Origin of the sequence: Flagellimonas hymeniacidonis (assembly GCF_008040165.1) — a bacterium.
In the GTDB taxonomy this organism is placed as follows: Bacteria; Bacteroidota; Bacteroidia; order Flavobacteriales; family Flavobacteriaceae; genus Flagellimonas; species Flagellimonas hymeniacidonis.
In genome coordinates, this window is sequence record NZ_VRUR01000001.1 from 701349 (window position 1) to 816691 (window position 115343).

The following is a 115343-nucleotide window of genomic DNA, read 5'->3' on the forward strand; positions in this document are numbered from 1 at the left end:
GATCTGACGGCAACTATTTCGATGCGCCCAACGGAGGGGGCAACGCACTCTCCGCAGGGGACATCATCCCCGCATCCACCACCCTCCACGTCTTCAGCCCCGCTAACGGAACCTGCCCAGCGGTGGACAACACCTTCGACATCAACATTGACGCCCCCGTGGTCGCCGATGCCCCCAACGACGTCAACAACTGTGGAGCCTACCAACTGCCGCCCCTTGTCGACGGCAACTATTTCGATGCGCCCAACGGAGGGGGCAACGCACTCTCCGCAGGGGACATCATCCCCGCATCCACCACCCTCCACGTCTTCAGCCCCGCTAACGGAACCTGCCCAGCGGTGGACAACAGTTTTGAGTTAACAATCCACCAGTTAACAATCGTTACAAGTATTCAAAATGACTCTTGTTTGGAAACCAATGACGGCTCAATCAGTATTTCTATAGAAAATGGTATAGGCCCGTATCAAGTAGGCCTTAATTCCAATCCGGTTATCAATTTTGTGGATGATAATTTTATAATTGATGGATTGGCAGCAGGTAATTATTCACTAACTATAGCAGACAGCAATGGCTGTTCAGTTAATCAAGTTTTTGAAATTCAAACGGAAGGCATCAACCTTGGTGCTATAGTAAATCCAACCTATGATTGCGACTCTGGAGTATCTACCAACATGCTCGATGTTACATTATTGGACCCTACGGTAGCGCAAGATGTACTCTATGCTTTGGATTCCACAAATCCGAATGATTTTGTCCTGAGTCCAAACTTTACCGATATAAATCCGGGAAATCACTTTCTGTCCATCCTTCATGTTAATGGGTGTATGGAGACCATTCCATTTGAGATTGACACTATTGCTCCGTTAACATTAGGTCTGGCCAATACTAATATCAATGAAATCACCGCAACGGTAACAGGAGGTACGGGACCATATACATATTTCTTTAATGATAGGCCGGCGACCAACAATAATATCTTTTCAATAACAGAAAGTGGATCTCATTTTGTAAGGGTTGTTGACAGCAATGGCTGTGAAAGTTTTGAAACCATATCCCTTAATTTATTGGAACTAGAAACTCCAAACTTCTTTACTCCAAATAATGATGGACAAAACGATAGTTGGAAACCTAAAAACACGGAAGCTTTTTCCAATATGGAAACTATTATATACGATCGATATGGAAGAGAAATAAAAATAATGGGGCCTTTTGATGATGGCTGGGATGGACATTATGAAGGCAAAGCATTGCCCTCTGGAGATTATTGGTACATCATACAATTGAATGATGGTACCGAAAGAGCATATGTTGGACATTTTACATTGTATAGATAACATGAAAACGAGAATAACAAAAAGGACTGTCTTTTTTTTACAGCACCTAAGCTTCTTAATAATGTTAGCGGGAGTGTTGACCGTTTTACAATTTTGGTCAGAATCTAGCACTAGCTATACAGATAATTCTATGCTTTTAGCTGAATCTAGTTTTATTGATAGCCCAGCTTTTGGTTTCTCCATAAACAACTGTAACAACGATACTGAAAACCCGACCGCCAGTAATCCTCCGGATATAGAAGTCGAATGCCTTTTTGAAGTCCCAGACCCCAACCCAGCAGTCGTTACTGATGAGGCCGATAACTGCGGCGTGGACACCGTGGAATGGCTACATGATGTTTCGGACGGAGGCTCCAATCCCGAGGTCATAACCCGTACCTATCGCATAAAAGATTCATCTGACAATTTTACCGATGTGGAACAGATCATTACCGTGGAAGATACTGAACCACCTACGGCCAGTAATCCTAAATCTCTCAATTTGGCTTGCTATGAAGAGATTCCTCAAGCAGACCCCAATGTGGTGACCAATGGGAATGACAATTGTGGTGTTGCCAATATTTCTTTAATCTTAGAAGATGAAGAAGAGGATAATCATCGAAAAATTATAACCCGTATCTATAGAGTTTCCGATTTTAGTGGAAATTACACTGATGTAGAGCATAATATTTATCATTTCTCTCCTTATGGAAATCCTTATGCCCCACCTATAGAAATACAATGTTTGGCAGATATCCCTGAACCAGATACATCTCAAATTCTAGATGTTTTTGAAACTTGTGGGGCAATAAGCGTAGAATATGGAATGGACGCACCATGGTCTCATAATTCTTTTGATCGAATTTACCGAGTTAATTTTTTAAACTATGGATATGTATTGATAAATCAGATTATCACGGTAGAGGATTACACGAAAAAACCCACAGCCAGTGACCCGCAACCTATAGTTGTCTGCGGTATGCTACCCCAATCAAATTCTGAAGTGGTCACTGACGCTACCGATAACTGTATCGTGGACAGCATTACCATGGTCAAAGAAGTCTCTGATGAAATGAACAATCCAGAAACCGTTACCCGTACTTATCGCGTGGCAGATGAGGTGGGCAACTTTGTAGATGTGCAACATATCATTACCCGTTATGATTCACCTGAGTTAGATCCCATTGATGACGTTCAACTCTGCGGTGGTCTTGATTTCTATGCATTGCCCGCTATTCAAGGAAGCAACCTTAGTGGTAACGAAGCTTATTATAGTGGTCCAGATGGTTCTGGCACTGAGTATACCCCTGAAGAAGCAATTATTACCACCTCTGGCACCTACTATGCCTATGATGATAATGGCAACTGCTCTGACGAAGTCAGCTTTACCATTACCATTGGGGATATTGAACCCCCTACGGCCAGTATTCCTGAACCCATACATGTACAATGTATTGGTGATGTTCCAGATTATGATATCTCCGTTGTGACCGACGAAGCCGATAACTGCGGCGTGGACACCGTAGAGTGGTTGCATGATGTTTCGGACGGAGGCTCCAATCCCGAGATCATCACCCGTACCTATCGCATCAAAGATTCATCTGACAATTTTACCGATGTGGAACAGATCATTACCGTGGAAGATACTGAACCACCTACGGCCAGTAATCCTAAATCTCTTAATTTGGATTGCTATGAAGAAATTCCCGAGGTAAACCCAAGTATGGTCATTGACGCGGATGACAATTGTGGCATAGCCAACGTTTCTTTTTTTTCAGAAACCACACAGGAGTTTGGAAGTCATAAAATTATAACTCGTACCTATAGGGTTTCCGATTTTGCGGAAAATTTTATTGATGTCAACCACCATATTAGTTATAATTATCCCATTTCCAATCATCTTGCCCCACCCATATATGTGCAATGTTTGGATGATATTCCGGAGCCCGACCCATCACAGATTCTGGATATTTTTGAAGCTTGTGGAGCAACAAGTGTAGAATTCGACGTGGATGGGCCTTGGAATTATAATTCTTTTCCCAGAGTTTATCGTGTTTATTATTCCAATCCCAATTACCCTTACGAACCTGTTGAACAATCGATCATTGTTGAAGACGATACAGAAAACCCCACTGCAAGTAACCCTAATCCCACTATGGTTTGTGGGACATTACCGCCCTCAAATTCACAAGTGGTCAATGACATGGCAGATAACTGTGGGGTAGAGAACATTACTATGGTGAATCAGGTTTCAGATGGACAGACCGACCCAGAGACCATTATACGTACCTATAGGGTAACTGATACCTCGGAAAACTTTGTTGATGTGCAACATATCATTACCCGTTATGATTCACCTGAGTTAGACCCCATTGATGATGTTATAACCTGCGGAGAATCCTACCCATTCCCCGTTATACAAGGAAGCAATATTAGTGATAATGTATCCTATTACAGCGGCCCCGGAGGTACGGGAACGCAATATAACCCTGGAGAGGCGTTTACAAATACCTCAGGTACCTATTATGCCTATGATGAAAATAGTTTTTGCTCGGATGAGCAAAGCTTTACGGTTACCATAGGCGATGTTGAACCCCCTACGGCCAGTACTCCTGACCCCATTTTTGTGCAGTGTATTGGTGATGTTCCAGATTACAATATTTTGGTAGTGGAAGATGAAGCCGATAACTGCGGAGTGGACAACGTGGAGTGGTTGCATGATGTTTCGGATGGAGGCTCCAATCCCGAGATTATTACCCGCACCTATCGCATCAAAGATTCATCTGACAATTTTGTGGACGTGGAACAGATCATTACCATAGAAGATACTGAGGTGCCTACGGCCAATGAACTAAATAACATCTATATTTTTTGTCATGAGGAAGTACCGGATTATAACACTTCTGTTGTTACCGGAGAAACTGACAATTGTGGGATTGCAAGTGTGGTTTGGGTTAATGATATCTCAGAGTTTCCAGACGATCCATACATCGCCGAACTTATCACTAGAACCTATAGAGTTATTGATGTTGGAGGCAATGCGATAGATATAGAACAACGCATAACAATTAATCGGCATTTAGGGGACACTTTCGATGGTCCAAATCACTCACAAATGCCATACGTTTATGTGTCCTGCTTAGAGGATATTCCTGAGCCAGATCCAATGAGAGTATACGACCATTATAGTAATTATCCTTGTTATGGCGTACAAAATGTATCTGTTAGAGAGGTCACAATCTTCAGTCAAGTTCTCGAACCATTTGTAAGTCACTCATATCAAGTTGAGACATCATGGGGTGCTCAATTTATTGTTAATCAAAGTTTCTATTATGAGGTTGATAACGAAAATCCTACAGCCACTGACCCAATGGCTATTCATGTTCAGTGTGGTGACGAAGTACCCGCCCCCAATCCATTGGTTGTTATTGACGAAGCGGATAATTGTAGGGTTGAATCTGTGCACTATTTAGGTGAGGTTTCCGATGGAAATTTTGATCCGGAAACCATAACGCGTACCTATAGGGTCACGGATACTTCGGGCAACTTTATTGATGTAGCACACCAAATAACTGTTGATCGTTTTTCCATTACTTCTTCCACAGAAAACGAATCTTGTTCTGGGGCTGAAGATGGTCAGATGCAGTTATCAATACATGGGGGAGTCGCGCCTTTTACCGTACGTATCTCTACTATGCCAGCAGCCATTTTGAATGACAATAACTATGTTGTTGACGGGCTGTCTCCAGGCAATTATGTGGTCACAGTAATTGACAATAATGGATGTGAAGCAAGTCAAACGATACAGGTTGAGGACGGAGGTCCTAACCTTGACGCTATTGTGGAACCAATTTATAGTTGTGCAGAAAGTTTGCCTTCGTCCGTGCTTCATATTGAGATGCAAGACCCCACGGTGTCTTCGGATGTGCTCTATGCTCTGGATTCTACAGATCCGAACGACCATATAATTGATCCAAATTTTATAGACATGTCCGTGGGAAACCATTTCCTATCCATACTTCATACTAGTGGGTGCATACAAACCATTGCGTTTGAAGTAGCCGATTTAATACAGTTGGAACTTTCTTTGTCCAATACCCATATTAATGAAATCACCGCAAGCACTTATGGTGGTACTCCTCCCTACACCTATGTTTTTAATGGAGAAGAAAGATCAGAACCTATTTTTTATATAGCCGAAAGTGGCACCTATGAAGTGCGAGTAATAGATAGCAAAGGTTGCGAAACAATAGAAAACATTGCTATGGAGTTCATCGATATTGAAATCCCAAACTTTTTTACCCCCAACAATGATGGGCAATATGATCTCTGGAAGCCAAAAAATATTGAATACTACCCCAGAATGCAAACCTTGATTTTTGATAGATATGGCAGAAAAATAAAGGCCTTTGGGGCATTGGACCATGGATGGGACGGCAATTACAAATCGAGCACCCTCCCAGCCAGTAATTATTGGTACATCATTGAAATGAATGATGGTACCGGGCGCAGCTATGTTGGAACTTTTGCGCTGTATAGATAAAATAGAAGAAACAATGAAGAACGTAATATATTTTTTAATCCTGTTTTGTTTATGCTCTGTAAAGGCTCAAGAGTTGACCATACCGCAGCTTTCACAATACCTATCTGATAATCCCTTTTTAATGTCTTCTTCTTATGCAGGCATTGGCAACTATGTAAAGGTTAGAATGAACGGGCTTACACAGTGGGTTGGTGTTGCAGATGCCCCAGATACACAATCGCTTTCTGCAGATGTGAGATTGGGTAACCGATCTGGTATTGGTATGGTTTTGTACAATGACTCCAATGGAGAAACAAAACAACGCGGTGGTAAGGTTTCTTTTGCTCATCATTTAACCATTGACAAATACGAAAATCACTTTTTCTCTATGGCCTTTTCTTTCAATTTGAACCAATTTAGAATAGACATTCAAAATTTTATAAATAATAATGATCAGGCCGTTGTAGATGATCGCGCTTCCAGTAATCCTAATTTTGACTTGGGGACATTGTATCGTAAAGGGGGCTTTTATTTAAGTCTAAACGTGGGAAATATTCTCAATAAGAATTTTCAAAAATTCAACCCCATTTTTGAACCCAATACTTTACGTAATTATTATCTCTATGCCGGTTACAAACATAGAAGACATAAAAGGGATGATTTTGAAATTGAACCTTCTGTATTTTTTCAATATTTTGAAAATGACGGCAGATCGGTCACCGATGTGAATACCAAATTTAGGTGGTACGATTTTTTAGATTACTACTATGCAGGCATTACCTACCGATTTTTAAACGATCAGCCAGGCAATCCTCTCTACATAGCTCCAATTGTAGGACTTAAAAAGGGTGATTTTTATTTTGGATACTCTTACCAAGTCGTAATGAACGAAATATTGGGGTATTCCAAAGGAACCCATGTTGTTACTGTTGGAATAGACCTTTTTCAAGGCATCTCTAATTGTACATGTACTTATTAATAAACCATTTAATCTTAACACTTATGAAATTATGTCCCAAAACGTCTAGAACATTATACCGAATTTTGGTTTTAGGTATTACACTTTATTGTTCATCATGCGGACCAGATGACAACTCGTCTTTATCTGTTGCGGAAGGTGATGCAGTTCAAATCTCCCCAACTACTACAGATACCATTGTGCATGTAGTTGTAGAAAATACAAAAGTTCCTATTTATTTATCCATTCCAAAAGATTGTAACAATACAAGTTTTCCGGCTGTTGTTCTATTACATGGATCAGGGGGAATGTGGAAAAATGACGATATAGATGGTGGAATCATGTCCAGTCAAAATCGTGAATGGAGAGAAATATTTGACAACAACTGTATTGTAGGTGCTTATGTTGACAGCTATACCCCGGTTGGAGCTACAACAAAGTCTGGAAAGTGGGATACCCCTCCTGAAACTTTTGCATTGAGCACACAATTTATACGTCCCAGGCATGCCATCGCTGCTTTAACACTTTTGCGAAATCTTCAGTTTAGTGATGGAACCAAAATTGTAAGATCCAAGGATATTGCCGCTCTTGGATTTTCCGATGGAGCAGGTGCGGTTGCTGCTACACTTTATGATTCAAACTCAACGCCATCAAATTGGGATTGGACTCAAAAATTCGATGATATTGAATACACTATTTCAACTGGGGTTAAAGCTCCACCAAAAATCCCAACAGATGGGGGTTATGCAGGGGGAGTTTTCTACTACGGTGGTTCTTTTGCCCACGGTTATTGGGGTGGAAACCCTTGTGATTCGGATGCTATAGAAGACAATATTTATGAGGTTTATGCTCCAGTGTTGTATCAGATACCTGCCGATGGTTACCTTACAGAAAACACCTTATGCATGGTGGATTTGCTTATGGATAAGGGAAACCCTGTGGAACTTAATCTCTATGAAAATGTTGGTCACGGTTTTGATACAGATGGCCTTGAACAAAGTTCAAATGCAAGAACAAGTACTATTAATTGGTTAAAAAAAATATTACATATGGAATAAACGTTGAAAAAAAATTAAAAGTACTGCATGAACAAACCAACACATTGTCCAAAACAAACCCGCCTCAGACAATGTCATCAACCTTCAATATAAAAGTTTCCAAGAACCACTAGGTTTTAGCACAAGCCTTTCATGCAGAGCACAAAGCCCTAACTCAACCTTAGGTCGATTAAACTGGAAACATCATCATCCTCATAAAAAATAAAATCAAAAGTCTTTTAAAGACTTAAACCAGAACACCTAAATATTAAATTAATATGAAAGATAATTTTCTTGAAAAGTGGATTTTAAATCTAGTAAAATCTGAATATGAATTTGGAAAAATCCCAAAACAGGCGACCTATAGACTCAGGGAACGTATGGACGATTTTATAGAAGTAACTATAGATTGGATGGACAAAGAGAATAATCATTTTAAGATTGTTTATCATGCGCGATCATATGGCAGAAGAAAAATAAACGAAAGTACTGAGATGATAGACGATTCTATCTTTGAACTTGAAAACTATTATACTCTAGAGATACATAGCTATGTAAACCATATAAAAAGAAGTTACAGTACGAGAAAAATTGCTAATTACGATGTTATGAATGTAGTGGAACAACTGGAAAACTTGGATGAAATAAAAAATGTTAATTCCTAACGGTTATTCATCAACATAAAATAATCTTACACCTAACAGGAGCTTTTACCTTGCGAATCCTTGGAATGTAGAAATCATATTGATACCAGAATGTGCTACGCGTATTGAAATCTTTTATCTAATTAAAAGAAGTATGGATAGTATTTCATCCATGATAAGTGCATTTTATCGATGAGAATGTAACCATCAATTAAAATGAGGCATTTGTCTATTCGGCCCATATTTTTTGCTTGTAAATGAGTTATTTAGAGTTATGAAAATGTTCCCAAATTTTTAACATAAACAATACTTATGCATTTATTAACCATTATTTGGACTTTAATATGTGCCGCCGTAATTATAGGTTACCCCATTTATTTGTTCAATAAATCCTATTCAATGATCGAGGCGGCCAGAGAATGTTCTTCTGCACTGAGCCCAAACACCGTAGAACTCATTTCTTTTGATTTAAAAAATCAATTACCTGGTTGGTCTTTTAGTCTGAATGTACCTCAAATTACAGAAGAAGTATTATACAATAATCCTATTCTTTTTTATTTAGAATCCGATGAGACATGTCTTAAATTACCATTAAATAATGCCTCATTGGGTTATACAGCAGGTGTCTATAAAAATACCGGTAAAGTATATGTCACCTTTAAATCCTTAACTGATGGGGTTTCTAACTTTTATGTGCCTGCTTGGCATGTAAGAAAGCTTAAAATCCTCATAATAAAATCAAGAGATAAAAGAATTTATGGTGATTGGGGTGCTAAACCAAATAAATCAACTATTCATAAAGGTCTTCAAAAGGCAGGAGTAAACATAAACAACTATGAGGATATTCTAGGGTATTTTAGCAATATAGCCGCTATTGATTTTAAAGGACATTTTACAGAACCCTTAAATAATGCCATAACATTTAGGGCGTCAAATAAACAACAACCTATTCAAAACATAAAGACCCCAAAACTGTCTTCTACAGGTTAAAAGGTTGGTTATTTTAAAACTTTTAGTGTTCGTTTATTATTTTTATTGAATGAGGTTCCTCTATAGGAACCTCATTCTACATTTAGGAACAGTTCCTATCTTCCTTTTCGAGTCAAATTAGTCCATTTTCAAATAACAGACTAAGGAGGTATTTAACCAGTTTAGGTAAATGACATTCCTATCTAACTTCTTTCTAAAACATCCATAGAGGAAAACATTGCCAAATTACTCTAGAGATTCAGGTTTATAATCAAAAAAAATGAAAATGATACTTACTTAAGTTCAATTATTTCTATAAAAAGCATACAGAGCACAAAACAATTTGATTTTGTAATACCTCTCTTCATAATTTATTCTTTAAACCTTACAAAATATTAAAAGAACTGTACCCCTTAGTAAAAAGATATCACTTGTTGTTTCTCGCATATAAACCCATAGAGGCAATATATCAATTGAGAATGATCGTATATCAACTCACAACAATAGATTATTGCTTTCGCAGCTAATTTTACAGTATAAACCTCTAAAAAATAACATAATGAAATCACATCAGTTCTCATGGTTAACTACTATGATAATCACAGCGAAATTTGTTCATTTTCTCTTTATGAAAATAATGACAATGCAGCCTAATCTGACATGCTGATTTGCAACTAATTATGGATTTCCATATATCACAAACTCGCCATAAGTACTTTTTTAAAAAAGCCTAAAGCAAGTATGGGGTTATGCTGTGCATAGGCCATGCAAGAAAAGAACATGGCGAGTTTTACTTATGTATTTACTTTCAAAATTTATAATTGTTAGTATGCACAACAATGGTCTTTCTCATTTTTAGACTTTTGAACAGCATGAAGCTCGAATTAAAACCATTTTTATAGCATTAAAAATAGCCCAAGTTCTAGTTCTGGTTTAAAGTAATTTCATTCTCTCCCCCATTTATATTAAAACCTAGTTGAAAATAATTTAGAAGCATTTGTTCGGAAGAAATGTGCCGATTTTTCAGGTTTAGACTAAAAGTTTGCCTTTGAGTACAATGGCTTAAAAACGCTGCAGCTTTTTTGTATCCATGGCCAACTTAGGAAACATCAAAAAATAGAAGGCTCATATTATTTTTCGAGAAATACGTAATCCGTTGATATAACTGGAATACATAAAATCATTCATAACCCAACCCCAGTACAAAGTTTGTGGAAAAACATTTTAAGCAATTACACCAATGAACATACAACTGCATTTCATTTATAAATATGTTGCCATAGGAGCCTACTTCGAGAACAAATTAGGAAAACTATATTGCAAGTTCACTGTCCAATATATTTGCTCTACCATCCTAAAAAGTTCAAAGGGAATCTATTCACTCCAGACTAATCCAAATTGCATATGAAAAAAGCATATATTTTCTGGATTTTGGGTCTATTTTTTTCGGTTGGTTCCAATCTAAATGCACAGACAACCAAAGAGCAACATGTCAAAACTATTCCTTTTGCGGTTTTTAAAACAAATGATCCTGGCTTAGAATTATCCTCAATTTTAAATGCAAACTACCCATTTGAACCTCAAACAACTTATTTGAAATTGAGGAAGCCCAAAGACATCTATTGGATAAGGTTGGATTTTGTAAATAATCTGGATTTTCTAAAGAAAAGCGAAAAATGGCGTTTGGTTACCCCGTCCTTTGGTAAGGCTCAACTCTTCTATATTGAAAACGACTCCTTAAAACAAAAGGGATTTGGAAAATTCGATACATATGAACAGAGAAATTCTCAACTCCATTCCCATGAAATTCTATTTAAAAAACAAAATTTAATTGATGATAGATATCTTTATATTAAAGCTCATCTAATTACATATCATCAAGATATCAATACTTGGAAAATTGATATTATTTCAGATGAAGACAGCCAATTATTCAATGGCACTTATTTTAATTCTTATGCTGGTCAGTTAGCCAAAGATTATCTTTATTTGGGTGCATGCTCCATCGCTTTTTTTCTCTTTTTAACCATCTTTATCTATTCCAGAAGAACGGAATTTTTATATTATTCGTTATACGTACTTTGCTCTATTATTTACCTCATTTTTCCAGAAATAGAACATGCGGACCTCATAGCTTTTTTTGACACTTTCCTCGGTCATTGGGTGATTGCCATTTCCCAGGTCTTGATAAATCTATTTTACGTGCTTTTTGCATCACACTTCTTACAATCAAAAAAGGCGTACCCCAAGCTTCATAAAATAATGTGTTTTGTTATTTATACATTATTGGCAGTTGTTGTTTTAGATGGAATAACTTACTTATTAGGATACTACACCATACATCTTAAAATTCTAGATTTTCAAAGACTGTTTATGACAATTTTTGGTATCTTATCAATGGGGTATCTTATACTCAAAGCAAAAGATAAGCTAGCCCTTTTTATAGTGCTTGGGTCATTTCTTTATATGGCGGGAGCCTTATTATTTTTGTTTTTGCTTAACAGATATTACATGGTGGTAGGGTCCCTTTTAGAAGTTATTATTTTTTCATTGGGTTTGGTGTATAAAATTAAAATAGACTACGAAGAAAAATTAGAACTTCAGAATCAAGTTTCGATTAAGGAAATTAGTGCCTTAAGAGCTCAAATGAACCCTCATTTTATTTTTAATTCCCTAAACTCCATTCAACATTTAATATTAAATAACGACACAGTTTCTGCGGTTAAATACCTATCTAAATTCGGCAGACTTACAAGAAATATTTTAGAAAGTTCCTTTGAAACAAGGGTTACACTTACAGACGAGATAAAACTACTTTTTTCTTACTTGGAACTGGAGTCTCTCCGTTTCAACAAAACGTTTGTTTATAGCATAAACACTGAAGAAGATTGGGACACTGATAGTGTGGAAATTCCACTTCTACTAATTCAACCCTATGTTGAAAATGCAATCATTCACGGTCTTATGGGCAAAAAGTATGGAAAGCGTATTCTTAACATTAATTTTAAAAAATATGTCGATGGTGTTATTTGTGAAATAGAAGATAATGGTATCGGTAGAATAGCATCTAAAAACGAAAAATCAATAATCAAAAAACAAATAAAATCCAGAGGCATGGAAATAACTGAGAAAAGACTTAAATTATTGGGAAAATACAATACCGAAAAAAGTAGTGTTGAGATTGTAGACAGGTATGACCTCAATGGCAATCCAACTGGGACCACGGTAATTATAAGAATTTTTGAAATATTAAAAACGGCAGTATGATTTTGAAAGTGGTAATAGTAGAAGATGAAAAGCACAGTAGGGAAACATTAAAATCCTTATTAGAAGAATTCTGCAAAGACGTACAAGTTATTGCAACAGCAAGCTCTGTAGCTGAAGCCGTTAAAGTACTTTCTGTTTTTAGTCCGGACGTAGTATTTTTGGATATTGAGCTGCAATCTGGAGTGGGTTTTGATGTCCTCAACCAAATCAAGGACCCCAACTTTGAAGTAATTTTCACCACAGCTTTTGAAAAATATGCCATAAAGGCTATAAAATTCAGCTCTTTGGACTATTTGTTAAAACCCATTGACCTAGATGAACTTCAGCAAGCGGTGGAAAAAGCTAGAAACCGAATGGATACCAATGTGTATCGACAACAAATTGATACGCTCATGCACAGCTTGGCAAGAGAGTCCAACAAGCAAGAAAAAATTTGTCTTGCAACAACAGCTGGCATGGAGTTTATAGCTATTGAGGATATTATCATTTGCAAAGCGGATGGTTCTTACACATCCTTTATCCTTAAAAACAAAAACTCCCTTTTGGTAAGTAAGCATCTTAAAGAATATGAAAATCTGTTATCCGATCAGCAATTCATGCGAGTACACAATAGTTATCTAATTAATCTTAATGAGGTGAAAAAATACATTAAGTCTGATGGTGGTTATATTATTATGAGCAACGATATGCACGTGAGTTTATCTCCAAGGAAAAAGGAAGATCTAATGGATGCAATGAAACGCTTATAATAACAGTAGTCTCTGTGATTTATGATTGTAGATTAGCTTTAGGGTTTGGATAATTATCCGATTGATCTTCAGTGGTTTGATCCATACAAACAAAATCTTTTTCCAACAACAGATGTAATTGTGCACCTTCTTTTGTTGTAATAGTATTTTCGTAGCCCACTTTTGAGCTTACAGCCCAAACAGTAGCAACCTCTTTTGGAACAAGCAGTGTTATAGTGTTATTTTGGAATTCGGCCTGCAAACCCATAATTCCTTGTTTTACAGTGAGCTGATAGTTAAATGTGCTATTGTCAAAACAAGTCTGCTCTGTATAAACACCATCTCTACAAAAGGTTTCTACCTCTGTTTTCGTAAGTCTAAATCGAATTGAATTTCCCTTAATCCTAATCTTCATTACCTATTCCTTTTTATGGACCAAACTCTTGGTGAATTCATTTAAGGCCTCCACTTTATCCTCAAAATCACCTTTAATGGTTTTCCTATACTCGTTTAGATTTTTTACAAGATCATCGATATTTTCTGGAAGCACATCCTCAAAAAACTGTCGTAATCTTTTGGCTGTGGTAGGAGATTTTCCGTTAGTAGAAATAGCAACTTTTACATTGCCTTTGGTCACAATACCTCCCATATAAAAATCGCAAAGAGGAGGATTATCAGCCACGTTTACCAAAATACTGCGTTTTCTACAATCAAGATAAACCGTTTTATTTACTTCAACCTTATCTGTACAGGCAATTACAATATGTTTTCCTTCTAAAAAACTATCCTGATACACCTCTTTTACAATTTCAACTTTGTGCTTGCTTGCCAATTCCAAAGTATCCTCCAAAAATTCAGGAGCTACCATTTGAACTGTGGCATTAGGACTGGATTTTAATAAAAATGATAATTTTTCCAATCCCACATTTCCTCCACCCACAATAAGGATATTTAAGTGGGATGCCTTTAAAAAAATTGGATATAATTCATTCCGCTCCATTATCGATTGCTCTTTTTATTAGTTGTACAGCTTCCTTTGACATTGGTAATTCCAAAGCGGCCTTTTGACCTTCAGATGACATCTTTCGCCAAGTCTTTTGAAGAATATCGATTATCTTTTCCTCTGGATGCTTACTACAAAATGCTTCAAAATAATGTTGAAGAAACACTAAACAAACCACATCTTCCAAAACTTGGGTTTCCTCGTTTTTCTTTAGTTGCTTTTTTAGTAAAAGGAATTCAACGTTCTCGATTGTATCCTGATCATAACCCGCTTGATTTAATAATTCAGCTGCTTTTTGTGCATGAAATTTTTTGAGGTCTTGCCGCCACTTTAAATATCCAGCGCGATTTTGTTCGTAATTATCCCTAGGGATTTCCCATCTACAAATGTGTTGACAACGTGCAGCAAGTTGCAGGGCCTCTGAAGCATTGGGAGCAAATGTCCCCAGTGTATCACTCATCCGGTGAGCGTACAACAGTTCCTTTGGATACGTTTGGCCGCCAAAGTCTTCCGTATTGGGGTCCTGCCGATTGGCTTCATCAAAAAGATAAAAAGCGTCCACAAGCTTTCCGGATGTAGCCATAGCATCTGATTTTTGATAAAATTATTCAGAAAAGGAATAGGAGCAAAGCTATTTGTTGTTTTTAAGGTTTTGTGGGTGCTCTTTTAATTGATTTTAATGCGCAGTTGATGCGGACTTGTTTTAGGAATACGTTCAATAATTCCCCGAGCTTCTAAATCCAATTTCACAGTAACAATATACCACAATACTTTGCCGTCAAACTTATCCGTCAATTCCTCAACGGCCTTATCTCCTAAACTTTCAAAGGTTATTGTTCCGTATTCCGCAATAGTGTTTACTATAAAGTCTTTAATAAAATCGTACCGCCTTTTAAGAATATTAACACCAGCTTTCCCCTCCGGGTGAAGTGTCATTATTTTTTCATTCTTAGACATTTCATTCAGATTAGAAATAAATATTTTTCAAGTGTAACTCGTGTCTATCAATATACGAAAATCTTATTTTTTAATCACCTTCCCATCGCTGGACAATACTTGTCTGATAATTTCTGCATCCCCTTTGTAAAAAAGTCTACTGTCTGAATTGGCAGTAACGTCAATGGTTTCTGAAACAGTAAGGTATGCATCGCTATCTGAGGATAGGAAAATCTCCAAATTGCTCACTTGCAATCCATAATCTTTAAGTTCACTATCAGAGGAAAGCGTAGCTTCCAAATCATTTATATTTCCTATCATATCGAAAACAGCGTCGGAAGATAATTTCACAACACCTTTCTCAACATCTGATTCTCCATCTAAATCTGCCCCAGACGAAAGATTCATATAGGCATCATTTGCTTTAAGGTAGAGCTTCGCTTTACTATCTGATGAGGCTCTTAATTCAAAATTATTTGCAGTAATGTCTCCCTCAAAATAAGCATCGGAACTTAATTCAATAGCTACGGTGGTTGTAGCAAGAGGAGAATCCAAAAAAATGGAGGCGTCTGATGAAGCTTTAAAATCTGAAATGTTTCGGGTGGTAACAAACAGATTAAGTGTTTCCCTTCCCTTTATCCGTAAGTTGTTATCCAATTTTACCACTAACCGTCCCCGATCCTTATATACATTGATTTTTTCAATTAGATTATCATTTGCCTCAATACGTACACGCTCCTCGGTTTCAGAAAAAGTAACATATGCCCTAAAGTCCGTTGCTACTTCCAATGCAGTAATATCATCAAAATCATATTCTAGAGTGACTATTTCCTCAGATACTCTAATGGTTTCATAAGAGCAGGAGGCCATAGCCAAACCAAAGGCAGCTATAATACAAGTTTTTTTGATTTTTTTCATGGTGTATGGAACTAGGTTAGCGAAGATCTTTTTCCAGTTTTAAAACCGGAATCCAAAAGAAATTTATGGCGGACCATTCTTCAGATTCTAAATGCTGTGAACTTCTTACGAATACAGCTCCATTTTCTGAAAAAACATGTCTTGATGATAGACCTTTGTTTATTGACTGATTGTTGTTTTTTGATTTGTTATTCATTGCGCAAGTGTTTTTTATATCGGTTTCTTCCCATATTGAAGACACCCACTTTAATTCCAAAACCAGCAGAAAAACCATTGATGTTCTTTACATTGTTTGGCCTTAAATCGATTTTACTTGAAAATCTATAGCGCATGCCTGCCTCTAATTGCACATATCTAGAAAAATTAAACAATAAGTTAAGTCCTGGTTCCAAAACAAAGACTTCATTCCAGTCACTCCGGTCAAAATCAATATCTACCTCACGGCGATAGTCGTCTTCTACATATACCACTGCACCAGCTCCCATAAGCAAAGGAAATGATAGGTTGATTTTTGATTGCCCAAATAAAATGGGTTCTATATGTAACCCTCCATATGCTCCTGCTAAATCCAAGATTTCAAAATTGCTATCTTGAAAATTCTGCTGCGAATAAAATCCAACTGCAGCAAAACCAACTTCAAATTGTCTGTTGGCCACATAGGCCACTTTAAAATGGCCATGATAGGTGTTTTCACCATCAATCTCGCCAAAATAGGTGCCAACCCCGAGGTACACCCCATGTACTACATTTCTTCTATCATTAAATTCAATGTACCCATCATCGTCTTGCACTTGATTATCTTGCCCTTGACTGAAAAAAAAGCAACTGAGAAGGAGTATTGAAACTAGTAATTTGTGCTGTTTCATTGTTTTTGTTTAGGTTATCGCATTAAAGACAGCTGTATTTTTAAAAGGTTGCATGTCTGCTAATTTTTTTTTAAATTATTTTGAATTGAACCATTACCAAATGGTTAATCTGTAAGTACAATTACACCTTTTATACCATTAATGGAAAAATCACCTTTTGATCCAGCACCATAGGTAGCCGAAATATCTCTAATCTTTCTTCCCGGATTGGTAACATCAGTTTTAATATTGTCAAAGGATTTTGGAACTCGTAGCAGCCCCTGCTCCAATGTTGCCCTAAAGTCAAAGGACAATCCAGAAACATTCATATTAAGCTCAGAAGATTCTTGAACAATATCAATCTGGGCATCCGACTTTTGAATGTCATGAATCTCCACCTCAGCAATTCTAAGTGTTAAAAACATTTCAGTATCTATGCTAGCAATATCTACATTGGAAAATTTAAAGTCTCCCCGCAAACTTCCTATTTGTTCAAGACTGACCTCATCTTTACTGGAGTATAATTCTAGCTTGGATACTTTCTTTAGTTTAATATCACTGCCACTACTAATAATTTTAAGCTTTTGGGCATCTTCAATATCTATAGAACCATTACTCATTTTTATATTTCCGTAGCCAATTTTTCCAAAATTGAGTTTTCCAAAACGCATATCAACTTTAGCCGTGGACACATCATCATTGATCCATATATCTCCATGCTGTAAATTGACATCTAAATCCCCTTCCCAAGCACTTATGATAATATCCCCAAACTTGTTGGTAATGTTCAATTCTGCGTTTTTAGGCATATAGACCTTATAGTCTATTTGAATATTGGACTTATCAAAATCGAACGGATTGGCCTTATTCAGGTACCTGCCAAATATGCTAGTGCTTCGGTCTGCAATCTCTGATACAATCTTAACAAAGTCTCCTGTTAAGGTCACCTCTGGTCGGATTCTATCCAGTAATTTCCTTGCATTCTCGTCCTTTCTATGGGTTACTTTTATGGCAATGGCAATTTTCAATTCATTTTTATCCCAGCCATTAACAACTACATCGCCATATTTGTTTTCTATATGGACAGTCCCCGCTGCGGGCAAGTCATAGCTCTTCTCCCATGATTTAGAGCGCTCACTTTGTGCAATAGCCATAAATGCCATAAAACACAAGAGCGTGCTCAGTAGTGCATTTTTATAGTATGTACCCCTCATAATCCGTTTCATTTTTAGAAGCGTTGATCTGTTTGAGCAAATTCTCAATCAATTCAATGCGTTTTTTATAATTGTTTACAATGGCTTCCAAGACTAGCTCATTGTCAAAATTGTGCTGCATTTCTAGCTTTAATTGTTCATATTCCTCATCCAACTCATCCATAAAGGATAAAAATTCTTCTTTGTCTTCTGCTGCTAGTTTTGGATGGTTCTGTACTAATTGTACTTGTTGATACACCAAATTTTTGTAGTGCATATCTATTTCAAACAGTTCCTCATTGGCATAGCCACCCATCCCTTGAGAAACAGGACTGCTCACCAATAAAAAAGCGGTCAACGACATTCCCAGAAGCAAAATCACGGAAGCTGCAATTCGAAACTTGCTCGATTTCCATAAAGGGATTACCCTTCCTTTTTCTTCTTCTCCCAATTGCGAAGCTATGCCTTGCCAAAGCTTGTCCTTGTCCACCTTATGGACATTAAAAGCTTGTTTGTTCTCCTTAATATATTTTTCAAAATTGTCCATTACAGTTCATTTACAATTTGAATAAGTTTCTTTTTTGCTCTATGGTACTGGGACTTGGAGGTTGAAGTGGCTATTCCCAATACTTCTCCAATTTCCACATGATCATAACCTTCTATCAGATACAGGGTTATTATCTGTTTATACCCTTCGGGCAATTGTCCCAATCCCATTTTTATTTTCTCTATTTCAAAATTTTGATTGCCTCCAATTTCTTCATCCTCTATAGGTTCACCTTCATTCTCCAAGGATGATAGCAACAACCGTTTTGCTTTTAAATGGTTAATACTTCTATTGATTACAATCCGCTTTAACCAAGCCCCAAAAGTGCTTTCAAATCTAAAAGTGTCCAACTTCTTAAATGCCTCCACAAAACTTTCTTGTAGCACATCCTCAGCATCTTCTCTTATGGTCAATAACCGCATAGCTACATTGAACATGGCATCCACATATAACCTATACAATTGGTACTGGGCATTCTGGTTCCCTGTTTTGCTTTGCTCTACCAAAGCTTGGTGCGTAAAACGTACGTTTGCTTCCAAAAATTCTGGACGGTTATTCAATGACAGCTAAAAATAATCCTATTTCATTTATTCCAAAGACAAATCAAAAAACTAAGGGTTGCATCAAAACCTACTTTAAACAAAAAAACCTCCAACTTTCGTTGAAGGCTTGGTGTATTTAGGTTGGTAATTGTTCTTTACTGCAATCTTACGATGATAAATTCTGATCTTCTGTTTACATCATGTTCTTCATTAGTGCACTTAACCCCATTGCTACACTGGTTCAACAGCACCTTCTCTCCATACCCAATTGCACTTTCTATGCGATTGGTTTCTATCCCTTGAGAAATAATGTAGCTTCCCGTAGCTTTTGCTCTTTTGTCTGATAAGGTTTCGTTATAACGGTCACTTCCTCTGGAATCTGTGTGGGCTTCAATTTTGATGACCATTTTCGGGTATTCTTTCATTACCTCTACAATCTTATTTAATTCTTGAGCTGCATCTGAACGAATATCCGCCTTGTTCAAATCAAAATAAATATTGTCAATCTTAATTTTTAACACCCCATTTTCCCGTACAATAAGCTTGTTAAGCTCCTTGGTAATTTCTAACGGAACAGTATTCACAAAATCTTTTTCATTGGTTGTATTGAATCCTGCCGCATTGGATAAAAACCCTTGCTTGGCAATTCTAATTTCATAAGCCACTTCACACTCCAAAATATTTTCAAAACTGAATGCTCCGTAGGGATCTGTGCTTGTTTTTCCCAAAATAGCACCATCTGCAGAAACAAGTTCCACTATAACGTTTACAATGGGCTGGGCATTGGCTTTTCTGATGACACTTCCCTTTACAGTCTGTTCACAAGCTTCTTCCAATCGCTGAAAGGAATATATATCATCATCTCCTTTGCCTCCTTCTCTATTGGATGAAAAATAACCGCGTTGTGATGCCTCATTTACAATATAGGCAAAGTCATCCCTATTGCTATTTAATGGTTTCCCAAGATTGTTGGGAGTTTCAAACCCATTTCTTCCCAATTCACTCTCAAAAACATCCAAGCCACCAAAACCTAAATGCCCGTCTGAAGCAAAATAGAGTTTTTCTTCTGTGACGTAAGGAAACATTTCCCTACCGCTTGTATTAATGGTTGGCCCTAGATTTCTGGGTTCCGAAAAACTACCATCTTTATGAATCTCTACCATAAAAATATCGGTGCCCCCAATACTTCCTGGCATATCAGAAACAAAGAAAAGAAATCGCCCATCTGGGCTTAAGGCCGGCTGCCCCACAGAATATGCATCACTATTAAACGATACTTCGATAGCGGCTGTCCATTCCCCACCTTGAAGCTGGGAGGTGTACATTTTTAAATGATTGGTGCCTTCTCCATCTCTACCCAAGGTTTTGTTTGCATAATTGTTTCTGGTAAAATACATCACATTCCCTTCGGGAATAAAAGTTGCTACTGCCTCATGGTATCTGGTATTCAATATTTCTGAAAATTGAACTACTTCAGCCAAATCTGAACCAAGGTCATTGGTATCGGCCATAAAGAAATCCAAATAGGGTTGTTTGTTCCATTCATAAACCCGTGTCTCATATTTTAATGAGTCTCGGCTTGAAGAAAACACAATTTTATCTTTATAATACATCGGTCCAAAATCTGCGACTGGCGTATTAATGGCCAAATTGGAGATATAGAATTGCGGTTGTCGGTTCAGTAACTCATCCAAGGCTTTATCATTGTTTTTCAATTGATCTACCGTAAAGTCTGATGTATCCAATTTTTGGGTATAGATTTTCATAATGGCTTTTGCCAGCTTGTAATTTCCAACTCCCTTAAGTGCATGCACGTATCTGAAAGCGTATTCAGGTGAAAGGATGTTCTCATATTTTGAAAATAATACCCCATACCATTTAGCCGCATTCTCCATATCAGTATTGAAAAAGTAGGCATCCCCCAAACGTTGCAATACATGCTGGGAATCATCTCCTTTTTGTACAATACTCTCATATTGTTTTGCTGCCTTTACATATAACAGGTTGTCAAAATTTATATCGGCATCATTGTACTGTAACTGGGCGTGCATCATGCTCCCCAACAATAAAAAAAGTACAACTATATTGGTTTTTATAGCTTTCATCTTAGTAAAATCTAGGAGATTTAATTCGTTTTTCTACCGTTTTAAACTCGTATCTCAGGAACACTTCGTGCGTGCCACTGGTGTAACTTCTCAAATCTGATGTTGTAAGATCGTATGCATAACCCACGCTTAAGTCAGGGGATATTTGAAGCCCTAAAAGTGCTGAGAAGGAATCGTCCCATCTGTAGGCCAAACCTGCGGTAAAAGTCTCCATAAGCATGGCGTTTGCGGAAATATCTGCAATAACAGGTGCGCCCGGTACCCACTTTACAAAAAAGGCCGGTTTAAACTTGATATCTGGGGTTAAATCAATAATCTTTCCGCCAATCAAGAAATAGTGTAACCGTTCCGAAGCAATTTCCTGTTCTTGCCCATCGTAATGATCTTCTGAAAAGAAATTGGGAACAGCAAGACCTAAATAACTGCTGGTAGTATGATAATACACTCCTGCTCCTATTGTTGGAAAAAACTTGTTTTCAATATTATTCTGAAATGCCACATCTGGATTTTCAACCAATCCTTTGGTAAAATCCACATTGAACAATCTCCCCCCTCCTTTAAGGCCAAATGAAAGTTTTTTGCCTGTGTCATCCAATTTCACGGTATATGAAAAATTAGCATCCACAAAAACCTCCGAAGAAGGTCCTAAACCATCATGCGAAAGCACAAGTCCCAAGCCAACATTGTTACCCATTGGTCCATCGACCGCTAAAACTTGAGTGGTTGGTGCACCATTGACACCTACCCATTGCGAACGATGCATGAGAAGTGCTGTAAGATGTCCGCGTGAACCTGCATAAGCAGGGTTTACACTTAATGTGTTGTACATATACTGCGTAAACTGCGGATCCTGTTGTGCAGAAGCTATAAAGCTTGTGAACAGTAGTGCGAGTAAACAGATATATTGTAATTGCTTTTTCATTCTTTGTGCTTTTTTGACTGTACTTGTGCCCATCCTTTCTATCTGTTTATGTATAACCAATCCGTTCTGGGCTCCGAGCCGTCTCCAAGGTCCAGCACATAATAATAGGTGCCTACTGGTAGTAAATCTCCTTTTTGTACTGTTGCTCTACCTGTAGAGGTTCCATCCCAGTCATTGTTATAGGAGCGTTGTTCGTATACAATATTGCCCCAGCGGTTATACACCTGAAGCAAATTGTTGGGGTATCTTGTGATACAGTCAATTTTAAAGAACTCGTTGACACCATCGCCATTTGGTGAAAACTCATTATAGACGGTCAAACATGAAGGTTCTACTGATGCTTGATCGGTATCATTGGCATTGTTTACATCCAACTGATCTACAAAGGCCAAACTTGCCGTGTTTACATAATCGTTAATGTCTAACACCTCAACGGTGAGCTGTAGGTTCGCTGTTTCTAAAGCGTCTAGATTATCAATCTCCCAAAAGCCTGAGATTTCATCATAAACTCCATCCGAAGCTTGCGAAGTAATCAATCGGTATCCTGATGGCAATTGCTCCGCCACACCGATATTGGTTGCAGATAGATTCCCTTGATTGCTAGCTGTAATGGTAAAAACAACCTGGTCACCAATTTTTGGAGAGCCATTATCCACGGTTTTTGTAATCGCTATATCCGTAGTCTGCGGCGTTACAAAAGCAATGGCTTCATCATCATCGCTAATTCCATCTGAAAGGTCATCCACATCAATACTTTGATTTATATTACTATCCGGATCTGCTAAATCGCTTGCAGTTATTTCTGCGACATTCAAATATTCATCAGTAGTTCCTGTTGGTGTATTTACTGTAGCTAGCACGACCAATGTTTCTGTACTTTGATTTAAAATAGTCCCATTGATATTCCATATTCCAGTATTAGCATCATAGACTCCAGCAGTTGTGATATGGGATTGGTATGTATAACCAAGTGGTAACAAATCTGTAATCACTACACCCGTTGCATCACTTGATCCATTATTGTTGACATTTAAAGTGAACTCAACCACATCACCAACATTTGGCGTTGGATTGTCCACAGTTTTGGTCAATGATAAATCTGCAAGTCCATCAGGAACTGGAACAACCGTATCTTGATCGTCTTCAGAATTTAGTTTATTGTTAGGCGTTGAATCAGGATCAAAAGTGTCCAAAGCAATCAACTCTGCCGTATTTCTATAATCACCGCTGGCCAAAACCAAAGCAGTAATCTGCAATGTTTCTGAAGCTCCATTTGCAATGTTGGACAATGCCCACCCACCAGTAATACCATCATAGATACCTGAAGAAGTTGTTGCGGACACAAAACTGTATCCAGATGCCAAAGCATCTTCTATCACCAGACCTGAAGCGTCATTTGGGCCAGCATTGTTTATCGTTACAGTAAACACTATTTGGTCTCCTACCAATGGACTAAGGTTATCCGCAGTTTTAGTTACTGAAATATCGGTTACTGCTCTAGGTGTTGTGGATTGTTCATCTTGATCATCCTCTGCCAGCACATTGTTCCCAGGGGTGGAATCAGGGTCTAATTGTATGGCAGCTATTACTTCTGCGCTATTCACATAGTTTCCAGTAGCGTTAACTTGAGCTATCACATTCAAAACAGCATTATTTCCTGCCAGAACCGCTCCTACATTCCATAATCCACTGGCCGAACTGTATGTTCCTCCAGAATCATCAGAGATATAGGTATATCCTGATGGCAATGCATCTGAAACCACAACGTTTGTGGCATCACTAGGCCCATCGTTGGTCAAAGTGACGGTAAAGGTCACGTTTGAACCAACATCTGGAAATTCATTGTCCACGGTCTTGGTCAATGCTAAATCCGAAGCTGGGATAGGTGTTGTTCCTGCACTATCTTGATCGTTTTCAAAAATGTTGTTATTGTTTGGAGTAGAGTTTGGATCCAAGTTATTAGAAGAGAACACTTCCGTAACATTGAAGTAGTCACCAGTAGAATTTACTGTTGCAACAATGTTTAATGTTTCCGTAGTTCCATTGGGTATTACTCCATTCAAATCCCAAATACCAGTTGCTGGGGTATATACTCCAGCTGTTCTGTTGTTCGATACGTAGGTATACCCAGAAGGGAGCAAATCCAAAACTTCTACACCAGTAACATCACTTGGTCCGTTGTTAGAAATGCTAACACTAAAAATCACTTCTTCACCCACTAATGGACTTAGAATATCCACTGCCTTGCGTAAAACAAGATCGGACACCAATACTGGAATAGGTTCTATGGTTTGTTGATCATCTTCTGTATCATCGTTGTTTGCAGGCTCGGAATCAATATCCGTTTCTGTCAAATCTGTTAATTCGGCAATATTGGTATAGTCCCCATTGGGAAGTACATTGGCTGTAATAACAATAGTTTCTGAGGCTCCATTGGCCAAATTGCCTATTGTCCATGATCCATTTAAAGGTTCGTAAACTCCATTGGTTGGAACTGCGCTTACGAACTCGTAACCGGATTCTAGGAAGTCGGTTACCACAACATTGGTTGCATCATTTGGACCATCATTTAATACCGAAACTGTAAACACTATTTGATCACCAACATTCGGTGTTAAATTATCAGCAATTTTTGTTACTGAAATATCGACCAAAGGTCTAGCATTAACTACGGCATCATCTTGGTCGTCTTCTCCAGCCACACTATTGTTTGGTGTAGAATCACTGTCTTGTTGGTCATGCGCAGTTACTTCTGCAATGTTGGTATAATTACCAGTAACATTAACGGTTGCAGTAATATTCAAGGTTTCTGTAGCTCCACTTGACAAAGCTCCTACATCCCAAACACCAGTACCACTAGTATAATCTCCACCTCCATTATCGGAAACATATGTAAATCCTGATGGAAGTAAATCGGTCACTTCAACGGACGTGGCATCACTAGGTCCTGCATTGGCAATCGTCAAAGTAAACACCACATTGGTATTTACATCAGGATTGGCATTATCCACATCCTTGGTCAAAGAAATGTCCACTAATGCTTGTGGATTGATTACCACTTCGTCTTGATCATCTTCTGCTAAAACTCCATTACTTGGGGTAGAATCAATATCAAAAGCATCTGAAGCCGTTATTTGAGCAGTATTGATATAGTTTCCTGTAGCATTTACTAAAACATCAATGATAATCGTTTCTGATGTTCCACCAGCTACTGTTCCCACTTGCCACTCTCCTGTGGTGTCATTATAGATTCCTGCCGTCGCGCTGTATAAAACATAATCAAAGCCAGTGGGTAATTGATCCGTTACAACTACATTGGTAGCGTCCCCTGGCCCAATGTTCGAAACAGTTATCTCAAAACTTATTTCATCTCCTACGTTGGGCGTGAGGTCATTATCAACTACAATTTTTGTTAAGGAAAGGTCAGCCTGTATTGGTGCTGCAGTAACAGCATCCTCGTCATCTTCACTCTGGTTCCCTGAATCGTTATTTGGAGTACTGTCAACATCAAACTGGTTACTTGCTGTTACTTCGGCGATATGTGTAAATTCACCAGAAGCACCAGTTGGGGTTAACACTTCCGCATTAAATGTAAGTACTGTTGTATTTGTGCCCAAAGGAACAGTGAGTCCTGTCCACGTTATTATTCCAGAACCAATACTAAAGGTCCCTCCACTGCTTATTCCTGTAATACTTCCATATCCTGGAGGCACTAGATTTTCAATAGAAACTCCAGAAGCACTAACATCTCCCAGATTGCTCAAATTGATTGTAAAGGTGACTACATCACCAACATCTGGTGTTGTGTTACTTGCCAATATCTCCAATTCTAAATCAACTACTTGAGGTGTTACCACAAAAAAGTCTTCGTCATCCTCATCTTGATCGCCGTCATCATTTCCTGGGTCACTATCCGGATCAAACTGATCTACAGCAGCTATTTCAGCAGTATTTAAATATTCATCTGTACTTCCTGTAGGTGCATTTACTGTTACTTCATAAGAAACAGTTGTTGAGCCTACTGCCAATGAAGCAATATTCCATGTTAAAAAAGTGCCTGCAATCGCAGATCCTCCATTATTGATTGTGCCCAAGGTATAGCCAGAAGGAACAATATCTTCTAAAACTATATTGGTAGCAGTATCTGGACCAGCATTGGTAATCGTTAATTCAAAAATTACCGTGTCCCCAACATTCGGCGTAGCACTTGAAGCAGCACTTATATCTTTTACCAAGCTCAAATCTGCAGCAGTTGGTACAACTGTCTGCGCATCTTCATCATCCTCATCTTGATCTCCATCATCATTGTTAGGCGCACTGTTTGGATCAAATTGGTCCACAGCTGTAAGTTCAACTACATTCACATATTCTCCAACGGCTCCTGTGGGAGGATTTATAGTAGCTTGATATGTAAGTGTTGTTCCTGTTAAAGGCACATTTGCCAAAGTCCAAATAACCTCTGACCCTCCAAGGTTAAATATTCCGCCATTAGAAACCGAGCCACCAACAATAGTGTAACCCGAAGGAACCTGGTCTTCAATTGATACATTAGTTGCAATGCTAGGTCCAGCATTGTCAACTTGAACCGTAAATGTTACTACATCTCCAATATCTGGAGTTGTATCACTTACTGATTTATCCACTGAAAGGTTCGCAACTTGCGGTGTTATGGTCAAACTCGTTTCATCATCATCCGCAATGGCATCACCTAGATCATCCGCTCCAGGGCCTACTGTAGGGTCACTATCTGGATCAAGTTGGTCACTTGCCGTAATTTGTGCACTATTGGTATACTCTCCCGGAGTACCCGTTGGGGTATTCACCGATGCTTGATAAGTTAATGCAATATTTCCGCCAGAAGGAATAAACAGTCCGGCCCAACTGGCAGTATTTCCAAGTAAAGAACCTCCGCCATTTACCGCAGCGAGCGTAAATCCAGCAGGTAGCACATCTTCAACGGAAACACCTGTTGCATTATTTGGACCAGAATTGGATATAACAAGCTCAAAAGTTAGCATATCACCTATGTTTGGCGTTGTAGATCCAACTATTATATTTTTTGCAATACTTAAATCTGCCTCTTCCAAAACGGTCAAAGACACAGAATCTTCATCGTCTTCACTTTGATTTCCATCATCATTGGCGGGTGCACTATTGGGGTCAAATTGATCCACCGCAGTAATTTCCGCGGTATTTACATATTCATTGGAGGCGCCAGTAGGTGCATTTACGGTTACTTCATAAGATACGGTAGTCGTTCCTACTGCCAATGACCCTATATTCCAACTTATGGTTCCTCCAGAATTGGTTCCTCCATCATTTATGGTTCCTATAGTGAATCCGGAAGGCACTATATCTTCAAGGGTAATATTTGTTGCGGTATCTGGACCAGCATTCGTAATTGTTAATTCGAAAACTACGGTATCACCAATATTTGGTGTTAAACTTGACGATGCGCTAATATCTTTGGAGAGACTTAAGTCAGCAGAAGTAATTGTGACTTCTGCAGTATCTTGGTCATCTTCACCAGCCAGACCATTGTTTACCGTTGAATCGATATCAAAAGTATCATTGGCGGTAATCTCAGCTGTATTTACATAATCCCCGGAAGCATTAACAGTTACATCAAAAGTTAAACTCGTTGTAGCCCCGCTCAAAACAGAAAGGTTGGACCATGTAATGGATAAATCTCCTACATTAAATATTCCACCATTACTTACTGTTCCAGGCACCAAAGAGTATCCTGAAGGGATAACATCCCGTACGCTTACACCGGTAGCATCAGATGTACTGGATGCATCATTGTTGAATACATCCAAAGTAAACGTTACAGTATCACCAGGGTTTGCTGATGCAGGTAAAACTGATTTTGTAAGTTCTAAATCAATCCCTACTAAAGAGACTTCTACAGTATCTGATACTGGAGTACATATTCCATTTGAGACTGTCCATTCAAAAACATAGATACCAGAATTTGCACCAAAGACTTCGGTATTTGGATCATTCTCATTCACAAAACCTACCGTGATTGGTCCAGAAACCTGAGTCCATGTCCCTATTCCCACTGTTGCTGCATCTGCAGCCAAAGTGACGGTAGAAAATTGATTTAATGATTGGTCTATACCTGCATTTGTGCTAATAGGATCTGCATAAATGACCACTTCCATGGTATCCGTAAACGAACACCCACCATTAACAACAGTCCATGTAAATTCATAAGTGCCCGGTTCTAAAGTATCAATTAAGGTTGTTTCGCTATTTGGTGTGACGATATTGGCAAGTGTTCCCGGAGCACCTCCAAATCCTGGGCCAGCTGTTTGTGTCCAAGTTCCTGTCCCCACTAAAACAGATGTAGCTGCCATATTGGTCTGGGTGGCAGCGCAAAGTTCTTGATCAGGTCCAGCGTCTGCCGTTGATGGGGCATTTGCAGGAAATGTTATGCTTACTGTATCTGTTGAAGGGTCGCAAGCAGATGGACTATCTACAAATGCAATTCCATTATGAGCAACCGTCCAAGTTAAAACGTATGTTCCGGTTGCTGTAATATTTGATAAGGTGGATGTGGGTGAATTTAAATTATCTATCACAGCCGCACCTCCGGAAGGGTCCGTGGTAAGTGTCCAAGTTCCTGTTCCAGAAGTTGGCACTACCGCATTTAATTGTGCATCTAACTGACATGCATTGTTTTGGTCTGGACCTGCATCTGCTGTAGATGGAACATCGTATACTTCAATACGAACCACATCTGACGTATTAAAACAAAATCCTGATTCAAAATTCCATTCCAAGATATAGGTTCCAGGTATGGTCAATCCAGTAATTGTAGAAGTAGGGTCGTTAACGTTGGTGATTACTGCTGTACTTCCCACAGGTTGTTCCGTAAAACTCCATGTAGCTTCGTCTACATCATCTGGAGGGGTGTTTCCTGCCAAAGTAGTTTGGTTGGCTACAGCCAAATCCCCAATACATAAAAGTTGATCAGGGCCTGCATCTGGTAATATCGTTGGCAATCCACTTGATTCCACAACAATCTCGTCAAAAGTATTTCCACAACCTGTGGAACCGGGGTAATCCGTTGTAAATCGAAATCTATAAGGAAAACCAAAAACAATGTTACTTATTTCAGCAACATTGCTATTTACTGGGTTTTGTGATATTGTTGCTGTTGATGGTCCTGATATTTGAGTCCAAGTACCAGTAGATCCAAATGTGGCTTCCAACAAAAAGTTTTGTACTTGACATAGCTCCATGTCAGGGCCGGCATCCGCTGGAACAAAAACGTTCACAGTTTTATCAGCAAAAGTTGTGGGACAATTGCTATCGCCAGCTATGGTCCATCTAAATGTGTATGTCCCTGATACCATTCCTGAAATCATGGCATTTGGGTCATTAACATTTGAAAAAGTAGGTGTATTAGGCGCTCCGGAAAGCAGTGTCCAATATCCTGTTTCAATATCGCTGTTAAATGGATTTCCGTCTAGGGTAATAGTTGTTGCTGAACAAATCGTTTCCGTAGCTGTTGTAACCGCAGCTATTGTTGGTGGAATCCCAACGCTTAAAATTACTTGGTCCGTATCCGTTGAACAGGTGCCATTGTTAGCAGTCCATTCAAAAATATACTGCCCTGAAAAAGTAAATGTAATTTGTGCTGTTGGGCTAGTATCGTCATCAAAAGAGAATCCTCCTGGACCAGAAACCTGTGTCCAAATACCACTGCTTCCAACAGAACCGGTAGCATCCATAGTGAAAACAGCTTGGCATTCCGATTGATCCGGTCCGGCATTGGAAACTGCACTTGGCCCAACGGTAACTTCCACATCATCAGTGGTTGCTTGGCATCCTGGCGTATTTTTTTCTATCGTCCATGTGAGTGTATAACTCTGCTCTATAGTAATGGTAGCATCTGTATCAAACTGGTTACTATTATCAAATGCAATTCCCAATGCAGGTACTGCAGTCCATGTGCCTGTTTCGTCCCCTGCAGGCTGATTCCCCGCCAAGGTAACCGTAGTAGAGCCCGTACTTAGGCATTGATCTGGACCTGCATCAGCCAGGGTTGGTCCTTGCGTAGCATTGGTAAAAATAGTTACGGTATCTGTTCCCGGATTGGGACAGGTTAGGTCATTTGGATTGGCAATGGTCCATTGAAAAATATACGTTTCATTTGGATCATCTAATCCAGATACCAATGTTTTTGGGTCATTTTCATCTTCAAAAACAATACTTGCTCCTACAGGAGCTGTATCTACCGTCCAAGTACCCACTAAGTTTGATGATGGCGGCGCATTGGCATCCAATTGTGTAGGTGCACCAAAGCAAATGGTCTGATCTACTCCCGCTGCCGTTGCTACTGCCACATCTGATGATACCACTATCTCAACAATGTCCTCCGCTGATGGCGAACAGGCACTACCTCCTGAAATTCCATATTGGAAACTGTACGTTCCAGGAATTAAATTTGAAACATTTGTAGTTCTAGAATATGGACTTGCAATTGTAGCGGTATTGGGTCCGCTAATCTGGGACCATAATGAATTTCCAACAACCACAATATTTCCTGTGATATCCGTATCCGTAACATTACATGCTAATGTTTGGTCGGTTCCTGCATTGGAAGCTGTTGGTGTTAGGGCAACTGTCACATTAATTGCATCGGTGGCCACATTACATCCAGTTTGAATCGTTCCGCTTAAAGCTCTTCGTAATAATATGGTATAGGTTCCTTCAACATCAAAATTTATAGTTAAAGGCGTGCCTCCTGTATTTGAAAAGTTATTTGGGTCAACCAAGGCTGAACCACTTGGTCCACTAATTATACTATACGTATTGGTTCCGTTTCCGGTTGTCGCAAAGGGAATATCTACGCTTGTTACGCCGCATGCGGCAACAATATCGTTACCTCCACCAGCAGGATTAGCTGTAATTGATACAGGATTGGTTGAATATCTCACTGTAGCAGTCGCAGAATCACTACAAAGTGTTGTGGAATTTGCTATGGTATAGGTGAATTCATAAGTGCTACTGCCATCCAAGCCTGAAATTTGGGTGGTACTGGAATTTGGATTAAGGATATTAACCCCGGCGACTGGACCTGAAGTTTGAGTCCATTCGGCAGTTTCTCCTGTAAATTGTGGTGTAGAACCCACTAAAGTGGCTGTGGTAATACCAGCATCGCAGTAACGTATGTTATCATCTTGAATTGTGGCGGTTGAAATATCTTGGGTGGCAGGATCAACATTTATTGTTACCGTATCTTGCCCATTGGCACATGGGCCGCTCACGGACCATCTAAATTCGTAGGTCCCTTCTATAAGGTTAGAAACACCTGTATTATTGCTGGTTGCATTTGCAATAGTCGGCGCATTGGGGCCGCTAACAAAAGACCATGTTCCCACCTGACCATTAATATTGTTCCCTCCAAAACTTGCCGCCATATTGGTAGATTGCGTTACTGTGTAGCAATTGTCCAAGTTTTGGGTAGCACCTGCATCTACCACTGATACGCCACCATAATTGGTAACGGTTATTGTTGATGATGACTCACAAAATTGTCCTGGCGCATAGTCTACACCGGTTATAGTCCATTGTAGGGTGGTATTTCCTGCACTCGTTTCTGCTAAATTTAAAGTTGTTGTCGGGGAGGTCGGGGAATTGATGGTCACCCCAGCATTATTACTTCCAACAATAGTCCATAAGCCAGTTTCACCAGCATTAAGTGGAGCATTTGCATTTGTTGTAATTATTCCGGTATTATCTGGACAAGAAGCAATATTACTTCCTGCATTGGATGTGGTAATAGGTTCCACGGTGATATCTACATCTTGAAATTGTGGTGTTCCATCGGTACAGGTAGCACTAAGTCTGAATGTATAGGTGTTACCCCCTACTAGACCTGTAATTCCAGTATTTAGATTGGTAGGTGCATTGATAATCACAGACGGGCCCCCAACTTGTGACCATACCGGTCCGGTTTGAACAAGTCCAGAGGAGGATCCAGACAAGGTAAACGTTCCATCATTTTCGCAGATTGTCTCTGGTATCCCCGCATTGACTGAACAATTCTGAGCGTAGCTCAACTGAAATGAAATGAGCAAAAACAGAAAAAACAAGAGAAAATTTCCTTTTTTTTCGGGGGCTAGAAGTATGTTCATAGTCAAAAAAATGAGGTTGTTCTTAAGGTGTAAGAATATTCAAACATATCTACTACCATCCGTTAAAAGGAAAATATGTTGTATTTCATCGATCATTTGTTGTGAAACATCGGATAATCGATGAAAGGTTTTAATAATCTTTAACGTTTTCTTGATAATATAGGCTATGCAGGCCATTAAAGTGAAGTGATAATAACTTCAAAGCTTGTTGATTTCAAGGTAATTACGATACAAAAAAGAGTTTTGTGCAGATGTTAATTATGAAAACTGATTTAAGCAAAAAATTGAAATCAAAACTTAGAGAGTATACTAGATAAATCAGGGCAATTAAAAATGAAAATAGTCCTACAAAATTGCTGCGAAGCTTTTATTAATTGTATTTATTCAAAAAATAAATACGTTCCTCACAAACGAAAATAAAAAAAGGCTTGATAATAATTTATCAAGCCTAATCTGTACTCGAGGTGGGAATCGAACCCACACTCCAAAGGAACTGGATTTTGAATTCAACTTAATTCTTTTAATAACATTTTAACTATTTTATAATCAACATTTTAAATACATTGATAGTTGATTAAAATCTAAAAATACTCTGAAGGTAAGTAAATGTTTTACCTATGTTCTACCTGTATTGTACTTTTTCATCTCAACCTAGGTTTCAATACTATTTTTTAGCTAAATGCAAACATTGCAATAGAATTCCAAATAGAAAAAGAACTGGATTATTTCCAAAATAATTATCATTTAGACGAATCCTTTCAGTCCCATAAAAGGTCAATTAACAAAACTATTAAAAAAGACCAGGAATGGCACTCTTTGATAACGGATTCAATCTTCTACAAGAATAGTCTTAAAAATCGGCCGTTTTAGGAAACACAAGATTTATTCTTAAGATTGAATAACAAATAAACTTTGTGGCGGCATATAGGTGCAAGTATATTGTTTATCGACTACAGACGTTGCTATACTGGCGTTTAAGTATTTAAAACACATAATATACCTGTCATTACCATGGGCAATTTTTAAACACCCAAGCAACAATCAAGAACACATTTTACTTTTTTGACACTGATATATCATGGATGATTATTTGTAAATAAATGTTAAATATATTTTACAATAAGTATATAATACTTTACTTTGTGTAAAATATATTCAACTTCTTATATCAATCAAATAAAATCGAGTAATTAAAATCATGGAAAAAACAAAGGCGAATAAATCGAATTGGATCAAGATAATATGCTTAGCAATAGTGATTATAACTTTCTGCCCTGCATCCATTGCTCAAGATCAGGAGACTGATAGTCATGAGTGGAAATTAATTAAGAAAAAGAAGAATAAGAAGGAGGTAGAAGGTTGGAGTCTTTATAAGCGGAAAGTTTCAGGTTCCAAATTGCATGAGTTCAAAGTTGTTGGACAGGTAAATAGTTCCATGAAAACAGCCCAAGGCACCGCAATGGAGATGTTTACCGATTCAAGTCTCTACTTCTCTAGAAAGGGGAAACCAACTGGAACCTTTAAAATTCTGGAACAAACGGAAAATGAACTTACACTCTACTCATACATGTACGGCCGTGCTTTTGTAAAAGATAGAGATGTAGTGGTAAGGTATTCATTATATGAAGATCTAATGGGGAAGGCCATGGGAGTAAAATGGCATCAGGTAGATGTAGCAGGATATGAGGCAACCGATAAGGTGGTCAGAATGCCAGTAGACATAGGAGATTGGAGATTTAAAGAAATTGATCACAATAGCTGTATGGCATCGGGTACATTTCGGTTTCATCCAGGCGGCAATCCTCCTGCGTGGATGATAAACATGATGGCTAAATGGGTAATTCCTAGTGAAATTGTGCACTTGAGGGAGTTTGTAAAATCAAAACCCTAAGAAGTGGGAGCATACATTATTAATGCATAAGTTCAACGGATACGATTCCTTTAAATAAAATCACATATGACAACACAAGAAAAACGGCCAATTATATTTTTGGTTATTGATACCATTACGTTTCTAGGTTATTATGCAATTCTATTGAATGTTTATAACAGCAAGTTGACGGATATGGGAGAACTACCCTTTTGGGGAGCATCCATACTATTATTGGTGCCCGTAATGATTCTTTCGAGAATTGTGTTGTACCTGTTCTACAGCATACTGAATTCAGTCATTACCAAAAAGAGGGAAGAAAAGTTTCTTACGGACGAATTTGGCAAACTGATAAAGCTAAGGTCTACCCGAAATTTTAACAACACTTTTATGGTATGCTTTTTAACAACGATGGGGTTTCTTGTTCTAGGAATATCCATTACGACCATGTTCAAACTACTTTTCTTTTCAATATTCGCTTCCTTTATAGTACAAAATCTATCTGAACTTTATTATACAAGAAAAGGTATTTAAAATGAAAGACACCAACATCTCCAATACCATTAGAACATTACGGTTTCTTACCAATGAAATGACCCAGCAGCAATTGGCAGAAAAGGTTGGGGTTACGAGACAAACAATAATGGCTATTGAAAAAGGAAAATATTCTCCCTCCTTGGAATTGGCTTTTAAGATTGCTGGAATTTTTAATAAGCCTCTTGAAGAGGTATTCACTTATAAAAAACAAATAGAATGACGAATATCAAATTACAAAAAAACGCATTATTTGCAGGGCTATCTTACTTGATTCTCGCCATAACAGGGCTTTATGCTCTTATGTACGCCCTGCCTCAAATAAAAATTGAAGGGGATATTGCAAAAACAATCATAAATATTAATAACAATCCATTTTTGTTTCGGATTGGAATAGTTAGCATTCTTGCTATGAACATCGTTAGTATTCTACTTGTAATCTATCTATACAGATTACTATCGAAGATCAACAAAACAATGGCATTATCCATGCTGATCTTAATGCTATTTGGTGCAGGTGTATCTGTATTAAATGAAGTTAATCATTTTGCTATGTTATTGATAAATAGCATAGATAGCTTCTCAATAGAAGAAAGCCTAAACCTAACAAATTTATTCTCTACAATTCACAATCATGGCACTCACATTGCAGTAATTTTTTGGGGATTATGGCTTTTTCCTCTTGGAGCCTTAATCTATAAATTGGATACCCGAATCTCAAAATTCCTGGGAGTTATGTTACTATTTGCAGGAGCTGGATACACGTTGGATTCAATCTTCTTGTTTGTATATCCAAACATACTGAAACCAACACTTTCAGACTATACTTCATATGGTGAAATTTTACTTATGATATGGCTTTTACTCAAGAGCAATTCCATAGAAAAGTTGGTGTTTGCCAGAATCAACATTAAAGCAAACAATTAAGAATTGAGTCAAGACGAAAATATAACCGGATAATAGTTTTTGTGCTTTTAAGGGGTGTGTAGACAAATAAAATTTGTTCAAAGAAACATGTTCTTTAAATCATTTTTCTAGTAAAACATTGAGTTTTGACAATGAGATTGCCTATAGAAAAGCGAACCGGTTTCCGACATAGTTCTCAATTTATTTTCAAACAGAAAAGCTTAAAATAAATGAAATTATTAAAATTCTTTTTAGCCCTTGGTATCTTGCTTAATTTCTCTAACTCAAATGCGCAACAAAAGGAAACGAGCAACCAGTCGATTTTAAACAAGAAACAATCAATCACATTAACCTACGCCCAACAGGATGTAATTCATTCAAAAATTCTAAATGAGGATAAAAGCATCAATATTTTTCTTCCTGAAGGCTTTCACAAATCATCCGAACGGCATACATATCCTGTTCTAATGTTGCTCGAGAACGAGTTTTTCCATATGGTTTCGGGAGTTGTGAAACATTTAAGCTCAGTAGAGAGAATGCCGGAAACTATTGTAGTTAGTCTAACCGATGGAGCACACATCCCCAAATTATATACAAACGGAAGTGATTTCTGGCCAAAAGACTGGAAACAACTGCCATTTGGCGGAAATCCAGACCCTTTTACAGCCTATCTAAAAGAAGAATTATTTCTCTATTTAAAAGAAAACTATCGTGCTAATGATTTTAGAATGGTACTAGGACTTTCCACGACATCGATATATCCATTACACGCATTTGCAAAAGAAACCGATTTATTTGATGTTTATATTGGTATTGCTTCGGGCGATATTCTTGGAATGGGTTATAAGGACGGAGAAAGTTTTATTGATGTATTTATAAGTCAATTCGAAAAGGATAAATCACTGTATAACAATAAGTATTTATACCTGACATCATCAGATTCGGATGACCGTAATGGTTCCCACAAAATTAAAGACAATTTGGAATCTTTAGAAAAACGTCTATCCTCCTATCGCTCTCCGAATTTCAAATTTATTTCTAAGACATTTCCTAATGAAGGACATTATGATTTGGCTTTACCAGCTTTACATGAAGCCCTAAACATGGTGTTTCCAAATGAAAGATGGTCAGCGAAATATAGAGATATCATAGAAAAACCAGGAACAGCAATGGAAAACTTAGATAACCATTTTCAAAAGTCTTCAACAGAATATGGTTTTAAAATACTACCAAGAGCAGAGCGCTGGAATAGTGTGAATAGATTAAGTTGGATAGGTCCAAATCTACTAAAACAGGGAAATGCTGCTGAGGCAATTGAAGTTATCGAACGTTGGGTTGAATATTCCCCAAAATCAACTTTGGCCTTAAATGAACTCGCAAAAGCCTATGAGGCAAATAAACAGTTTGACAAAGCAATTTCAGCGTTGGAAAAAATATATAAAATATCATCAAACTTAGATGAGCTTGAATGGAATGAGTATCAAACTCTAATAAATCAATGGAGAGAAAAAGTCAATAAACAAAACTGATGGCCAAAACACTTGTCAACAGCGTATAAAAAATAATTGCGGTTTAGTGCTAAAGCAAAGATGGTTTCGGGTTCGTTACGGCCGATTCTCTTTAGGAGAAACCTCGCACACAAAACAGTAGCCATAAAGCTAAACTTGGTAATGAACTTTTAAAAACCAATATTCTGTGAGAACTAAAAAATTGGATCATGTAAAAATCTTATTCATTTTAACTTCCCTAATTGGCATTGCTATTTCTTGTCAGGAAAGAAGTAAATCTAAATCAACTTCCCATACAATTGCTTATGCCTCAAATGTCTCAGGTGAATCAAGTAAAAGAGAAATATATTTAACCAATATTGAAGGTACATCAAAAGTTAAAATTACAAATCCACTTAAAAGTGGTGGTGGCTATTTAGCATGGTCTCATGACGGAAAACGCATCGCTTTTTATGCAAAATACGATGACAAGAAGACATGGTCTATTCATACAATAAATAATGATGGTACAAATTGGAAGAGATTAACTCATGCAGATGGTAAATGGGATAGTTCACCTGCATGGTCACCTGATGGAAGAAAGATTGTATTTGCAAGATATTACAAAGATTCGACGGGACTGGTGAATGACGAAATCTGGGCCATGAATTCAGATGGAAGCGAACAGACTCAAATAAAACCACTAAGCGGTGGAGGCCCTTGTTTTACACCAGATGGTAGAATAGTCTTTTACTCAGAATCCAAAGATAAAAAAAGTGAGATAAGTATAGCCAATATAGATGGCAGCAACATGATTCAACTAACCAATAACGATGCTGAAGATTGGCATCCTGAGGTTTCACCAAATGGCAAGCAAATAGCTTTTGTGTCCAAAAGAGATGGTAATCAAGAAATTTATAGCATGAATATAGATGGGTCCAATCAAAAACGATTAACCTCTAGTGAAGTTGATGATTCTCATCCATCTTGGTCACCTAATGGCTCAGAACTAATTTTTCAATCAAAAATGGATGACTATTGGAGTACTTATATTATGAACAGGGATGGTTCTTCAGTAAGAAAAATTATTAATAATGGGTCATCAGCTGTATGGTTAAAGAAGCAAAAATAATAGCACCCATACATGTTCATTAAACACAGTATAACATGAAAAAAATCTATATTTTACTATTTGCATTTAATTCTATTTTAGGATTAAAATTAAGTGCCCAAACTGAGATTGAGCAAATCAATAAAACTCTCCAAAATTATATAATGGGAACGGCAAATGGAGAACCAGAATTGGTGAAAAATGCATTTCAATCGGATTTCAATTTGTATTTAATTAGCGGCGATACTTTAAGAATAATGGATGGTAAGGGTTATTTAACAAGGGTGAAAAAGGGGAAAAAATATAATCGAGTTGGGAAAGTAATTTCTATTGATACTGAAAATGATGCTGCAACAGCAAAGATTGAGGTTTATTTTCCTGAAAGGAATATGGTAGCTACGGATTATCTACTCCTTCTAAAAATTAAGGAAGAATGGAGAATAATGCACAAGATTATTAACCTTAAAACACATAGGCAAAATCAGAATAAAAATCTTGACAAGCAAAATGAATTTAATCTAATCAATAAAACACTTCTTAATTATATTGAAGGTACGTCAAATGGCGAGCCCAATAGATTAAATAAAGCTTTTCATAAAGGTTTCAATCTATATTATATAAAAAATGATACCCTGAGCATTATAGATGGGGAAAAATATATTAGCAATTTCAAACTAGGCAAAAAAAACAACCGTATTGGTAAAGTACTTTCCGTGGACTATGAAGGTGATGCAGCGATAGCCAAAATAGAGGTTTTAATGCCAGATAGAGATCGAATAGCCATTGATTATATGTTGCTTTTAAAAATAAAAGGGGAGTGGAAAATAATTCATAAGTCATTTACTTCTAAAAGATATTCATGAGCAAAATAAACACAATAGATAAACTTGCAATATGACTCACATCCAATTGTTACCAAACATTATAGAAGTTTAAACAATGAACAAAGGGTATTATTTCTTATCCATACTTGGGCTAGCATTTGTTTTACATTGTTGTAAATCAATCAACTCAAATATTTCTTATTTAGATCAAGAACTACCAGATAGCAAACCTAAATTATTTGCCACATCAGTAGTTAATACAGACGCTATAGAAATTAATACTGTGTTTAATGCTTCTAACACTGAATTGTTTTTTACGCGAATTATTGATGGAAGATTTGTTCTACATCATTCCGAACTAACTGATGGTAGTTGGACAACACCTGAATCAATTGAAATGTTTTCCAACCAAGATGATGAATCAGTAGCAATTGACCCATCAATTACAGCGGATGGCAATACATTTTATTTTCTTGGAATTAGTCCTAAGGATCGTTCTGCAAGTTCTAAACCAGATATCTTTAGAAGTCAAAAAGTAGGAGGTAAATGGCAAGTAGCTTCCAGAGTTGGATACCCAATATCAACAGATAACTTTGCGGAATCATATCCAGTAGTTGTCGCTGATGGAAGCATCTATTTTACCTCTGACCGTCCGGGCGGTTTTGGCAAACGAGATATTTATCGCGCCCAATATTTGGGAGATGGAAAATTTGATATACCCATAAATCTTGGTTCTGAAATAAATACCAAAAAAAGCGAACGCAGCACCTATGTCTCACCCGATGAAAGTTTCTTGATTACTGGAAACACCTATACTGAAGAAAGGGGATTTGCTGTATCATTTAAAGAAAACAACAAATGGCAAACACCTATTTATTTTGATCTTGGTGAGTCGATTATCGAAGATTGGATATATTTTTGTCCGTATATGTCACCAGATAACAAGTATTTTTTCTTTTCAAAAAGATACAGTGCCCCTCCAGAGAGTGGCTGGAAGGGAGCAATCAAAGGAGAAGTCCATTGGGTAAAGGCCCATGGTATTTTTAGTCTTAAAAAATAAATAAAGGCTAACATTTATCCAAAGAAACATGTTCTTTAAGGTAACTTATATGGATAATATTGAATTTTGGGGAAACATATCAAACAAAACGTTGAAACCATGATATACACCTCCAATATGATATTTAGGGGAAATCTTAATATGCTTTAAATGCTGACAACTGGCCTCATTCTTATTTTAGCATCTCTAGGCTTAGCTCAAGGTCTTTTTTTGAGCTTCTATTTGTTGACACTTAAAAAGGGAAATAAGGCATCCAATATATTTTTGGCTTTGTTCTTATTAGGTTTGACAATAAGGATCGGTAAATCTGTATTGAACTATTATATCCCTCTAGAGAATTGGCAGAACAACATTGGTATTTCAGGAATTTTATTTGCTGCTCCTTCATTGTGGTTTTATGGAATTACGCTTTTCGAGAATAACAGATTATTTTCCATAAGGGATTACGTTCACTTCGTCCCTTTTATATTATTTCTTTTTTTAGTTCCCTTTGTTCCAAGAAATGGGAGATTTGAAGCTTTTTGGAACTATGGAATAATAGTTTTTCATTTTCTGGTTTATCTAATATTATCCTGGTCTTATCTGTATAAAAATCGCATGAAAGCTTCAAAGAGTATCGTACAATGGTATCGTAACATTTTAATTGGGTCTACACTCATATGGTTCCATTATGTCGGAAATCTTTTTGATTTTACCATATACTATATTATTGGACCTATATTTTATTCTTTTTTGATCTATGCCTTCAGTTACCTATTCTTAAATCGCCATAAGTTCAACCTACAGAAGTATAGCAGCTCCAAATTAAATAGAAATCGTTCATTAGTTTTATTTCAAAAGGTCCAAGAACTCTTTGAAACCGAACATACTTTTTTAGATGAGGGTCTTACACTATACGTAGTTTCTAAAAAATTAAATGTGAAAGCCCGAGAAATTTCGCAAGTTATAAATGAAAATACCCAGCAAAATTTTTATGAATTTGTAAATCAGTATCGTATTGAAAAAGCAAAACTGTTATTAAAAGATTCAAAATACGTAAATGAAAAAATCGCTGCAATTGCCTATGATTCTGGTTTTGGCAACGTCACTTCTTTCAATGTTTCCTTTAAGAAAAAAACCGGATTAACCCCTTCTGCTTATAGAAAAAAGTAAAGACATTACTTTTCGTTAAAGGAAACATGTTTTTTACAGTATCCTAATACATTATCTCCGAATATTGATAAAACAATTTATTATGCACGTCTGGTGTGCATAGAAATAGTACAATATTCAATAATCATGAACAGAAAAAAATTTATTAGTAATTCCCTTTTAAGCGTTTCAACGGCTATTCTGACTCCAACATTAGCTTTTTCTCAATCTCAGGAAAAAGAACCGAAGCAACTCGATTTAAAGTTGGTAAAAGATTTTGTAGTTGCCGGACATAGTAATCTAGAATTGGTTAAAGAGATGCTACAGGAACACCCTAACTTAGTTTACAGTCCTTTTGATTGGGGAAATGGGGATTATGAGGAGGCCATTGAAGGCGCTGGACATTTAGGCAATAAAGAAATTGCCAATTATTTAATTTCCAAAGGGGCTAGGGTAAGTCTTTTTGTGTTAGCCATGTTAGGTAAAACAGATTTGGTAATACCTACTTTAGAAGCATATCCTGAATTGGTCTTCGCAAAAGGCCCTCATGGATTTACGTTGCTGCATCATGCCCTAATTGGGGAATCTCATGATTTAGCCGATTATCTTAAAGAAAAAGGGCTAAGGGAAAGAATGATTAAAATCAGGTGATAATCCTTATCCAAGAATCATTATAATTTATATAAAATGAAAAAAGTTATTGTATTGATTTTAAGCCTAGCACTGCTAAGCTTTAGTACTTCTGAGACCGAATTAAAAAAAGCGGAAAGGGATTTTGCTATTAAAGAATTGACCAAATCACGAGACTCTTTTTTAAAGGAACTAAAGGGTTTAAGTCAAAAGCAGCTCATCTATAAAAGCAGTGAATCATCATGGTCTATTGCTGATTGCACGGAGCATATTGCAATTTTTGAAAACGAAGTGTTTGAAATACTTGAGGAGTCTTTAGCCCTTCCTGCCAATCCGGAAATGCGCAAAGGAGTACGTTTCTCTGATGAAAAAATATTGGAAATTGCTACAGATCGCACTAAAAAGAGGACAACACAAGAGGAATTCCTGCCTAAGGGAAAATATGGGGATTTTGATTCAACGCTCAAAGAGTTCGAGGAAAAGAGACAAAAACATATTAATTATGTTAAAACAACCAAGGATGACTTGAGAAATCATTTTGCAAATGTTGGAGCTACCGATGCTTATCAAGTCATCCTCTACATGTCAGGGCATACGGAACGGCATGTGCAGCAAATTAAAGAGATTAAAATAAACACAGATTTCCCAAAAAATTAAAAGAATATTTAAAATGAAAAAAGGTATTGTAATAATCATCGGTTCAATGATGACTTTCTTAATAGCGTGTAATGATAAACCTGACAATGATAAAAGTGGTAATTCATTACAGTCAGAACAAAGTGCAAATCTAACACCATTGCAAGTAGTCAGTAAAAGAATGAAACTTTACAATGAACACAACTATGACGAATTTATAAAACTGTACCATAAGGACGTAGAGGTATTTACTTATCCAAATAGATTAATGGGTGCTGGGGCTGATAGATTGGGTTCAATATTTAAATCCGATTTTGAAAAAAAATCCATAACTGTTGAAATTGTAAATCAAATGACTAATGGAAGTTATGTCATCAATGATGAAATAGTTACCCAAAATGATAAAGAAACAAAGTATGTTTCTATTTATAAAGTCAAAAATGGGTTAATTGTCAATGTAAGTTTTGTTAGGGAGTTTTGAAGGTGAAAACTATTCAATCCATAATCAATTAGAATGCAGTATTTGGTAAAATTTATTCCCTAATGAGATCTTTTAAAATCTTGGATAGTAATTTAATAGGATAAAGAATAGAGTGGACTCTTCAAATATTCATTAGTTCGGTTTATGTTTTTGGTAGTCCTGTAAAACGAAGGTTTTAAAGGACGCCTTACTATATTATTTAATAAATTTTGTTAGTAAAAGACATCAAAATATACAATTCCAAATGACCCTCTAAAAAACAGTAAAATGTTGTACCTATGTTGTACCTGAGCATAAAAAAAGCCCAGATTTTCATCTAAGCTTTTTTGTACCTCGGGTGGGAATCGAACCCACACTCCTTGCAGAACCGGATTTTGAATCCGGCGCGTCTACCAATTCCGCCACCGAGGCTTAACTTTTTGCTTTGAATTTTGAGCCCAGCGCGTCTACCAGTTCCGCCACTCGAGCATTAATTTTCCAAAAGGACTGCAAAGCTAAAAAATAATTTCATTTCCCACTAAAAATACCTTCATTAATCCTTTAGCAACCCGAATTAATTTTTAAATTTGCACCTCTTTTATAAAAAGACATTTTAAAAAGCTAGTTAACAACAGATTGCAATGTCATACCATGTTCCAGAGCCTAAAATTTTTGCTTGTACCCAAAGTACTGTGCTTGGCGAGAAAATTGCAGCTTCCTACGGTGCTGACTTGGGAAAGGTTCTTTTTTCCAGATACAGTGATGGTGAATTTCAACCCTCATTTGAAGAATCTATAAGAGGTACCCGTATTTTTATTATTGGTTCCACCAATCCAGGTTCCGAGAATTTAATGGAAATGTTGTTGATGATAGATGCTGCTAAAAGAGCATCTGCCAGACATATTACCGCAGTAATGCCCTATTTTGGATGGGCAAGACAGGATAGAAAAGATAAACCCAGAGTTCCCATTGCTGCCAAATTGGTAGCCAAAATGTTGGAAACTGCAGGTGCCACACGTATAATTACCATGGATTTGCATGCTGATCAGATTCAAGGCTTTTTTGAAAAGCCCGTAGATCACCTTTTTGCATCAACTTTGTTTTTACCCTATTTAAGAGGACTTAATTTGGACAATCTATGCATTGCTTCTCCAGATATGGGAGGATCTAAAAGAGCTTATGCATATTCCAAGGCATTGGAATGCGATGTGGTTATTTGTTATAAACAACGTGCCAAAGCCAACGTAATTTCTCATATGGAGCTAATTGGCGATGTAAAAGGAAAAAACGTGGTGTTAGTGGATGATATGGTGGATACTGCTGGCACTTTGACCAAGGCTGCCGATCTTATGATGGAACGTGGAGCACTCAGTGTTCGTGCTATCACCACCCACGGGTTGTTATCTGGAAATGCCTATGAAAGAATAGAAAACTCAAAGTTGTCAGAGCTTATTATTACAGATTCTATTCCTGTTGAACACAACAAGAAAAAAATAAAGGTATTGGGATGTGCAGACCTTTTTGCAGATGTGATGCACAGGGTTCATCACAACACCTCAATATCATCAAAGTTTTTAATGTAAATTAATTTTAATATATATAATGAAGTCAATTACTATCAAAGGATCTCAAAGAGAAAGCGTGGGCAAGGCATCGACCAAAGCCTTACGTAATGCTGGAAAGGTCCCTTGCGTGCTTTACGGAGGGGATAAACCATTACACTTTTCAGCTGATGAACTAGCATTCAGACATTTAGTGTACACTCCTAACGCGCACACCGTTGTGATTGAGTTGGAAGATGGCCAAAAGTTGAAAGCAGTATTACAGGATATTCAATTCCATCCTGTTACCGATAAAATTCTTCATATAGATTTTTATCAATTGTTCAACGACAAACCTGTTACCATGAATATCCCTATTCGTTTGGAAGGGAATTCTCCAGGGGTAAGAAACGGTGGTCGTTTATTATTTAGAAAAAGAAAACTTGCTATCAAGGCGTTGCCTGATTTGCTCCCTGATTTTATCACTATTGATATTTCAAAGCTGAAAATTGGTGGAACCATTCCAGTAGAAACACTGCTGAATGATGACTATACCATTCTACACCCAGATAGTACTGCCGTAGTACAGGTGAAAGCTTCTAGAACGTCTGTTGATGATGAGGAAGAAGAAGAGGAAGAAATTGAAGGAGCTGAAGGAGCCGAAGGAACCGAGGGAGCAGCAGAAGGTGCAGAAGCACCAGCAGCGGAAGCCAAGGAATAGTTTTAATAAAGCATCAAAGCATCCCAGTTTTGCATAAATGCAAAGTTTTGGGATGCTTTTGTATTTTTGGACAACTAGAAACTTACTAATGTTTCAATTTATTAAAGCTCTTTTTAGCACTCCAAAACAGTTATTGAATGAAACTGACACCATGAAAAAATTCCTTATTGTTGGTCTTGGAAATATAGGGTCAGAATACGAGGAAACCAGGCATAATATTGGTTTTAAAGTGTTGGATTTTTTGTCAGAACAGGAAAAATTTGTTTTTGAAAGCGCAAAATTAGGTGCAATTGCCAGTTTTAAGCACAAAGGCAAGAGCGTCTTGTGTTTGAAGCCATCCACCTACATGAACCTGAGTGGTAAGGCGGTAAAATATTGGCTGGAAAAGGAGAACATTTCTTTAGAAAATACCTTGATCATAACGGATGATATAAACCTTCCTTTTGGTACCATACGCCTAAAAACCAAAGGCAGTGATGGTGGGCACAACGGACTAAAAGATATCCAAAATACCTTACAAACTTCCCAGTACAATCGCTTTAGATTCGGAGTGGGTGCAGAATTCAGTAAGGGAAAGCAGGTAGATTATGTTTTAGGGCAATGGAATGCTGATGAGCTTAAAACACTATCACAGCGTTTGCAGAAATCCACAGATCTTATTCGCTCATTTGTATTTGCTGGCATAAAAAATACCATGAATCAATTTAACGGAACTTAATTTAGAATACCTTGAATTCGAACACCCCAGAGTCAGAAGTATTTCCCTCTGAATCTGTGCTAACCACCTTCCAATAGTAAATGGTGTTAGACGATACAGTTGCCGTGTATTCCATCGTAGTAGCATTAGTGGTTCCCACAGAAGTTGTTGGCGGGTTTTGGTCCGAAAAGAAAACCTCAAAGGAATTTAAATCATTATCCACATCTGCTCCCATCCATTGTAAAACCACTTCATTAGCCAAGCTTTTTTGCACCGTAGCACCTGATGCCGGTCTCACCAATTGAGCGGGAAAAGGAGCATAGGTAGTTTGGGAACCAGCATTGTAAAACAACCACGTATCGCTCGTTGCAGTCAACCCCGATGAGGAGTTTACAGAAGTGACAGACCATGAATACGGAGTTCCTTTTTCAATGGATATACTAGCTGTAGTGGCCGCAGTATTTAGTGGCTGCTGTTGTATGTTGGTGGTTAAATTCACCACTATTAACCTATAACTGTCCGTTTTTGCCGAGGCACTCCATTCAAAAGTAACCTGGCTAAGTGTCTCACTAACACTAACTCCCGTTGTACATTCTGAACTTTCCAAAGGAAAAATCAAATTTGCACCTTCTGGACTCGGCGGCGGGTCATCATTGCTACCACAAGACCAAAGCAAAACTAACGTACAAAAACCAATTAAAAACCGCTTCATTTGTTAATCAATTTAATCACATCCCTCATCTCCGTCGTTTTAATATTCATATAGTAAACTCCGGTTGGCAAGGCTGAAAAATTCATCTCAAGATCATTACCGCTTACCGTTCTAGTCTCTCGCATTACCAGCTGACCGCTTGAAGAAAACACTAGAACCTCAACACTTCCTGAGTAGCCATTTAGAAAAACTCTAGAAATCTCCTGAACTGCTTCTTTATAAAGAATGGGTTTGGAAGAAATGAAAAAAGAGTCTTCATATACGCCTTGGCATATCAAATTGGTCGTCACTCGTAAGGTGTTTAATCCATTCTTCAATTCCAATTGAATTTCAGCATCTTCGGTTTGAGTTACCAAACCATTAAGTTCTATATTGTACAAACTACCTCCATCTAAAGTAAGATTCAACACATTTGTGTTTACCAAAGCTGCAGCTGATAACAGTGCTGGCTCCGAAATATTTACGTTGAAACAAGTTTCCTCATAGATAATATTGCCATCTGTTGCAGTTATGCATAACGAATAATCTCCAGCATTTAAATTTTGAAAGGTATGCGTATTTGTGAAATCCATATTTAACACCGAACCATTTCCGTCAAGGGTTGCAGAATATGTTAATGATGTATTTGCCGCAGTTATTGATACCGATCCATCGTTATTATTTCTACAGGACTCACTTTGTAATTCAACTGTAAAGTTATCTGCGGGCAAACGATTGACAGGGCATCCACTTGTATCCACCTCTACACCCTTTGGAGTACCTAAACACAGGTCATCTCCATCATCAAAAACGCCATCTTCATCATCATCTGGTCTAAAAGCTCCTTCAGCACATACCTCTAACGAAAATGCCACCAAGGACCCTCCATCCCCATTGGCTATATCCCTAATTTCCAATGTCCATTCACCTAAAGTAGATTCTCCTTTAAAAGAACTCAATGAACCTATTGGATTTGCAGTTCCAGAGATTGCTGGGTTACCGGAACACACAATATCCGCCCCATCATCATCAAAAACGGCATTGATGTTGTTTAATTCTCCACAAGTATTCGAAATTAAAGCAACCCGCGTTCCTGATGGAGAAATCAAGCTTACAATAAGATCTGCTAAATAGGTGTGATTAAGCTCTAAGTTCACATTGATATCAGATACCGAGAGGTCATCAAAAATTTGAACAGATGTGGTAACTGTTGGAGTATCACTTGCGGAAATTTGTAAAGGAAGACCTGCAGGATCCACATTTTTACAATCCACTTGAATTGTGGTGAAGCTAAAAGGCGTACCAAAGGTCCCCGTACCGCATCCATTTCTTGGTCTTACTCTCCAAAAATATTCTGTTTCAGCTATTAGGTTGTTGGCTCTGTAAGAATTAAATGGTACTGTGGCAGATTCCACAATGCCGGAAAAGCCAACGTCTGTGGCAATTTCAATATCAAATTCGGTATAAAGTGGATTTAATTCCCAACTAAGTTGAGTGTTTAAAGAAGTATTCGATTGCGTATCTGTTGGTGATGTAAGCATCACATTAGCAAAATTTGTATCCCTAATAGCCAGCGATAAGGGTACGTTTTTGGTAACAGACGTTGATGTAGCGGTAATCGTAATCGGATATACTCCTGGTGAAACACTATTGGTATTGGATATGGTTAAATCGACTGCTGTATTGTTTGTACTTGATTGACTTGGATTAAATGAAGCTGTTAACCCAGCTGGCAAACTTGCCGAAAAAGTAGAAGTCTCGCTAAACCCAGAGAACGTTTGATATGTAAAAGGGATAATGATGTCATTTGGCTGGCATACCTCAAAAGTCAATTCTTGAAAACTCAAAACCACAGATGATTCTTGAATGGAAAAATTAGCAGCATTAACCGCAAAGAAAACATTGTCGCTAGCCTTTACCATGATACGCGCCGCGCTTGTAGCATTCCCCGGCATAAGTACATCCTCAGTACCATCATTCAAAACATCATCGGCCAATTGGATTGGGAAACTACTTCCTCCATCCAATGACAGAAAAATATCAACGGTCTTGGCATCAATGGGTAGAATGTTTGTCCCTGCTACATCCCAAGCAACCTGTTGAATTGAGCCACCCTCATAAACTTCGCTTGATGCTTGCGAGGTTACTGTAAAAGGTCCAGCGGCATTAATTACATTAACATCCAATACATCAGAAATCACTTGCCCCCCTCCCACGGCATTATCCCTAACCGTAAACGCAAACTTAAAATCTCTTTCCACATTGGATACCGTTTCCCAAACATCGCCGGTTTCCGGGGTTGTTTGTGTTAGGTTTCCTTGCACTACACGGGATAATCTTGGAAAATACCTTGTAGGGTCTGTGGTAGGTGCCACTGATCTAAAATTGGCGCCACTTGGATTTTCTGGGCCAAATGTATTTGTTGTAACCACACCATCATCTATTTGCTCCCAAGTATACGTAAGCACATCTCCCACATCACTATCGGTTGCCATGCCTTCAAGCACAAAAGCCGTTCCTTTAGGAATAATATAATCTCCCATAGGAGTTACTACAGGTGGAGCATTCGTCAATGGAGTTGTTTGGGCACAAGAAACGGTCTGTAGATAGTCGGAAATTTGAAGAATGCTGTTGTAATGAAAATAATCATCCCCGTTGGGTTCCACATTATTACCCGGGACTATCCCTGCATAGCCCATTATTGTCGTCCCACTTGCAGGTTCTGCCTGTACACCTGTCCCTTCAGATTCAAAAGACCATGTGTGATTGGCTCCAAACTGATGCCCGAGTTCATGGGAAACAAAATCCAAATCAAAAATATCTCCTTCTGGAATGGACGCGGAAGAAAAGGCACTTCCTTTTCTATTATCTGAACAAACAGCACCAATAAAACCAGCATTTCCATTGTTCTGAGAAGGCAGTTCTACCTTATTAAAAAGATGCCCAACATCATAATTTGCTTCACCGATGGTTGTAGTTAGAACATTCTGCACCTCTCCGTTGAGGTTCCCATTATAGGGATCTGTTCCAGCGTTGGTGAAAATGACTAAGTCATTATTAGCCACCAATTCCAAAGTGACCCCTAAATCTGTCTCAAAAACCTCATTTATTCTGGTTAATGTGGCATTAATGGCTGCAAGTGCATCGGCCACGGCACCTCCATGAAATTGCGTATACTCGCCAGTGGTAGAAACCGCAATACGAAACCTTCGCAACAGTTGGTCATCCACTAACGGAGTAATCGTTTTTTGAACACTTTGCTGTAATTTCTTGGTATCACAAACAAACCCGTCTTTATTAGCCAAACCAACTCCCTTTTTATAGACCACATATGTATCATTTTTGTTTGATACGGGTTCCATAAAAATTGTTTTTTCATCTTCTAGACTTGTAATCATACTCTGCAGTCCTTTATGCGAACTACTGAGCCTTACCTTATACTTTCCATCTAGGCTGACCCCTGAAAATGATTTGATATTTGGGTATTTTTTGGCCAATTCTGGATGAAATACCGATGTTTCTTTGATAGAAAAACCAACAACAGTACCATCATCTGTGGGAAGATACATAAGATGCTGTGAGTTCTTCGAAATGGAAAACGTCTTAAGTTGTTGGGAAAAACCAGCTTTATTTAGGGTGAAAACAGCCCCAGCCTTGCTCACATCTTTTACGGAGGCGCTTTTAAAACTAGCCCTTGGAGAAATGGATTTCCAATAACCTTGCTGCGCAAAAGTGCAAAAGCAGGTAAAAAATATGGTTATTGAAAAAACAAGATGTAATTTAGCTTTCATACACAAAGGGGCGTAAGTCAAAATCAAAAATAGCCTTTTTTATTTTCTTGATTAGTGGAAACAATCCAGGGCATTTCTTCGTTTACAAATACTTCTTTTCAAACTGCAGTTACCATTGGCACTTTTGACGGAGTACATCTGGGTCACAGCAAGATATTGGAACGCCTCATAAATAATGCCAAAAAAACAGGCTTAAAGTCTACAGTACTTACTTTTTTTCCGCATCCAAGGATGGTTTTGCAAAAAGATACCAATATAAAATTGCTAAATACCCTTGAAGAAAAAAAGCAGATTTTGGAGGCATTGGGGTTGGATTATCTTATTGTACACCCTTTTACAAAAGCATTTTCACGGCTTTCAGCCACCGATTTTGTTCGCGACATTCTTGTCAACAATCTCAAAACAAAAAAAATAATCATAGGGTATGATCATCGGTTTGGAAGAAACAGAAATGCCAATATTCAAGACCTTATTACTTTTGGAACTGCCTTGGATTTTGAAGTTGAAGAAATTCCGGCCCAAGAAATTGATGACATTGCCGTAAGTTCCACCAAAATTAGAAATGCGCTTTTAGAAGGAGATATTACAGTTGCAAATAGTTATTTGAGTTATAACTATATGCTTACCGGTAGTATTAAAAAGGGAAAGGGGCTTGGCAAAGAATTTGGGTTTCCAACAGCAAATCTTCATATAGAAGAGAACTATAAGCTTATTCCAAAAAATGGGGTTTATGTAGTGAAGAGTATTCTTGATGGTAAAGAATATTTTGGTATGATGAACATTGGGTATAATCCAACGGTGGCGGGAACTGAAAAAAGTATAGAAGTCAACTTTTTTGACTTTGAAGGAGATTTATATGACCAAAAAGTACAAGTTGGCATCATACATCGCATTAGAGATGAGCATAAATTTGATTCTGTACAGGCATTAAAAGAACAACTAAAAGAAGATAAAAAAACATCCCTTTCATTAATTTCCAAATAGCATGTTCAATCAATTTCTTTTTAAAAAAATAGATAACGCACAGCTAGTTGTTTTTAGACTCTTTTATGGATTATTGGTTAGCGCAGAATGTTATGGTGCCATTGCAACTGGCTGGGTGAGAAAAACTTTGATAGCCCCAAAATTCACATTTAACTTTATTGGTTTTGAATGGTTGCAGCCTCTTCCCGGAGCTGGAATGTATATTTATTTTGCTATTATGGGCACTTTAGGCCTACTCATTGCCTTTGGCTATAAGTATAGATTTAGTGCTTTTACATTTGCATTCATGTGGGCTGGGGTTTACCTAATGCAAAAAACCTCCTACAACAATCATTACTATTTGTTGATGCTATTGGCGTTCATTATGGCCTTTTTACCAGCAAATCGTGATTTTTCTTTAGATGCCAAGCAAAATCCAAAAGTTCATTCCCATTCCATGTATAATTGGATGCGCTGGATTATCATTCTGCAACTATTCATCGTTTACACCTATGCATCTATAGCAAAGTTATATGGTGATTGGCTGGATTACAGTATTATCGAAATCCTCATGAAATCCAAGAATGATTATTTCTTGATTGGTGAATTATTACAACAACAATGGTTACATAAAATAGTCGCAATTTTTGGAATTCTTTTTGATTTACTGATAGTTCCAGCCCTATTATGGAAACCAACAAGAAAAGTGGCCTTTGGATTCTCTATATTTTTCCATTTGTTCAATAGCATTGTATTTCAAATCGGCATTTTCCCTTATTTATCATTGGCATTTACCGTTTTCTTTTTTACGCCTCAGACTATCAGAAATATCTTCTTGAAAAAGAAGGTAGTTGCTATTGAAAATACCATTGATCTTCCAAAAAACAAAAACTGGCTCCTAGGTATTTTAGCCATCTATTTTGTTGTTCAATTAATCCTACCCCTACGGCATCATACCTTTAAAGATGATGTGCTTTGGACAGAAGAAGGGCACAGAATGAGCTGGAGGATGATGCTACGAAGTAGAACTGGTATAATTCATTTTAAAATTAAGAATAAAGAAACCGGAAAGGGGAATCATATTAAGCTGGATAATTATCTCACCAAAAAGCAAAAAAGAAAAGTCGCCTGCTATCCTGATTTTATCTGGCAGTTTGCCCAACATTTAAAAAAGGAATACGCCGAAAAAGGAGAGGATATTCAAGTATTTGCCAGCAGCAAGGTGCGCGTAAACGGTGGAAAGTACCATGAATTCGTAGACCCTACCGTTGATTTGGCCAACGTCCCCTGGAAACATTTTGCCCATAATGAGTGGATCAGACCCTCACAAAAAGAATAAATATTGGTCAACTTGCATAGATTGACTTAAATTTGCCGCTCAAAACAGAGCCATGCTTCAATTACAGATAATTAGGGAGAACAAGGAGAATATCATTGTCGCTTTAAAAAAGCGAAATATTGATGCAGAACCTGTTCTATCCGCCATTCTCGATTTGGATGAGAAACGACGTTCCATTCAAACCGAACTTGATAGCACCTTGGCGGAATCCAACAAGCTTTCCAAAGAAATTGGAATGCTTTTTAAATCAGGAAAAGCCCAAGAGGCCAATGTTTTAAAAGAGCAAACGGCTGGCCTTAAAGAATCTGCAAAACAGCTTGGCGAAGATTTAAATGCCACCGCAGTTGCGCTGCAAGAACAATTGTATCAAATTCCCAATATTCCGCATGAATCCGTCCCAGCCGGAAACACAGATGAAGATAACGAAGAAATTTTTAGGGATGGAGATATTCCCGCCCTTGTTGATGGTGCATTGCCACATTGGGAACTAGCCAAAAAATACGACATTATTGACTTTGAGCTTGGGGTAAAAGTCACAGGTGCTGGATTTCCGGTATACAAGGGCAAGGGAGCTCGTTTACAGCGTGCTTTGATTTCCTATTTTCTGGACAAAAACACAGCAGCTGGTTATACCGAAGTACAACCTCCCCATCTGGTCAATGAAGCTTCTGGCTATGGTACTGGGCAGTTACCTGATAAAGAAGGACAGATGTATCATGTACAAGAAGATGATCTTTATCTTATTCCAACTGCCGAAGTCCCCATTACCAATTTGCACAGGAATGACATTGTTGCGCAAGAAGATTTCCCAATCAAGTATACCGGCTATACGCCTTGTTTTAGAAGAGAAGCGGGAAGCTACGGCGCCCACGTTCGCGGATTGAACAGATTGCACCAATTTGATAAAGTGGAATTAGTTCGTATCGAGCATCCAAATACCTCGTACAAAGCCTTGGATGAGATGGTGGAACATGTTAAAACCATATTACGGGAATTAAAATTGCCATACCGAATACTTCGCCTTTGCGGTGGGGATTTAGGGTTTACCGCTGCCCTAACCTTTGATTTTGAAGTATTTTCAACTGCACAAGACCGATGGTTGGAAATTAGTTCCGTATCCAATTTCGAAACCTTTCAGGCCAACCGATTAAAACTACGTTTTAAAGATGAGGCTGGGAAAAGTCAATTGGCGCACACCCTAAATGGCAGCTCTCTTGCGCTCCCCAGAGTTTTGGCGGGAATCTTGGAGAATTATCAAACGGCAGACGGCATTGAGATTCCCGAAGTTCTTGTTCCATATTGCGGATTTAATACCATCAACTAAAACCTTTGGACATTTTATTTGGATTCACTTAACAGATTCCAGCACTTTTCTGCGTTATATTTGAAATAAAACAAGGTATTGCGATACATCTTATTCCTTATTTCTTTTCTATTTCTTTCTTCGGTTCACTCTCAAGAGGATTTTTTGGCCAAGCAATATTTTAATGATGGGGACTATGAAAAAGCCGTAATCTTCTATGAAAAGCTGGTGGATAAAAACCCAAGACGAACGGACTATTCAGAAGGATTGGTAGCCTGTTATCAGCAATTGGAACGCTATACCGATGCTGAGGCTTTCCTACTTAAAAAAATTGAGGACACCTATGCTTTCCCAACTTTTTATATTGAATTGGGTTATAATTTCACCCTTCAAAATCAACCAGAAAAGGCTACGCAATACTATGACATGGCCATCCAAAAGATTGATGAAAATCCCAATTTTGGATATAGCGTAGGATATCGATTTCAAAAATATGCCCTTTTGGATTATGCTATACTGGCCTACACTCGAGCCATGGCATTAAAGCCTGAGTTAAATTATGACTATCAATTGGCCAGAATTTATGGAGAGCAGGGTGCTATTGAAAAAATGTATCAGTCTTTTCTAAATCTTATCTATCAAGGACGTACTTCTCGTTCCAATATTCTTAGAAATATTGATGATTATATTTCGGAAGATCCGTCCAACGCCAATAATGTTTTGTTGCGAAAAGTACTGTTGAAAAATGCGCAAAAAAATCCGGATATCCTTTGGAACGAATTGCTTAGCTGGTTGTTCATTCAACAAAAACAGTACAACAGTGCTTTCGGTCAAGAAAAAGCTATTTATAAGCGCACCAATGAGAGTTCCTTAGATCGGTTAGAGAATTTGGGACAGATTGCCTTAGAGGATAAGGATAACAAAAATGCTACCACGGTTTTTAATTATATCATAGACAATAGTGAAGATCCAGTTGTTAAGCTTAATGCCCAGCTCCATCTTATCGATATTGAATTGGAAGATGCAAATGGAAAGAAATTGGATGCAGTAGAAAAAAAGTTCACCGATTTGATAACCGAGTACGGCTATCAAAGCAGAACACTACAGCTACAAATTGCTTATGCCAATTTTCTAACCTTTAAAAAAGAGAACCCTGCATCTGCAATCAACATATTAAAGAAAAGTTTGGAGCTTCCATTGGGAAGAATGGGTGTTGCGTATGTTAAATTGGCTTTGGGTGATATTTTGGTTTATGACCAAAAATTCAATCAAGCTTTAATCTATTTTACACAAATACAAAAAAGCTTAAAAAATGATGTTTTAGGACAGGATGCCCGTTTTAAAGTAGCACAAACCAGTTTTTATAAGGGTGATTTCGATTGGGCATTGACACAGCTAAAAGTACTGCGCGGATCCACATCGCAACTTATTGCTAATGATGCCATGCAATTGAGTCTCTTAATTTCGGACAACTCCTTGGAAGATTCCACACAAACCGCGCTTAAAAAATATGCCAGAGCCGATCTTTTGGCCTATCAAAATAAAAACAGGGAAGCCATTGATGTTTTAGAAGACATTTTACAAAACCATAAAGGTGAAAAAATTGAAGATGAAGCATTGCTGAAACAAGGACAATTGTTAGAAGCACAAAAATCCTTTGAAAACGCAGTTTTTAACTATAGAAAAATTGTAGAGTTCTATGCTGACGGGATTTTGGCAGATGATGCGTATTTTGCCTTAGGCGAATTGTACAGGACCATTTTAAACGAGCCGGAAAAAGCAAAAACCCATTACGAAAAAATCATCTATAACTACCAAGATAGTTATTACTTTCCAAAATCCAGAAAGCATTTTAGAAGGCTAAGAGGAGATGCCATTAACTAATTCTTCGCTACTTTTGAGCTAGTAAAAAAGAGGCTATGCTTATATACAATGTCACTATTAATATAGATGAAAGCGTTCATGACCAATGGCTTTCCTGGATGCGTGATAAACATGTTCCAGATATGCTTGCAACAGGCAAGTTTTCCCATGCCAAAATGACCAAGGTACTGATTCAAGAAGACATGGGTGGCATAACCTATTCTGTACAGTATACCACCAAAGACCGCGAAACCTTGGAAGCTTATTATCAAGAAGATGCAGAACGCTTGCGCGCTGATGCAATGGGATTGTTTGCTAATAAATTTGTAGCATTCAGAACAGAGTTGGAAGTAATCAGTCAACAGATTCCGTAGGACATTGAACTATCTTTTCACTTACGGCACATTGCAAGACCCTCAAGTACAACAGTATATTTTTGGGAGAATATTGGCTGGCAAAGTTGATTTTCTATCTGGATTCAAACGCTTGGAAAATGCGGTATATGAAAGATATCCTCTGGTGGTGCAAACCAATGACCTAAAAACCAAAGTGGAGGGAATGGCCTATGAAGTTTCTGAATCGGATTTAAAAAAAGCGGATATCTATGAGACTAGTGCTTATACCCGTATGAAAGTGCTGCTGGAATCTGGTATAACTTCTTGGGTGTATATCGAAAATTCCAACTAACTTGCATAAAAACGTTCCATGTCCAAGAAAAATAAGAAAAAGCATGGCAATGGCAGGCCAAAAAAAGCTAAAAATGGGCATGAAGAAGGTGCTGTAAAAGCCAAAAAGCACTTAGGGCAACACTTCTTAATAGATGAAGAAATAGCGCAGCAAATTGCAAACACACTTTCGTTGAATGGGTATACCAATGTTATAGAAATTGGACCTGGAATGGGAGTGCTTACCAAATATCTTTTGCTAAGGGATTTGGATTTGGTTGCCATGGATTTGGATGAGGAATCCATCGTATATTTAAACCACAGCTTCCGTTTAGAGCACCCAGATGTATTCAAGAAAAACAATAGATTGAATATTCTTGAAGCAGACTTCCTTGAGTTCGATTTAAAACAACTTTATGGTGATGAGCAGTTTGCCATTACAGGAAACTTTCCATACAATATCTCCACTCAGATTGTTTTTAAGATGTTGGAAATGCGTCAACAAATTCCTGAGTTTTCAGGCATGTTTCAAAAAGAAGTTGCACAACGTATTTGCGAAAAACCTGGAAATAAAACATATGGAATCTTATCCGTATTGGTTCAGGCATTTTATGAAGCAGAATATTTATTCACCGTCCCTCCAGAGGTATTTGATCCACCACCAAAAGTTCAATCTGGAGTATTGCGATTAACTCGTAAGGAAAGTTTAAAATTGCCCTGTGATGAGCATTTGTTTTTTAAAGTGGTAAAGGTGGCCTTCAACCAAAGAAGAAAGACCATACGCAACAGTCTTAAAACCTTCAATCTGTCTGATAATCTAAAAGAAGATACTATATTTGATCAACGTCCGGAACAGCTAGGTGTAGCCGATTTTGTGATGTTAACTCAGAAGATAGCAAATGACTCCGTTTAAACTTACAGACGAGCTTGTAGCAGATATTCAACAACTGATAGCAGATAAGAAAAATGCTGCCCTTAGGTTGATGATGAAGGAGTTCCACTATGCGGATATCGCAGAAATTGCAGAGGAACTTACCAAGGATGAGGCCACTTATCTTATTAAACTCCTGGATAGTGAAAAGACTTCTGATATTCTTGCCGAAATGGACGAAGACCTTCGCGAGGGAGTCCTTAAAAATCTTTCGGCAAAAGAAATTGCCAGTGAGCTGGAAGAGCTTGATACAGATGATGCCGCGGATATCGTAAATGAACTTCCCGATGAAATTGTACAGCAAGTTATCTCGGAGATAGAGGATAAAGAACATGCCAAGGGTATTGTAGAGCTGTTACGCTATGATGAGGACACTGCGGGTGGCCTAATGGCCAAAGAGCTTGTAAAGGTTAGGGAAAGTTGGAATGTATTGACCTGCGTAAAAGAAATGCGGGCCCAAGCCGAAAATGTTACTCGAGTGCATTCCATTTATGTGGTGGATGATGAAGATAAACTCAAAGGAAGGCTTTCTTTAAAAGACCTATTGACCACCTCCACAAAAACGCACATCAAAGATGTGTATATAGCCAAAGTAGATCATGTAAATGTAAATGAAAAGTCAGAAGACGTGGCCAAAATCATGTCTAAATATGATTTGGAGGCCATTCCCGTAGTGGATGAAATTGGCAGATTGGTGGGGCGCATTACTATTGATGATATTGTTGATGTTATCAAGGAAGAAGCGGATAAAGATTACCAATTGGCCGCAGGTATCTCTCAAGACGTTGAGGCGGATGATAGCATTTGGGAGCTCACACGTGCACGTTTGCCTTGGTTAATTCTAGGATTGTTCGGCGGATTGGGTGCAGCTGCCATAATGGGCGGCTTTGAAGAAATGATTTCCAAACATGCCATTCTATTTTTCTTTACTCCGCTTATAGCAGCTATGGCAGGTAATGTGGGAGTACAATCCAGTGCCATCATTGTTCAAGGGCTCGCCAATGATGATTTAAAAGGAAGTATTAGTAATCGTTTGGTAAAAGAAATGCTTTTGGCCCTATTAAATGGTATCATACTTGCAGTTTTGCTACTAATTTTTACGTGGATTTGGAAGGGAGATTTCCTCACCGCCTTGGCCATTTCCATTTCTCTGGTTGTTGTCATTATTGTAGCTGGGATTATTGGCACATTTATACCCCTGTTTTTAGAAAAACGCGGCATCGATCCCGCAATCGCAACAGGCCCTTTTATTACCACAAGCAACGATATTTTTGGTATCCTAATTTACTTTTGGATCGCTAAATTGATCTTGGGGATTTAGTATCTTTAACTATAGATTTTCTTTTACACTTTTCAACTATATCAATTAAAATGACATCTAAAGATGTACTACAACAATGGGTAAATACCTTTAATTCAGGAGATGCTGAAAAATTGGCACAATTATACCATGATGATGCCATTAATCATCAGGTTAACCAAGATCCTGTAGTAGGCAAAGAAGCTATTTTTGAAATGTTCAAAAATGAATTTAGCACCGCAGAGATGGTTTGTATCCCAGAAAATATTTTTCAAGATGGTGATTGGGCCATTCTAGAATGGAAAGACCCTTTGGGTTTAAGAGGTTGTGGTTTTTTTCACATTATTGATGATAAAATCAAATTCCAAAGAGGGTATTGGGACAAGCTTTCTTTTTTAAAAATGCATAATCTCCCTATACCAACGAATTAATCATATAAATTATGAAACCTATCAATATTAAAGAAAAACATGCCAAATTCAGCAAGCAATGGCACCCACATCAAATAGCCACTGTGGACAATATGCAAGTCATTTTGGCAAAGATCAAAGGCGAATTTGTCTGGCACTCCCATGAAAATGAGGATGAGCTTTTTCAAGTCATCAAAGGCACCTTATACATGCAATTTAGGGATAGGACAGAGGTGGTAAAAGAAGGAGAGATTATTGTTGTTCCAAAAGGGGTAGAACATAATCCATTGACAAAAAATGATGAGGAAGTACACCTATTACTCTTTGAAAAACAAAACACAGCCCATACTGGAGATGTGCAACATGAAATGACTCAAACTGAGTACCCTAAAATTTAGGGTATATTTAGCCCATGAAAATTCTCCACCTAGATATAAATCATCCATTACTTCTTGAACAATTTACCCAACTTGGTTTCGAAAACCACGAAGATTATATATCCTCAAAAGAAGAAGTGGAAAAAAAAGTCCATCTATATGATGGTATCATAATTCGAAGTCGATTTACTTTGGATCGGCAGTTTTTGGATCAGGCCACTAATTTGAAATTTATTGGTCGCCTAGGCGCGGGATTGGAAAACATAGACACTTCGTATGCCAAGCAAAAAGGAGTTTTTCTGGCCTCCGCTCCAGAGGGTAATCGGAATGCAGTAGGCGAACATACCTTGGGAATGCTATTGTCCCTCATGAACAAAATGACCAAGGCCAACAGAGAAGTTAAAAAGGGAAAATGGGACCGCGAAGGCAACCGCGGCATAGAGCTGGAAGGAAAAACTGTAGGCATAATTGGTTACGGAAATATGGGTAGAGCTTTCGCAAAAAAACTGCAAGGTTTTGATGTAGAGATCATTTGCTATGACATTGTTGGAGGTGTTGGCGATGATAATGCCCGGCAGGTGGGCATCATGGAATTTCAACAACGATCAGATGTGGTAAGCCTTCATGTTCCACAAACAGATTTGACCGCAAGTATGGTGAATGCAGAATTCATAAATGCTTTTCACAAGCCCTTTTGGTTGTTAAATACGGCAAGGGGCAAATGTGTTATTACAAAGGATTTGGTAAGAGGACTAAAATCCAAAAAAATATTGGGTGCTGGATTGGATGTTTTGGAATATGAAAAAAAGTCATTTGAAAACATGTTCGTTCAAAAGCCAAAAGCGTTTAAATATTTGCGCAAGGCAAAAAACGTACTGCTAACCCCTCATGTAGCTGGTTGGACGATAGAAAGCAAAGAAAAACTGGCGCAAACTATCGTGGACAAGGTTAAAACAAGATTTTGCTAAATTTAGTGGGTGAAGAAGACCATTTTTGTTTTTTCCGCCTTAATAGTAGCGCTACTCGCCCTCTTTCAGTTGAGCAAATATGCTTACATCTCAAGAGATGTCTCCGTCGAAATAGTAATTGCGAGCATTGCCATTGTCTTTTTTCTAATTGGACTTTATATTAATAAAAGAACATTACAAAAAGAAAAGCTTCCAGACACTATTGTAAATCTAAAAAGGGTCGAGGAACTAGGAATAAGCAATCGTGAATATGAGGTACTGGTTCAAATATCAAATGGGCTATCCAATAAAGAAATTGCAAAAAAACTTTTTGTTTCAGAAAGTACTATCAAAACCCATGTTTCCAATCTATTGGTGAAATTGGATGCAAAACGCAGAACCCAAGCCGTACAAAAGGCAAAACAACTCCAAATTCTTGCTATTTAGCTGTACTTAAATCAAAGTGCCACGATTTTGGTACTTTAGTATGAGTCTCTCGCATACCTGTTTAACTACTTTTGGTTTAACCATTTAAATTAATAACCATGAAAAAAACGGTACTTAGATTTGGCCTCTATGGAGCCCTTACCATTTGTATTTTATTTTTAACCAGTTGGTATCTATTAAACGATTTATCGTTTTCCACACAAGAAGTTCTGGGGTATGTGTCCATGGTTCTATCTCTTGGTTTTGTCTACTTTGGAATTAAACATTTTAGAGATAAAGAGAATGCCGGGAAGATACGTTTTAAAAAGGCCCTTATTATTGGAATATTAATTAGCCTTATCACTGCAGTGGCCTTTGGCGCTCTTGATGTTTTATTTACCGAAGTTCTTAATCCAGATTTTATGGTAGAATATTATGACGCTACCGTAGAGAGTATGCGAAATGCCATGGCTCCCGATGAGTTCAAGGTGAAACTAGCAGAATTGGAAGCACAAAAAGAGATGTTTTCAAATCCAATTTTTTCCTTTGGTCTAATGGCAATGACAGTTTTTGTAATTGGGTTTATTATTTCTCTTATTTCAGCTTTAATTTTACAACGAAAATAATTTCAGCATGACCATCAACGCCAAAACACCTGACGAATACATAAGCAAACTACCTGATGATCGCAAAGCAGCAGTTTCCAAATTACGTGAGACTGTAAAAAAGAACATTCCAAATGGGTTTGAAGAATGCATTAGCTACAAAATGATAGGATACGTCGTTCCTCATTCCATATATTCAGATGGTTATCATTGTGACCCTAAACTTCCATTGCCCTTTATCAATATTGCCTCTCAAAAAAACTTTGTGGCTCTATACCATTCAGGTATTTATGCTGACAAGACATTGTTGGACTGGTTCGTTAAGGAGTATCCAAAGCATGTAAAAACCAAATTGGATATGGGCAAGAGTTGCATTCGGTTTAAAAAAATGGAACACATTCCGTATGAATTAATAGCAGAACTATGCCAAAAAGTGACCGTAGACTCTTGGATAGCACTTTATGAAAAAAACATAAAAAATAGAAAGAAATGAAAAATAGAGTAACAGGTCTGGGTGGATTCTTCTTTAAAACCAAAGACCCAGATAACATTAAGAAATGGTATAAAGAACGATTGGGCATACCTACAGATCAATATGGATGGAGTTTTTGGTGGAAAGATAAGGATGGTAATGATTGCATGACCCAATGGAGCCCTTTTAAAGATGACACCGAATATTTTCAGCCCAGCGAAAAACAATTCATGATGAATTTTAGGGTTGAAAATTTAATAGGGCTTTTAAAAGTCCTAAAAAAAGAAGGTGTTACCGTTGTTGGTGAAGTAGAAGAATATGACTACGGAAAGTTCGGCTGGATTTTAGATCCCGAAGGCAACAAATTGGAGCTATGGGAACCTGTTGATAAAGCTTTTCTTTAGATATTGAATTATTTGTTACATTTAAGACTAGTTTAACCAACACATTTAAATAATGTCTGAAGAAAACAAAGACTTAGGAGATAAAGCGGAAGAAGCTTTTGACAAAGCAAAAGAAGCAGCAAAAGATGCTGCTGAAGACGCCAAAGAAGCGGCTGGTGATTTTAAAGAGGAGGCCAAAAAGACTGCAAATGAATTTGCGGAAGGTATTAAAGGCGCTGGTGGAGACAACAAGAAGATGCTAGCTGGAATTTTAGCAATTCTGTTGGGATCACTTGGAGTTCATAAATTTATATTGGGTTATAACAAGGAAGGATTCATTCTTTTGGGCTTTTCCATTATAGCTTATATCTTGGTTTGTTTTGTTATTGGTGCTTTTTTAGCATGGATTCCGGGTATTATAGGATTAATTGAAGGAATCATATACCTGACCAAATCAGATGAAGAATTTTACAACACTTACCAGGTAGGAAAAAAGCCTTGGTTCTAAAAAAAAATGCCAGAGAATATCGCTCTGGCTTTTTTATTTATTATTATTATCGTAATATTGCAATATAAAATTATTAATGTTGTTATAAGTAATAATGGGAGCCTCTAAAACACATATGTTTTCCGTAACGCAGAACGAGCTGGCGCAAGTGGCCAAAGTTTTGGCGCATCCAGCTCGCATTGCCATCCTGGAATATATAAGCCGACAACAAAATTGCATCTGTAATGATTTGGTAGATGTTATCGGACTTTCGCAACCCACTATATCGCAACATTTAAACGAAATAAAAAAAATAGGGCTCCTTAAAGGGACCTTTGAAGGCAAAAATCTTTGCTACTGTATCAATGAAGAGCGTTGGGGGGAACTACAAAATTCCTTCACCACGTTTTTTACCAATATTAATTATAATTGCTGTTAATCATGAATACATCAGAATTTTTATCTATCCTAAAACAACATCAGAACAAAAGTTTGCTATTTGAATATGCCGAAGGTAAATTCGTAGGTGCTAACTATCATATCACCGAAATCAAAAATGTTACGGTTGACGCTGTTGACTGTGGAGCTGGAACCGATTTCTGGAAAGAAACCATTGTACAATTATGGGAAAGTCCAAAAGAAAAGGACAAAAAAGATTTTATGTCAGCTTATAAAGCGCTGGCCATTCTCAACAAAGTAGATGGAATTAAACCTATGGTAAAAGATGCTGAAATAAAGTTCGAATATAGCAATTCAGATTTTCATACGGCACAGCTTTTTGTACATGATTATACCATGGATGACCAATCTTTAGTTTTAAAACTTTCTGTTGAAAAAACAGATTGCAAAGCCAAAGAAACGTGTGGTGTTGCAGATAGTTCAGAAGAAGTTGTGGCAGAAACCTCAAGTGGCTGTGCACCAGGAGGTGGTTGCTGTTAATTTATCAAAACTATGCAGGTCCGCGAAATGCAAGTTTCCGATTGGGAAGCAGTTTGCCAAATATACGCTCAAGGCATAGCTACTGGTTTTGCAACTTTTGAGCAAGAAACCCCAACTTATGAAAGTTGGAACAAAGCGCATGTGAAGCAATGTAGATTGGTTGCCGAAGCAGAAGGTGAGCTTCTTGGCTGGGCCGCTTTATCACCTGTCTCCAGTAGATGCGTGTATGGTGGTGTTGTAGAAGTAAGTGTATATATAAGTGCTAAAAGCAGAGGACAAGGGATTGGAAAGCTCCTTATGGAACATCTAATTCTTGAAAGCGAAAAAGCTGGATTTTGGACGCTGCAGTCGGGAATTTTTCCTGAAAATGAATCCAGTATCCACCTGCATAAAAAAGTGGGGTTTCGTTACATAGGCAAACGGGAACGAGTAGGGAAGATTGACGGTATCTGGAAGGATAATCTGTTGTTTGAGAAAAGAAGTGAAATTATAGGAATAGATTAATCATCAAAAGAAAAAAATGAAAAATGTATTGGTCTTATGCACCGGAAACTCATGTAGAAGTCAAATGGCACATGGGTATTTAAATTATTTTCAAGACTCCTTGGCAAATGTGTATAGTGCCGGTATAGAAACCCATGGGCTAAATCCCGGTGCCGTATCCATTATGCAAGAGGATGGTATCGATATTACGTCACATACATCAAATCATGTAGATGAGTACCAAGGTATCGCATGGGATTATATCATTACCGTTTGTGACCATGCCAAAGAAAATTGCCCATTTATTCCAGCTGAAAATGCAGAACGAATTCACCACAACTTTTTTGACCCATCAAAGGTTAATGGTACCCAAGAGGTAAAACATGCGGCATTCTTAAAAGCGAGAGAAGAAATAAAGGCTTTTTGCCATGATTTTGTAAAGGAAGAACTGGTCAATTAAGTGTTACTATACAGCTTTTTAAAGTCCATAATCTATCGGCAACATGTCTCCTATACGAAAGTTGGCCATGTAGCCTCCAAAAACGATTTCTTGAAAAGGGGAGTAATTCCCATATCTATCAAGTGTATAAGTAGTATCTATGTTATTTATGCTTAGCGTAGATCTATAGTTACCTTTTTTCTTATGGTAAATCACAAATTTATCGCTCGAAAACCGAATGTTTTGCAAGGCTGTATTCGAGTTTTCTTTAGAAAAAAAGTTTGTAATTGATACTGGCTTAAAACCGCGTTTCAATTCAAAGTTTTGATTTTTAAAATTCCCACTCCAACATGATCTCATAAAATGCATAGCAGAACCCAAATATGCTTTTTCTCTACGCTCTTTTATTTTTGAATCATTTGAAGAAACATCGTAAAATTGAGTGGAACCATCATATACCGTATGATAAATATTGTCTGTTCGTTCCAGACTACTTTTTTTGAAGAAAATTTTAAATTCCTCAATTTCAAAATTCACAACATAGCCCAAATAATCATTTTGAATGATCAAAGGTTTATTACAGTATGCAGTAAGCGTATTGTCATAGGTGTTAAAATACAGTTTAACTTCACCTTCGTTCACAATTGTACTGTTCCGCCCGCCTTTTGTGTCACCTAAAAATTCCAATTTAAAAACCTTTAGTTTTTGTCTGCGGGAAAACGGATCGGATGTAACAACAATCTCGTCCAAGCTTTCCACGGCTTCGCTCAGTTCAATTTTTAATTTGGAGGTTTCATTTAGGTTGGCAATTTTTTTAGTTTCATATCCCAAATAGCGTATCACCAAAGTAGCATTGTTCTGGTACAGTAACTTTATTTTAAAATTACCTTCCTGATCGGTAATGGTGCCAGTTGAGCTACCATCAAAATAAACAGAAGCGCCATCAATTGGTTTTTTAGTTACCCTATCCGCCACAGAACCCACTATTTCTTGACTCTGAACTAAGAATGTAGTAAGGAAAAATATGGTGAATACTAACGCCTTTGTAAAATGCATTCAATTAAAAAATTAGTGGTTTAATTTTCGCTCCAATTCGGCTTGAAATTCTTCCATAACCGGTTTCACGGTACTTTCAGGTAAGTCGGCAATCTTAATATACATTAAACCATCTACAGAATTATTGAACAGTGGGTCAACATTAAAAGCAACGACTTTTGCGTTTTGTTTAATATATTTTTTAATCAAAACAGGTAAACGAAGACTGCCTGGTTCCACCTCATTGATCAGCTTATCAAATTTGTTTAGGTCTGCCTGGGTCTCATCAAAAACAAATTCCTTATCGGCATCTTTTAGCAGCACTTTAAACTCCTTCTTTGGTCGTATGTACTGTGCCACATAAGGATCCCAATAATTGGATTTCATAAATTCAATCATCAACGACTTTGAAAAATTGGAGAATTGATTGCTGATGCTTACTCCGCCAATCAGATATTTATGCTCCGGGTGTCTTAACGTTGTATGTACTATTCCTTTCCATAACAGAAACAAAGGCATTGGTTTTTGCTGGTACTCTTTTACAATGTATGCTCTTCCCATTTCAATGGATTTCTCCATCATTCCATATAGTTCAGGTTCAAAACGAAATAAATCTTGGAGATAGAACCCATCAATACCATACTTTTTGAATATTTGTGAACCTAGGCCCATGCGATATGCACCAACCACTGCTTTCTCTTTATCATCCCATAGAAAAAGGTGGTGATAGTAAGAATCAAATTCATCTAAATCAACAGCATTGTTAGTACCCTCCCCTACTTCTCTAAAAGTTATTTCGCGTTGTCTGCCAATTTCATTTAAAATAAAGGGCATGTCCTGTTCTTGTGCCAAATAGACTTCGTAGTTCTTACTTTGCAGCATTCGGCAATCTTTTTCTCGCAGCTTTTCAATCTCGCCTTCCAAAACTTTAGAGCCTACAGCTGTGGCTATCTTTTTGGGAGATTTAGGGATTTTTAAAGTGGAAGGTACTTTATCGATTAACCGTTCTTTCTCAAATGCATTAGCTAAGAGATAGGTCTTTTTTCTTAGCAACTCTGTGAAAGATTCTAAGGTTTTCTCCTCTTTTTGAGCGTTTACGGATATGGGCTGTCCTACCCTTACTTTGATTGGTCTTCTACTTTGTGATGCGACTTCCGAAGGCAATTTTGCCGTCCTAAAAACATCATTGATTTTGGATAATCTATAAAATAGTCTACTGTTTCTTGCATGAAAATATATTGGCACCACTGGCACCTCAGCTTTTCTAATAAGTTTTAGTGCTGCTTCTTCCCAAGGTCTATCCACTACCAATTTACCATCCTTATAGGTTGAAACTTCCCCGGCGGGGAAAATTCCAAGGGGATGTCCTTCTCTTAGATGCAAAAGCGCATTTTTAAAACCGGAAATACTGCTTTGGGCATCCTTATGATTCTCAAAAGGATTTACCGGCATTATAAAGGGTTTTAAGGGTTCTATTCTATTTAATAAGAAGTTTGCGATTATCTTAAAGTCGCTACGCTCTTGTAACATTAGTTTTAATAGTAAAACGCCATCAATACCTCCGAGTGGGTGATTGCTTATAGTGATATAGGGTCCTTCTTTGGGAAGACGCTTTAAATCTTCTTCGGGTATTTCAAAATCAATCTCATAATGCTCCAAAATGGCATCTAAGAAATCTGTTCCTGGTAGCGATTTGTTCTTATTGTAAAATCTGTTTATTCCTGTAATCCTAGTGGCCACCATTAGAAGCCAACCTACAAAGGTGCCTAAAAATCCATATCTGTCAAGCTTAATGACTTTTGCTACCTCTTTTGCAGAAACCAACCCCATAAAACAAAATTTGGTAAGCGTAAAGATAGAAAATTACGGCTATTGCGCTCTTAACCGAAAAGGAGTTCGGGTAATTTTATTTTACAACGAGCTGAACTGTTTCTCTACCACGCTGTTCCACCAAAACAGACCTTCCATTTTGAAGTGATTTTACTGCCTTATCATTAAAATGTCTGATGGTATACAACGACACATCTTCATGACAAACTACTTTGAATCTTCTTTTTAGTTCATCCAACATAGACTGTAGTCCATTAAACTTATTATCCAAGCAAACTGAAAAACTTATTGCTGAATTTTGAATCAAATCCACTTTCATCCTATGGTCATGGAACAATTTAAAAATCTCGCTGATATTGTCCTCCATGATAAATGAGAAATCCAATGACGATAATTTTATAAGGACCTGGTCTTTTTTCACAATAAAGCAAGGTACTTTGGGTGATATATCTTCTCCTTTGCCAACAGTGGTTCCATTCCCCTTGGGGGCAATAAAGGATTTTACATGTAAAGGAATTTCTTTTCGCTGCAATGGTTGAAGCGTTTTAGGGTGAATTACAGATGCACCATAAAAGGCTAGTTCTATGGCCTCTCTGTAAGAGATTTGATCAAGCAACTGGGTTTCCTTAAAGTTTCTTGGATCAGCATTTAAAACCCCTGGGACATCTTTCCAGATGGTAACAGAATTGGCATTTAGGCAGTACGCCAAAATTGCAGCTGAATAATCGGAGCCTTCCCTACCTAAAGTAGTGGTAAAATTATTATCATCACTTCCCAGAAAGCCTTGAGTGATATTCAATTTGGACATATCTACTCTAGTGGAAACTTCCTGCTGGGTACGTTCCCAATTTACAGCTGCATCCCTATAACCGTTGTCAGTTTTAATAAGATTGCGAACATCTTGCCAAGTATTTGGTATTCCAACTTCATTGAAATACTCACTTACAATAGTTGTAGAAACCAATTCTCCGTACCCCACTACTTGATCGTAAACAAAGGCATACTTTGGAGATTTATTCCAGGTTAAAAACCCTTTGACTTCCTCAAACAAAAGTTTAACCTTGCTATAGACAGGATGATTCTTATTCTCAAATAAATCTGATAAAATATTTTCATGATAGTCTATTACCTCTTGTATAGAAGAAGTAATGGTCTTTTTATCCTCAAAATAAGAAGCAACCACTTTTTCCATGGCATTGGTCATTTTCCCCATGGCGGAAATCACTACCAAGGTGTCTTTATGCCCTACTTCTTGTAATACTTTAACAACATTTCTAATACCATCTGCATCTTTCACAGAAGCCCCACCAAACTTAAAAACTCTCATTCGTTAATAGTTCTATTTTACCTTCTCAGGTGAATTTAAATTATTTAAATAGCTGTCAATGCCATTTTTATCTAGTTGCACCACATCCCAGTCCCGCATTACGTTGGCTCCTTTTTTCTCATAAAATTCAATTGCAGGTTCATTCCAATCCAACACTTCCCAACTGATTCTTTTAACGCCCAAGTTATGCCCATATTTTACTACTTCATTCAAAAGAGCCGTACCCAAACCACTTCCACGCATTTTTTCAGAGACAATCAGGTCCTCTAAATGCAATACCGGTCCTTTCCATGTAGAATATCTAGGATATGTTAATGCAATACCTACAACTTCATTTTCTTTCTCCGCCACAAAACAATGAAATAACTTGTTTTCTCCAAATCCATCCTTTATCAAATCTTCTTCGGCAACCTCAACTGCATTGGGATCCTTTTCAAATTCTGCTAGTTCGTGAATAAGTCCCAGTACTTGTTCCATATCTTCTTGCTGGGCATTTCTGATTGAAAAATCCATATTGTTATAAATAAAACTCAAAGTTATAAAAATCAAAAACTTTGCAATTACGAAAACGTTGTAGTATCACAAAATACACGATATTTGTCGCCAAATAAAACACTTGCCAATTCAATGGGAAAAATAAACAAAACACTTGGGGAATTTATCATTGAAAACCAGTCGTCATTCCAGTATACCACTGGGGAACTCTCCAAACTGATTCATGCCATTAGGTTGGCTGCCAAAGTAGTTAACCACGAGGTGAACAAGGCAGGATTGGTCGACATTCTCGGCGAAGCCGGAGACACCAATGTTCAAGGGGAAGACCAACAAAAATTGGATGTCCTTGCTAACGAAAAGTTTATTCAGACCTTAAAGAACAGAGAGATTGTTTGTGGTATTGCCTCTGAAGAGGAGGACGATTTTATTACAATAAACAGTAATGATGAGCAACACCAGAACAAATATGTGGTGTTAATTGATCCTTTGGACGGTTCATCCAATATTGATGTGAATGTCTCGGTAGGAACTATTTTCTCGATCTATAGAAGGGTTACACCCGTTGGTACTCCTGTAACACTTGAAGATTTTCTCCAGCCAGGAAAAAACCAAGTTGCAGCAGGCTATATTGTATATGGAACTTCCACTATGTTGGTGTATACCACTGGAGATGGTGTAAACGGATTTACCTTAAATCCCGCCATTGGTACTTTTTACCTTTCTCATCCGAACATGGAATTTCCGGAGACTGGAAAAATCTATTCCGTAAATGAAGGAAACTATATCCATTTTCCACAAGGTGTAAAGGACTATATTAAATACTGTCAAAAAGAGGAAGAGGATAGACCTTATACTTCAAGATACATAGGTTCCTTGGTTTCCGATTTTCATAGAAACATGATCAAAGGTGGAATTTATATGTACCCAAAAAGCAGCAAGGCACATAAGGGTAAGCTTCGCTTACTGTATGAGTGTAATCCTATGGCATTTTTGGCTGAACAGGCCAATGGAAAAGCCGTTGATGGCCATCAACGGATTATGGACATTCAGCCAACCGAATTACATGAACGTGTTCCCTTCTTTTGTGGTAGTAAAAAAATGGTAGAAAAAGCTGAAGAATTTATGGCTAAAAAGTAGCCTATTTATCCATGAGGTATTGGTAATCTTCAAAAGCTATCTTCCCAGTAAATATCGCGATTGATTTTTTTACAATTTCAACCGCTTTTTCGGGGGAATAACCAAGTCCAACTGCATATTTGACAATTAGGCTCATCTGCTCTTCGTCAACATTGTTATCTGCAAAGGCCATCCCAAAGAAATCGAACAAACGCTTCAATCTTTTTTCACCACTATGAGGCGTTTCTATTGGATATTTGTTCTCCTTTTTCATCACCTCTTTATACTCCGCATCGGTGATATTAAGTCGAAACGCAAATTTGTCCAAAATTTCTTTTTCCTTTTCACTGATCACGCCATCAACGGCTGCCAAACTGGCCAAAGTGGCAAAATGTGCCAAGTTTTTACGTTGCTCTCCGTGTTCGTATAAATCTAAAATGGGCATACCTTAAAATTTGTTCGGCAAATATAAATCTTAAAGTAGAAAAGATCATAACATTATCCCCAAAAGAAATTTGTAATTTCCCTTCTACTATTTAATTGATCAATTGTATTCCACTGCAACAATCCGAGCTTCTTCATATTGCCGAAAATTGGTTTCATCAACAAAAATGGAAACCATTCCCATTCCAAAAGCAAACTTGGAATGCTTTTTTGCAAGGTAAACACGGATTATTGAACGCCCCAACCGGGAGCGGAAAAACCTATGCGCTTTGGTTCCCTATTGTTTTGAATTACATTAAAAACAATCCTGATTATAAAACCAAGCATAAAAAAGGACTTAAAGCCATCTGGATTACTCCCTTGCGTGCACTTTCCCAGGAAATTAAACAATCTGCAGAGCGTATTACCCAAGATTTAGAAACGCAGATGACAGTGGGCATCAGAACTGGGGATACCTCAACCAAGGAACGGGCAAAACAAAAAACAAGCATGCCCGATTTGTTGATCACTACACCAGAAAGCCTTCAATTACTGATCTCCTCAAAAGGGTATGACAAAACCTTTAAAAATTGCTCGGCAATCGTTATAGATGAATGGCATGAACTTTTGGGCACCAAACGTGGGGTGCAAACGGAACTGGGCCTATCCAGGTTAAAAACAATTTGTTCCAATCTAAGAATCTGGGGAATCTCGGCCACTATTGGTAATTTAAACCAAGCAAGGGAAGTACTTTTAGGACCTACGGGCAAAGCTTTGCAAAACTCGATATTGATCAAAGCAAAACTCAACAAAAAAATTACGGTAAAGAGCATTATCCCAAAACAAATGGAAACCTTTCCCTGGAGAGGACATTTGGGGCTGCATTTATTGGAGGAAGTAATCCCGATTATCAACAAAAGCAAAACCACACTTCTTTTTACCAATACGCGAAGCCAATGTGAGATATGGTTCCAGAAAATTTTAGAAAAGCATCCTGAATATGCAGGTGAAATTGCCATGCACCATGGGAGTATTAATAAAGAAACTAGACTTTGGGTAGAACAGGCCATTCGCAATGAAAGTCTAAAGGCTGTGGTCTGCACTTCCAGCCTGGATTTAGGGGTTGATTTTGCTCCTGTGGAAACCGTAGTTCAAATTGGTGGACCCAAAGGGGTTGCCAGATTTTTACAACGGGCTGGGCGAAGCGGCCATAGACCCGGCAAGGAAAGCGTTATTTATTTTTTGCCTACCCATGCCATGGAACTTATTGAAGCTTCGGCCATGCAAAAAGCAGTTCTAAACAGTGCTGTTGAAGACAGAATTCCCTATTTAAACAGTTATGATGTCTTAATCCAGTATCTAACAACATTGGCGGTATCAGATGGTTTTATTCCTGAGGAAATCTATCCAGAAATTAAACAGACATTTTGCTATCAAGCGCTTTCGGAAGAACAATGGCAATGGTTGTTAAATTTTTTGGTGATGGGCAGCCAAAGTCTAAAAACATACGACGAATATAAAAAAGTGGAAGTGGAAGATGATGGAAAATTTAAAGTGAACAACAGGGCAATTGCCATGCGACATCGGTTTCAGATTGGGACTATTGTTGGTGATGCCAACCTCACGGTTCGTTATCAAAAAGGAGGATATATCGGAACTATTGAGGAATCTTTCATTTCTAAATTAGCCCCAGGAGATGTGTTTACCTTTGCTGGAAGAAATCTGGAATTCATTCGCATAAAAGGGATGTCTGCCCAAGTACGCAATTCTTCAAAACGTACCAACAAAGTTCCTTCCTGGATGGGTGGGCGTTTGAGTTTTTCAGCAAAAATGTCCGAGCTACTACGACAGGAATTATATACCGCAGCATTGGAGTCAAAAAAACAATCCGAAGAAATAAAATCTTTGACTCCTATGTTTGCCAAGCAACGAGAAGAGAGTATTGTTCCCCAACCCAATCAATTTTTAATTGAGACTTTTAAAAGTAGTGATGGGTACCACCATATCTTTTATCCTTTTGAAGGACGTGCCATTCACGAAGGCATGAGCAGTTTGCTCGCTTACCGCATTAGTCTACTATCTCCGATTACCTGTTCTTTGGCCTTTAATGATTATGGTTTTGAACTACTTTCTGATAAAGAAATTGATATTCAACAGGTCTTGGACAATGACCTTTTCACACCAGAATACATGCTTTCGGACCTTCAAAAAAGTTTGAATTCCAACGAAATGGCGCGTCGCAAGTTTCGAGATATTGCGGTCATCAGCGGGATGGTATTCACCGGTTACCCAGAAAAGGGAGTGAAAATGAAGCATCTGCAAAGCAGTTCCCAATTACTTTTTGATGTCTTTAAGGATTTTGAGGATGATAATTTACTCTTTCAGCAGGCTTTTACAGAAACCTACGAACATCAGTTGGAGGAAGGTCGTTTGCGCATGGCATTGGAACGTATAGCCGAGCAAGAAATCGTTTGGAAAAAATGTCAAAACCCAACGCCCTTTTCCTTCCCAATAATCACGGATCGTTTACGAGAAAAATTATCCAACGAAAAGCTGGCTGATCGCATAAAACGAATGACAAAGATTTTGACCAGATGACCCATATCGCAAAAATCAACAACGAAGAATTTATCCTCCACCCTTTGGGTGGACTATTTTGGACTAAAAAGTCTTTGTTGTTAATCAGTGATGTGCATTTGGGAAAAGTAAACCATTTTAGAAAATTTGGTGCTGCAGTTCCAAGACAAGCAATCCATAAAAATTTTCTATTGCTTGATCAAATCGTTGCTGACTTCAATCCGTTTCAAATTTGTTTTTTGGGGGATTTATTTCATTCATCCTTAAATAAAGAATGGGAACTTTTTGAAAACTGGGTAGCCAAAACCCCAGCTGAGATTATTTTGGTGTCAGGAAACCATGATATTATTTCACCCATTTTGTTCGAAAAATTGAATATTGAGATATACCAAGAATGGATTTTGGATGATTTTCTACTGACTCACCATCCAGAAGAACGAGATGGCCTATTTAATTTTTGTGGACATATTCACCCAGCCATAAAATTAAAAGGATTTGGCCGCCAAAACTTGAGACTCTCTTGTTTTTTTAAAACTAAAAACCAGCTGATTCTACCTGCTTTTGGTGAATTTACCGGCACGTATACGCTTAAACCCACCAAAAAAGATGAGGTGTATGTTATTGTCGAAGATAAAGTTGTAAAAGTTTAGGTTCCGTCTTGTCCACTATTGGTCTTCAATCTATATTTGCCACAAAGTTTTTGGATTGACCAAAGCATCGATTTCGCAACTTTTTGAACAGTCTCCCCAACTTCGGAAACTGAGGAATACTATTACCCAAATCCAAAAAATAAGCATTACAGGACTTACTGGTTCTTCACTTTCTTTTGCCATTTCCGATTTATTTGCATCTGCCGAATTGCCTTTTTTGATATTACTTAATGATAAGGAAGAAGCGGCATATTATCTTAATGATCTGGAACAATTAATTGGTGAAAATGAAGTGCTTTTTTACCCGGGGAGTTATCGCAGGCCCTATCAAATTGAAGAGACAGACAATGCCAATGTGTTATTACGAGCAGAAGTTTTAAACCGTATCAATTCTAGGAAAAAACCTGCCGTTATTGTCACCTACCCAGATGCACTTTTTGAAAAAGTGGTCACCAGAAAAGAACTGGACAAGAACACCTTAAAAATAAAACTGGAGGATACCCTATCGCTCGACTTTCTAAATGAGGTGCTTTTTGAATATCAATTTAAACGGGTAGATTTTGTGACTGAACCTGGCGAGTTTTCCGTGCGAGGTGGAATTGTAGATGTCTTTTCTTTTTCACATGATGAACCTTATCGTATTGAATTTTTTGGTGATGAAGTAGAGAGTATCAGAACCTTTGATGTGGAAACACAACTATCTACTGAAAAGGTGAAGCGCATCGCTATCATCCCAAATGTGGAGAACAAATTTTTGCAGGAAACTCGAGAAAGCTTCCTGAAATATATTTCGCCTAAAACCGTAATCCTCTCTAAGAATCTTGATTTGGTCTATAGCCGAATCGATTCCAATTTTGAAAAAGCCAAGGAAAGTTTTACCAAACTAAGTGAAGAAATAAAACACGCCAAACCTGATGAGCTTTTTGTAAATTCTGGCTTACTAAAATCTCAATTACAGCATTTTAGTTTAGTTGAAATAAATGGTAGTTCTCAGGATACCTCTACAGAACACAAAATCATATTTAATACTAAACCGCAGCCATCATTCAACAAAAAGTTTGATTTGCTTATTGAGAATCTCAAAGAAAATCACAGCTCAGGTTTTAGCAATTACATTTTTTGCTCCACAGAGCAACAGGCAAAACGATTTCATGACATTTTTGAGGAAGTAGAGAAAACGGTCCATTACAAAACTGTAGTTTTTCCTTTATATCAGGGTTTTATTGAACATGATTTAAAATTAGCCTGCTATACCGATCATCAAATTTTTGAACGTTATCATAAATTCCAACTCAAGAATGGCTATGCCAAAAAGCAAGCCATCACCCTTAAAGAACTCAATAAACTGGAAATTGGGGACTATGTTACCCATATTGACCACGGCATTGGGAAGTTTGGAGGGCTTCAAAAAATAGATGTAGAAGGTAAAAAGCAAGAAGCCATTAAATTAATGTATGGAGAGCGAGACATTCTTTATGTGAGCATCCATTCCCTGCATAAAATATCAAAGTTTAATGGCAAGGATGGTGCTCCACCCAAAATTTACAAACTAGGCTCCGCTGCTTGGAAAAAACTGAAGCAGAAAACCAAAAGCAGGGTCAAGAAAATTGCTTTTGACCTTATTAAAGTCTATGCCAAACGCCGTTTGGAAAAAGGATTTCAATACGCTCCTGATAGTTATTTGCAGCATGAGCTGGAAGCTTCATTTATTTATGAAGACACTCCTGATCAGGAGAAATCCACGCAAGATGTAAAAAGGGATATGGAGAGCGAGCGTCCTATGGACCGCCTAATATGTGGTGATGTCGGTTTCGGTAAAACGGAGGTCGCTATCCGAGCTGCATTTAAGGCCGTGGACAATGGAAAACAGGTTGCTATTCTTGTACCCACTACCATCTTGGCTTTTCAGCACAACAGAACATTTAAGGAACGGCTTAAAGAAATGCCCGTTAGTGTTGATTATTTAAACCGTTTTAGAACAGCAAAGGAAAAAAGGGACATCCATGAAAGATTGTCTGCGGGTAAAATTGATATTATTATTGGCACCCACCAACTCGTAAACAAAAGTGTGCAGTTTAAGGATTTGGGACTGCTCATTGTAGATGAGGAACAAAAATTTGGGGTTGCCGTAAAAGACAAGCTTAAATCCATAAAGGAGAATGTAGATGTACTGACTTTGACGGCTACACCAATTCCAAGAACGTTACAGTTTAGTTTAATGGCCGCCCGGGATCTTTCTGTCATCAACACACCACCACCTAACCGCTACCCTATTGAAAGTCGAGTGATTCAGTTTAATGAGGAAATCATTCGCGATGCGGTTTCTTATGAAATTCAGCGTGGCGGACAAATCTTTTTTATCCATAACCGAATAGAAAACATCAAGGAAGTTGCTGGGATGATTCAACGTCTGGTGCCCGATGCTAAAATTGGTATTGGACACGGCCAGATGGAAGGTAGAAAATTAGAACAATTGATGCTCGCCTTTATGAATGGGGAATTTGATGTTTTGGTCTCCACCACCATTGTAGAAAGTGGACTGGATGTTACGAACGCCAACACCATTTTTATCCACAATGCCAATAATTTTGGATTGAGTGATCTACATCAAATGCGTGGGCGTGTGGGCCGAAGCAATAAAAAGGCCTTTTGTTTCTTTATTACCCCGCCTTACGAAGTAATGACACCGGATGCTCGTAAACGTATTGAAGCATTAGAACAATTTACCGAACTCGGTAGCGGTTTCAACATTGCTATGAAAGATTTAGAGATTCGTGGTGCTGGAGATTTATTAGGTGGAGAACAAAGTGGGTTTATCAACGAGATTGGGTTTGAAACGTACCAAAAAATATTGGCCGAGGCTATTGAAGAGCTTAAAGAAAATGAGTTTAAGGAACTCTATGAGGAGGTAGAGGGCAAACAGGAAAAGGTGTATGTAAAAGACACCCAATTGGACACCGATTTTGAACTGCTCTTTCCAGACGATTACATCAACAATATTACAGAGCGTCTTAATCTCTATACACAATTAAACGAAGTGGGCGATGAGACTGGTCTTCAAAAATATGAAGGGGAACTGGTAGATCGCTTTGGCGAGTTGCCTACCCAGGCCGTGGACTTGCTCAACTCTGTTCGTATCAAATGGATTGCCAATAGCATTGGGTTGGAACGCGTAATTTTAAAACAAGGAAAGTTCTTGGGCTATTTTATTGCCGACCAACAATCACCTTTCTACCAAAGTCCAGCTTTCACACAAGTACTGCAATATGTTCAAGCGAACCCAAAAGTTTGTCAGCTAAAAGAGAAACAAACCCGTAACGGATTACGGTTATTATTGGTTTTTGATGGAGTTACAAATGTGGAGAAAGCTTTAGGAATTTTGGAGCCACTATCATCTCAAAAAGGGTTGGGAGTCTAATTTTTTTGCCGAAAATTCGTACATTCAATGTGATAAGTAAAACTAACCAAATGCTTAAGAAAAAGCTCACCAAATTAGTTGGCATAAAAAAGGAGTTATTTGATTCCTTTTTAGAATCCTCTCAAATAAAAGCGCAACCTGCTTACTTGATACCAACTTTGAAAACAGGAGATGAAATGGCTTTGACTTCAATATTTCTCTCCTCACTAAGGCTAATTGATGAATTTAGAGAAGGAATTTTCAAAGATATTAAGCTCAGTAGGTCTGGTAAGTTATACTATTATACAGAAGTTACATTTCCAGAGATAAGTCCAAATAGGATAGATGGGATGATTATTAATGTAACGTCCGGATCTATTAAAGAAGCTGCATTCTTCGAAATGAAAAGTAAGAACAATGGCATTGATAAAAATCAAGTTGAAACATACATAACAGTTGCAAAAAAGTTAGGTATACAAACAATGGTGACAGTATCCAACGAATTTGTTTCAGACCCTTCACACTCGCCAATAAATTTGAGGATTCCAAAAAGTATCTCTCTTTATCATTTATCATGGACATACCTGTTGACACGAGGTCAACTTTTACTGTTCAAGAATGATTTCAACATAAAGGACGAAGACCAAATTGAAATAATGAGAGAGGTTCTTTCATATTTAGAAAGTCCATTATCTGGCGTACTAGGTTTCATGCAGATGAAGCCAGGTTGGAAAGAAGTGTGTGAATATGTAAAAGCAGGGAAAAAAATAAGAGTTAGTGACAGTAATGTCGAAGAAACTGTGTTAAGCTGGCATGAAGAAGAAAAAGATGTGGCTTTACTTCTAAGCAGAAAGTTAGGTGTTTTGGTAAAATCAAGCTCCAAAAACCCAAATTCTTTAAAAACAGACATTAAAAGACTGGTAGATACTTCAATCCTACAAGGTAGCTTAAGTGTGAAAAATTCAGTTTCTGACATAAAAATTCGTCTAGATTTTGAAAAAAGAACAGTTTCAATGTCAGTTAAAATTATTCCTCCTTTAAATAAAGGAACTGTGGCCAGAAACTCATGGATTGCAAGACAACTAGAGAATTGCAGTAGAAAGAGCGAATTGGTTTTTGGTACAATAAGTAAAAATATTTGGTTAGAAAGTGATATTAAATTTGCAAGAGAAAATATAAAGGTCAAACTATCGGAATTAGATGAACTAAATGACCTTACGAAAGGGAAAGAAGTCCAAGCCTATCACGTCAATTATTTATCAGATTTTGGTGTTTCCTTTTCAAGTGTCAAAAAATTTATTACACTAATGGACAAAATGGCTTTAGATTTATATGAAGGAGTTGTTCAGAACATGACTAATTGGAATAAGCCTGCCCCTAAATTAGAGCGAAACTAGACCTAATTTTCTTCTAGCTCCCTTAAAATTTGACTTTGTTTGGCTGTCCGCTGTGGAACATTATAGGTAGCCCAAAATTCAGTATCAAAATTTTCAGTTTGGTTTTCAATACTGGTATTGATATTCATGTTCCTTAAAAATTGATAATTGTCTACACTATCAACAATAATGTTGTTAATAAAGAGCTCTTTTTTGGGGTATTTGGTAAACAATAAGAGATTGGAATCTTGTCCTTTGTAAATCTTCCAAATATCTTCTTCTTTTTGATATTTCAAATAAAACCTACCATTGTATTCTTGATATTCGAAAATAACATTATAGTATACTTGTTGTGCCCCATTGGTAAAACGTCTTTGCCAAGATCTACCATTCTTTGCTTTTCTGGTCAGCTCTACTCGCACAAAAGCAAAAGTTTCAGCATCAATATAAAGCACAGCTTTCTGAAAAGGTTCATCCATGCCTGTAATCTTATAAACCAATCGGTTATCATACGATTCAATACCTTCAATTTCATATTTCCATCCTTTCTTTCCTAAAATTGGGCCATAATCAAACCGAATGAAATCATCTTCAATCAAGTCAATAACCGAGTTTTTGCGTTCTGAATTTTCATTCCAAGGATGTCTCCGTGAAAACCTATTGGTACGAACCCCAAGCAATTCTACCTCTGGCTCTTTTTTAACTTGTGAACCTTGGTGTTTAAACTTTATAGCGCATTCCAAAAATTCAACATAAGTCTCGTCCTCCTTTTGTAGATCTCGCACGAAACCTTCTAAAAAATAGGGCTCGGTAGGGTAATTTAATGCAATGTTCTTATAGGCCTTCTTAACAATTTCCCTTGCCTTAAGTATTTTATTTGCACTTCCATCCAATAAGACCTCATCCAATTGATTGATTTGTGGAAGCAATGAAATTACTTTATCCTGAGAAAAATCATCGGACTTTCTCTCGACACTGACATAACCCATTGCAGAAATGACTACCAATGTTTTCTTTTCTTTCGTCGGAATATGAAATACAAAATACCCTTCTGTATTGGTCGTGGTCCCGATTGGTTTATCTTTTAGATATATTGAGGCATAAGGAATGGATTGCTGTGTTTTGGAGTCCACCAATTGTCCTGTAATCGTAAATACCTCTTGTTGACCATACACAACTATTGCATAAAAAATGAAAAGTATGGATAAACAATACTTGCTACTTCTAACCATATTTTTAAGACGAAACATATTTTATCTTGTAACAAAGAACGTGAGATTTCTTAAACTCGCGACTTCTAAGTATAAATGATAAATGCCTTCAAAGTTCTATCTTCGAAACATGTCAGAAAAACCCAAAACCTATTTTAATTGGAGCTCTGGGAAAGATTCCGCACTCGCCCTCTATTTTCTACAGCAACAGAACAACTATGCAATTGACCGTTTGTTGACCACGGTAAACTCTCATTACAATAGAGTTTCCATGCACGGACTGCGTAAGGAGGTTTTGGAAGCTCAAGCTAAGGAGGTTGGCATACCATTAGACATTCTTGAAGTTCCTGAAAGTCCATCAATGGAAGAATATAACACTTTGATGGGAAATAAAATTGAGCAATTAAAATCTGAAGGATATACGCATACCGCTTTTGGTGACATCTTTCTGGAAGACCTTAAAGTCTACAGAGAAAAAATGTTATCTGTTGTAGAAATTGAAACTATTTTCCCTATCTGGAAAAGGGACACTCGGGAACTGCTCAGCGAATTCTTTGCATTGGGATTTCGCGCTGTAATTGTGTGTATTAATAACTCAAAGTTAGACGCTTCTTTTTTAGGGAAAGAATTATCCTTGGAGCTCATTGAGCAATTTCCAAAAGATGTTGATCCTTGTGGTGAAAATGGGGAGTTCCATACCTTTTGTTTTGATGGGCCAATTTTTAAAAAACCCATTGCATTTGAACTAGGAGAAAAAGTCTATAAAACTTATGATGACCCTTCGGACAAAACCAAAAATATCAAGTTTGGGTTTTGTGATATTTTATTAAAAAGCGTCGTAGACTAATTTTACAAACTCTCCTATTTTATTTGGTTCCAACCAACGCGTTACTAACATGAGTCCACTTTTTTGGTCCACTACAATAAAATTGCCTCCAAAACCAGCTGCATAAAATAAATGTTCGGGAACATCTTTCCAATGGCGTGATCCTTTTTGGTTTAACCACCACATATATCCATAATTTACATTGGGCACTGAAGGTTCTGTCGCTTTGGTAATCCAACCTTCACTTAATAATTGCTGATCTTTCCAACGACCATTATTAAGGAATACCAATCCAAAACGAGCCATGTCTTCTGTATTAATAAACAAGCCTGCTCCAGAATGGCCACCTCCTGTTACAGATTTCATTTTTATGCCGTCAACCTCGGTCCAAGCATGATCATACCCATACCAGCGCCAAGTGGTAGAAGCATCAATCTTATCCATTAGCTGTTCTTTTAATACCATGGGCATAGGTTTACGCCAAACATGGGTAAGAGAATAGGACAACACATTTACCCGAACATCATTGTACTCCATTACGGTACCTGGCTCATTGAGTTTTCGAAACTTCCAGTCATCCAAGTCGCCATCTTTGGGTGGCCTGTCCGCCCAATCCTTAAGGCCCCAAAGCTCTCCAGACCAATCAGAGTTCTGCTGTAAAAGGTGCTCCCAACTTACCTTGCTATTATGTCTCCCATCAAAAGTACCGTCCCAAATATAATCGCCTACTTTATCATCAACACTTGAAATCAATCCCTTGTCCACTGCCAAACCCGCCATAGTGGAAAGAAAACTCTTTGTGACGCTAAAAGTCATATCGACCCGTTTGGTATCTCCCCATGAAGCTAATAGATAGCCATTTTTTAAAATCATCCCTGCTGGCCCACCACGTTTTTTGGTAGGTCCCAAAATTTCATGGAAAGGTTCTCTCTGAAACCCTTTTAAAATGGCTCGCCGTAAATCCCGCGACCCGGAGTATTCATTTGCCATGGCAAAATCCACAGCAGTCTGTAGTTTGGTTTCGCTAAAAGAAAATTGGTTTTTGGAAGTCTCTTTCCACACCACATTGCGTTCGGGAAAATAAACATCTTGGCACACACCAAAATTTGCCGACAAAACAAAAGCAAGCAATACGATTAGATGGATACTATTTTTCATTTGTAGTAACTCTTAGTTTGGGAAATCAAGTTACTAATTGCAAGTTACATCTTGAAGTTCTTTGCAGAATATATTAAAACCGCTTCTTCCTTACCAACTCTCCAGCATCATCATAATACCGCCAAGTACCTACTTGTTCACCTCTTTTAAAACGTCCAGATATTTTTTCGCTGCCATTGGAATAGAACTCAGTGTAGCGCCCGTGTTTAAGGCCATCCTTTAATTCTACCTCAAACCTTAAGGTGCCATTGGAATAGTTTTTACGAAATGACTTTGCATTTAGGTCTGTGGGATAAATGGGGTTTAAATTAAATATAGCATCTGTAGTTTCTGATGTATTTGTAGCTTTTGGTTTTGATACCACTACCTTGTCTTGAAATTGTGCCTTATCCTTAACCTCATTGACATCTTGATAGTTGACCACTAGCAGACTTTCAAAAAGGTCATCTTCTGGGGTTAATTGAAATCCAATCTGTGGAAAGCAAATAATAAAATCTTTGTTTTTGCGAAGTTTCAATCTTGTACTTCCATCTGCCAACGCATACATATTATCATATAACACTGGAATATTGCTATATACAAACAGGCTGGATTTGCGTTCAAACCGTTTATCAAAATCTATAAAATCTTTAGACGTTGATAAGGTTTCTTGAGTGGTAAAGTTATCAATAATACCTTTTAGTGTATTTGGGTTATTACTAAAAATCACATAGTTATCTATTTGGGTAAAATAGGGTTTATCTAATTGGTTAAACCGATTTCCCAAAAGGATTTTAAAGAAGCCTTTAATGGATAGAAAGTTGATTTCATGCTCCTTATAGGAAATTGCTTTAAATTTTACCGGGGTCTTTTTTTTGATTTGTTTTAGCACAAAATCCAAATTGGCTTTGGCATCATCCGCATCCGTGGTTTTTAAAACCAACGCCATATCGTTTTTCCCTTTTGAAATAGCCGACTGAATTTGTAGTAGTGCGATTTCATCTCCAATCCAGCTTATAAAGTTTTCCTGAATATCAATTTTCAGAAACTTCTCCACTTTTTCTATTCCGGCTTGATAAGTCTCAAATTGTTCGGTATCGCCTTCTTGTGCTTGCTCAAAATTTGTATAGAATTCAGAAAAGCTATGAAACCCGTAGCTCACATAAAGCGCTGTGCGTTTAGGAGCAATTGTAGGTATTGTTCGTTCTGCAGTTCCCGATTTCTGAAGTGCGTTTAAATAATTTTCATTGATGGAACTGATATTGGTAAAGCCGTTAGCCGTGATAGTACTGCGTTTATCCAAATCAAAGCTGAAACCAGAGAACAAAAAGTTGTTGCTGATCCTATATACCCAGTCGCTTGGTTTAGCTGAAAAACGTTTGTAGTAGTCATCCAAAAAATCGTATTGCAGATACAAACGAAATAAATCTTCATACCCAACCTTTTTATTGATCTCTATAAAATTCAGGTTTCGCCCCAATGCTGGTTCTTGGTACTGATCTATTGATGCCTCCACCAAGGTATGGGTGTAAGAGGCCACCAATTGGTTTTTCACAAAGGACAGATACATGGTTTCCTTGTTCTTGTGATCGTACACTTCCAGAATTTCCTGATTGTGATAGTTTCGCTTGCTTAAGGTGTAGTTGTCATTAAGAAGGGTATTCAAATAGGTTTTTAGCAATTTTAATTTGGCAATCCGTTTAAGGTCCAACACGTAGAAAATTCCATAGTCTTTTTCAGAGACCATGTGGATGGAAATGAACAGGGAGCGCCCATCAAAAAACTCGAACAACTTATGGTTGTTGTTGAATACGGTATCTACTTTCTGAATGTTTTCCGTCAGCTCGGCAAAATATCCGTTTTTTTGCAAGTGTTGCCAAGCTTCGCTTTCACTTACTTTTTGCCAGCTTTCTACGGGTTTTTCAGATTCAATTACAAAAACGGCATCCTTAGGTATAAGATAAATGGATTGAAGATTGGTCTTAGGTGATAAAACCAATATGTATAAAAGATAGGCTACATAAACCAAAAGTAAGGCAAGGAGGCCAAAGAAAACTCTTTTTTTAATCATTGGAAGGAAGTGTCTTCTCTATCAACGAAAAAGCGAATAATTTAGTTTACGCCTTTTTATACTAAAGTGATTTTAAGTCCTTAATGGTCTTAAAGGCCACATCTACCTGTTCCTCGTTGACCAAAATGGTGAACTCATTGGTGGTGGAAATTACCTCATAGAGTATAATACCTTCCCATGCTAAACGCTGAAAGATAAAATAATAGATTCCGGGTACTGAAACATTTTCAGCTGGAAGTTTTACCGTAATGGAAGAAAGGTTTTCTGCCTTTTGCGTACAGCGCTCGTGCTTAAAATACTTTTCCACCACACCATCCATCAAGTTGCTTATGACAATATTGATTTCGTTAACTCCTCTTGAAGAGGTATAAAACACATCTTGATTTGCATTCACTTCCTGTAATAATCTAGCTTGTTGTTGCAAAATAGTCTCTGAAGCCAAAAATGTGTAATCCGTTAACGAAGAGCGCACCGTTATTTCACCAATATTCTTAAGGACCTTTACAATTTTATGGGTTGCTCTAAATTCCAAATCATCTGACAAACGCTTAAGCGCCATTACAATGGCTCCGTCCTTTACATCTTTACCTAATGCATCCGAGATTTCAGGTTTTATTTGTCTAGATAAAGATGTAAGATTGATGATGCCCTGCGCTAAGGCACTTTGCAAGAAGGGTTTCTTTTTGATATAATGTTCAACTACGGCGGATATGGTTTTCATTCTTGGCGGTTTTATAGCAAAAATAACATATTGTTACAAATAAAACAAATGGTTAAAAATGATAGAACGCGTTTTCCACATGTTCTAGCTCAAAAACCTCACCTTTTTTAATTACTGTAATGACGTCGAACCTCACCTCAACATCCAAATTATTATCTTCAATATAATGATCCGCTGCCATAACCAGCAGTTTTATTTTTTTTGCAGGAATTGCTTGAGAAATATCCTCAAAAAACCCTGAAGTCCTAGATTTTACCTCAACAATTACAAGTTCTTTGCCCTTTTTAGCCACAATATCTATCTCCGCTTTTAGATACATATAGTTTCGAAAACAGATTGTGTAACCATTCTTGATTAAAAAATCCGTTGCTTTTTGCTCTCCAAGCCTCCCAAATTCATTGTGTTTTCCCATTCCTTTTGAAAAATATTAAAAAATATGTGCAGTTCATCGAAAAAATTGGTAGTTCAAGGCCAAAACTGCGTTAAGATTGTAATTTGTTGGCTGAATTGAACCACACCCAACGTTAACTAAACATATAGTTGCCCCAAAACTATGGACCTAATTAACGCCAGACATTGCTATGGAGTACTTCATTAATTGTAATTCCTCGACGTTGGCGCAGTATAATACTCCATTGGATGAGTTGCGTGCTGCCCATTTGTACCGGAGGCTAGGTTTTAGTGCCTCAGTACAAACTATTAATGCCGCTGTTGGACAAACAGCCGATACCCTTGTGGACAATTTAGTAAATCAAGCTCTTGCAGCACCTACAATACCTGCCCCGCTATGGGCAGATTGGACGAATGCTGATTACCCTGCCGACGATGATTTGGCAAGACAGGTTAGAAGAGCCCAAGTAGAAGAATTTACTACAGCTTACGGTAACGCCCTCTTAGATAATAACTTAAGAGATAGAATGAGTTTCTTTTGGAGCAACCATTTTGTTACAGAATTGGATGTTTACAACTGTAACTCTTTCTTATACTATTATATAAACAACCTACAGCGCAACGCTTTAGGAAACTTTAGAACCTTTGTGAGCGAAATTGGCTTAACAAGTGCCATGCTCTATTATTTAGATGGTGTAAGAAACCGTGGTAACAATCCAAATGAAAATTATGCCCGTGAGCTTTATGAGCTTTTCGCTTTAGGTGAAGGCAATAATTACACGGAGGATGATATTATTGAAACCGCAAAAGCCATTTCAGGATATACCAATCGCGGTGAAGAAGGATGCACCCAGGTAACCTTTGATGCTGAAGATTTTAATACAGATAATAAAACCATATTTGGACAAACGGGAAATTGGGGTTATGACGATGTAATCGACATCCTATTTACCCAAAGACCTAATGAAATAGCCGGTTTTATCTGCAAAAAGCTATATGAGTTCTTTGTACATCCAGATTCTACAAATGATGATGGAGGTATAGCTCCCGATATTATTGATGGATTGGCACAAACTTTTATTGCCAACAATTTTGAAATTGCTCCAGTATTATCACAATTATTTAAAAGTCAGCACTTTTTTGATGATACCGCTATTGGTGTTATCATTAAAAGTCCATTTGATCTTTATATGAATTTGATCAAGGAAACTGGTTTTACCTATGATGACGGTACGGTTCTTAATGTAGTCGATGCTTCCAGATTAATTGGGCAGGAACTTTTTGATCCCTTTGATGTTGCCGGATGGCAGCGCGATAGACAGTGGATCAACACCAATTTCATTATTGGGCGTTGGCTAACATCCGAAGTGTTCTTGGAACGTTTCTTCCAAGCAAACCCAGAACAATTTAGAACATTGGCAATGGATGCCGTCGGTGCCGCTAATGTAAATACAAGCAATCCAGAAATAGTGGTAAACGCCTTGGTAAACAAGTTTACACCTAAAGGTTTATTGACACCTCAAGATTTTGAAAATTCAATGGATGCCTTCAAAATTGATGACGTACCTGAGAATTATTATTCACCTGATTATATCGCTGGAGGCTTAAGCCTTTGGTCACTATCGGTCAGTGCGGAAGTCCCTACACAAGTTTATGTGTTATTACGTCATTTGTCAAGAGAACCCGAATTTCAACTTAAATAACCCTACACCATGTGCGATACTCATCATACCCACGATACATCACCTCACAAAGGCCTTGAACACGATGGCCACGATTTAGAACACAAAACATGGAGCAGACGTTCCTTTATCCAAGCTTTGGGTATAGCGGGCTCTGGTTCTATGTTCTTGGGAAGTAACTTAGTTTCTGCCTCGGCACCTTCTCCCTTAACATCTGCAATTGCAGATGCTGAGACCGATCATATTTTAATATTGATCAGGTTGTCTGGAGGTAATGACGGACTAAGTACCGTTATCCCAATACAACAATACGATACTTATGCTAATGCAAGGCCGAACATCTATATCCCAGAAAGTAAAGTCCTAAAACTTACTGATGATTTTGGTGTGCCTACCTATATGAGTTCCTTGGAACCACTTTGGGGAGAAGGGCAATTTAAAGCCGTTCATGGAGTAGGTTATGAAGGCCAAAGTCTATCCCATTTTACAGGGTCAGATATTTTTGCCAACACTGATCTTACCACTACTGGTTTTTCTGGTCTTGACACAGGTTGGATGGGTAGACATTTTGAGGAATGCTTCCCAGATTATCTGATTAATCCACCAGAAGCTCCTGCTGCTATCCAAATTGGTAATTTGGCCAACTTGGTTTTCCAGGGTGAAGAGACAAACTATGCCTTCGTCACCAACAACATTGATCAATTGGAAGAAATTGCCCAAACTGGGTTTTTCTATGACATTGAAAATGCTCCTTTTGACAGTTGTATGTATGGCGATCAGCTTAAATTTCTTAGAGGTGTAGCCAATACGACCTACGAATATGCTGGAAAAATTCATGAAGCCTACGAAAGAGGACAAAACCAAGTAGAATATCAAGACAACGGTTTTGCAAGACAATTGGCCCTATTGGCACGATTGATCAAAGGAAACTTAGGTACCAAGGTATACATGATTTCTATGGGTGGATTTGACACTCACGGTAATCAACCCCTTGCTCACGAACGATTGATGACCAATCTTTCTATTGCCATCAACAATTTTTATGAAGATGTTGCCTTTACACAACAAGATGATAAGGTATTAAGTATGACCTTCTCTGAGTTCGGTCGTAGAATCTTTGAAAATGGTTCCAACGGTACCGATCACGGTAAAGCTGCCCCTACCTTATTCTTCGGATCAGGATTGAGTGGAAGTGCATTTATTGGTGACCACCCTTCATTGGAGAGTCCCAATGGACGTGGAAACTTAGAGCATACCATGGATTTTAGAAACCTTTATGGAACAGTACTTGCCGAATGGCTATGCGTTCCAAGAGAAGCTGTAGAACGTCATTTGCTTGGATACCAATATCAGGCAATTGATCTTGGGTTTAACTGTAGCGGAGAAGTCTTTGATGATATTGCCATGGACAGCGATCCACCAACATTACCAGACACCCCACCAAGCCCAGATGGTATGGATCCAGATCCAGATGCATTGGCTACAATTGTGCATAGACCTTACTATCCAACGGAGCGCACTCCACATATTTATTTGGAAATGCCCGTTGCTGCACATGTTGATATTCAATTATACAACATCTTAGGTCAGAATGTAGGTACAGTGTTCAATGAAATGATGCTGGAAGGCTCTGCTGAAATCAATATAAGGGAGCGAATGAGAGATAGTTTATCCACCGGAAAATATATCTATAGAATTTCGGTAGGAGATGAAAAAATGAGTAAATCCGTAATGATAATGTAGACTAGTCGTAACGTATACATTCCAGAATCCTCCGATAGTGCAACTCCCCACCCCAATTAGAGCTGCATGATTCGGAGGTTTCCTTTTTAGGTCGGTTTCGGCTTGTCCCTATCCGTTTTAAATGCCAAGGCCTTTTTCACTTCGTGATTCTTATCCTTGTACACTCGGGTTACTTCTTCCTTTTTATCTTCTTTTAAAACTTCCTTGAATTTTTCTAGCTTTTTAAACTTCTTGGGGTTGCCTGTGCTCATATCAACTATTTTTTATAAGTGTATTCTTACAAGATAATCATTATTGATTCCTTTTCTTTTTTAAAACTTCATTTTTCGATATTCCGACACCCCTCAACAAGTCACTAAAAGGGTAGAATCACTCCAATGAAATTCAGTATTTTTGGGCTTAATTAAATCGATTCATGTCCGAGACCAATTCTCCATCAAGATATACCATTACTGCAGCGCTGCCATACACCAATGGACCGATTCACATTGGGCATTTAGCCGGTGTATATGTCCCAGCCGATATCTATTCGCGCTATTTGCGGTTAAAAGGGCATGATGTTGCTTTTATATGTGGTAGTGATGAACATGGAGTGGCCATTCCAATGAAGGCTAAAAAAGAGGGAGTTTCTCCAAAAGAAATCATTGACAAGTATCATGCAATTATCAAAAAATCATTTGTTGATTTTGGAATTTCCATGGATAATTATTCCCGTACCTCGGCGGAGATTCATCATAAAACAGCATCAGATTTTTTTGAGAAGTTATATGATCAGGGAGATTTTATAGAAGAAGTAACCGAGCAACTTTATGATGAAGAGGCCCAACAGTTTTTAGCAGACAGATTTGTTGTAGGCACCTGTCCAGTATGTGGTAATGAAGAGGCTTATGGAGATCAATGCGAAAATTGCGGTTCCTCCTTAAATGCTACGGACTTAATCAATCCAAAATCTGCCATTACTGGCAATGTACCTACATTAAAGAAAACCAAACATTGGTTTTTGCCGCTAGATCGTTACGAAGGATTTTTAAAAGAATGGATTTTAGAAGGACATAAAAACGATTGGAAACCCAATGTTTATGGCCAATGCAAATCTTGGATAGACGATGGCCTAAAACCACGTGCTGTTACCCGAGATTTGGATTGGGGAATTCCCGTTCCTGTTGAAGGCGGCGAAGGTAAAGTATTGTATGTATGGTTCGATGCCCCTATCGGCTACATTTCATCCACAAAAGAGTGGGCAGAAAGAGAAGGAAAAGACTGGGAACCGTATTGGAAGGATAAAAACACCAAATTGCTTCATTTTATTGGAAAGGATAATATCGTTTTCCATTGCATCATTTTCCCAAGCATGCTAAAAGCACATGGTGATTTTGTGCTCCCGGAAAACGTACCTGCCAACGAGTTTTTGAATTTGGAGGGCAACAAGCTTTCCACCTCTAAAAACTGGGCGGTATGGCTCCATGAATATTTAGAAGAATTTCCAGGCATGGAAGATGTGCTCAGGTATACCTTGACGGCTAATGCTCCAGAAACAAAAGACAACGACTTTACCTGGAAGGATTTTCAAGCTAGAAACAACAATGAACTAGTAGCCATCTTTGGGAATTTTATCAATCGAGTGACAGTACTTACCCATAAATATTATGATGGTATTGTCCCTTCTCCTAGCGAGCTTTCGGCAATCGACAAACAAACACTTGATACTCTAAAGGGTTTTCCTGAAATACTTTCAAGTTCTCTTGAGCGCTACCGATTTCGAGAGGCCAGTCAAGAGTTGATGAACCTTGCAAGATTGGGAAACAAATATTTGGCAGATGAGGAACCATGGAAGTTGATAAAAACCGATGAAGAACGTGTAAAAACAATAATGTTTGTCGCCCTTCAGATTGCAACAGGTCTAGCCGTATTGAGTGAGCCATTTTTGCCTTTTACGTCTAATAAGCTTAAAAACATTCTCAATGTTATTTCGAACGAAGGCGAAAAATCCATAAGCTGGAATGACATAAGCACCACAGACACCCTACTCCCCGCAGGTCATCAAATCAATAAAAGTGAATTGTTGTTTCGTAAAGTAGAGGACAAGGAAATTGAAGCACAATTAGCCAAGCTCGAAGCCACCAAAAAAGCCAATGAACAAATGGAGAAAGAGATTACGCCTCAAAAAGACACCATCACTTTTGATGACTTTACCAAATTGGATATACGTGTCGGTACAATCATAGAGGCTGAAAAAATGCCCAAGGCCAACAAACTTCTGGTTTTAAAAGTAGATACCGGCTTGGATATCCGTACTATAGTTTCCGGAATTGCAGAAAGCTTTACTCCCGATGAAATCGTTGGCAAAAAAGTAACCGTTTTGGTGAATTTAGCGCCACGGAAACTTCGCGGTGTAGAAAGTGAAGGCATGATTTTGATGACAGAAAACCAAGAAGGTAAATTGGTATTTGTCAATCCGGATGAAGATGGGGTTGGGAATGGGGAGACTATAAATTAAAGATAGCTGCTTTTCAAATGGAGTTAATCTCATATCTTGTTAAACACACACAGCTTTCCGAGAAAAGCATTGAAAATACCGTTGCATTGTTAAATGAAGATTGTACCATTCCTTTTATCTCTCGATATCGGAAAGAACGCACGGGCAATTTAGATGAGGTTCAGGTTGGGGAAATTGTGAAATTCAAAGCCCAGTTTGAAGCCCTTGAAAAAAGAAAAGCGGCTATTATAAAAGCGGTTGAAGAACAAGGGCTGCTTACCCCAGAGTTACAATCAAAGTTTCAAAATTGCGCCTCTCTCACCATTTTGGAAGATCTTTATCTTCCTTTCAAAAAAAGTAAAAAAACAAAAGCGGAGACTGCCCGCAAAAATGGTTTGGAGCCCTTGGCAAAAATCATCATGGCGCAACGAAGTGATGAGATTGAGTTCATTGCCTCCAAATACCTCGGCAAAGAAATTATTAATGAAGATGATGCCTTAGAAGGTGCTCGTCATATAATAGCCGAGTGGGTCAATGAACGCACCGATATTCGTAACCAACTCAGAAATCAGTTGGAACAGCATGCACTAATCATATGTAAAGTCATCAAAACGAAGAAAGATGATGAGAAAGCACAAAAATTCCGAGATTATTTTGATTGGAGCGAACCGTTAAACCGCTGCCCTTCCCACAGGTTTTTGGCCATTATGAGAGCAGAAAAAGAAGGTTTCATCCGCATAAAAATTGAAATTGATACGGATAGGGCACTTGACAATATCGAAAGACGCATCATAAAATCAAACAATGCCTGTACCGCTCAAATAGAATTGGCCATTGCCGATGCCTACAAACGACTGTTATTGCCCTCATTATCGAACGAACTTTTAAAAACCGCCAAAGAAAAAGCAGATGCAAGTGCCATTCAGGTGTTCTCCAAAAACCTAAAACAATTATTGCTTGGTGCCCCTTTAGGTGAAAAACGCATTTTGGCCATAGATCCAGGGTTTAGAACGGGTTGCAAAGTGGTTTGTTTGGATGCGCAGGGTGACTTAAAGCACAACGAGACCATTTATCCGCATGCACCGCAAAATGATAGCGCTGGCGCCATTAAAAAAATAAGTTCCTTAGTAGATGCACATAAAATTGAAGCTATCGCCATTGGTAACGGTACCGCATCTAGGGAAACGGAACAATTGGTAAAGCGTATTCGCTTTAAAAACCCCATTGAAGTTTTTGTGGTCAGTGAGGCAGGTGCCTCCATTTATTCTGCGTCCAAAATTGCAAGGGATGAATTCCCCAACTATGATGTAACCGTTAGAGGTGCGGTTTCCATTGGGCGTCGTTTGGCAGATCCCTTGGCCGAATTGGTTAAAATAGATGCAAAATCCATAGGTGTTGGCCAATACCAACACGATGTGGATCAGACCAAATTAAAAACTTCCTTGGACACCGTAGTGGAAAGCTGTGTCAACTCGGTCGGTGTTAATATCAATACTGCAAGCGTACCGCTGCTCAGTTATGTCTCAGGCATTGGTCCAAAGCTTGCGGAAAATATTGTGGCTTATCGCAACGAAAATGGTGCTTTTAAAAACAGGGCTGACATTAAAAAAGTGCCTCGCTTAGGCGGTAAAGCTTTTGAACAGGGAGCTGGCTTTTTACGCATAAAGGATGGCAAAAATCCGTTGGATGATTCCGCCGTGCATCCAGAAAGTTATGGTATTGTGCAGAAAATGGCCAAAGACAAGGGTGTGCCTTTATCTGGTATTATTAGAAATGAGGCAGTACTAAAAAGTATTGACCTTAAATCGTATTGCACTGAAACTATTGGAATGCCGACATTGGAGGACATTCTTGAAGAATTGGAAAAACCAGGATTGGACCGTAGGGAAAAAGCCAAGGTATTCACCTTCAATCAAAACATCAAACAAATTACAGATTTACAGCAAGGACAATTGCTTCCGGGTATCGTTAATAACATTACCAATTTTGGTTGCTTTGTGGATATTGGCATTAAGGAAAGTGGGCTCATCCATGTCTCCAACCTATCAGATTCTTTTGTTAAAGATGTAAATGCCCATGTCAGTTTGCACCAACAAATCGTGGTTAAAGTTCTAGATATAGATGTGCCAAGAAAGCGCATTCAATTGGCTTTGCATAAAAAAGCTTGATCTCATAATGCTCAAAATAGCCTTTCACCCCATATACAATCACCCACTACCAGAGAAGCATCGGTTTCCGATGATTAAATACGAGTTGTTGCCACAGCAATTGCTTCACGAAGGCACTTGTATTGAAGACAATTTCTTTCAACCACAAATTCCAAGCGATGACCCTATTTTGGCGGTACACGATTCTGAATATTATAAGAATTTGGTCAACTTGGACATTAAACCAAGTTTAGCGAGAAAAATTGGTTTTCCCTTGAGTAATGAGTTGGTGCAAAGAGAACGCATTATAGCGGATGGGACCATTAAAGGGTGCGAGTTTGCTTTAAAGCATGGCATAGCAATGAATATTGCTGGAGGCACCCACCATGCCTACTCTAACCGAGGAGAAGCTTTTTGTATGCTCAATGACCAAGCTATTGGAGCCAGATATCTTCAAGATAAAGGAGAAGCAAAAAGAATCCTAATAGTGGATTTAGATGTACACCAAGGTAATGGCACCGCGGAAATCTTTCAAGGTGACGACTCCGTTTTTACTTTTTCAATGCACGGAAAAGGAAATTATCCCTTTAAAAAGGAAATATCAGATTTAGATATTCCATTGGAAAAAGGAATTAATAATCAAGAATATCTTTCTATTTTAAAAAACACCTTGCCAAGGTTATTGGATGAAGTTAAGCCTGATTTTATATTTTATTTGTGCGGAGTGGACGTGCTTGCTTCAGATAAACTTGGGACACTTGGAATGACTTTAAATGGTTGTATGGAGCGTGATCGTTATGTGTTGAAAACTTGCCAGAAAACCAAAATTCCAGTGCAATGCAGTATGGGTGGTGGTTATTCCCCCGATATTAAAACAATTGTGGATGCTCATGCCAATACTTTTAGGTTGGCACAGGATATTTATGCTTAATTTTGCCAGTTCTTTCAGTCAATCATTTATGCAATCATTCAAATTCCTTTTTCTTCTACTAATTGCGGTCCAACTAAATAGTCAGGAGTTAAAAATCGCCAAAGAGAAAACTCTTTGGAACGACTTTACTTATGATATGGGCAATGTCTTTGAAGGTGTTGGTCATTCTTATAGCAGACCTTTTCATTGGAAGGGTAACGATTGGGCCAATCTTGGGTATATGGCAGCGGGCACTGCAGTTTTATTCGCTGTTGACGATGAGGTAGATCACTGGGTAGATGGTTTTAGAGAAGATGTCCCAGGCTTTCTTGTGGACTATGGAAACAGGTATGGCAACCCGCAAAACAATTATATGTTTACGGGTGGTGTTTATCTTGCGGGACTTTTTACCAAAAATGAAAAGTTAAGACGCACAGGCGTCTTGTTGGTTTCATCGGCAACCGCCATTGGCTTTTTACAACAAGTAAGTGCGCGTATGATTGGCAGGGCCAGACCAAAGAGTGGCGATTCATCAAGTGTATATGATCCTTTTCAAATAGGAAGGATAAAAAATTACGATGCATTTCCTTCTGGACATACCATGTTAGCCTTTACCAACGCGTATGCCATCGCCAAACAATTTAAAAATCCATGGGTAAAAGCTGGTATTTATACCGTGGGAATGATTCCTGGTTTTGCGCGCATCACAGACCGTTTTCACTGGATTTCGGATGTTGCTTTTAGCACAGTGCTCAGTATTTTTATGGTTGAGACCATAGATAGGTACCTCGACAAAAAATATGACAAGAAGTATAATGACTCCTCAAAAAACCTAAGTTGGAACCTTTCTTTTGGCCCAAATAGGGTTGGTGTAGCTGTGCAATTTTAATATTTGAACTAAAAAACGACATTACAAGGAGTCATTTTGTAATTTTATATCCTAAACACGTATTCAACTATGTTATCTAAGAAACTGGAAAAAGCACTTAACGATCAAATACAAATAGAAGCTGAATCTTCGCAGGTATATTTATCTATGGCTTCATGGGCAGAGGTGAAAGGGTTAGAAGGGATTGCCGGTTTTATGTATGGTCATTCCGATGAGGAAAGAATGCACATGCTCAAATTGGTAAAGTATGTGAACGAACGAGGTGGACATGCCAAAATTTCAACGCTGAAAGCACCCAAAACCGATTTTGTTTCTTTTCAAAAAATGTTTGAGGAATTATATCAGCATGAAATTTTTGTATCGAATAGCATTAATGATCTTGTTCATGTAACCTTGCAAGAAAAGGATTATGCTACACATAACTTTTTGCAATGGTATGTAGCGGAGCAGTTGGAAGAAGAGGCCCTTGCACGAACTGTACTGGATAAAATCAACCTAATCGGTGATGATAAGGGAGGGCTTTACTTATTTGACAGGGATATTCAACAACTCATTGTCGAAAGTGCAGCTTCAGATACTGCTGGGGAATAATTTTTTTATAATTCTTTTATTTAGATTAATTTAAAATAACTATTTTTGACCCATCTGCTCATAGCAATGGGAAAAAAGAAGAAAGATTTAAAGAAAAACAATAAGGCCTTACTGAAAGAATTGCCCATTACCAATTGTAAGGTAAAATGTTGTAAGAAATATAAAAAGTCAGAGAACAAACGCTGTAAGCGTTGCCCATGTTTTGACCTACTGAAAAAAGTAGCATAAAAAAGCCACCTTAATAAGGTGGTTTTTTGCTATATTACATTTTCCAAAATTATTTTTTCCGTATAGAAGAGGATAGCACTACTTTCCGACTGTTCTGTCCTAATGAAAATTCCAAATCGCTAAGTGAAAGGTATTCTTTGGCCTTTTCCAAATATAAATCGCTATGGGGAGTTTTATGGTCGCAAGTTTGTAAATGCACGTTATACGCATCCTTTTTCCCTTTCATATATACCAAATACGAAGTGAAATTAGCCTTACCCAAATGTCTTTCATAATTTCTTTGATCCATCCAATAATCAACCTCATCTTGATTGCTTAACAATTGTAGGGATTGTTCATAATCCGCATCTCGTTGGGCCAGTTGTTCATAAAATCGCAATCCTTGTTGTATGCGCAGGTCTCCCTGGGCCGATACACCGAGGTAACAGCCGCTTGCAAAAACCAACATAAGGATTCTAACACATTTCATGACATCATCTTCTACTATATATTGGACGTACAACTTTGAAAAATGTTGCGTGACTCTATATTAAGTTAAAGTTAAAATCCTCCATTTAAAAAGAAATGGGGCCAATTGGCCCCATTTATCGATAATCTGTAGACTTGGATACTTACTTCCCAAGCATTAATAGCTCATTACATTTAATTTCGGTAATGTATCTCTTTTCTCCTTCTTTAGTCTCATAGGAACGGGAAATCAGCTTTCCTTCAATGGCTACTTCCTTGCCCTTTACCAAATAGTTCTCCACAATCTCAGCGGTTTTGCCCCAGGCCACTATATTGTGCCATTGCGTATCCGTGACTTTTTCTCCATTTGCATTTTTGTAAGATTCATTGGTTGCAATGGAGAATTTCGCCAATTTGTTTCCATTTTCCAAGATGATCATTTCGGGATCATTTCCTAAGTTTCCAATCAACTGTACTTTGTTTCTAAGTGAATTCATGATTTTAATTTTACGTGTTAAACAGTTAATACTATCGAACTCTTATCATTCGACAGGACAAACATACTAGCACTAAAAATCACGAATCGGTATTGAAACGTTTGTTTTCGTTTGTAAACGGATGTAGTCGTTTAAAAACTTATATAGCTGCCATCGATTAAATACACCATATTTCAATTATACCTTTTGGTATTGTACAAAATACCGATTATTCTGCACAAAAAAGTGCGTGATTATTGTTTCACAGGTGCTATTAAACCCCTAGATTCTTTTCTTTTATGGTCAATTTTTCGTATATTGAATACATGGATTTGCCAGATGAGTTTTACCAAATACTAATTTCAGTTATTTTACTGAGCGCAGCGATGGTTTTTGTAAGTTACTTTACAAAAAAGGGCAGGAACTTCAGAAGCAGCAGTAATAAAAAAGCGAGGAAGCAGTTCTGATCGCATCTACATCCAAAAGATTCTATCAATAATTCTCTCTTAAAATTTTAACTAGACCGTTTTTGAATTCCTTTTCAGGTTCAGGAGGGTTTTTACAGATTGAACAGCCAATAAAACAAAAGTAAAATTGCGGTGAATGATAACCCATATATCCATAACCAAAGGCCAAACTTAAAGAATTCTTTGGCCGTGGTCTTCTTTACGGTATCATAGATGGATATAACCAATTTTATCAGCGACGTGTGGTGAAGTTATGAAAATCGTAGATGCTTGTCCCACTTTGCATATAGATGTCCCTGAAACTTCTCTAAATTTTGGAAATCAAATCTTTTGCCTTACGGCGGACCAAAGCTAAATCAATATCGTTACGTTCATTTGTACTTAAAATAGTATCCAGCCATTTCGTCGTTGGGGTACAACTTGGCCAACTTTTTAAAATAACCGTATTCCTTGGAGCCGTCATATCCTGAAGCATAGAAATCAACTCGTCCTTTAATCCATAGTTTTTCGGCCTCTGTAACTTGATCAATGTATTTAACAGCTTGTTTCAGTTGGGTTCTTCTTACTTCATAATTGTCTTTTACCATGGCCAAACGCAAATAAGCGAGTGCAAAAGCACTATCCATACTTACTGCTCTGCTGTACATTTTCTCAACTTCGTCCAAGTTCAACCTGTCCTCATGTTGCCAGCCCTTTTTATAGAAAGTTAAAGCCTCCTTTGATTTTGTTGTGATTGGTATTTTTTGAGCATTTAGGCTACTCCACGAAAGCACAACAACTAATAAAAAGATTAGCTTGTTTTTCATTAAAATACGTTTGGCGTATTTTAAAATTGCTTTTATATCGAACATAGAAACCATTCTACCTTAAATGCATTCTATCTACTTGACTATTGGCAACTTTCTAATTCGTTTTCCCGTAGCGGCGTAAATGGCATTTGCCAATGCAGGGATTGCCGGTGGTAAGGGAGGTTCACCAAGACCTCGTGGGGGCAGTTCATTTTTTATAAATTCTATATGTATTCCTGGCACTTCTCCCATTCGCATCCATTTATAGTCGTGGAAATTGGATTGTTCTGCAGCTCCATCCTTAATTGTTATTTCTCCATAAAGCGCAGCACAAAGGCCTTCTAGTATCCCTCCTTCCACTTGTGCCTTTGCTCCTGAAGGGTTTACCACTATTCCACAATCAACCACAGCATCTACTCGTAGAATCTTTGTTTTTTCGTTTTCATCCACGCGTACCGTTACTACTTCCGCAATAAACGATCCAGCTCCTTTTCGAGCTGCGAAGCCTCTTCCCTGCCCTTTTGGCAAGGGTGTATCCCAACCGCTCATTTGTCGTACCTTCTCTACAACGGTAATCAAACGTTCTACATCAAACTCATAATCGCCAACCACTGGGACCATTCTCTTAGGGCCTAGAAATTTTAAAAAATAATCTATCGAATCCATTTTATTTAAAAAGGCCAATTCATCCAAAAAGCAATGCACAGGAAATGCATTTGCAGAAGCCGCTACCGCGCGCCATTGCCCTAGAGGGACATCACTCAACACATGACCATATTCCAATTGAAGGTTAGGAACTAATCCGGCAGGAAAATCATATTCATCTATTTCCGTTCCGGCAGGCCCACCTTCTCGTCCTAATGAAGTTTTACGTGAAGCATTGGCCAAAATATGCTGCCACCCTGTTACCATACCTTCTTTATCTAGTGAAGCCGATATTTTCTGTACACTTCCCGGTCTATACCAATCATGCCTGATGTCTTCTTCCCTAGTCCATGTAAGTTTAACTGGTTTCCCTATTTTTTTAGATAGGATTGCGGTGTCCATAGCATAATCCACATAATATCTTCTTCCAAACGCGCCCCCTATTCTTGGCAGGTGAATTTTAATTTGCTCTGGCTTTAATCCAAACAATTTAATCAATCCCTCCTGCAGCGCTTCTGGGTTTTGTGTTGGAGCCCAAACCTCACAAAGATCATCTCTAAAATCAACGGTGCAGTTCATGGGTTCCATAGTTGCATGTGCCAAAAAAGGAACTTCATAAATAGCTTCAAAACTTGAAGCGGCACTTCGTTTTGCCTTAGCTATGTCTCCATCCTTTCTTTCTATGGATGTATTTGGTAGTTGCGCATGAAAACGTTCAAAAAGTTCAGTTGTATTTTCCTTTCTAGAATTGCTATTATCCCAAACTACCTTAAGTTTCTTGGCTCCCTTAAATGAAGCCCAGGTAGAATTGGCAATGACTGCAACGCCATTGACAAAGTTGGGGCTATTTGGCCCAAGAAGCCTACCTCCATATGCTGCGTTGTTGAGTTCTATAATGTCGATAACACCATTTACCAACCTTGCGTCTGCATCATCATAACTGCTTACACCACCCTCAAAAACAGGGTTTTTTAAAACAGTGGCATATACCATTTCTGGTAGTTTTATATCAATGGCAAATTCAGCACCTCCACTTACCAGTTTATCCAAATCTACTTGGGGAATGTTTTTCCCAACAATTTCAAAGGAATCCGTTGGTTTAAATTCCACCTCCTCTGGCAATGGTATTTGTGAAGCTTCGGCAATTAGTTCTTCAAAAGGCAAGGTTTTATTAGATTTTGTGTGGAATACCTTGCTGTTTTTTGTTATAAATTCTTCAACAGGAAGGTTCATTTTTTTTGATGCCGCTTCTATGAGCACCTGTCTTACCATAGCTCCCGCTGTTCGCATTAAATCCCAATTTAAGATGATGGCATAGCTACCTCCTGCCCATTGCTCGTCATAAATTGTATCATAATCCGCTTGAACCACTTCCACTTTGTTCCAATTGGCACCAAGTTCCTCCGCCAAAATCATGGGCAAAGCTGTTTTTACTCCCTGTCCTATTTCTGGATTCTTGGCAATCAGGGAAATCCACCCGTCCGTATCAATTTTAATAAGTGGCGAAAACTGATGTACTTCCGCCAGTGGTTTTTTAGGCATGCACGATTGCAGATGCACTCCTGCAATAAGGGCTCCGCTGGCCGAAACTGTAAGTTTGATGAAATTCCTTCTTTTTAGTGTGTTTTTCATTTCTCAATTCGTTTAATTTCTTTGCCTTCAATAACCTCATAGGCAAAATTTGCCTCTAAGTTCTTCCCACTCTGTTTTACCCCAGAAGGCCATTCCACTTCAATTGTATTTATTTTGGCCAAAGCCGGGATGCCGAAATGAATTTCCGGAGCGTTTTCACTTCCGTAGCCTGTTTCTCTAGAGAAGTATCTTGTTTGAACCGTACCATCATTAAGGGAGAGCGTTACCCAGCTACCAATACCATAGCTATTGGAGGAAATTCCTTTTAATTGAAACTTTATCCAGTGATTGGTTTGGTTTTGATTGATATAGTAATCATTGGCTTCAGCATCACCTCCCCAATTACACACATATAAATCTAAATCACCATCATTGTCCAAGTCCCCAGAGGCGGTCCCCGCCGATATATGGTCATCTATTGCCGGAAGTGTGTTGTAAATTCTTTTGAAGGAATGGTTTGATTTTCCGGAGAAGAAAAAATTTTGAATTTCTGGATAGCCTTCTGTGCCGTTAGCAACATATACGTCCAAAAAACCATCAGTATTAAAATCTCCCCAAGTTTGCCCTTTTGAGGGGCGATGCACTTCATAGGCAATTTCACTATCCGTTAATTTTTTGAATATTCCTGTTCCGGAATTTTCATAGAATGCATTTTCATCGGCAACGGAAACGTTTGTAACATAAATATCAAGGTCCCTGTCGTAATCATAATCAACAAGAAAAACGCCATACGAGGCATTTAATTCTTCCACGAGAATGCCTTTTTTCTCCTCTATAAATTTTCCATCCTTGGAGTTCAGATAAAGATAATTTCTGTGTTTTCCTTTTACCTGTCCATCCTCTTTTACCACAAAATTTGCCACGTACAAATCAGGTTTTCCATCTCCATTTAAATCGCCCCAGGAACAGGACCTCCCATCACCCTTGTTCCCTATCCAGGGTCCAGTCCTATTTTTTACAAATACTCCCTTGCCATTATTTGTATATAGGTTGTCATCTTCACCATCCCTGTTCACTATAAAAACATCCAAATCACCATCCAAATCATAATCGCACCAGCAGGTTCCTGGGGAATTGGTCTTATCTTCAGTCAGATCTCCGGCTGAACCTAGTGAAAATTTTCCTGAGCCATCATTAATGTATAAGAGGTTGGGTACGCCAAACTGAGTAGTAAAAAAGATGTCGAAATCATTATCATTATCCACATCAACAGTATGCACAGATTCACTCCATGCATTGATATTGTCATTTGCGATGGCCATTTCTTTAAACCCCTTTTCGTAATTGAACACTATGGAATTTCCTAAAAGCTGGATGGAATCAACCTGATTGGCCACTACGATATCAAGAAATCCGTTGTTGTCAAGGTCAGCGATAGAAACCCCTCTAGATCCTTGCTGATTTTTAGTCAAATCAATGCGCTTAAATTGAAAATCCTGTCCATGGGATTTCACTATTAGAGATAGTATTAAAAGTAGTGTTAAGGGCCGCATTATTCATCTAGTTTGCTAGCCGCCAATTGGACGGCTTCACGTATTCTGGTGTACGTACCACATCTGCAGATATTACCTGCCATGCCAGCATTTATCTCTTCCTCTGTGGGGTTGGGGTTTTTGGAAAGTAATGTAGCAGCGCTTATTATTTGACCTGACTGGCAGTACCCACATTGCGGCACGTCCAATTCCATCCAAGCTTGCTGAACCGGATGGTTTTGGCCTTCAGACAAGCCTTCAATAGTGGTGATGTTTCCTTCCAAAACGGAGTCAACCGTTAGTGTACAGGATCTAACGGCATTGCCTTTATATTGCACAGTGCAGGCCCCACAAAGACCTTTTCCGCAACCATACTTGGTTCCTGTTAATCCCAGTTCGTCTCTTAGCACCCAAAGCAATGGTGTATCAGCATCTACTGAAACAGTTTTTTTCACACTATTAACCGTTAATGTATAGGATGGCATATATCTATTTTAGAATTCATGATTAGGTGAAGGTTGATTGATGAACATCTACTGGGACAACAGAATCTGAGCCCAGAACTTGAATCCTAAACTTACCTAATAATCAGAATGGAATTTAGCGCTTGCAGTAAACAGACAAGCTTTTGATAGCGAATGGTGTTAATATGTTCTATCCTTAAAGAAAAGGGTAATCTCTTTGATAAAACTTCTACTCACTCTTCGTCTAGTACCATCTTTCATGATTACTTCTAGACTATGATCATTGCCTCTGGAAAGTTCAGATACATAGTTTACATTAATTATGGTAGATCGATGAATTTTCCTGAATGTATTCAGAGGAAGAATATCATGGAAATATTTTAAGGGTTTTCGCATTACAAAAACACCTTCTGTGGTAAATAGCTTGGTATAATAATTTTCGGCTGCCAATAAATGAATTTGGGAAGGTTCGCAGAAGTATTTATTGCCTCCTCTGGTCAGTTCAAACAATAGAGGTGGTTCTAGCTCTTCTTTTTCTGTTGCTCTCAACTTATCAATAATAAACCATACCAATCCAATATCCACTAATGTCCAAAAGATAAAAAAGTAGCGATATACACCAAACTTAGATCCTTCCAAATCTAAGTACGGACTGTATGTGGAGCTAAATTTAAAAAACCAACCAAAATGCAAACAGATTAATAACAAGCCGGTACCCAACAGCAGCGGTATGGTAAATTTAGATTCAGAAGCACTCTTGATGATTTTATCCAATATCTTAAAACCAAGAATCCAGGGCACCCAAATACCAAGTTGCCATAACACAACCTGATAAAGCACTACCTGATCTCTGGTAGCGTATTCCCGCCAATAAATCAATACGCCCAGAAGCACTGCGATAAAGAGTATTAAGCCTATAAAGTTTTTGGTTTTCATTCTATTTCAAGGTAGTAAAGAAATATTTCAACATCAAAATTGGGTTTTACTTTTTGGTTTACTTACTAAAAACCAACATCTTGTATTTCGTTCTTGACTTATGTTTAGTTTCGGCGTCTTTATAAACATATTCAAATTCATTCTCAGTCATTTTTTCAAGCTTTCCTGTATCATTTACTATATCCTTCAAAATTTTGACTTTATTGCCAGAATCTTGAATGCAAAAGATAATCAAAGCTTCATTTTTGATCTTGTCTATCAGTTCTTTTATAAAATCAGTTTCTCTCTTTTTATCTTTCTTATTGAAGTGGAACATGCTATCAAGAAGTACAATATCAAAATTGCGGAAATCTTCGAAAGCAAAAATATCACCTACTATTCCTTTTAGAGCTAACTTTTCCTTTGAAGCAATACGGTTCATCTGTTCAATGCCTACTCTAGAGTTATCCACTCCAGTTACTTTATAGCCCATTCTTGATATTGGTATGGCGTCTCTTCCTTGACCACAACCTAAATCCAGTAGTGTTCCTTTTTTTATCCAATTCGATAAAAATTCTATCAATTCGGGATATGGTTCTCCAAAAAGATTTTCTACTTGATAATATTTGTCATAAACAACGGCCATTTTACTCTAATTCAAATGCATTTATTTAAAATGTATGCCTTAAAGATATATTATATGTGTTCCTGCTACCTAAGAAATTTATAATTTTAGATAGCATGTTCCAAGCGCCTCCTCTTACATGGGTTTTTCCCTGGTTCGAGTTAAAAACAGCAAGAATCGGGTTTTCCACCATATGCATCCTTTCTACTTTTGGATAAAATAAAACGGGTATTATGAACGAACAAGAACAGCTAAATTATGACCGCATTGCTAAGGCCATTGCTCATATTAGATCTAATTTTAGGGAACAACCGTCTTTAGACGAAATTGCCGAACAAGTACATTTAAGCCCATACCATTTCCAACGAATCTTCAAGGAATGGGCAGGGATAAGTCCAAAAAAGTTTTTACAATATACCAGTGTTCAGCATGCCAAAGCAGTCTTGGACGAAAGTAAGGCCACATTATTTGATGCCGCCATCGAAACGGGACTTTCTGGAACAAGCAGATTGCATGATCTATTTATCACTATTGAAGGGATGACGCCAGGGGAATACAAAAATTCTGGTGAAAACTTAACTATAAATTACAGTTATGCCCATAGTCCGTTTGGACTTGTGGTAATTGCTTCTACACCCAAAGGTTTATGTCATGTAGCTTTTACCGACGATGAGGAGCAAGGCCTTTATGAGCTTAAATCGCAGTTTCCAAAGGCACAATATCATCAACGAGTGGATCAGACACAGGTAAATGCCTTAATGGTCTTTGCAAATGATTGGAGTCAGATTTCAGAAATCAAACTTCATTTAAAGGGCACAGATTTTCAATTAAAAGTCTGGGAATCCTTACTTAGAATACCCAAAGGTCAATTGGCCACGTACGGAAAAATTGCTGATGTCATAAAAAAACCAAAGGCATCCAGAGCAGTAGGCACAGCTATTGGCAGCAACCCAATCGCCTATTTAATTCCGTGTCACAGGGTCATTCAATCTTCAGGAAATTTAGGCGGTTATCGTTGGGATAGTATTCGCAAAACTGCCATCATTGGATGGGAAGCCGCTCAATCACGTTAAACCTTTAATACTTGAATCTTATGAAAATCAAGAAAGATGGCTTGGACGGTATTATTTGGGAAAACGTACAAAATGAGATAGCGCAACAGGGGTATTCTATTCTAGAAAATGTGCTGGATGATGAAGATTGCTCCAAATTAATGGATGGATTCACGGACTCCACCCTTTATCGCAAAACCGTAGAAATGGAACGCTATCGGTTTGGATCGGGAACTTATAAATATTTTAAATATCCCCTCCCCAGTTTACTATCGCAGCTTAGGGAAGACATTTATCCAAAACTGGTTCCTGTGGCAAACCAATGGATGGAAGATTTAAAAATGGATGTCACTTTCCCAGAAAATTTAGCTGAACTCCAAAAAAAAAGCGCACTAAATGGGCAACATTTGGCAACTCCTTTAATTTTAAAGTATGGGAAAGGAGGTTACAATACACTGCACCAAGATTTGTACGGAGATGTCTATTTTCCCATGCAAGCAGTTCTATTTTTAAATGACCCAGAGACTGATTATACTGGTGGTGAATTTGTGATGACACAACAGGTTCCGCGAGCGCAGTCCAAGGCAATAGTTTTACGTCCAAAAAAAGGTTCCATGCTCATTTTTACGACCAATTTTAGACCTATGAAAGGAAAAAAGGGACATTATCGTGTTACTATGAAACATGGGGTTAGTGAAGTGTATTCTGGAGAACGATACACTTTGGGCATTATTTTTCATGATGCTACTTCATAACCATGATTGAACATAAAGAAATAACCCCATTTGAGCTTTTCAGCTCCTTAAAGCAACAAAAAATACAATGGGCAGGGAACAAAAATCTTAAGATATATGGAACTCTAAGTTGTAAATCAGGAAAACGCCTAAAGGTTGAGAATCGGGTTTTCTTTTGCTCCGATAAAGACGCTATAAAAGAAGGTTATCGCCCTTGCGGACATTGTATGCGAGAAGAGTATAAGGTTTGGAAAAACAATACACTTATCTTTAGGGTTTAAAATTGAATAACATGGAAACATGGTTAAATCCGATTGAATTAGAAGGTGAATTGGTCAAACTGATTCCGATGAAAGCATCCCATAAATCTGGTTTATTGGACGCTGCGGCAGATGGCAAGTTATGGGAATTATGGTATACTTCGGTTCCCTCTCCTGATACTATCGATGACTATATGAATGCAGTTTTTAGTGACCAAAAAGCCGGACTTGCACTACCCTTTTCCATTTTCCATAAGAAAACCAATACTATTGTTGGTTCTACACGATACTTAAATGCCGATGCTAAAAACAGACGGGTTGAAATAGGGGCTACTTGGTATGCACAGAGCGTACAGCGAACTGGTGTTAATACGGAATGCAAATACTTATTGTTAAAACATGCTTTTGAGCATCTCAATACGATTGCGGTCGAGTTCAAAACAAACTTTCATAATTTCCCATCTAGAAACGCCATTTTGCGACTGGGAGCCAAGCAAGAAGGTATCATCAGAAATCACAGAATAGATGAAAACGGAAATTTTAGGGACACTGTTTTGTTTTCGATTTTGGAAAGTGAATGGAAAACCGTAGCACATTCCCTCAAGTTTAAAATGAATAGGTAATAAACTCTGTTTTATGTTTTAGCGGCCTTTAAAAGGTTGGCAAAATTGTAACTGGCTTGTTCTAGATTTTTATAGCTATTGGTTTTAGCATCATCAAGGTTACCGATTTCATTTAAAATTGATATTGCATAGGTAAGCCCCAATGCTTTCATTTCATCAACTGAAATATCCATAGATCCGCAGAAAGCAGCAACAGGAATCTTCTTTTTATTTGCTGATTTTAGCACTCCATTGATGGTTTTACCAGAAAAAGTTTGTCCATCCAATTGACCTTCGCCAGTAATAATCCAATCTGTATCAGTCAATGCGCTTTCAAAATTGGCTATTTCCATAACCAAATCCACTCCAGAAGTTAAAACTGCATTTAGAAAAATCTTGGCACCAGCTCCCATACCACCGGCGGCTCCGGCGCCCGAAATATTTTGAACATCAACCCCAAAATCTAAATGAATGATCTTAGCAAAATTCTCAAGTCCTTTATCCAAAAATTTAACTTCTTCTATGGACGCTCCTTTTTGGGGGCCATAAATATATGCTGCCCCGTTTTTGCCATATAATGGATTATTTACATCACAGGCCACTTTGATTTCCACATCATTCAAGCCATTATTCACCTTCGGCTTATCAACTTTGTTCACCTTAATTAGGTTTTCCCCAATAGGACTCAATTTATTTCCATCCTTATCCAAAAAATCGTAGCCCAAGGCAGTGGCCATTCCCATTCCGCCATCATTGGTAGCACTACCTCCAATTCCCAAGATTATTTGTTTAGCGCCCTTGTGCAATGCATCTACAATCATCTGTCCTGTTCCCAAAGAGGTGGTATGCATACAGTTCATCTCTTCTTTATCCAGTAATTTATAGCCAGAAGCTTCAGACATTTCAATAAAGGCGATGCTTTTATCTTCGGAAAGCAAATAGCTAGCAGAAATCTCCCTAAACAATGGATCCGCTACGGTTATGGATTCATGAGTTGCATTTAAGTATTCTTTTACAACTTCAATGGTGCCATCTCCCCCATCAGCCAATGGTTTTTTAATAATGATAGCCTCAGGAAAAACCATTTTAATTCCGTTGCTAACAGCATCACAAAACTGAAACCCGGTCAAGGAACCTTTATATTTATCCGGAGCTAATACAAACTTCATTTTATTAAAATTGGCCTTCTAAAGATATCAATTATGTTTTGCAGTGAATAGGGTGGCATACGTTTTGCATCTACCCCTAAAGTATTTACCTTTAATTAAATTTTCGATGATGAAAAAAATTGTTGTTACTTTAGTCCTAAGCTTTGTATTAACTTCTGTAATGGGACAATCAAAAAACTTTTTGGACGTACCGTATCTTGAAACATCTGCAAGAGTGGATACGCTGGTGACTCCAGATAAAATCTATTTGAGTATAACGATTCAAGAGAAGGATTCCAAAGGAAAAAAATCGGTAGAAGAGCAAGAAAATAAAATGGCCCAAAACCTAAAAGCTTTGGGGATTGACATAGATAAACAATTGGTTATTAAGGATCTTAGCAGCAATTTTAAGAAGTACTTTCTACGCCAAAAAGATGTATTAAAGAGTAAACAATATTCTCTTTTGGTGTATTCTGGAAAAAAAGCTGGGGAAGCAATGGTTGCCTTGGAAAAACTGGACATTGCCAATACTTATTTGGAAAAAACCGAGTATTCCAAAATGGATGCGTTGGAATTGGAATTGAAATCCAAAGCTGTAAAAAAGGCGAAAAAGAAAGCTGAAGCTTTAACAGCTCCATTAGGGCAAACTGTAGGATCGGCCATTCACATATTGGATACGTCCACTCCTTATTATCCCAAATACAACCAAGCACCGCGCATGCAAATGAAAGCCATGGAAATGGATATGGCAGAAGGGCAGCAGCCTTTGGATATCGATTTTGAAAAAATAAAGGTGGAGACTTCTGTAAATGTGAAGTTCAAGATTTCCGAATAGCCTAGTCAAGCACAGATAGTCCTGCTTGCACCATGCTGTTCAGTTTATCAGGGTTTGAATCTACTTTTGCCAAAACCCGCATTCCACTGTAAAGGGTAAAAAGCATTAGACCAATACTCTCCGCATTTTTAGAGGGGGAAAACTCGCCTTTATCAATTCCTTTTTGAACATAGTCGATAAAAAGACCTTCAATATTGGTTTTGTTATCGCTCAAAACTTTATGAATTGCTTCATCGCCAGGTATAAGCTCCGTAGTGGTATTGACAACAAAACAGCCTTTACGGGCTTTGTCCGTTAGTGCTTCTTCTATAGCTATGTCAAAAAGTTTTTTTAGACCGATCCGCACAGAATCTTCCTTGTCAAAAATTGCTTTTAGCATGTTTCCTGTTACACTCCTATATTGCGTAAAAGCTTTATTAAAGAGTTCTTCCTTGCCACCAAAGGTATCATAAAGACTTGCCCTATTAATGCCCAAATGGGACACTAAATTCTGCATTGAAGTGGCATGGAACCCTTTTTCCCAAAAGAGTTCCATTGCCTTGTTCAATATTTCCTTTTCATCAAATTGTTTTACTCTTGGCATTGTTTTGGAATAATTGTTCCAAATTTATTGAAAAAAATTATACCTGAGCAAGACCTCCATCCACAGGGATCTCGGCACCTGTAATGTAACTACTGTCCGAAGATGCTAAAAACAAAGCTGTTGTAGCTATCTCATCTGCATTACCAAATCTACCAAGTGATACCATGGAGGGAAGACCAGATGCCATTTCGTCAATATTTTCCTGAGGCGCATTGTGCTTTATATAAAGCGGTGTATCTATAGGGCCTGGCGCTATGGCATTAACGCGGATTCCCTTAGGGCCAAACTCGCTGGCTAATGTTCTGGTCAAAGAACGTAAAGCTGCTTTACTTGATGCGTAAGCGGCCATCCCAACAAATCCTTTTACATTTACAATGGATGTATTAAAAATAATACTGGCTCCTTCATTTAAGTCATTGTAAGCTGCTTTTACAGTGAAAAGAGGGCCTCTAACATTAATGTTATATACTTCATCAAATATCTCTTCAGTTAATCCGTCTATAGTCTCTACTCTAAAAATTCCAGCATTCAAAAAGAGCACATCAATCTTTCCAAAAGTATCAACAGTGGTTTTAATTAATTGCTCGCTATCCGCAATACTGCTAGCCTCTGCTTTCACCAAAAGATAATCGCCTTTTAACTCAGATTTTAAGGCGTCCAGTTTTTCTTGACTTCTTCCTGTCAATACAACTTTTGCACCTTCTTCTAAATAGCGCTTTGCAGTTTGCAAACCCATTCCACTTGTAGCACCTGTAATTATGGCTACTTTGTTTTCTAATTTTTTCATGATAATAATCTATTTTTTTGATTTTTATTTATTTTGGAACGCTCATTCCGATACAAACATATAATAACGGAACGATTGTTCCAAATAAAATTCAATCTTTATCTTTTTGTTAACAATTATGTCTGGGTTTTGTATCTTCCCAAAAGCTAAATCAAACCAAAATGAAAGCATTTCAATTCTTCCTTGCCCTCCTTTTACTTATCTCTTTTGACAGTGAAGCACAACGCAGAAAAAAGAAAACTCCTTTGCCCTCTGTCGTTCTTAATGATTCTATGTACCATGGTCTAAAATGGAGAAATATTGGTCCGTTTAGAGGTGGTAGAAGTGTAGCATCATCTGGAGTCATTGGACAACCCATGACCTATTATATGGGTTCAACGGGTGGTGGTATCTGGAAAACCATTGATGATGGTATTACTTGGAAAAATGTTTCAGACGGCTTTCTTAAAACCGGAACCGTGGGAGCCATTGCCGTTTCGGAAAGCAACCCAAATATTGTTTTTGTGGGTATGGGAGAACATGCAGCAAGGGGTGTAATGACCTCAATGGGAGATGGTGTCTACAAATCTACGGATGCAGGAAAAACATGGAAACACATAGGGCTTGATGAAACACGTCATATTTCTGATGTCATTATACACCCAAAAAATCCTGATATTGTTTTTGTTACTGCTCAAGGAGCTCAATATGGGCCTTCTAACCAAAGAGGCGTTTATCGCTCATTGGACGGCGGAGATAGTTGGGAAAATGTACTTTTTGTTGATGAAAATACTGGAGCCTCTTCTTTATCAATGGATATGACCAACCCATTGATTCTTTATGCAGCTATGTGGCAACACAGACGTTACCCGTGGAAAATAGAATCTGGTGGTGAAAACTCTGGATTATACAAATCCACTGATGGCGGTACCAGCTGGAAAAAACTTAAGGAAGGACTTCCCAAGGCGTTTGGAAAAGCTGGAATTTCAGTCTCCCGAGCAAATGCAGACCGGGTTTTTGCAGTTATTGAAGCAGAAGGAAAAAAGGGAGGAGTCTATCGAAGTGATGATGCTGGCAAGAAGTGGGCTCAAATCAATTCAAACCGAATCAACATAGCAAGGTCTTGGTACTATATGGAGATTTTTGCAGATCCACAGGATGAAAATGTGGTCTACGTACTAAATGCTCCTGTTACCAAATCAATTGATGGAGGAAAAACTTTTGCTCCGTTACCTACCCCTCATGGAGACAACCACCATTTGTGGATCAATCCTTATGACAATTCCAAAATGATCAACTCCAACGACGGAGGTGCCAATGTTTCAAATAATGGCGGTAAAAGTTGGAGTACACAACAGAATCAACCCACCTCACAATTTTATAGGGTAATCACGGATAACCTTGTGCCCTACAATGTCTATGGAGGGCAACAAGATAATTCAGCTATTGCTATAGCAAGTAGAACCAATGATGATGGAATCGATTGGAAAGATTGGTATTCCGTTGCAGGTTGTGAAAGTGCATATTTGGCTTTTGACCCAGATAATCCAGAGGTGGTCTATGGGGGCTGCTATCAAGGCATTATTGAAAAATGGGTTCGCGCTTCCAGAGAAGGAAAAGCCATAAAAGAATACCCAGAACTGAGCCTTGGAAAGGTGCCAAAAGATTTTAAGTTTCGTTACAATTGGAACGCACCAATTATAAGTTCCCCTCACGATAGAAATACAATTTACCATGCTGGAAATGTTGTTTTCAAAACTGTGGATGGTGGTCAAAGTTGGGAAGTTATAAGCCCAGACCTTACAAGAAACGAACTGGAAAAACAAGGTGAAGGTGGTGGTCCATATACCAATGAAGCGGCTGGTGGCGAAAATTACAACACGTTGATGTATCTGGTAGAATCGCCACATGAGCAAGGTGTACTTTATGCGGGCAGTGATGATGGTTTGGTTCATATTACAAAAGATGGAGGCGCAAATTGGCAAAACATTACTCCTCCAAATTTAGCTGATGGTATCATCAACAGTATTGAGGTATCTCCACATGACCCCGCTACGGCTTATATAGCAGTTATGCGTTACAAATCCATGGACTTGAGACCTTATATTTTCAAAACCAATGATTACGGCAGTACTTGGAGCAAAATCACTAATGGAATGACCAACAAGCATACGTTTGTTAGGGTTGTACGTGAAGATAAAAAACAAAAAGGGCTCCTGTACGCGGGTACCGAAACAGGGCTCTATCTTTCTTTGGATGATGGCCAAAATTGGCAAGCTTTTCAGTTAAACCTTCCTGTTGTGCCCATCAATGATCTTATTATTCAAGACAATGACCTTGTTGCTGCAACTGCTGGTCGTTCTTTCTGGATATTGGACGACTTGGGAGCTATTCAAAATAGTTTAGATACCACTGAGAAACTGAAAATTTACAAACCAAAAGATACTTATCGCATCTTTGGGGGAAGTCCAGAAAAACCAGTTCCCGGTTTAGGTCAAAATCCAAAACAAGGGGTAACTTTTGATTATTACTTGCCAAAAGATTCAGACTCTCTAAATCTAAAATTGGAAGTTCTTCAAAATGGACAAGTTATCCGAACCATTACCAATAAAACCCAAAAAGATTTTAAAACATGGCCTGGAGGGCCACCAAAACCTGCTGTGCTCCCTTCTAAAAAAGGACACAACCGTTTTACTTGGAATTTTAGTAAAGAACAAATTCCATCTATTGATAAGGTTTTTGTTTTTGGAAATTATAACGGGGCAAACGTTGCTCCTGGTGTTTATACACTGAGATTAAGTTTAGAAAGTGAAACCGTAGAAACGCAAGCTACCATTTTACCTAACCCAAAAGTTGATGGCACCGAAGCTGACTACGCTGAACAGCAGCAGGTATTAAATCAAATTGAGAATGCCATATACTCAATGCACGAAGCCGTTAACCAAATGCGTTCTGCCAAAGCACAATTAAAAAATTACAGCAAATTGCTGAAAGAAAATGAAAGTGCGAGCGAGTTGTTAAAGCTTGGGGATTCTTTAATGAAACGTATTAAAACTTGGGAAGAAAACCTTATTCAGCCCAAGCAAAAAACTTTCCAAGATGTTATTAATTTTCACAACCAGTTAAATGCAGATTTTATGCATCTTAAAGGATTTATAGATACTGCTGAACCTAAAGTGACAAAAGGAGCTAAAGAACGTTTGAGGGATCTTTTATCGCAATGGAAAACATTTGAAAATGAAAAGAACAATATTGTAATTACCGAAATGGCAAAATACAATGAGCTTTACAGCACACTGGAGCTGCCTGCAATACTTTTGGAAGATTAAGTTTAAAAGATGCAACAATCATTTATCGCTGATCAAGAATTTAAGGGTATAGACTATACCAAAGATCGATTGCCAAAGTCAGATTATGAAAACTGTGTTTTTGAAAACTGCAAGTTCTCTGATGGCTATCTTGACAATCAAAATTTTATGGAATGTGAATTCATAGAATGTGATTTGAGCAATGCCAATCTAAAAAACACCATTTTTAAGGAGGTTGTTTTTATTGAATGTAAACTAATAGGCCTCCGTTTTGAAGATTGCAGTGATTTCTTAATGTCATTTCAATTTAAAAAGTGCAATCTAAATCTTTCATCATTTCTTGGAATGAAACTGAACAATGCCCAGTTTATAGAATGCAAATTGGTGCAAACAGACTTTGCCCAGGCAGATTTGACACAGGTGCTTTTTTCGAATTGTAATATGGAAAACGCTGTTTTTCAACATTCCATTCTGGAAAAGGCTGATTTATCTACTTCCTTTAATTTAAACATTGACCCTGAGCAAAACAGGCTAAAAAAGGCAAAGTTCAGTAAAGACAACCTTATTGGTTTATTGAAAAAGTACGATATTGTAATTGTATAAGGCGCTGATTATGTCTGAAAAGAAATGTCTTGAATGTGGTGAAAAACTACTCGGTAGAATAGATAAAAAATACTGTTCTGACCATTGTAGAAATGCCTATAACAATAAGTTAAATAAGGACAGTAAAAACTTGGTTAGAAATATAAATAATAGGCTCCGCAAAAATTATCGGGTACTAAATAGCTTTCCTTTAAAGGAGGGAAAAACCAAAACCACTAAAATGCGGTTAATGGATAGAGGCTTCGATTTTGAATACATTACCAACCTATATACTACTAAAAAAGGAACTACATATTACTTTGTCTATGATCTTGGGTATTTGCCCCTAGATAATGACTATTATATGATTGTAAAGCGTGAGTAGCTATTAAACTTGGAGACTATTTCCAGTTTTGAGCGCTTAATTTTAATGCAGCAATAACAATATCCTTTCTACTTATCTGACCGACTAAGATATCATTCTTCATTACTGGAAGTCTACGTCTGTTATGCTTGTCAAACACTCCGGCAGCATCAAAAATGCTCATGTCGTTGGGTATGGTCTGTACATTTTTGGTCATGTACCGCTCCACACTTTTATCCAAAATCGGTTGATTAAAGTATCGGCTTTCCGAAATTTGCTTCATACAATCCGCTTCGGAAATAATGCCTACTAAAAAGCCATTTTTATCCATTACTGGACCACCGGAAATATGATGTTTGGCGAACTTTTCCATCACCTCCAAAATAGATTGCTCGGGAGAAAAAGTAACAAGTTTTTTCGTCATGTAATCCTCTACCAATATCGGAGCATCATATTCTTTCTTGGAAGCCTCCTTTGATCGTACGCCCTGAAAACTCTTGATTCCCATATCGTTACTTTTTGGGTTGATTAATAAATATAGGGAATTTTAACGAATTATTTAAATTTTTAGGGGTAAATCTATGAACCTTTCATAAATTCATATTTTTACATGCCAACTCAATTATACTATGAAATTTTCTAAAACTCTTGCGCTTATTCTGCTCATATTTGCCGTGTATTGGAGTTACAAATCCCTAATGCCAGCCTATGAGCCAGATTCGGAAATTGAATCGCAGTTGTTCTCTACTGATAGAGCTTTGGTTCATGTTAAAACCATGTCTAAAGAACCTCATGCTGTAGGCTTTCCATCTCATGCAGATGTAAGGAGTTATCTTATTTCAGAACTTAAAGCTCTTGGACTGGAAACCACTACTCAAGAAGGGTATACTGCAGGTGATTGGGCTAAT

The 115343-nt window shown here is 37.9% G+C and carries 103 protein-coding genes and 1 tRNA gene (1 of these 104 only partly in view); 65 read left to right on the forward strand and 39 right to left on the reverse strand.

Features of this window, described 5'->3' with window-relative positions:
* The 8 genes from FVB32_RS03035 to FVB32_RS03070 form a co-directional block, all read left to right on the forward strand.
* The coding region (locus tag FVB32_RS03035; RefSeq protein ID WP_147741105.1) for a T9SS type B sorting domain-containing protein at window positions 1-1334 on the forward strand (1334 nt) is incomplete at its 5' end.
* A gap of 1 nt (window position 1335) precedes the next feature.
* Complete coding sequence (locus FVB32_RS03040) at window positions 1336-5856, forward strand: T9SS type B sorting domain-containing protein (RefSeq protein ID WP_187269485.1); 4521 nt, start codon at window positions 1336-1338, stop codon at window positions 5854-5856.
* A 13-nt stretch (window positions 5857-5869) separates the two neighbouring features.
* A complete protein-coding gene (locus FVB32_RS03045; RefSeq protein WP_147741107.1) occupies window positions 5870-6814 on the forward strand; it encodes a PorP/SprF family type IX secretion system membrane protein in 945 nt (314 codons plus the stop codon).
* Window positions 6815-6837: 23 nt separating this feature from the next.
* Window positions 6838-7851 carry a dienelactone hydrolase family protein gene (locus FVB32_RS03050; RefSeq protein ID WP_147741108.1) on the forward strand — a complete coding sequence of 338 codons (1014 nt, stop codon included), beginning with the start codon at window positions 6838-6840 and terminating at the stop codon, window positions 7849-7851.
* 257 nt (window positions 7852-8108) lie between these two features.
* Window positions 8109-8495: a hypothetical protein gene (locus tag FVB32_RS03055; protein WP_147741109.1), complete on the forward strand. Its 387-nt coding sequence runs from the start codon at window positions 8109-8111 to the stop codon at window positions 8493-8495.
* Between the two features lie 291 nt (window positions 8496-8786).
* Window positions 8787-9464: a hypothetical protein gene (locus tag FVB32_RS03060; protein WP_147741110.1), complete on the forward strand. Its 678-nt coding sequence runs from the start codon at window positions 8787-8789 to the stop codon at window positions 9462-9464.
* Window positions 9465-10847: 1383 nt separating this feature from the next.
* A complete protein-coding gene (locus FVB32_RS03065; RefSeq protein ID WP_147741111.1) occupies window positions 10848-12710 on the forward strand; it encodes a sensor histidine kinase in 1863 nt (620 codons plus the stop codon).
* Window positions 12707-13459 carry a LytR/AlgR family response regulator transcription factor gene (locus FVB32_RS03070; RefSeq protein WP_147741112.1) on the forward strand — a complete coding sequence of 251 codons (753 nt, stop codon included), beginning with the start codon at window positions 12707-12709 and terminating at the stop codon, window positions 13457-13459. Before FVB32_RS03065 ends, FVB32_RS03070 begins: the two co-directional genes overlap by 4 nt.
* A 19-nt stretch (window positions 13460-13478) precedes the next feature.
* On the opposite strand, the gene FVB32_RS03075 is transcribed toward FVB32_RS03070, so the two are convergent.
* The 13 genes from FVB32_RS03075 to FVB32_RS03135 all read right to left on the reverse strand — a co-directional run bounded on the left by FVB32_RS03075 (window position 13479) and on the right by FVB32_RS03135 (window position 32600).
* Window positions 13479-13853: a DUF7009 family protein gene (locus FVB32_RS03075; protein WP_147741113.1), complete on the reverse strand. Its 375-nt coding sequence runs from the start codon at window positions 13851-13853 to the stop codon at window positions 13479-13481.
* Window positions 13854-13856: 3 nt separating this feature from the next.
* The gene (locus FVB32_RS03080) at window positions 13857-14438 is read right to left on the reverse strand and encodes a precorrin-2 dehydrogenase/sirohydrochlorin ferrochelatase family protein (RefSeq protein ID WP_147741114.1); all 582 of its coding nucleotides are present in this window, start codon (window positions 14436-14438) and stop codon (window positions 13857-13859) included.
* Window positions 14425-15024: a DUF4202 domain-containing protein gene (locus FVB32_RS03085; protein WP_147741115.1), complete on the reverse strand. Its 600-nt coding sequence runs from the start codon at window positions 15022-15024 to the stop codon at window positions 14425-14427. Before FVB32_RS03085 ends, FVB32_RS03080 begins: the two co-directional genes overlap by 14 nt.
* 83 nt (window positions 15025-15107) lie before the next feature.
* A complete protein-coding gene (locus FVB32_RS03090) occupies window positions 15108-15398 on the reverse strand; it encodes a DUF6958 family protein (protein ID WP_147741116.1) in 291 nt (96 codons plus the stop codon).
* A gap of 63 nt (window positions 15399-15461) precedes the next feature.
* On the reverse strand, window positions 15462-16295 hold the full coding sequence (locus FVB32_RS03095) for a GIN domain-containing protein (protein WP_147741117.1): 834 nt from the start codon (window positions 16293-16295) through the stop codon (window positions 15462-15464).
* Between the two features lie 16 nt (window positions 16296-16311).
* A complete protein-coding gene (locus FVB32_RS03100) occupies window positions 16312-16491 on the reverse strand; it encodes a hypothetical protein (RefSeq protein WP_147741118.1) in 180 nt (59 codons plus the stop codon).
* Window positions 16484-17161, reverse strand: a complete 678-nt coding sequence (locus FVB32_RS03105) for a hypothetical protein (RefSeq protein WP_147741119.1) — start codon at window positions 17159-17161, stop codon at window positions 16484-16486. Before FVB32_RS03105 ends, FVB32_RS03100 begins: the two co-directional genes overlap by 8 nt.
* Window positions 17162-17265: 104 nt before the next feature.
* Window positions 17266-18354, reverse strand: coding sequence for a hypothetical protein (locus FVB32_RS03110; RefSeq protein ID WP_147741120.1), 1089 nt, complete (start codon window positions 18352-18354; stop codon window positions 17266-17268).
* Window positions 18335-18880, reverse strand: a complete 546-nt coding sequence (locus tag FVB32_RS03115) for a hypothetical protein (protein ID WP_147741121.1) — start codon at window positions 18878-18880, stop codon at window positions 18335-18337. Before FVB32_RS03115 ends, FVB32_RS03110 begins: the two co-directional genes overlap by 20 nt.
* Window positions 18880-19419, reverse strand: a complete 540-nt coding sequence (locus tag FVB32_RS03120; protein WP_187269532.1) for an RNA polymerase sigma factor — start codon at window positions 19417-19419, stop codon at window positions 18880-18882. Before FVB32_RS03120 ends, FVB32_RS03115 begins: the two co-directional genes overlap by 1 nt.
* 158 nt (window positions 19420-19577) lie before the next feature.
* Entirely contained in the window at window positions 19578-21527 is a 1950-nt protein-coding gene (locus tag FVB32_RS03125) for an OmpA family protein (RefSeq protein WP_147741122.1), read from the reverse strand.
* Between the two features lies 1 nt (window position 21528).
* Window positions 21529-22449: a PorP/SprF family type IX secretion system membrane protein gene (locus tag FVB32_RS03130; RefSeq protein ID WP_246139821.1), complete on the reverse strand. Its 921-nt coding sequence runs from the start codon at window positions 22447-22449 to the stop codon at window positions 21529-21531.
* A 38-nt stretch (window positions 22450-22487) separates the two neighbouring features.
* Window positions 22488-32600 carry a PKD domain-containing protein gene (locus tag FVB32_RS03135; protein WP_147741124.1) on the reverse strand — a complete coding sequence of 3371 codons (10113 nt, stop codon included), beginning with the start codon at window positions 32598-32600 and terminating at the stop codon, window positions 22488-22490.
* 1198 nt (window positions 32601-33798) lie between these two features.
* On the opposite strand from FVB32_RS03135, the gene FVB32_RS03140 reads away from it, so the two are divergent.
* The 12 genes from FVB32_RS03140 (at window position 33799) to FVB32_RS03195 (ending at window position 43270) form a co-directional block, all read left to right on the forward strand.
* The gene (locus tag FVB32_RS03140; RefSeq protein WP_147741125.1) at window positions 33799-34491 is read left to right on the forward strand and encodes an SRPBCC family protein; all 693 of its coding nucleotides are present in this window, start codon (window positions 33799-33801) and stop codon (window positions 34489-34491) included.
* Window positions 34492-34557: 66 nt separating this feature from the next.
* Window positions 34558-35004, forward strand: a complete 447-nt coding sequence (locus tag FVB32_RS03145) for a hypothetical protein (RefSeq protein WP_147741126.1) — start codon at window positions 34558-34560, stop codon at window positions 35002-35004.
* A gap of 1 nt (window position 35005) precedes the next feature.
* Window positions 35006-35227 (forward strand): helix-turn-helix transcriptional regulator, encoded by a 222-nt coding sequence (locus FVB32_RS03150; protein WP_147741127.1) that lies wholly within the window; start codon window positions 35006-35008, stop codon window positions 35225-35227.
* The gene (locus tag FVB32_RS03155; protein WP_147741128.1) at window positions 35224-35931 is read left to right on the forward strand and encodes a DUF4386 domain-containing protein; all 708 of its coding nucleotides are present in this window, start codon (window positions 35224-35226) and stop codon (window positions 35929-35931) included. Before FVB32_RS03150 ends, FVB32_RS03155 begins: the two co-directional genes overlap by 4 nt.
* Window positions 35932-36140: 209 nt before the next feature.
* Window positions 36141-37439 carry a tetratricopeptide repeat protein gene (locus tag FVB32_RS03160; protein WP_147741129.1) on the forward strand — a complete coding sequence of 433 codons (1299 nt, stop codon included), beginning with the start codon at window positions 36141-36143 and terminating at the stop codon, window positions 37437-37439.
* 166 nt (window positions 37440-37605) lie between these two features.
* On the forward strand, window positions 37606-38529 hold the full coding sequence (locus tag FVB32_RS03165; RefSeq protein ID WP_147741130.1) for a DUF5050 domain-containing protein: 924 nt from the start codon (window positions 37606-37608) through the stop codon (window positions 38527-38529).
* 35 nt (window positions 38530-38564) lie between these two features.
* Window positions 38565-39371, forward strand: coding sequence for a nuclear transport factor 2 family protein (locus tag FVB32_RS17845; RefSeq protein WP_246139822.1), 807 nt, complete (start codon window positions 38565-38567; stop codon window positions 39369-39371).
* Between the two features lie 76 nt (window positions 39372-39447).
* Window positions 39448-40392: a TolB-like translocation protein gene (locus FVB32_RS03175; RefSeq protein ID WP_147741131.1), complete on the forward strand. Its 945-nt coding sequence runs from the start codon at window positions 39448-39450 to the stop codon at window positions 40390-40392.
* Window positions 40393-40542: 150 nt separating this feature from the next.
* On the forward strand, window positions 40543-41544 hold the full coding sequence (locus FVB32_RS03180) for a helix-turn-helix domain-containing protein (RefSeq protein WP_147741132.1): 1002 nt from the start codon (window positions 40543-40545) through the stop codon (window positions 41542-41544).
* Window positions 41545-41670: 126 nt separating this feature from the next.
* The gene (locus FVB32_RS03185; protein ID WP_147741133.1) at window positions 41671-42174 is read left to right on the forward strand and encodes an ankyrin repeat domain-containing protein; all 504 of its coding nucleotides are present in this window, start codon (window positions 41671-41673) and stop codon (window positions 42172-42174) included.
* 36 nt (window positions 42175-42210) lie between these two features.
* Window positions 42211-42810 carry a DinB family protein gene (locus FVB32_RS03190; protein ID WP_147741134.1) on the forward strand — a complete coding sequence of 200 codons (600 nt, stop codon included), beginning with the start codon at window positions 42211-42213 and terminating at the stop codon, window positions 42808-42810.
* Between the two features lie 13 nt (window positions 42811-42823).
* Window positions 42824-43270: a nuclear transport factor 2-like protein gene (locus FVB32_RS03195; RefSeq protein ID WP_147741135.1), complete on the forward strand. Its 447-nt coding sequence runs from the start codon at window positions 42824-42826 to the stop codon at window positions 43268-43270.
* A 329-nt stretch (window positions 43271-43599) separates the two neighbouring features.
* Here FVB32_RS03195 and FVB32_RS03200 read toward each other — a convergent pair.
* A tRNA-Leu gene (locus tag FVB32_RS03200) sits at window positions 43600-43681 on the reverse strand.
* Window positions 43682-43890: 209 nt separating this feature from the next.
* On the opposite strand from FVB32_RS03200, the gene FVB32_RS03205 reads away from it, so the two are divergent.
* The 3 genes from FVB32_RS03205 to pth all read left to right on the forward strand — a co-directional run bounded on the left by FVB32_RS03205 (window position 43891) and on the right by pth (window position 46229).
* On the forward strand, window positions 43891-44832 hold the full coding sequence (locus tag FVB32_RS03205) for a ribose-phosphate pyrophosphokinase (protein ID WP_147741136.1): 942 nt from the start codon (window positions 43891-43893) through the stop codon (window positions 44830-44832).
* A gap of 19 nt (window positions 44833-44851) precedes the next feature.
* Window positions 44852-45511 carry a 50S ribosomal protein L25/general stress protein Ctc gene (locus FVB32_RS03210; RefSeq protein WP_147741137.1) on the forward strand — a complete coding sequence of 220 codons (660 nt, stop codon included), beginning with the start codon at window positions 44852-44854 and terminating at the stop codon, window positions 45509-45511.
* A gap of 88 nt (window positions 45512-45599) precedes the next feature.
* On the forward strand, window positions 45600-46229 hold the full coding sequence (pth, locus tag FVB32_RS03215; RefSeq protein WP_147741138.1) for an aminoacyl-tRNA hydrolase: 630 nt from the start codon (window positions 45600-45602) through the stop codon (window positions 46227-46229).
* A gap of 1 nt (window position 46230) precedes the next feature.
* Here the strand turns inward: pth and FVB32_RS03220 are convergent, their stop codons facing one another.
* On the reverse strand, window positions 46231-46920 hold the full coding sequence (locus FVB32_RS03220) for a hypothetical protein (protein WP_147741139.1): 690 nt from the start codon (window positions 46918-46920) through the stop codon (window positions 46231-46233).
* Window positions 46917-50690 carry a reprolysin-like metallopeptidase gene (locus FVB32_RS03225; RefSeq protein WP_147741140.1) on the reverse strand — a complete coding sequence of 1258 codons (3774 nt, stop codon included), beginning with the start codon at window positions 50688-50690 and terminating at the stop codon, window positions 46917-46919. The genes FVB32_RS03220 and FVB32_RS03225 overlap by 4 nt, the downstream gene beginning before the upstream one ends.
* Window positions 50691-50744: 54 nt before the next feature.
* Here FVB32_RS03225 and FVB32_RS03230 point away from each other — a divergent pair, with 54 nt between their 5' ends.
* The 20 genes from FVB32_RS03230 (at window position 50745) to FVB32_RS03325 (ending at window position 65043) form a co-directional block, all read left to right on the forward strand.
* Window positions 50745-51674 carry a bifunctional riboflavin kinase/FAD synthetase gene (locus tag FVB32_RS03230; protein ID WP_147741141.1) on the forward strand — a complete coding sequence of 310 codons (930 nt, stop codon included), beginning with the start codon at window positions 50745-50747 and terminating at the stop codon, window positions 51672-51674.
* A 1-nt stretch (window position 51675) separates the two neighbouring features.
* Window positions 51676-52992, forward strand: coding sequence for an HTTM domain-containing protein (locus FVB32_RS03235; RefSeq protein ID WP_147741142.1), 1317 nt, complete (start codon window positions 51676-51678; stop codon window positions 52990-52992).
* 52 nt (window positions 52993-53044) lie between these two features.
* Window positions 53045-54316, forward strand: a complete 1272-nt coding sequence (gene serS / locus FVB32_RS03240) for a serine--tRNA ligase (RefSeq protein ID WP_147741143.1) — start codon at window positions 53045-53047, stop codon at window positions 54314-54316.
* A gap of 78 nt (window positions 54317-54394) precedes the next feature.
* Window positions 54395-56179: a tetratricopeptide repeat protein gene (locus FVB32_RS03245; RefSeq protein ID WP_147741144.1), complete on the forward strand. Its 1785-nt coding sequence runs from the start codon at window positions 54395-54397 to the stop codon at window positions 56177-56179.
* A 35-nt stretch (window positions 56180-56214) separates the two neighbouring features.
* Complete coding sequence (locus FVB32_RS03250; RefSeq protein ID WP_147741145.1) at window positions 56215-56532, forward strand: DUF4286 family protein; 318 nt, start codon at window positions 56215-56217, stop codon at window positions 56530-56532.
* Between the two features lie 4 nt (window positions 56533-56536).
* Window positions 56537-56845, forward strand: coding sequence for a gamma-glutamylcyclotransferase family protein (locus FVB32_RS03255; RefSeq protein ID WP_147741146.1), 309 nt, complete (start codon window positions 56537-56539; stop codon window positions 56843-56845).
* 18 nt (window positions 56846-56863) lie between these two features.
* The gene (gene rsmA, locus FVB32_RS03260; RefSeq protein WP_147741147.1) at window positions 56864-57736 is read left to right on the forward strand and encodes a 16S rRNA (adenine(1518)-N(6)/adenine(1519)-N(6))-dimethyltransferase RsmA; all 873 of its coding nucleotides are present in this window, start codon (window positions 56864-56866) and stop codon (window positions 57734-57736) included.
* The gene (gene mgtE / locus FVB32_RS03265) at window positions 57723-59075 is read left to right on the forward strand and encodes a magnesium transporter (RefSeq protein WP_147741148.1); all 1353 of its coding nucleotides are present in this window, start codon (window positions 57723-57725) and stop codon (window positions 59073-59075) included. The genes rsmA and mgtE overlap by 14 nt, the downstream gene beginning before the upstream one ends.
* A gap of 50 nt (window positions 59076-59125) precedes the next feature.
* Window positions 59126-59485, forward strand: coding sequence for a nuclear transport factor 2 family protein (locus FVB32_RS03270; RefSeq protein ID WP_147741149.1), 360 nt, complete (start codon window positions 59126-59128; stop codon window positions 59483-59485).
* A gap of 11 nt (window positions 59486-59496) precedes the next feature.
* Window positions 59497-59862 (forward strand): cupin domain-containing protein, encoded by a 366-nt coding sequence (locus FVB32_RS03275; protein WP_147741150.1) that lies wholly within the window; start codon window positions 59497-59499, stop codon window positions 59860-59862.
* Window positions 59863-59876: 14 nt separating this feature from the next.
* A complete protein-coding gene (locus FVB32_RS03280) occupies window positions 59877-60809 on the forward strand; it encodes a 2-hydroxyacid dehydrogenase (RefSeq protein ID WP_147741151.1) in 933 nt (310 codons plus the stop codon).
* A 9-nt stretch (window positions 60810-60818) separates the two neighbouring features.
* Entirely contained in the window at window positions 60819-61235 is a 417-nt protein-coding gene (locus tag FVB32_RS17990) for a response regulator transcription factor (RefSeq protein ID WP_147741152.1), read from the forward strand.
* 98 nt (window positions 61236-61333) lie between these two features.
* Entirely contained in the window at window positions 61334-61840 is a 507-nt protein-coding gene (locus FVB32_RS03290; protein WP_147741153.1) for a DUF4199 domain-containing protein, read from the forward strand.
* A gap of 7 nt (window positions 61841-61847) precedes the next feature.
* A complete protein-coding gene (locus tag FVB32_RS03295) occupies window positions 61848-62312 on the forward strand; it encodes a DUF1801 domain-containing protein (RefSeq protein ID WP_147741154.1) in 465 nt (154 codons plus the stop codon).
* Complete coding sequence (locus FVB32_RS03300) at window positions 62309-62695, forward strand: VOC family protein (protein ID WP_147741155.1); 387 nt, start codon at window positions 62309-62311, stop codon at window positions 62693-62695. Before FVB32_RS03295 ends, FVB32_RS03300 begins: the two co-directional genes overlap by 4 nt.
* Window positions 62696-62747: 52 nt before the next feature.
* Window positions 62748-63182: a TM2 domain-containing protein gene (locus tag FVB32_RS03305; protein WP_147741156.1), complete on the forward strand. Its 435-nt coding sequence runs from the start codon at window positions 62748-62750 to the stop codon at window positions 63180-63182.
* Window positions 63183-63276: 94 nt separating this feature from the next.
* On the forward strand, window positions 63277-63600 hold the full coding sequence (locus FVB32_RS03310) for an ArsR/SmtB family transcription factor (RefSeq protein WP_147741157.1): 324 nt from the start codon (window positions 63277-63279) through the stop codon (window positions 63598-63600).
* Window positions 63601-63602: 2 nt separating this feature from the next.
* Window positions 63603-64100 carry a DUF6428 family protein gene (locus tag FVB32_RS03315; protein ID WP_147741158.1) on the forward strand — a complete coding sequence of 166 codons (498 nt, stop codon included), beginning with the start codon at window positions 63603-63605 and terminating at the stop codon, window positions 64098-64100.
* Between the two features lie 12 nt (window positions 64101-64112).
* Complete coding sequence (locus tag FVB32_RS03320; RefSeq protein WP_187269486.1) at window positions 64113-64604, forward strand: GNAT family N-acetyltransferase; 492 nt, start codon at window positions 64113-64115, stop codon at window positions 64602-64604.
* Between the two features lie 16 nt (window positions 64605-64620).
* Window positions 64621-65043, forward strand: a complete 423-nt coding sequence (locus FVB32_RS03325) for an arsenate reductase ArsC (RefSeq protein ID WP_147741160.1) — start codon at window positions 64621-64623, stop codon at window positions 65041-65043.
* 18 nt (window positions 65044-65061) lie between these two features.
* On the opposite strand, the gene FVB32_RS03330 is transcribed toward FVB32_RS03325, so the two are convergent.
* The 4 genes from FVB32_RS03330 to FVB32_RS03345 all read right to left on the reverse strand — a co-directional run bounded on the left by FVB32_RS03330 (window position 65062) and on the right by FVB32_RS03345 (window position 69727).
* Entirely contained in the window at window positions 65062-66078 is a 1017-nt protein-coding gene (locus FVB32_RS03330) for a carboxypeptidase-like regulatory domain-containing protein (RefSeq protein ID WP_147741161.1), read from the reverse strand.
* A 12-nt stretch (window positions 66079-66090) separates the two neighbouring features.
* The gene (locus FVB32_RS03335; protein WP_147741162.1) at window positions 66091-67887 is read right to left on the reverse strand and encodes a GNAT family N-acyltransferase; all 1797 of its coding nucleotides are present in this window, start codon (window positions 67885-67887) and stop codon (window positions 66091-66093) included.
* A 76-nt stretch (window positions 67888-67963) separates the two neighbouring features.
* Window positions 67964-69214, reverse strand: coding sequence for an aspartate kinase (locus FVB32_RS03340; protein WP_147741163.1), 1251 nt, complete (start codon window positions 69212-69214; stop codon window positions 67964-67966).
* Window positions 69215-69226: 12 nt separating this feature from the next.
* Window positions 69227-69727 (reverse strand): GNAT family N-acetyltransferase, encoded by a 501-nt coding sequence (locus FVB32_RS03345; protein ID WP_147741164.1) that lies wholly within the window; start codon window positions 69725-69727, stop codon window positions 69227-69229.
* Window positions 69728-69841: 114 nt separating this feature from the next.
* Here FVB32_RS03345 and fbp point away from each other — a divergent pair, with 114 nt between their 5' ends.
* On the forward strand, window positions 69842-70846 hold the full coding sequence (gene fbp, locus FVB32_RS03350; protein ID WP_147741165.1) for a class 1 fructose-bisphosphatase: 1005 nt from the start codon (window positions 69842-69844) through the stop codon (window positions 70844-70846).
* 1 nt (window position 70847) lies between these two features.
* Here the strand turns inward: fbp and FVB32_RS03355 are convergent, their stop codons facing one another.
* Window positions 70848-71270: a tellurite resistance TerB family protein gene (locus FVB32_RS03355; RefSeq protein ID WP_147741166.1), complete on the reverse strand. Its 423-nt coding sequence runs from the start codon at window positions 71268-71270 to the stop codon at window positions 70848-70850.
* Window positions 71271-71383: 113 nt separating this feature from the next.
* On the opposite strand from FVB32_RS03355, the gene FVB32_RS03360 reads away from it, so the two are divergent.
* Genes FVB32_RS03360 through FVB32_RS03375 form a run of 4 tightly spaced genes read left to right on the forward strand, consistent with a single transcriptional unit; the run spans window position 71384 to window position 79269 of the window.
* Entirely contained in the window at window positions 71384-73846 is a 2463-nt protein-coding gene (locus FVB32_RS03360) for a ligase-associated DNA damage response DEXH box helicase (RefSeq protein WP_147743409.1), read from the forward strand.
* Entirely contained in the window at window positions 73843-74475 is a 633-nt protein-coding gene (gene pdeM, locus FVB32_RS03365) for a ligase-associated DNA damage response endonuclease PdeM (protein WP_147741167.1), read from the forward strand. Before FVB32_RS03360 ends, pdeM begins: the two co-directional genes overlap by 4 nt.
* A gap of 55 nt (window positions 74476-74530) precedes the next feature.
* Window positions 74531-77893 carry a transcription-repair coupling factor gene (gene mfd, locus FVB32_RS03370; RefSeq protein WP_147741168.1) on the forward strand — a complete coding sequence of 1121 codons (3363 nt, stop codon included), beginning with the start codon at window positions 74531-74533 and terminating at the stop codon, window positions 77891-77893.
* Window positions 77894-77943: 50 nt separating this feature from the next.
* Window positions 77944-79269, forward strand: coding sequence for a hypothetical protein (locus FVB32_RS03375; protein ID WP_147741170.1), 1326 nt, complete (start codon window positions 77944-77946; stop codon window positions 79267-79269).
* A 2-nt stretch (window positions 79270-79271) separates the two neighbouring features.
* On the opposite strand, the gene FVB32_RS03380 is transcribed toward FVB32_RS03375, so the two are convergent.
* Window positions 79272-80498 carry a carboxypeptidase-like regulatory domain-containing protein gene (locus FVB32_RS03380; protein ID WP_147741172.1) on the reverse strand — a complete coding sequence of 409 codons (1227 nt, stop codon included), beginning with the start codon at window positions 80496-80498 and terminating at the stop codon, window positions 79272-79274.
* Window positions 80499-80589: 91 nt separating this feature from the next.
* Between FVB32_RS03380 and FVB32_RS03385 the strand changes: the two genes are divergently transcribed.
* Window positions 80590-81306, forward strand: a complete 717-nt coding sequence (locus FVB32_RS03385; protein ID WP_147741174.1) for an adenine nucleotide alpha hydrolase — start codon at window positions 80590-80592, stop codon at window positions 81304-81306.
* Here FVB32_RS03385 and FVB32_RS03390 read toward each other — a convergent pair.
* The 4 genes from FVB32_RS03390 to FVB32_RS03405 form a co-directional block, all read right to left on the reverse strand.
* Complete coding sequence (locus FVB32_RS03390; RefSeq protein ID WP_147741176.1) at window positions 81286-82443, reverse strand: serine hydrolase domain-containing protein; 1158 nt, start codon at window positions 82441-82443, stop codon at window positions 81286-81288. The genes FVB32_RS03385 and FVB32_RS03390 overlap by 21 nt on opposite strands.
* 73 nt (window positions 82444-82516) lie before the next feature.
* Window positions 82517-84493: a DUF3352 domain-containing protein gene (locus FVB32_RS03395; RefSeq protein ID WP_147741178.1), complete on the reverse strand. Its 1977-nt coding sequence runs from the start codon at window positions 84491-84493 to the stop codon at window positions 82517-82519.
* A 61-nt stretch (window positions 84494-84554) separates the two neighbouring features.
* Complete coding sequence (locus FVB32_RS03400) at window positions 84555-85214, reverse strand: aspartate kinase (RefSeq protein ID WP_147741180.1); 660 nt, start codon at window positions 85212-85214, stop codon at window positions 84555-84557.
* Window positions 85215-85266: 52 nt separating this feature from the next.
* Window positions 85267-85626 carry a YraN family protein gene (locus FVB32_RS03405; RefSeq protein ID WP_147741182.1) on the reverse strand — a complete coding sequence of 120 codons (360 nt, stop codon included), beginning with the start codon at window positions 85624-85626 and terminating at the stop codon, window positions 85267-85269.
* A 169-nt stretch (window positions 85627-85795) separates the two neighbouring features.
* On the opposite strand from FVB32_RS03405, the gene FVB32_RS03410 reads away from it, so the two are divergent.
* On the forward strand, window positions 85796-87307 hold the full coding sequence (locus FVB32_RS03410; protein ID WP_147741184.1) for a DUF1800 domain-containing protein: 1512 nt from the start codon (window positions 85796-85798) through the stop codon (window positions 87305-87307).
* A gap of 9 nt (window positions 87308-87316) precedes the next feature.
* The gene (locus FVB32_RS03415) at window positions 87317-89029 is read left to right on the forward strand and encodes a DUF1501 domain-containing protein (RefSeq protein ID WP_147741186.1); all 1713 of its coding nucleotides are present in this window, start codon (window positions 87317-87319) and stop codon (window positions 89027-89029) included.
* 86 nt (window positions 89030-89115) lie between these two features.
* Here the strand turns inward: FVB32_RS03415 and FVB32_RS17670 are convergent, their stop codons facing one another.
* Window positions 89116-89280, reverse strand: coding sequence for a hypothetical protein (locus FVB32_RS17670; RefSeq protein ID WP_187269487.1), 165 nt, complete (start codon window positions 89278-89280; stop codon window positions 89116-89118).
* Between the two features lie 164 nt (window positions 89281-89444).
* Between FVB32_RS17670 and metG the strand changes: the two genes are divergently transcribed.
* The 5 genes from metG to FVB32_RS03440 all read left to right on the forward strand — a co-directional run bounded on the left by metG (window position 89445) and on the right by FVB32_RS03440 (window position 96042).
* Window positions 89445-91526 carry a methionine--tRNA ligase gene (metG, locus tag FVB32_RS03420; RefSeq protein WP_147741188.1) on the forward strand — a complete coding sequence of 694 codons (2082 nt, stop codon included), beginning with the start codon at window positions 89445-89447 and terminating at the stop codon, window positions 91524-91526.
* A gap of 17 nt (window positions 91527-91543) precedes the next feature.
* Entirely contained in the window at window positions 91544-93673 is a 2130-nt protein-coding gene (locus FVB32_RS03425) for a Tex family protein (protein WP_147741190.1), read from the forward strand.
* Between the two features lie 7 nt (window positions 93674-93680).
* Window positions 93681-94583 carry a histone deacetylase family protein gene (locus FVB32_RS03430; RefSeq protein ID WP_147741192.1) on the forward strand — a complete coding sequence of 301 codons (903 nt, stop codon included), beginning with the start codon at window positions 93681-93683 and terminating at the stop codon, window positions 94581-94583.
* Window positions 94584-94611: 28 nt separating this feature from the next.
* Window positions 94612-95451, forward strand: coding sequence for a phosphatase PAP2 family protein (locus FVB32_RS03435; RefSeq protein ID WP_147741194.1), 840 nt, complete (start codon window positions 94612-94614; stop codon window positions 95449-95451).
* Between the two features lie 69 nt (window positions 95452-95520).
* Window positions 95521-96042, forward strand: coding sequence for a ferritin (locus FVB32_RS03440; RefSeq protein WP_147741196.1), 522 nt, complete (start codon window positions 95521-95523; stop codon window positions 96040-96042).
* A gap of 277 nt (window positions 96043-96319) precedes the next feature.
* Here FVB32_RS03440 and FVB32_RS03450 read toward each other — a convergent pair whose 3' ends face one another.
* The 8 genes from FVB32_RS03450 to FVB32_RS03490 all read right to left on the reverse strand — a co-directional run bounded on the left by FVB32_RS03450 (window position 96320) and on the right by FVB32_RS03490 (window position 104222).
* Window positions 96320-96739, reverse strand: a complete 420-nt coding sequence (locus FVB32_RS03450; RefSeq protein WP_147741199.1) for a hypothetical protein — start codon at window positions 96737-96739, stop codon at window positions 96320-96322.
* A 142-nt stretch (window positions 96740-96881) separates the two neighbouring features.
* On the reverse strand, window positions 96882-97214 hold the full coding sequence (locus FVB32_RS03455; protein ID WP_147741201.1) for a single-stranded DNA-binding protein: 333 nt from the start codon (window positions 97212-97214) through the stop codon (window positions 96882-96884).
* An 817-nt stretch (window positions 97215-98031) separates the two neighbouring features.
* A complete protein-coding gene (locus tag FVB32_RS03465) occupies window positions 98032-98466 on the reverse strand; it encodes a hypothetical protein (RefSeq protein ID WP_147741205.1) in 435 nt (144 codons plus the stop codon).
* A gap of 75 nt (window positions 98467-98541) precedes the next feature.
* On the reverse strand, window positions 98542-100725 hold the full coding sequence (locus FVB32_RS03470; RefSeq protein ID WP_147741207.1) for a xanthine dehydrogenase family protein molybdopterin-binding subunit: 2184 nt from the start codon (window positions 100723-100725) through the stop codon (window positions 98542-98544).
* Window positions 100722-102218 (reverse strand): CRTAC1 family protein, encoded by a 1497-nt coding sequence (locus FVB32_RS03475; protein WP_147741209.1) that lies wholly within the window; start codon window positions 102216-102218, stop codon window positions 100722-100724. Before FVB32_RS03475 ends, FVB32_RS03470 begins: the two co-directional genes overlap by 4 nt.
* Window positions 102218-102682: a (2Fe-2S)-binding protein gene (locus FVB32_RS03480; protein WP_147741211.1), complete on the reverse strand. Its 465-nt coding sequence runs from the start codon at window positions 102680-102682 to the stop codon at window positions 102218-102220. The genes FVB32_RS03475 and FVB32_RS03480 overlap by 1 nt, the downstream gene beginning before the upstream one ends.
* Before the next feature lie 159 nt (window positions 102683-102841).
* Window positions 102842-103597 (reverse strand): LytTR family DNA-binding domain-containing protein, encoded by a 756-nt coding sequence (locus FVB32_RS03485; protein WP_147741213.1) that lies wholly within the window; start codon window positions 103595-103597, stop codon window positions 102842-102844.
* Between the two features lie 58 nt (window positions 103598-103655).
* On the reverse strand, window positions 103656-104222 hold the full coding sequence (locus FVB32_RS03490; RefSeq protein WP_147741215.1) for a class I SAM-dependent methyltransferase: 567 nt from the start codon (window positions 104220-104222) through the stop codon (window positions 103656-103658).
* Between the two features lie 212 nt (window positions 104223-104434).
* On the opposite strand from FVB32_RS03490, the gene FVB32_RS03495 reads away from it, so the two are divergent.
* The 4 genes from FVB32_RS03495 to FVB32_RS03510 are packed head-to-tail and all read left to right on the forward strand — an operon-like array spanning window position 104435 to window position 106870.
* A complete protein-coding gene (locus tag FVB32_RS03495; RefSeq protein WP_147741217.1) occupies window positions 104435-105274 on the forward strand; it encodes a methylated-DNA--[protein]-cysteine S-methyltransferase in 840 nt (279 codons plus the stop codon).
* Window positions 105275-105294: 20 nt separating this feature from the next.
* Window positions 105295-106008, forward strand: a complete 714-nt coding sequence (locus FVB32_RS03500; RefSeq protein ID WP_147741219.1) for a 2OG-Fe(II) oxygenase — start codon at window positions 105295-105297, stop codon at window positions 106006-106008.
* 2 nt (window positions 106009-106010) lie between these two features.
* On the forward strand, window positions 106011-106268 hold the full coding sequence (locus FVB32_RS03505; protein WP_147741221.1) for an Ada metal-binding domain-containing protein: 258 nt from the start codon (window positions 106011-106013) through the stop codon (window positions 106266-106268).
* A gap of 11 nt (window positions 106269-106279) precedes the next feature.
* Window positions 106280-106870: a GNAT family N-acetyltransferase gene (locus tag FVB32_RS03510; protein ID WP_147741223.1), complete on the forward strand. Its 591-nt coding sequence runs from the start codon at window positions 106280-106282 to the stop codon at window positions 106868-106870.
* A gap of 11 nt (window positions 106871-106881) precedes the next feature.
* Here FVB32_RS03510 and FVB32_RS03515 read toward each other — a convergent pair whose 3' ends face one another.
* Window positions 106882-108018, reverse strand: a complete 1137-nt coding sequence (locus tag FVB32_RS03515) for a glycerate kinase (protein ID WP_147741225.1) — start codon at window positions 108016-108018, stop codon at window positions 106882-106884.
* A gap of 106 nt (window positions 108019-108124) precedes the next feature.
* Here FVB32_RS03515 and FVB32_RS03520 point away from each other — a divergent pair, with 106 nt between their 5' ends.
* The gene (locus FVB32_RS03520) at window positions 108125-108832 is read left to right on the forward strand and encodes an SIMPL domain-containing protein (RefSeq protein ID WP_147741227.1); all 708 of its coding nucleotides are present in this window, start codon (window positions 108125-108127) and stop codon (window positions 108830-108832) included.
* 1 nt (window position 108833) lies between these two features.
* On the opposite strand, the gene FVB32_RS03525 is transcribed toward FVB32_RS03520, so the two are convergent.
* Complete coding sequence (locus FVB32_RS03525; RefSeq protein WP_147741229.1) at window positions 108834-109415, reverse strand: TetR/AcrR family transcriptional regulator; 582 nt, start codon at window positions 109413-109415, stop codon at window positions 108834-108836.
* Between the two features lie 37 nt (window positions 109416-109452).
* A complete protein-coding gene (locus tag FVB32_RS03530) occupies window positions 109453-110202 on the reverse strand; it encodes an SDR family NAD(P)-dependent oxidoreductase (RefSeq protein WP_147741231.1) in 750 nt (249 codons plus the stop codon).
* Between the two features lie 161 nt (window positions 110203-110363).
* Here FVB32_RS03530 and FVB32_RS03535 point away from each other — a divergent pair, with 161 nt between their 5' ends.
* The 3 genes from FVB32_RS03535 to FVB32_RS03545 are packed head-to-tail and all read left to right on the forward strand — an operon-like array spanning window position 110364 to window position 114456.
* Entirely contained in the window at window positions 110364-113510 is a 3147-nt protein-coding gene (locus FVB32_RS03535; RefSeq protein ID WP_147741233.1) for a VPS10 domain-containing protein, read from the forward strand.
* 9 nt (window positions 113511-113519) lie between these two features.
* A complete protein-coding gene (locus tag FVB32_RS03540; RefSeq protein WP_147741235.1) occupies window positions 113520-114092 on the forward strand; it encodes a pentapeptide repeat-containing protein in 573 nt (190 codons plus the stop codon).
* A 10-nt stretch (window positions 114093-114102) separates the two neighbouring features.
* Window positions 114103-114456, forward strand: a complete 354-nt coding sequence (locus FVB32_RS03545) for a hypothetical protein (protein WP_147741237.1) — start codon at window positions 114103-114105, stop codon at window positions 114454-114456.
* Window positions 114457-114472: 16 nt separating this feature from the next.
* On the opposite strand, the gene FVB32_RS03550 is transcribed toward FVB32_RS03545, so the two are convergent.
* Entirely contained in the window at window positions 114473-114943 is a 471-nt protein-coding gene (locus FVB32_RS03550; RefSeq protein WP_147741239.1) for a CBS domain-containing protein, read from the reverse strand.
* A 121-nt stretch (window positions 114944-115064) separates the two neighbouring features.
* On the opposite strand from FVB32_RS03550, the gene FVB32_RS03555 reads away from it, so the two are divergent.
* Window positions 115065-115343, forward strand: partial view of a M28 family peptidase gene (locus FVB32_RS03555; RefSeq protein ID WP_147741241.1) — the beginning only. 2001 nt of this gene lie beyond the right edge of the window; only the first 279 of its 2280 coding nucleotides appear in the window; it begins with the start codon at window positions 115065-115067; its stop codon lies beyond the right edge, outside the window.

Bases quoted from the DNA above. Each gene is read 5' to 3' on its own strand.
- FVB32_RS03520 (WP_147741227.1), top strand. From the start codon at position 108,125: ATGATGAAAAAAATTGTTGTTACTTTAGTCCTAAGCTTTGTATTAACT.
- FVB32_RS03075 (WP_147741113.1), bottom strand. From the start codon at position 13,853: ATGAAGATTAGGATTAAGGGAAATTCAATTCGATTTAGACTTACGAAA.
- FVB32_RS03250 (WP_147741145.1), top strand. From the start codon at position 56,215: ATGCTTATATACAATGTCACTATTAATATAGATGAAAGCGTTCATGAC.
- FVB32_RS03490 (WP_147741215.1), bottom strand. From the start codon at position 104,222: ATGGCCGTTGTTTATGACAAATATTATCAAGTAGAAAATCTTTTTGGA.
- FVB32_RS03400 (WP_147741180.1), bottom strand. From the start codon at position 85,214: ATGAAAACCATATCCGCCGTAGTTGAACATTATATCAAAAAGAAACCC.
- FVB32_RS03085 (WP_147741115.1), bottom strand. From the start codon at position 15,024: ATGGCTACATCCGGAAAGCTTGTGGACGCTTTTTATCTTTTTGATGAA.
- metG (WP_147741188.1), top strand. From the start codon at position 89,445: ATGTCCGAGACCAATTCTCCATCAAGATATACCATTACTGCAGCGCTG.
- FVB32_RS03375 (WP_147741170.1), top strand. From the start codon at position 77,944: ATGCTTAAGAAAAAGCTCACCAAATTAGTTGGCATAAAAAAGGAGTTA.
- FVB32_RS03540 (WP_147741235.1), top strand. From the start codon at position 113,520: ATGCAACAATCATTTATCGCTGATCAAGAATTTAAGGGTATAGACTAT.
- FVB32_RS03095 (WP_147741117.1), bottom strand. From the start codon at position 16,295: ATGAAAAAAATCAAAAAAACTTGTATTATAGCTGCCTTTGGTTTGGCT.
- FVB32_RS03390 (WP_147741176.1), bottom strand. From the start codon at position 82,443: ATGAAAAATAGTATCCATCTAATCGTATTGCTTGCTTTTGTTTTGTCG.
- FVB32_RS03210 (WP_147741137.1), top strand. From the start codon at position 44,852: ATGAAGTCAATTACTATCAAAGGATCTCAAAGAGAAAGCGTGGGCAAG.
- FVB32_RS03380 (WP_147741172.1), bottom strand. From the start codon at position 80,498: ATGTTTCGTCTTAAAAATATGGTTAGAAGTAGCAAGTATTGTTTATCC.
- FVB32_RS03130 (WP_246139821.1), bottom strand. From the start codon at position 22,449: ATGAAAAAGCAATTACAATATATCTGTTTACTCGCACTACTGTTCACA.
- FVB32_RS03300 (WP_147741155.1), top strand. From the start codon at position 62,309: ATGAAAAATAGAGTAACAGGTCTGGGTGGATTCTTCTTTAAAACCAAA.
- FVB32_RS03430 (WP_147741192.1), top strand. From the start codon at position 93,681: ATGCTCAAAATAGCCTTTCACCCCATATACAATCACCCACTACCAGAG.
- FVB32_RS03235 (WP_147741142.1), top strand. From the start codon at position 51,676: ATGTTCAATCAATTTCTTTTTAAAAAAATAGATAACGCACAGCTAGTT.
- FVB32_RS03530 (WP_147741231.1), bottom strand. From the start codon at position 110,202: ATGAAAAAATTAGAAAACAAAGTAGCCATAATTACAGGTGCTACAAGT.
- FVB32_RS03335 (WP_147741162.1), bottom strand. From the start codon at position 67,887: ATGGGGTTGGTTTCTGCAAAAGAGGTAGCAAAAGTCATTAAGCTTGAC.
- FVB32_RS03055 (WP_147741109.1), top strand. From the start codon at position 8,109: ATGAAAGATAATTTTCTTGAAAAGTGGATTTTAAATCTAGTAAAATCT.
- FVB32_RS03315 (WP_147741158.1), top strand. From the start codon at position 63,603: ATGAATACATCAGAATTTTTATCTATCCTAAAACAACATCAGAACAAA.
- FVB32_RS03275 (WP_147741150.1), top strand. From the start codon at position 59,497: ATGAAACCTATCAATATTAAAGAAAAACATGCCAAATTCAGCAAGCAA.
- FVB32_RS17670 (WP_187269487.1), bottom strand. From the start codon at position 89,280: ATGAGCACAGGCAACCCCAAGAAGTTTAAAAAGCTAGAAAAATTCAAG.
- FVB32_RS03090 (WP_147741116.1), bottom strand. From the start codon at position 15,398: ATGTCTAAGAATGAAAAAATAATGACACTTCACCCGGAGGGGAAAGCT.
- FVB32_RS03220 (WP_147741139.1), bottom strand. From the start codon at position 46,920: ATGAAGCGGTTTTTAATTGGTTTTTGTACGTTAGTTTTGCTTTGGTCT.
- FVB32_RS03290 (WP_147741153.1), top strand. From the start codon at position 61,334: ATGAAAAAAACGGTACTTAGATTTGGCCTCTATGGAGCCCTTACCATT.
- FVB32_RS03050 (WP_147741108.1), top strand. From the start codon at position 6,838: ATGAAATTATGTCCCAAAACGTCTAGAACATTATACCGAATTTTGGTT.
- FVB32_RS03480 (WP_147741211.1), bottom strand. From the start codon at position 102,682: ATGCCATCCTATACATTAACGGTTAATAGTGTGAAAAAAACTGTTTCA.
- FVB32_RS03470 (WP_147741207.1), bottom strand. From the start codon at position 100,725: ATGAAAAACACACTAAAAAGAAGGAATTTCATCAAACTTACAGTTTCG.
- FVB32_RS03515 (WP_147741225.1), bottom strand. From the start codon at position 108,018: ATGAAGTTTGTATTAGCTCCGGATAAATATAAAGGTTCCTTGACCGGG.
- FVB32_RS03105 (WP_147741119.1), bottom strand. From the start codon at position 17,161: ATGAAACAGCACAAATTACTAGTTTCAATACTCCTTCTCAGTTGCTTT.
- FVB32_RS03330 (WP_147741161.1), bottom strand. From the start codon at position 66,078: ATGCATTTTACAAAGGCGTTAGTATTCACCATATTTTTCCTTACTACA.
- FVB32_RS03310 (WP_147741157.1), top strand. From the start codon at position 63,277: ATGGGAGCCTCTAAAACACATATGTTTTCCGTAACGCAGAACGAGCTG.
- FVB32_RS03465 (WP_147741205.1), bottom strand. From the start codon at position 98,466: ATGAAAAACAAGCTAATCTTTTTATTAGTTGTTGTGCTTTCGTGGAGT.
- FVB32_RS03550 (WP_147741239.1), bottom strand. From the start codon at position 114,943: ATGGGAATCAAGAGTTTTCAGGGCGTACGATCAAAGGAGGCTTCCAAG.
- FVB32_RS03345 (WP_147741164.1), bottom strand. From the start codon at position 69,727: ATGGATTTTTCAATCAGAAATGCCCAGCAAGAAGATATGGAACAAGTA.
- pdeM (WP_147741167.1), top strand. From the start codon at position 73,843: ATGACCCATATCGCAAAAATCAACAACGAAGAATTTATCCTCCACCCT.
- FVB32_RS03535 (WP_147741233.1), top strand. From the start codon at position 110,364: ATGAAAGCATTTCAATTCTTCCTTGCCCTCCTTTTACTTATCTCTTTT.
- FVB32_RS03395 (WP_147741178.1), bottom strand. From the start codon at position 84,493: ATGATTAAAAAAAGAGTTTTCTTTGGCCTCCTTGCCTTACTTTTGGTT.
- FVB32_RS03185 (WP_147741133.1), top strand. From the start codon at position 41,671: ATGAACAGAAAAAAATTTATTAGTAATTCCCTTTTAAGCGTTTCAACG.
- FVB32_RS03455 (WP_147741201.1), bottom strand. From the start codon at position 97,214: ATGAATTCACTTAGAAACAAAGTACAGTTGATTGGAAACTTAGGAAAT.
- FVB32_RS03175 (WP_147741131.1), top strand. From the start codon at position 39,448: ATGAACAAAGGGTATTATTTCTTATCCATACTTGGGCTAGCATTTGTT.
- fbp (WP_147741165.1), top strand. From the start codon at position 69,842: ATGGGAAAAATAAACAAAACACTTGGGGAATTTATCATTGAAAACCAG.
- FVB32_RS03305 (WP_147741156.1), top strand. From the start codon at position 62,748: ATGTCTGAAGAAAACAAAGACTTAGGAGATAAAGCGGAAGAAGCTTTT.
- FVB32_RS03080 (WP_147741114.1), bottom strand. From the start codon at position 14,438: ATGGAGCGGAATGAATTATATCCAATTTTTTTAAAGGCATCCCACTTA.
- FVB32_RS03155 (WP_147741128.1), top strand. From the start codon at position 35,224: ATGACGAATATCAAATTACAAAAAAACGCATTATTTGCAGGGCTATCT.
- FVB32_RS03440 (WP_147741196.1), top strand. From the start codon at position 95,521: ATGTTATCTAAGAAACTGGAAAAAGCACTTAACGATCAAATACAAATA.
- FVB32_RS03495 (WP_147741217.1), top strand. From the start codon at position 104,435: ATGAACGAACAAGAACAGCTAAATTATGACCGCATTGCTAAGGCCATT.
- FVB32_RS03475 (WP_147741209.1), bottom strand. From the start codon at position 102,218: ATGCGGCCCTTAACACTACTTTTAATACTATCTCTAATAGTGAAATCC.
- FVB32_RS03405 (WP_147741182.1), bottom strand. From the start codon at position 85,626: ATGGGAAAACACAATGAATTTGGGAGGCTTGGAGAGCAAAAAGCAACG.
- FVB32_RS03150 (WP_147741127.1), top strand. From the start codon at position 35,006: ATGAAAGACACCAACATCTCCAATACCATTAGAACATTACGGTTTCTT.
- FVB32_RS03295 (WP_147741154.1), top strand. From the start codon at position 61,848: ATGACCATCAACGCCAAAACACCTGACGAATACATAAGCAAACTACCT.
- FVB32_RS03110 (WP_147741120.1), bottom strand. From the start codon at position 18,354: ATGAGGGGTACATACTATAAAAATGCACTACTGAGCACGCTCTTGTGT.
- FVB32_RS03280 (WP_147741151.1), top strand. From the start codon at position 59,877: ATGAAAATTCTCCACCTAGATATAAATCATCCATTACTTCTTGAACAA.
- FVB32_RS03510 (WP_147741223.1), top strand. From the start codon at position 106,280: ATGGAAACATGGTTAAATCCGATTGAATTAGAAGGTGAATTGGTCAAA.
- FVB32_RS03140 (WP_147741125.1), top strand. From the start codon at position 33,799: ATGGAAAAAACAAAGGCGAATAAATCGAATTGGATCAAGATAATATGC.
- rsmA (WP_147741147.1), top strand. From the start codon at position 56,864: ATGTCCAAGAAAAATAAGAAAAAGCATGGCAATGGCAGGCCAAAAAAA.
- FVB32_RS03160 (WP_147741129.1), top strand. From the start codon at position 36,141: ATGAAATTATTAAAATTCTTTTTAGCCCTTGGTATCTTGCTTAATTTC.
- FVB32_RS03355 (WP_147741166.1), bottom strand. From the start codon at position 71,270: ATGCCCATTTTAGATTTATACGAACACGGAGAGCAACGTAAAAACTTG.
- FVB32_RS03135 (WP_147741124.1), bottom strand. From the start codon at position 32,600: ATGAACATACTTCTAGCCCCCGAAAAAAAAGGAAATTTTCTCTTGTTT.
- FVB32_RS03525 (WP_147741229.1), bottom strand. From the start codon at position 109,415: ATGCCAAGAGTAAAACAATTTGATGAAAAGGAAATATTGAACAAGGCA.
- FVB32_RS03065 (WP_147741111.1), top strand. From the start codon at position 10,848: ATGAAAAAAGCATATATTTTCTGGATTTTGGGTCTATTTTTTTCGGTT.
- FVB32_RS03340 (WP_147741163.1), bottom strand. From the start codon at position 69,214: ATGAGAGTTTTTAAGTTTGGTGGGGCTTCTGTGAAAGATGCAGATGGT.
- FVB32_RS03205 (WP_147741136.1), top strand. From the start codon at position 43,891: ATGTCATACCATGTTCCAGAGCCTAAAATTTTTGCTTGTACCCAAAGT.
- FVB32_RS03485 (WP_147741213.1), bottom strand. From the start codon at position 103,597: ATGAAAACCAAAAACTTTATAGGCTTAATACTCTTTATCGCAGTGCTT.
- FVB32_RS03040 (WP_187269485.1), top strand. From the start codon at position 1,336: ATGAAAACGAGAATAACAAAAAGGACTGTCTTTTTTTTACAGCACCTA.
- pth (WP_147741138.1), top strand. From the start codon at position 45,600: ATGTTTCAATTTATTAAAGCTCTTTTTAGCACTCCAAAACAGTTATTG.
- FVB32_RS03320 (WP_187269486.1), top strand. From the start codon at position 64,113: ATGCAGGTCCGCGAAATGCAAGTTTCCGATTGGGAAGCAGTTTGCCAA.
- FVB32_RS03450 (WP_147741199.1), bottom strand. From the start codon at position 96,739: ATGAAATGTGTTAGAATCCTTATGTTGGTTTTTGCAAGCGGCTGTTAC.
- FVB32_RS03410 (WP_147741184.1), top strand. From the start codon at position 85,796: ATGGAGTACTTCATTAATTGTAATTCCTCGACGTTGGCGCAGTATAAT.
- FVB32_RS03195 (WP_147741135.1), top strand. From the start codon at position 42,824: ATGAAAAAAGGTATTGTAATAATCATCGGTTCAATGATGACTTTCTTA.
- FVB32_RS03505 (WP_147741221.1), top strand. From the start codon at position 106,011: ATGATTGAACATAAAGAAATAACCCCATTTGAGCTTTTCAGCTCCTTA.
- FVB32_RS03045 (WP_147741107.1), top strand. From the start codon at position 5,870: ATGAAGAACGTAATATATTTTTTAATCCTGTTTTGTTTATGCTCTGTA.
- FVB32_RS03435 (WP_147741194.1), top strand. From the start codon at position 94,612: ATGCAATCATTCAAATTCCTTTTTCTTCTACTAATTGCGGTCCAACTA.
- FVB32_RS03145 (WP_147741126.1), top strand. From the start codon at position 34,558: ATGACAACACAAGAAAAACGGCCAATTATATTTTTGGTTATTGATACC.
- FVB32_RS03070 (WP_147741112.1), top strand. From the start codon at position 12,707: ATGATTTTGAAAGTGGTAATAGTAGAAGATGAAAAGCACAGTAGGGAA.
- FVB32_RS03225 (WP_147741140.1), bottom strand. From the start codon at position 50,690: ATGAAAGCTAAATTACATCTTGTTTTTTCAATAACCATATTTTTTACC.
- FVB32_RS03415 (WP_147741186.1), top strand. From the start codon at position 87,317: ATGTGCGATACTCATCATACCCACGATACATCACCTCACAAAGGCCTT.
- FVB32_RS03180 (WP_147741132.1), top strand. From the start codon at position 40,543: ATGCTGACAACTGGCCTCATTCTTATTTTAGCATCTCTAGGCTTAGCT.
- FVB32_RS03500 (WP_147741219.1), top strand. From the start codon at position 105,295: ATGAAAATCAAGAAAGATGGCTTGGACGGTATTATTTGGGAAAACGTA.
- FVB32_RS03125 (WP_147741122.1), bottom strand. From the start codon at position 21,527: ATGAAAGCTATAAAAACCAATATAGTTGTACTTTTTTTATTGTTGGGG.
- FVB32_RS03270 (WP_147741149.1), top strand. From the start codon at position 59,126: ATGACATCTAAAGATGTACTACAACAATGGGTAAATACCTTTAATTCA.
- FVB32_RS03325 (WP_147741160.1), top strand. From the start codon at position 64,621: ATGAAAAATGTATTGGTCTTATGCACCGGAAACTCATGTAGAAGTCAA.
- FVB32_RS03545 (WP_147741237.1), top strand. From the start codon at position 114,103: ATGTCTGAAAAGAAATGTCTTGAATGTGGTGAAAAACTACTCGGTAGA.
- FVB32_RS03190 (WP_147741134.1), top strand. From the start codon at position 42,211: ATGAAAAAAGTTATTGTATTGATTTTAAGCCTAGCACTGCTAAGCTTT.
- FVB32_RS03115 (WP_147741121.1), bottom strand. From the start codon at position 18,880: ATGGACAATTTTGAAAAATATATTAAGGAGAACAAACAAGCTTTTAAT.
- FVB32_RS17845 (WP_246139822.1), top strand. From the start codon at position 38,565: ATGAAAAAAATCTATATTTTACTATTTGCATTTAATTCTATTTTAGGA.
- FVB32_RS03060 (WP_147741110.1), top strand. From the start codon at position 8,787: ATGCATTTATTAACCATTATTTGGACTTTAATATGTGCCGCCGTAATT.
- FVB32_RS03425 (WP_147741190.1), top strand. From the start codon at position 91,544: ATGGAGTTAATCTCATATCTTGTTAAACACACACAGCTTTCCGAGAAA.
- FVB32_RS03100 (WP_147741118.1), bottom strand. From the start codon at position 16,491: ATGAATAACAAATCAAAAAACAACAATCAGTCAATAAACAAAGGTCTA.
- serS (WP_147741143.1), top strand. From the start codon at position 53,045: ATGCTTCAATTACAGATAATTAGGGAGAACAAGGAGAATATCATTGTC.
- mgtE (WP_147741148.1), top strand. From the start codon at position 57,723: ATGACTCCGTTTAAACTTACAGACGAGCTTGTAGCAGATATTCAACAA.
- FVB32_RS03385 (WP_147741174.1), top strand. From the start codon at position 80,590: ATGTCAGAAAAACCCAAAACCTATTTTAATTGGAGCTCTGGGAAAGAT.